Annotated in this window: 98 protein-coding genes, 1 tRNA gene, 1 pseudogene and 1 riboswitch (1 of these 101 cut by a window edge); of the genes and pseudogenes, 25 read left to right on the top strand and 75 right to left on the bottom strand. The window is 59.5% G+C overall.

Annotated features, from left to right (window positions below):
- Positions 1 to 1099: the 3' portion of a beta-ketoacyl-ACP synthase I gene (gene fabB, locus AC2CHD_RS08230; protein ID WP_484553317.1), read on the top strand. 122 nt of this gene lie to the left of the window's left edge; the window shows 1099 of its 1221 coding nt (coding positions 123-1221); the start codon falls outside the window, past its left edge; the stop codon is at positions 1097 to 1099.
- 9 nt (positions 1100 to 1108) lie between these two features.
- Positions 1109 to 1927, top strand: a complete 819-nt coding sequence (gene fabI / locus AC2CHD_RS08225) for an enoyl-ACP reductase FabI (protein ID WP_484553316.1) — start codon at positions 1109 to 1111, stop codon at positions 1925 to 1927.
- A gap of 19 nt (positions 1928 to 1946) precedes the next feature.
- Here fabI and AC2CHD_RS08220 read toward each other — a convergent pair whose 3' ends face one another.
- From AC2CHD_RS08220 to rimP, 10 genes are all read right to left on the bottom strand, one after another.
- A complete protein-coding gene (locus AC2CHD_RS08220) occupies positions 1947 to 2960 on the bottom strand; it encodes a class I SAM-dependent methyltransferase (protein WP_484553315.1) in 1014 nt (337 codons plus the stop codon).
- 73 nt (positions 2961 to 3033) lie between these two features.
- Positions 3034 to 5187, bottom strand: coding sequence for a polyribonucleotide nucleotidyltransferase (pnp, locus tag AC2CHD_RS08215; RefSeq protein WP_229450164.1), 2154 nt, complete (start codon positions 5185 to 5187; stop codon positions 3034 to 3036).
- A 309-nt stretch (positions 5188 to 5496) separates the two neighbouring features.
- Positions 5497 to 5766: a 30S ribosomal protein S15 gene (rpsO, locus tag AC2CHD_RS08210; protein WP_007010185.1), complete on the bottom strand. Its 270-nt coding sequence runs from the start codon at positions 5764 to 5766 to the stop codon at positions 5497 to 5499.
- Positions 5767 to 5922: 156 nt separating this feature from the next.
- Entirely contained in the window at positions 5923 to 7602 is a 1680-nt protein-coding gene (locus AC2CHD_RS08205) for a sensor histidine kinase (protein ID WP_484553314.1), read from the bottom strand.
- Positions 7603 to 7740: 138 nt separating this feature from the next.
- Entirely contained in the window at positions 7741 to 8676 is a 936-nt protein-coding gene (truB, locus tag AC2CHD_RS08200) for a tRNA pseudouridine(55) synthase TruB (RefSeq protein WP_484553313.1), read from the bottom strand.
- Positions 8676 to 9080 (bottom strand): 30S ribosome-binding factor RbfA, encoded by a 405-nt coding sequence (rbfA, locus tag AC2CHD_RS08195; RefSeq protein WP_229450161.1) that lies wholly within the window; start codon positions 9078 to 9080, stop codon positions 8676 to 8678. Before rbfA ends, truB begins: the two co-directional genes overlap by 1 nt.
- Before the next feature lie 137 nt (positions 9081 to 9217).
- Positions 9218 to 11803 (bottom strand): translation initiation factor IF-2, encoded by a 2586-nt coding sequence (infB, locus tag AC2CHD_RS08190; RefSeq protein ID WP_229450160.1) that lies wholly within the window; start codon positions 11801 to 11803, stop codon positions 9218 to 9220.
- Positions 11800 to 12435 carry an RNA-binding protein gene (locus tag AC2CHD_RS08185; RefSeq protein WP_229450159.1) on the bottom strand — a complete coding sequence of 212 codons (636 nt, stop codon included), beginning with the start codon at positions 12433 to 12435 and terminating at the stop codon, positions 11800 to 11802. The genes infB and AC2CHD_RS08185 overlap by 4 nt, the downstream gene beginning before the upstream one ends.
- A 136-nt stretch (positions 12436 to 12571) precedes the next feature.
- A complete protein-coding gene (nusA, locus tag AC2CHD_RS08180; protein WP_229450158.1) occupies positions 12572 to 14227 on the bottom strand; it encodes a transcription termination factor NusA in 1656 nt (551 codons plus the stop codon).
- Position 14228: 1 nt separating this feature from the next.
- The gene (gene rimP / locus AC2CHD_RS08175; RefSeq protein WP_484553312.1) at positions 14229 to 14918 is read right to left on the bottom strand and encodes a ribosome maturation factor RimP; all 690 of its coding nucleotides are present in this window, start codon (positions 14916 to 14918) and stop codon (positions 14229 to 14231) included.
- Between the two features lie 264 nt (positions 14919 to 15182).
- Between rimP and AC2CHD_RS08170 the strand changes: the two genes are divergently transcribed.
- Complete coding sequence (locus AC2CHD_RS08170) at positions 15183 to 15347, top strand: hypothetical protein (protein ID WP_229450156.1); 165 nt, start codon at positions 15183 to 15185, stop codon at positions 15345 to 15347.
- Positions 15348 to 15354: 7 nt separating this feature from the next.
- Here AC2CHD_RS08170 and trmB read toward each other — a convergent pair whose 3' ends face one another.
- The 9 genes from trmB to AC2CHD_RS08125 all read right to left on the bottom strand — a co-directional run bounded on the left by trmB (position 15355) and on the right by AC2CHD_RS08125 (position 24762).
- The gene (gene trmB, locus AC2CHD_RS08165; RefSeq protein ID WP_484553311.1) at positions 15355 to 16056 is read right to left on the bottom strand and encodes a tRNA (guanine(46)-N(7))-methyltransferase TrmB; all 702 of its coding nucleotides are present in this window, start codon (positions 16054 to 16056) and stop codon (positions 15355 to 15357) included.
- 30 nt (positions 16057 to 16086) lie between these two features.
- A complete protein-coding gene (gene metK / locus AC2CHD_RS08160) occupies positions 16087 to 17367 on the bottom strand; it encodes a methionine adenosyltransferase (RefSeq protein ID WP_229450154.1) in 1281 nt (426 codons plus the stop codon).
- Between the two features lie 184 nt (positions 17368 to 17551).
- Positions 17552 to 17965, bottom strand: a complete 414-nt coding sequence (locus AC2CHD_RS08155) for a helix-turn-helix domain-containing protein (RefSeq protein WP_229450153.1) — start codon at positions 17963 to 17965, stop codon at positions 17552 to 17554.
- 132 nt (positions 17966 to 18097) lie between these two features.
- Positions 18098 to 19681, bottom strand: coding sequence for an apolipoprotein N-acyltransferase (lnt, locus tag AC2CHD_RS08150; protein WP_484553310.1), 1584 nt, complete (start codon positions 19679 to 19681; stop codon positions 18098 to 18100).
- Positions 19682 to 19771: 90 nt separating this feature from the next.
- Positions 19772 to 20692 carry a hemolysin family protein gene (locus AC2CHD_RS08145; protein WP_229450151.1) on the bottom strand — a complete coding sequence of 307 codons (921 nt, stop codon included), beginning with the start codon at positions 20690 to 20692 and terminating at the stop codon, positions 19772 to 19774.
- Positions 20693 to 20854: 162 nt separating this feature from the next.
- A complete protein-coding gene (gene ybeY, locus AC2CHD_RS08140) occupies positions 20855 to 21358 on the bottom strand; it encodes an rRNA maturation RNase YbeY (protein WP_484553309.1) in 504 nt (167 codons plus the stop codon).
- Positions 21359 to 21371: 13 nt separating this feature from the next.
- On the bottom strand, positions 21372 to 22340 hold the full coding sequence (locus AC2CHD_RS08135; RefSeq protein ID WP_484554210.1) for a PhoH family protein: 969 nt from the start codon (positions 22338 to 22340) through the stop codon (positions 21372 to 21374).
- A gap of 59 nt (positions 22341 to 22399) precedes the next feature.
- Positions 22400 to 23812, bottom strand: a complete 1413-nt coding sequence (gene miaB / locus AC2CHD_RS08130; RefSeq protein WP_484553308.1) for a tRNA (N6-isopentenyl adenosine(37)-C2)-methylthiotransferase MiaB — start codon at positions 23810 to 23812, stop codon at positions 22400 to 22402.
- A gap of 26 nt (positions 23813 to 23838) precedes the next feature.
- Positions 23839 to 24762: a LysR family transcriptional regulator gene (locus AC2CHD_RS08125; RefSeq protein WP_229450149.1), complete on the bottom strand. Its 924-nt coding sequence runs from the start codon at positions 24760 to 24762 to the stop codon at positions 23839 to 23841.
- Between the two features lie 102 nt (positions 24763 to 24864).
- On the opposite strand from AC2CHD_RS08125, the gene AC2CHD_RS08120 reads away from it, so the two are divergent.
- Positions 24865 to 25611: an alpha/beta hydrolase gene (locus AC2CHD_RS08120; protein ID WP_484553307.1), complete on the top strand. Its 747-nt coding sequence runs from the start codon at positions 24865 to 24867 to the stop codon at positions 25609 to 25611.
- A 40-nt stretch (positions 25612 to 25651) separates the two neighbouring features.
- On the opposite strand, the gene olsA is transcribed toward AC2CHD_RS08120, so the two are convergent.
- From olsA to AC2CHD_RS08095, 5 genes are all read right to left on the bottom strand, one after another.
- Positions 25652 to 26437 carry a lyso-ornithine lipid O-acyltransferase gene (gene olsA / locus AC2CHD_RS08115; protein ID WP_484553306.1) on the bottom strand — a complete coding sequence of 262 codons (786 nt, stop codon included), beginning with the start codon at positions 26435 to 26437 and terminating at the stop codon, positions 25652 to 25654.
- Positions 26438 to 26448: 11 nt separating this feature from the next.
- Positions 26449 to 26934, bottom strand: a complete 486-nt coding sequence (locus AC2CHD_RS08110) for a GNAT family N-acetyltransferase (protein WP_484553305.1) — start codon at positions 26932 to 26934, stop codon at positions 26449 to 26451.
- Positions 26934 to 27614, bottom strand: a complete 681-nt coding sequence (gene tsaB, locus AC2CHD_RS08105; protein ID WP_484553304.1) for a tRNA (adenosine(37)-N6)-threonylcarbamoyltransferase complex dimerization subunit type 1 TsaB — start codon at positions 27612 to 27614, stop codon at positions 26934 to 26936. The genes AC2CHD_RS08110 and tsaB overlap by 1 nt, the downstream gene beginning before the upstream one ends.
- A 62-nt stretch (positions 27615 to 27676) precedes the next feature.
- Positions 27677 to 29860 (bottom strand): malate synthase G, encoded by a 2184-nt coding sequence (locus AC2CHD_RS08100; protein WP_484553303.1) that lies wholly within the window; start codon positions 29858 to 29860, stop codon positions 27677 to 27679.
- A 100-nt stretch (positions 29861 to 29960) separates the two neighbouring features.
- Positions 29961 to 31988 carry a hydantoinase/oxoprolinase N-terminal domain-containing protein gene (locus AC2CHD_RS08095; protein WP_484553302.1) on the bottom strand — a complete coding sequence of 676 codons (2028 nt, stop codon included), beginning with the start codon at positions 31986 to 31988 and terminating at the stop codon, positions 29961 to 29963.
- Between the two features lie 119 nt (positions 31989 to 32107).
- Here AC2CHD_RS08095 and AC2CHD_RS08090 point away from each other — a divergent pair, with 119 nt between their 5' ends.
- Entirely contained in the window at positions 32108 to 33406 is a 1299-nt protein-coding gene (locus AC2CHD_RS08090) for a mechanosensitive ion channel family protein (protein ID WP_484553301.1), read from the top strand.
- 43 nt (positions 33407 to 33449) lie between these two features.
- Here AC2CHD_RS08090 and cydX read toward each other — a convergent pair whose 3' ends face one another.
- The 16 genes from cydX to AC2CHD_RS08010 all read right to left on the bottom strand — a co-directional run bounded on the left by cydX (position 33450) and on the right by AC2CHD_RS08010 (position 51544).
- A complete protein-coding gene (gene cydX / locus AC2CHD_RS08085) occupies positions 33450 to 33569 on the bottom strand; it encodes a cytochrome bd-I oxidase subunit CydX (protein ID WP_229450142.1) in 120 nt (39 codons plus the stop codon).
- Between the two features lie 31 nt (positions 33570 to 33600).
- Entirely contained in the window at positions 33601 to 34758 is a 1158-nt protein-coding gene (gene cydB / locus AC2CHD_RS08080; RefSeq protein ID WP_484553300.1) for a cytochrome d ubiquinol oxidase subunit II, read from the bottom strand.
- Positions 34759 to 34763: 5 nt separating this feature from the next.
- Positions 34764 to 36341: a cytochrome ubiquinol oxidase subunit I gene (locus AC2CHD_RS08075; protein ID WP_484553299.1), complete on the bottom strand. Its 1578-nt coding sequence runs from the start codon at positions 36339 to 36341 to the stop codon at positions 34764 to 34766.
- A gap of 46 nt (positions 36342 to 36387) precedes the next feature.
- Positions 36388 to 38079 carry a thiol reductant ABC exporter subunit CydC gene (cydC, locus tag AC2CHD_RS08070; protein WP_484553298.1) on the bottom strand — a complete coding sequence of 564 codons (1692 nt, stop codon included), beginning with the start codon at positions 38077 to 38079 and terminating at the stop codon, positions 36388 to 36390.
- Positions 38076 to 39770: a thiol reductant ABC exporter subunit CydD gene (cydD, locus tag AC2CHD_RS08065; protein ID WP_484554209.1), complete on the bottom strand. Its 1695-nt coding sequence runs from the start codon at positions 39768 to 39770 to the stop codon at positions 38076 to 38078. The genes cydC and cydD overlap by 4 nt, the downstream gene beginning before the upstream one ends.
- A gap of 62 nt (positions 39771 to 39832) precedes the next feature.
- A complete protein-coding gene (locus AC2CHD_RS08060) occupies positions 39833 to 40405 on the bottom strand; it encodes a GbsR/MarR family transcriptional regulator (RefSeq protein ID WP_065817386.1) in 573 nt (190 codons plus the stop codon).
- Positions 40406 to 40574: 169 nt separating this feature from the next.
- A complete protein-coding gene (locus AC2CHD_RS08055) occupies positions 40575 to 41894 on the bottom strand; it encodes an O-antigen ligase family protein (protein ID WP_484553297.1) in 1320 nt (439 codons plus the stop codon).
- A gap of 191 nt (positions 41895 to 42085) precedes the next feature.
- Positions 42086 to 42877: an ABC transporter ATP-binding protein gene (locus tag AC2CHD_RS08050; RefSeq protein WP_229450136.1), complete on the bottom strand. Its 792-nt coding sequence runs from the start codon at positions 42875 to 42877 to the stop codon at positions 42086 to 42088.
- Positions 42874 to 44043, bottom strand: a complete 1170-nt coding sequence (locus tag AC2CHD_RS08045) for a FecCD family ABC transporter permease (RefSeq protein ID WP_484553296.1) — start codon at positions 44041 to 44043, stop codon at positions 42874 to 42876. The genes AC2CHD_RS08050 and AC2CHD_RS08045 overlap by 4 nt, the downstream gene beginning before the upstream one ends.
- A 21-nt stretch (positions 44044 to 44064) precedes the next feature.
- Positions 44065 to 45054, bottom strand: a complete 990-nt coding sequence (locus AC2CHD_RS08040) for an ABC transporter substrate-binding protein (protein ID WP_484553295.1) — start codon at positions 45052 to 45054, stop codon at positions 44065 to 44067.
- Positions 45051 to 46109, bottom strand: coding sequence for an LLM class flavin-dependent oxidoreductase (locus AC2CHD_RS08035; RefSeq protein WP_484553294.1), 1059 nt, complete (start codon positions 46107 to 46109; stop codon positions 45051 to 45053). The genes AC2CHD_RS08040 and AC2CHD_RS08035 overlap by 4 nt, the downstream gene beginning before the upstream one ends.
- A gap of 158 nt (positions 46110 to 46267) precedes the next feature.
- Positions 46268 to 46464, bottom strand: a riboswitch (cobalamin riboswitch).
- Positions 46465 to 46574: 110 nt separating this feature from the next.
- Complete coding sequence (locus tag AC2CHD_RS08030; protein WP_484553293.1) at positions 46575 to 47510, bottom strand: ornithine cyclodeaminase family protein; 936 nt, start codon at positions 47508 to 47510, stop codon at positions 46575 to 46577.
- A gap of 8 nt (positions 47511 to 47518) precedes the next feature.
- Positions 47519 to 48793 (bottom strand): TRAP transporter large permease, encoded by a 1275-nt coding sequence (locus AC2CHD_RS08025; RefSeq protein WP_484553292.1) that lies wholly within the window; start codon positions 48791 to 48793, stop codon positions 47519 to 47521.
- The gene (locus tag AC2CHD_RS08020) at positions 48790 to 49263 is read right to left on the bottom strand and encodes a TRAP transporter small permease (protein WP_229450130.1); all 474 of its coding nucleotides are present in this window, start codon (positions 49261 to 49263) and stop codon (positions 48790 to 48792) included. The genes AC2CHD_RS08025 and AC2CHD_RS08020 overlap by 4 nt, the downstream gene beginning before the upstream one ends.
- 166 nt (positions 49264 to 49429) lie before the next feature.
- Positions 49430 to 50428 carry a TRAP transporter substrate-binding protein DctP gene (dctP, locus tag AC2CHD_RS08015; protein ID WP_484553291.1) on the bottom strand — a complete coding sequence of 333 codons (999 nt, stop codon included), beginning with the start codon at positions 50426 to 50428 and terminating at the stop codon, positions 49430 to 49432.
- Between the two features lie 114 nt (positions 50429 to 50542).
- Positions 50543 to 51544 carry an SIS domain-containing protein gene (locus AC2CHD_RS08010; RefSeq protein ID WP_484553290.1) on the bottom strand — a complete coding sequence of 334 codons (1002 nt, stop codon included), beginning with the start codon at positions 51542 to 51544 and terminating at the stop codon, positions 50543 to 50545.
- A gap of 100 nt (positions 51545 to 51644) precedes the next feature.
- On the opposite strand from AC2CHD_RS08010, the gene AC2CHD_RS08005 reads away from it, so the two are divergent.
- Positions 51645 to 52508: a PfkB family carbohydrate kinase gene (locus tag AC2CHD_RS08005; RefSeq protein ID WP_484553289.1), complete on the top strand. Its 864-nt coding sequence runs from the start codon at positions 51645 to 51647 to the stop codon at positions 52506 to 52508.
- Here AC2CHD_RS08005 and AC2CHD_RS08000 read toward each other — a convergent pair.
- Together AC2CHD_RS08000 and AC2CHD_RS07995 are read right to left on the bottom strand one after the other, a co-directional pair.
- Entirely contained in the window at positions 52480 to 53583 is a 1104-nt protein-coding gene (locus AC2CHD_RS08000; protein WP_229450126.1) for a LacI family DNA-binding transcriptional regulator, read from the bottom strand. The two genes, AC2CHD_RS08005 and AC2CHD_RS08000, sit on opposite strands and share 29 nt — an antisense overlap.
- A gap of 63 nt (positions 53584 to 53646) precedes the next feature.
- Complete coding sequence (locus AC2CHD_RS07995; RefSeq protein ID WP_255664021.1) at positions 53647 to 54576, bottom strand: LysR substrate-binding domain-containing protein; 930 nt, start codon at positions 54574 to 54576, stop codon at positions 53647 to 53649.
- Positions 54577 to 54685: 109 nt separating this feature from the next.
- Between AC2CHD_RS07995 and AC2CHD_RS07990 the strand changes: the two genes are divergently transcribed.
- The 9 genes from AC2CHD_RS07990 to AC2CHD_RS07950 all read left to right on the top strand — a co-directional run bounded on the left by AC2CHD_RS07990 (position 54686) and on the right by AC2CHD_RS07950 (position 62875).
- Positions 54686 to 55735 (top strand): ABC transporter substrate-binding protein, encoded by a 1050-nt coding sequence (locus AC2CHD_RS07990; RefSeq protein ID WP_229450124.1) that lies wholly within the window; start codon positions 54686 to 54688, stop codon positions 55733 to 55735.
- A gap of 148 nt (positions 55736 to 55883) precedes the next feature.
- On the top strand, positions 55884 to 56942 hold the full coding sequence (locus AC2CHD_RS07985) for an ABC transporter ATP-binding protein (RefSeq protein WP_484553288.1): 1059 nt from the start codon (positions 55884 to 55886) through the stop codon (positions 56940 to 56942).
- Positions 56939 to 57799: an ABC transporter permease gene (locus AC2CHD_RS07980; protein ID WP_484553287.1), complete on the top strand. Its 861-nt coding sequence runs from the start codon at positions 56939 to 56941 to the stop codon at positions 57797 to 57799. The genes AC2CHD_RS07985 and AC2CHD_RS07980 overlap by 4 nt, the downstream gene beginning before the upstream one ends.
- The gene (locus tag AC2CHD_RS07975) at positions 57796 to 58596 is read left to right on the top strand and encodes an ABC transporter permease (protein WP_229450121.1); all 801 of its coding nucleotides are present in this window, start codon (positions 57796 to 57798) and stop codon (positions 58594 to 58596) included. Before AC2CHD_RS07980 ends, AC2CHD_RS07975 begins: the two co-directional genes overlap by 4 nt.
- Positions 58593 to 59699, top strand: a complete 1107-nt coding sequence (locus tag AC2CHD_RS07970; RefSeq protein ID WP_229450120.1) for an NAD(P)/FAD-dependent oxidoreductase — start codon at positions 58593 to 58595, stop codon at positions 59697 to 59699. Before AC2CHD_RS07975 ends, AC2CHD_RS07970 begins: the two co-directional genes overlap by 4 nt.
- The gene (locus tag AC2CHD_RS07965; protein WP_478363692.1) at positions 59683 to 59982 is read left to right on the top strand and encodes a (2Fe-2S)-binding protein; all 300 of its coding nucleotides are present in this window, start codon (positions 59683 to 59685) and stop codon (positions 59980 to 59982) included. Before AC2CHD_RS07970 ends, AC2CHD_RS07965 begins: the two co-directional genes overlap by 17 nt.
- Positions 59979 to 61364 (top strand): FAD/NAD(P)-dependent oxidoreductase, encoded by a 1386-nt coding sequence (locus AC2CHD_RS07960; protein WP_484553286.1) that lies wholly within the window; start codon positions 59979 to 59981, stop codon positions 61362 to 61364. The genes AC2CHD_RS07965 and AC2CHD_RS07960 overlap by 4 nt, the downstream gene beginning before the upstream one ends.
- Positions 61365 to 61373: 9 nt before the next feature.
- The gene (locus AC2CHD_RS07955) at positions 61374 to 62534 is read left to right on the top strand and encodes an NAD(P)/FAD-dependent oxidoreductase (protein WP_484553285.1); all 1161 of its coding nucleotides are present in this window, start codon (positions 61374 to 61376) and stop codon (positions 62532 to 62534) included.
- Positions 62531 to 62875 (top strand): RidA family protein, encoded by a 345-nt coding sequence (locus AC2CHD_RS07950; protein ID WP_484553284.1) that lies wholly within the window; start codon positions 62531 to 62533, stop codon positions 62873 to 62875. Before AC2CHD_RS07955 ends, AC2CHD_RS07950 begins: the two co-directional genes overlap by 4 nt.
- A 77-nt stretch (positions 62876 to 62952) precedes the next feature.
- Here the strand turns inward: AC2CHD_RS07950 and AC2CHD_RS07945 are convergent, their stop codons facing one another.
- The 8 genes from AC2CHD_RS07945 to AC2CHD_RS07910 all read right to left on the bottom strand — a co-directional run bounded on the left by AC2CHD_RS07945 (position 62953) and on the right by AC2CHD_RS07910 (position 72048).
- The gene (locus AC2CHD_RS07945; protein WP_484553283.1) at positions 62953 to 63987 is read right to left on the bottom strand and encodes an AbrB family transcriptional regulator; all 1035 of its coding nucleotides are present in this window, start codon (positions 63985 to 63987) and stop codon (positions 62953 to 62955) included.
- Entirely contained in the window at positions 63984 to 65012 is a 1029-nt protein-coding gene (locus AC2CHD_RS07940; RefSeq protein ID WP_484553282.1) for an ABC transporter ATP-binding protein, read from the bottom strand. Before AC2CHD_RS07940 ends, AC2CHD_RS07945 begins: the two co-directional genes overlap by 4 nt.
- On the bottom strand, positions 65009 to 65983 hold the full coding sequence (locus AC2CHD_RS07935; protein ID WP_484553281.1) for an ABC transporter ATP-binding protein: 975 nt from the start codon (positions 65981 to 65983) through the stop codon (positions 65009 to 65011). Before AC2CHD_RS07935 ends, AC2CHD_RS07940 begins: the two co-directional genes overlap by 4 nt.
- Entirely contained in the window at positions 65980 to 66912 is a 933-nt protein-coding gene (locus tag AC2CHD_RS07930; protein WP_484553280.1) for an ABC transporter permease, read from the bottom strand. The genes AC2CHD_RS07935 and AC2CHD_RS07930 overlap by 4 nt, the downstream gene beginning before the upstream one ends.
- Positions 66913 to 66918: 6 nt before the next feature.
- Positions 66919 to 67893, bottom strand: coding sequence for an ABC transporter permease (locus tag AC2CHD_RS07925; protein ID WP_484553279.1), 975 nt, complete (start codon positions 67891 to 67893; stop codon positions 66919 to 66921).
- 21 nt (positions 67894 to 67914) lie between these two features.
- A complete protein-coding gene (gene ggt, locus AC2CHD_RS07920) occupies positions 67915 to 69528 on the bottom strand; it encodes a gamma-glutamyltransferase (RefSeq protein ID WP_484553278.1) in 1614 nt (537 codons plus the stop codon).
- The gene (locus AC2CHD_RS07915; RefSeq protein ID WP_484553277.1) at positions 69525 to 70376 is read right to left on the bottom strand and encodes an alpha/beta hydrolase; all 852 of its coding nucleotides are present in this window, start codon (positions 70374 to 70376) and stop codon (positions 69525 to 69527) included. Before AC2CHD_RS07915 ends, ggt begins: the two co-directional genes overlap by 4 nt.
- Positions 70377 to 70476: 100 nt before the next feature.
- Complete coding sequence (locus tag AC2CHD_RS07910) at positions 70477 to 72048, bottom strand: ABC transporter substrate-binding protein (protein WP_484554208.1); 1572 nt, start codon at positions 72046 to 72048, stop codon at positions 70477 to 70479.
- Positions 72049 to 72242: 194 nt separating this feature from the next.
- On the opposite strand from AC2CHD_RS07910, the gene AC2CHD_RS07905 reads away from it, so the two are divergent.
- A complete protein-coding gene (locus AC2CHD_RS07905; protein WP_255664013.1) occupies positions 72243 to 73034 on the top strand; it encodes an IclR family transcriptional regulator in 792 nt (263 codons plus the stop codon).
- Positions 73035 to 73862: 828 nt separating this feature from the next.
- Here AC2CHD_RS07905 and AC2CHD_RS07900 read toward each other — a convergent pair.
- The 12 genes from AC2CHD_RS07900 to AC2CHD_RS07845 all read right to left on the bottom strand — a co-directional run bounded on the left by AC2CHD_RS07900 (position 73863) and on the right by AC2CHD_RS07845 (position 95416).
- Complete coding sequence (locus AC2CHD_RS07900) at positions 73863 to 75566, bottom strand: hypothetical protein (RefSeq protein WP_484553276.1); 1704 nt, start codon at positions 75564 to 75566, stop codon at positions 73863 to 73865.
- Positions 75567 to 76115: 549 nt separating this feature from the next.
- Entirely contained in the window at positions 76116 to 76595 is a 480-nt protein-coding gene (locus tag AC2CHD_RS07895; protein WP_484553275.1) for a very short patch repair endonuclease, read from the bottom strand.
- Positions 76596 to 77357, bottom strand: a complete 762-nt coding sequence (gene drmC / locus AC2CHD_RS07890) for a DISARM system phospholipase D-like protein DrmC (protein WP_484553274.1) — start codon at positions 77355 to 77357, stop codon at positions 76596 to 76598.
- Positions 77358 to 77366: 9 nt separating this feature from the next.
- Positions 77367 to 79217 carry a DrmB family protein gene (gene drmB / locus AC2CHD_RS07885; protein WP_484553273.1) on the bottom strand — a complete coding sequence of 617 codons (1851 nt, stop codon included), beginning with the start codon at positions 79215 to 79217 and terminating at the stop codon, positions 77367 to 77369.
- The gene (gene drmA / locus AC2CHD_RS07880) at positions 79214 to 83281 is read right to left on the bottom strand and encodes a DISARM system helicase DrmA (RefSeq protein WP_484553272.1); all 4068 of its coding nucleotides are present in this window, start codon (positions 83279 to 83281) and stop codon (positions 79214 to 79216) included. The genes drmB and drmA overlap by 4 nt, the downstream gene beginning before the upstream one ends.
- A complete protein-coding gene (locus tag AC2CHD_RS07875) occupies positions 83281 to 84495 on the bottom strand; it encodes a restriction endonuclease (protein ID WP_484553271.1) in 1215 nt (404 codons plus the stop codon). Before AC2CHD_RS07875 ends, drmA begins: the two co-directional genes overlap by 1 nt.
- 3 nt (positions 84496 to 84498) lie before the next feature.
- Positions 84499 to 88590, bottom strand: a complete 4092-nt coding sequence (locus AC2CHD_RS07870) for an Eco57I restriction-modification methylase domain-containing protein (protein WP_484553270.1) — start codon at positions 88588 to 88590, stop codon at positions 84499 to 84501.
- Positions 88587 to 91736, bottom strand: a complete 3150-nt coding sequence (gene drmD, locus AC2CHD_RS07865; RefSeq protein WP_484553269.1) for a DISARM system SNF2-like helicase DrmD — start codon at positions 91734 to 91736, stop codon at positions 88587 to 88589. The genes AC2CHD_RS07870 and drmD overlap by 4 nt, the downstream gene beginning before the upstream one ends.
- A complete protein-coding gene (locus AC2CHD_RS07860) occupies positions 91736 to 92833 on the bottom strand; it encodes a DNA cytosine methyltransferase (protein WP_484553268.1) in 1098 nt (365 codons plus the stop codon). The genes drmD and AC2CHD_RS07860 overlap by 1 nt, the downstream gene beginning before the upstream one ends.
- 6 nt (positions 92834 to 92839) lie before the next feature.
- Positions 92840 to 93085 carry a type II toxin-antitoxin system Phd/YefM family antitoxin gene (locus AC2CHD_RS07855; RefSeq protein ID WP_484553267.1) on the bottom strand — a complete coding sequence of 82 codons (246 nt, stop codon included), beginning with the start codon at positions 93083 to 93085 and terminating at the stop codon, positions 92840 to 92842.
- Between the two features lie 154 nt (positions 93086 to 93239).
- Complete coding sequence (locus AC2CHD_RS07850; protein ID WP_484553266.1) at positions 93240 to 95084, bottom strand: relaxase/mobilization nuclease domain-containing protein; 1845 nt, start codon at positions 95082 to 95084, stop codon at positions 93240 to 93242.
- Positions 95081 to 95416 carry a hypothetical protein gene (locus tag AC2CHD_RS07845; protein WP_484553265.1) on the bottom strand — a complete coding sequence of 112 codons (336 nt, stop codon included), beginning with the start codon at positions 95414 to 95416 and terminating at the stop codon, positions 95081 to 95083. The genes AC2CHD_RS07850 and AC2CHD_RS07845 overlap by 4 nt, the downstream gene beginning before the upstream one ends.
- Positions 95417 to 96112: 696 nt before the next feature.
- Here AC2CHD_RS07845 and AC2CHD_RS07840 point away from each other — a divergent pair.
- A complete protein-coding gene (locus AC2CHD_RS07840) occupies positions 96113 to 96808 on the top strand; it encodes a SprT-like domain-containing protein (protein WP_484553264.1) in 696 nt (231 codons plus the stop codon).
- An 18-nt stretch (positions 96809 to 96826) separates the two neighbouring features.
- Here the strand turns inward: AC2CHD_RS07840 and AC2CHD_RS07835 are convergent, their stop codons facing one another.
- Positions 96827 to 97054 (bottom strand): thermonuclease family protein, encoded by a 228-nt coding sequence (locus tag AC2CHD_RS07835; protein WP_484554207.1) that lies wholly within the window; start codon positions 97052 to 97054, stop codon positions 96827 to 96829.
- Here AC2CHD_RS07835 and AC2CHD_RS07830 point away from each other — a divergent pair.
- A complete protein-coding gene (locus AC2CHD_RS07830; RefSeq protein ID WP_484554255.1) occupies positions 97043 to 97219 on the top strand; it encodes a hypothetical protein in 177 nt (58 codons plus the stop codon). The two genes, AC2CHD_RS07835 and AC2CHD_RS07830, sit on opposite strands and share 12 nt — an antisense overlap.
- A 176-nt stretch (positions 97220 to 97395) precedes the next feature.
- Here AC2CHD_RS07830 and AC2CHD_RS07825 read toward each other — a convergent pair whose 3' ends face one another.
- Positions 97396 to 97641 carry a hypothetical protein gene (locus tag AC2CHD_RS07825; RefSeq protein ID WP_484553263.1) on the bottom strand — a complete coding sequence of 82 codons (246 nt, stop codon included), beginning with the start codon at positions 97639 to 97641 and terminating at the stop codon, positions 97396 to 97398.
- Positions 97642 to 98121: 480 nt separating this feature from the next.
- Here AC2CHD_RS07825 and AC2CHD_RS07820 point away from each other — a divergent pair, with 480 nt between their 5' ends.
- Together AC2CHD_RS07820 and AC2CHD_RS07815 are read left to right on the top strand one after the other, a co-directional pair.
- Entirely contained in the window at positions 98122 to 98532 is a 411-nt protein-coding gene (locus AC2CHD_RS07820) for a hypothetical protein (protein ID WP_484553262.1), read from the top strand.
- Positions 98533 to 98549: 17 nt separating this feature from the next.
- Positions 98550 to 100052 (top strand): type IV secretory system conjugative DNA transfer family protein, encoded by a 1503-nt coding sequence (locus AC2CHD_RS07815; protein ID WP_484553261.1) that lies wholly within the window; start codon positions 98550 to 98552, stop codon positions 100050 to 100052.
- Here the strand turns inward: AC2CHD_RS07815 and AC2CHD_RS07810 are convergent.
- Positions 100031 to 100408, bottom strand: a complete 378-nt coding sequence (locus AC2CHD_RS07810; RefSeq protein WP_484553260.1) for an ankyrin repeat domain-containing protein — start codon at positions 100406 to 100408, stop codon at positions 100031 to 100033. The genes AC2CHD_RS07815 and AC2CHD_RS07810 overlap by 22 nt on opposite strands.
- The gene (locus AC2CHD_RS07805) at positions 100401 to 101255 is read right to left on the bottom strand and encodes a hypothetical protein (RefSeq protein ID WP_484553259.1); all 855 of its coding nucleotides are present in this window, start codon (positions 101253 to 101255) and stop codon (positions 100401 to 100403) included. The genes AC2CHD_RS07810 and AC2CHD_RS07805 overlap by 8 nt, the downstream gene beginning before the upstream one ends.
- A gap of 108 nt (positions 101256 to 101363) precedes the next feature.
- Between AC2CHD_RS07805 and AC2CHD_RS07800 the strand changes: the two genes are divergently transcribed.
- Entirely contained in the window at positions 101364 to 102095 is a 732-nt protein-coding gene (locus tag AC2CHD_RS07800; protein WP_484553258.1) for a hypothetical protein, read from the top strand.
- Between the two features lie 287 nt (positions 102096 to 102382).
- Here AC2CHD_RS07800 and AC2CHD_RS07795 read toward each other — a convergent pair whose 3' ends face one another.
- Positions 102383 to 103282: an ArdC family protein gene (locus tag AC2CHD_RS07795; RefSeq protein WP_484553257.1), complete on the bottom strand. Its 900-nt coding sequence runs from the start codon at positions 103280 to 103282 to the stop codon at positions 102383 to 102385.
- Between the two features lie 771 nt (positions 103283 to 104053).
- Between AC2CHD_RS07795 and AC2CHD_RS07790 the strand changes: the two genes are divergently transcribed.
- Together AC2CHD_RS07790 and AC2CHD_RS07785 are read left to right on the top strand one after the other, a co-directional pair.
- Positions 104054 to 106549 (top strand): hypothetical protein, encoded by a 2496-nt coding sequence (locus tag AC2CHD_RS07790; RefSeq protein WP_484553256.1) that lies wholly within the window; start codon positions 104054 to 104056, stop codon positions 106547 to 106549.
- Positions 106516 to 108132 carry a hypothetical protein gene (locus AC2CHD_RS07785; protein ID WP_484553255.1) on the top strand — a complete coding sequence of 539 codons (1617 nt, stop codon included), beginning with the start codon at positions 106516 to 106518 and terminating at the stop codon, positions 108130 to 108132. Before AC2CHD_RS07790 ends, AC2CHD_RS07785 begins: the two co-directional genes overlap by 34 nt.
- A 110-nt stretch (positions 108133 to 108242) precedes the next feature.
- Here the strand turns inward: AC2CHD_RS07785 and AC2CHD_RS07780 are convergent, their stop codons facing one another.
- The 5 genes from AC2CHD_RS07780 to AC2CHD_RS07760 all read right to left on the bottom strand — a co-directional run bounded on the left by AC2CHD_RS07780 (position 108243) and on the right by AC2CHD_RS07760 (position 112184).
- Positions 108243 to 109583, bottom strand: coding sequence for a type II toxin-antitoxin system HipA family toxin (locus AC2CHD_RS07780; protein ID WP_484553254.1), 1341 nt, complete (start codon positions 109581 to 109583; stop codon positions 108243 to 108245).
- A 1-nt stretch (position 109584) separates the two neighbouring features.
- Complete coding sequence (locus AC2CHD_RS07775) at positions 109585 to 109833, bottom strand: helix-turn-helix domain-containing protein (protein ID WP_484553253.1); 249 nt, start codon at positions 109831 to 109833, stop codon at positions 109585 to 109587.
- Between the two features lie 621 nt (positions 109834 to 110454).
- Positions 110455 to 111633 (bottom strand): tyrosine-type recombinase/integrase, encoded by a 1179-nt coding sequence (locus AC2CHD_RS07770; protein ID WP_484553252.1) that lies wholly within the window; start codon positions 111631 to 111633, stop codon positions 110455 to 110457.
- Positions 111634 to 111679: 46 nt separating this feature from the next.
- Positions 111680 to 111916, bottom strand: coding sequence for a dCTP deaminase/dUTPase family protein (locus tag AC2CHD_RS07765; protein WP_484553251.1), 237 nt, complete (start codon positions 111914 to 111916; stop codon positions 111680 to 111682).
- A gap of 28 nt (positions 111917 to 111944) precedes the next feature.
- On the bottom strand, positions 111945 to 112184 hold the full coding sequence (locus tag AC2CHD_RS07760) for a hypothetical protein (protein ID WP_484553250.1): 240 nt from the start codon (positions 112182 to 112184) through the stop codon (positions 111945 to 111947).
- 286 nt (positions 112185 to 112470) lie between these two features.
- On the opposite strand from AC2CHD_RS07760, the gene AC2CHD_RS07755 reads away from it, so the two are divergent.
- Positions 112471 to 112662, top strand: a complete 192-nt coding sequence (locus tag AC2CHD_RS07755) for a hypothetical protein (RefSeq protein ID WP_484553249.1) — start codon at positions 112471 to 112473, stop codon at positions 112660 to 112662.
- Between the two features lie 259 nt (positions 112663 to 112921).
- A pseudogene (locus AC2CHD_RS07750) lies at positions 112922 to 113953 on the top strand (recombinase family protein); the annotation flags it as partial.
- A gap of 45 nt (positions 113954 to 113998) precedes the next feature.
- On the opposite strand, the gene AC2CHD_RS07745 reads toward AC2CHD_RS07750, so the two are convergent.
- The 3 genes from AC2CHD_RS07745 to AC2CHD_RS07735 form a co-directional block, all read right to left on the bottom strand.
- Positions 113999 to 114283, bottom strand: coding sequence for a hypothetical protein (locus AC2CHD_RS07745; RefSeq protein WP_484553248.1), 285 nt, complete (start codon positions 114281 to 114283; stop codon positions 113999 to 114001).
- A gap of 99 nt (positions 114284 to 114382) precedes the next feature.
- Positions 114383 to 114520 (bottom strand): hypothetical protein, encoded by a 138-nt coding sequence (locus AC2CHD_RS07740; RefSeq protein ID WP_484553247.1) that lies wholly within the window; start codon positions 114518 to 114520, stop codon positions 114383 to 114385.
- A 10-nt stretch (positions 114521 to 114530) separates the two neighbouring features.
- Positions 114531 to 114607, bottom strand: a tRNA-Met gene (locus AC2CHD_RS07735).
- Positions 114608 to 114640: the final 33 nt, after the last annotated feature.

Genomic DNA, 114640 nt, shown 5'->3' with positions numbered 1-114640 from the left:
GCACGGCTTCCGCTGTCAGGTCTGGGGTGCGCCAACGCTCGACCCGGCCGAAGTGGTCGACCGGCGCGCCATGCGCTTCCTTTCGAAGGGTGGTGCGTGGAACCATGTCGCCATGGAACAGGCGATTGCCGATTCCGGCCTCGAAGAGGGCGACATCACCAATGAGCGCACCGGCATCATCATGGGTTCGGGCGGCCCCTCCACCCGCACCATATTTGAAGCCGCGCAAACCACGCTTGAGAAGGGCTCGCCCAAGCGCATCGGGCCATTCGCCGTTCCGAAAGCAATGTCCTCCACCGCTTCAGCCACGCTTGCGACGTGGTTCAAGATTCACGGCGTGAACTACTCGATTTCGTCGGCCTGCTCGACCTCGGCGCACTGCATCGGCAATGCCGCGGAGATGATCCAGTGGGGCAAACAGGACGTGATGTTCGCCGGCGGGCATGAGGATCTGGACTGGACCATGTCCAACCTGTTCGACGCCATGGGCGCCATGTCCTCAAAACACAACGACACGCCGGCGACCGCCTCGCGCGCTTATGATGTTTCGCGAGACGGTTTCGTGATTGCCGGTGGTGCTGGCGTTCTCGTTCTGGAAGAGCTGGAGCACGCCAAGGCACGCGGCGCGAAGATCTATGCCGAACTGACCGGCTATGGCGCGACCTCCGACGGATACGACATGGTGGCTCCCTCGGGTGAAGGTGCGGTGCGCTGCATGAAACAGGCGCTCTCCACGGTGAAGGGCGATGTGGACTACATCAACACGCATGGCACAGCGACACCTGTGGGTGATTCCCGCGAGATCGACGCCATCCGGCAGGTTTTCGGCGAGAAAATGCCGCATATTGCGTCAACCAAATCGCTGACGGGCCACTCGCTTGGCGGAGCAGGCGCGCAGGAATCGATTTACTCGATACTGATGATGCAGGCGGGCTTCATCGGCGAAAGCGCGCATATCACCGAGCTTGATCCGGAGTTCGAGGGCGCACCGATCGTTCGCAGCCGTATCGACAATGCAAAGATCGACACGGTGCTTTCCAATTCCTTTGGCTTCGGCGGTACCAACGCCACGCTCGTGTTCCAGCGTTACGCAGGGTGATTTAGGTCCATGGACGGTTTGATGAAAGGAAAGCGCGGCCTCATCATGGGGGTCGCCAACGATCACTCGATTGCCTGGGGCATTGCCAAGAAGCTTGCAGAGCACGGCGCGAAACTGGCGTTCACCTATCAGGGTGAGGCGTTTGGACGCCGTGTGAAGCCCTTGGCCGAGAAGGTGAATTCGAAGCTCCTCTTCCCTTGCGATGTGGAGGACAGCGCCTCGATCAATTCCGTGTTCGATGGGCTGAAGGACGAGTGGGGCTCGCTGGATTTCATCGTTCACGCGATCGGCTTTTCCGACCGCAACGAGCTGAAGGGTCTCTACGCGAACACAACGCGCGAGAACTTCGTGCGCACCATGGTAATCTCCTGCTATTCCTTCACGGAAGTCGCCCGCAAGGCGGCGGAGCTGATGGACAATGGCGGGCAGATGCTGACGCTCACCTATGCCGGTTCCACCCGCGTGATGCCCAATTACAACGTGATGGGCGTGGCCAAGGCCGGACTTGAGGCGAGCGTGCGCTATCTGGCGAGCGATTACGGTCCGCGCAATATTCGCGTCAACGCGATTTCGGCTGGCCCGGTGCGTACATTGGCGGGGGCCGGCATCTCCGATGCGCGCTACATGTTCTCCTACCAGCAGCGCAATGCACCGCTGCGGCGCACCGTGGTGATCGACGAAATCGGCGGCTCGGCGCTCTACCTGCTTTCCGACCTTTCCTCGGGTGTCACCGGCGAGATCCACTATGTGGATTCGGGCTACAACACGGTTTCCATGCCCACCATGGAAGAGCTGAAACGACTGAGCGCGGCCACCGGCGACGACTAAGGTCGATGAGACTGGTCCGCTATTTCCGGGCCCACAAAACCTTGAACACCGTATCGCGGCGCAGCTCACCCTGTGCCGCGAAATGCTTTTCAAGGCTCTCTTCATAGGGGAGCTGCCTGTTGGCAACGAGGAAGAGCCGCCCGCGTGGCTTGAGCGCCTTTGCCGCTGCCGCGATCATGCCATGCCCCATATCCGGCTCCGCTGCGCGGCTGCGATGGAAAGGCGGGTTCATGAGGATCACGTCATAGCGCTCGTCGACCGGCTCCCCCAAGAGATCATGCCAGAAAAAGCGCGCCGGAACTTGCGGTGCTTTCCCGGCCATATTGCGCCGGGCCGCCTCCAGCGAAGCATGATGCGCCTCATAGAGATCGATGCCTTTCACACCCGAAGCGCGCTCAGCTGCCGCAACCGATAGATAGCCCCAGCCGGCTGCGAAGTCGGCAATTGCGCCCGACAGATCTTCCGGCAGACATTCCACCAGCAAGGCCGAGCCGGGATCGATGCCATCGTCCGAGAACCCGCCAGCTGCCGTGATGTACCCGTCTGCCACCTCATCGCCGGCATCGAGTGCGTCGAGAGCCTCGGCAATCTCGTCCGGGCGGCGCAGCCAGAAGACGACGCCGTGATGTTTGGAGGCATGATCCTCGAGGTCAAGCAGGTTGCCCATGCGCTTGCGCACGCTGCCGCCACCATCCTTCTTGGCGCAGGCGGCCACGATACACGCACCCGGTCGGGTCCGTTTGAGCGCTTCGGCCAGCCTGTGCTCGTTTTCGCGCCGGTGACGGCCAAGCAGCACCAGTGCCATGTCGTAACCCTCCCCTTCCGGCTCGGGGCAAACCGGGATTCCTGACCTTTGCAGGGCGAGAAAGTCGGGTCGATAGCCCTGGACGGCCGTCATGTCTCCGGCAAAATCGGAAGGAAGGTGAAACACCCCCGGCGCGCCCAGGAAAAGAACGCGATCATCCTTGCCCGGCGGATCGAGAAGCCCGCGATCAAAAGGAAACAGAAGTGTTGGAAGCGGCGTATCGTTCATGTCGGGTTCCGGATGTGAAAACGGGCGCGGCCATGAAGGCGCGCGCCCGCTCGATGTTCAAGGGGAAGCGGGATCAGCCTTCGGCGTCCTCAGCCTCTTCCTTCTTCTTCTTTTCCTGAACGATCTCCTGGCCGGTCTCCTGATCGACAACCTTCATGGAGAGGCGAACCTTGCCGCGCTCGTCAAAGCCCATCAGCTTCACAAACACCTTGTCGCCTTCCTTGACGACGTCGGTGGTCTTGCCGACGCGTTCCTGAGCGAGCTGGGAGATGTGAACGAGACCGTCCTTGGGACCGAAGAAATTGACGAATGCGCCGAAGTCGGCGGTCTTGACGACCGTGCCTTCGTAGATTTCGCCCACTTCCGGCTCTGCCGTAAGCGAGTGGATCCACTTCTTCGCCGCCTCGATTTCCTTGGCGTTGGACGAAGCGATCTTGACCGTGCCATCGTCTTCGATGTTGATCTTGGCGCCGGTCTTCTCGACGATCTCGCGGATCACCTTGCCGCCGGAGCCGATCACGTCACGGATCTTGTCGGTCGGGATCTGCATGACCTCGATGCGCGGAGCGAACTCGCCCAGCTCGCCACGGCTTTCCGAAAGGGCCTTGGCCATCTCGCCGAGAATGTGCAGACGCCCGTCCCTGGCCTGGTCGAGGGCGATCTGCATGATCTCCTCGGTGATGCCATCGATCTTGATGTCCATCTGCAGCGAGGTGATGCCCTCATCCGTGCCGGCGACCTTGAAGTCCATGTCGCCGAGGTGATCTTCATCACCCAGGATGTCGGAGAGCACGGCAAAGCGCTCGTCTTCCTTGATCAGGCCCATCGCAATGCCGGCAACCGGCTTGGCCAGCGGAACGCCGGCATCCATAAGGGCGAGCGAGGTGCCGCAGACGGTTGCCATGGAAGACGAACCGTTGGATTCGGTGACCTCGGAGACAACCCGCAGCGTGTAGGGGAACTGATCCGCGGCCGGCAGCATCGGATGGATGGCGCGCCATGCAAGCTTGCCATGACCGATCTCACGGCGGCCGGGCGAACCCATGCGGCCCGTCTCGCCAACGGAATAGGGCGGGAAATTGTAGTGAAGGAGGAAGGTCTCCTTGTAGGTGCCGGTGAGCGAGTCGATATACTGCTCGTCCTCGCCGGTGCCGAGCGTGGCAACCACAAGGGCCTGCGTCTCACCACGGGTGAAGAGGGCCGAACCGTGGGTGCGCGGAAGGATCCCGGCCTCAGCGACAATCGGCCGAACCGTCTTCAGATCACGTCCATCGATGCGGCCGCCGGTGTCAAGAATGTTCCAGCGGACGATCTTGGCCTGGAGGCTTTTGAAGACGGTATTGACCTGCTCGGCCGACCATTTGGTCTCTTCCTCACCTTCCGGCAGAAGGGTCTCTTTAACTTTGGCTTTGGCAGCGTCAACAGCGTCGTAGCGCTTCTGCTTGTCAGTAATCTTGTATGCTTCGCGAAGCTCGTTCTCGACGATCTTCAGCATCTCGCCTTCCAGCTCGGAGAGATCCGGCGGCGTGAACTCGCGCGGTTCCTTCGCAGCAACCTCGGCGAGCTTGATGATCGCGTCGATCACCGGCTGGAAGCCCTTGTGGCCGAACATGACCGCACCGAGCATCACATCCTCGGGGAGCTCCTGAGCCTCGGACTCGACCATGAGAACGGCATCGCCCGTGCCGGCAACGACGAGGTCGAGCTTGGTCTCTTCCATCTCGTCGACATGCGGGTTCAGAATGTATTCGCCATTGATGTAGCCAACGCGTGCAGCTCCGATCGGGCCCATGAAGGGCACACCGGAAAGCGTCAGAGCAGCCGATACGGCGACCATGGCGACGATGTCGGGATCGTTCTCAAGATCGTGCTGAAGAACGGTGGCAACCACCTGGGTGTCGTTCTTGTAGCCATCGACGAAGAGCGGGCGGATCGGACGGTCGATCAGGCGAGAAACGAGCGTTTCCTTCTCGCTCGGACGCCCCTCGCGCTTGAAATAGCCACCCGGGATCTTGCCGGCGGCGAAAGTCTTTTCCTGGTAGTTCACAGTGAGCGGGAAGAAATCGAAGCCGGGCTTCGGCTCTTTTTGGGAAACGACCGTGGCCAGAACCACTGTCTCTCCGTAGGTGGCCAGAACCGCTCCATCAGCCTGACGGGCGATCTTGCCGGTTTCGAGGGTCAGCGGACGCCCACCCCATTCGATCTCAACTTTGTGGTCTTTAAACATATCTTGTCCTTTTACGCCGAAGGGCGCGCCATTGTCTGGCCGCGTTTGCCCTTCGGTCTGGCTTCATTTTTCGAACGAGCCACGGGCAAGACAACGGGAGGCTCGGTCTCGGCCAATCTGGCCTCAAGCATCCTGCAATCCTGCCCCATGACCTGTCCATTGGGGCCCCGGCTATCCGGCTATCGGATGCGGGACGGCGGCACAGCCGCTGTCACTTTCGCATCTGGCCGGAGCCGTCGGGCACACATATAGACTGCATGCCCAAATGAGACCGGCGGACACCCCTTGATGTCCGCCGGCCAAATCAGCTTAGCGCCGCAGTCCGAGCTTCTCGATCAGCGTCTTGTAGCGGCCTTCGTCTTTCTTCTTCAGATAGTCCAAGAGGCGGCGACGCTGGGAAACGAGCTTCAGGAGACCACGACGGGAGTGGTTGTCCTTCTTGTGGTCCTTGAAGTGCTCGGTGAGGTTTTTGATCCGCTCGGTCAGAATAGCGACCTGGACTTCCGGCGAACCGGTATCGCCCTGGGCGGTGGCAAATTCTTTCAGCAAATCCTGTTTGCGCTCTGCAGTAACCGACATCGGCTTCCTTTCTCGAATTTGGGGAAAAGGGACGCCCTCAGCCGGGATGTCGTCCAGCCGGGGCCATGTAACAATGCGCAGTCAAAGCGCAATGATGGCTGGCATATATGCGAAATCGCATAGAATTACCAGCCCAAACATTATCCAGTGCGGCTCTCAGCCGGCTTCTTCCGCCTGCATGGCCTTTTTCTGAAAATCCGGAACAAGCCTGTCAACCGGAATCTTGAACACGCATTCGAGCCCGTCACGGTGAAAGACGCGGGAAATCTCTGCATCGAGCGTACCGCCGACCATACGTTCGATAATTTCGGTTCCGAATCCGCGTCTACGCACATTGCGTCTACGGCCCTTCGTCACAAACTCGCGCCAAGTCAGGATGAACATATCGTCCTTGATCTTCCATGAGATCTCGAGACTGCCGGCATCGCTTGAAAACGCGCCGTACTTGGACGCGTTGGTCGCGAGCTCATGCACGGCAAGGCCGATTGTCTGCGCGGGCTGATTGGCGAGCCGAAATTTGGGACCGCTCATCTTGAAACGCTCGGCGCTGTCCGGCCGGAAAGGATCGACCTGTGCCGCCAGCAATTCACGCAGTTCCACACCTGCGGCACCGCCGGCAATGAGCAGATCGGTCGAGCGCGCAAGACCATAAAGGCGTTTTTGAAACGCATCCTGAAATCCGGCAAAAGTGCGCGAACTGCGAGCGGTTTGCTTGGCCATGGACGAAACAACCGTAAGCTGGTTTTTCGAGCGATGCGCCACTTCGCGCATAAGAAGGCGGATTTCATTCTCCGCCTGCTCGCGGTCGAGAGCCGCTTCCGCCAAAGCCGTGGAAACGGTCGCAACTTCCGCAATTGGATATTCGATCGCGTGAACCGGCTCTCCGGCGCCCAGCCGGCGGGCATCGCGTGCAAGACGACGCACGGGACCTGCGATCTGTCGGCCAAGCAACCAGGCAGCGAAAGCGCCGATGGCGATCACAAGCAGCCCCCCGGCCAGCAGCATGCGCAATGAATGACGCATGGGTTCTTCGATAGACGCTGTCGAAGCCCAGACCACAGCCTTCCAGCCGCTGACACCAGATTCATCGACAATCGTGGTGTAGGTACCGCCTTCGCGCTCTTCTGCCGGCTCGGCCTCATGATAAATGCCGGTGCCCTCGAGATCCAGAAAGAAGGGCTTTCCGACATCCGATGTCATCAAGGACGACGCAACGACGATGTTGTTCTTATCAACCACAGAAGCGTTCCAGCCTCCGCGAAGCATCTGCTGAGACAGAACATCGACCAGTGAATCCGCATTGCGCGTCATTACGAGGAGCCGGGGCGGGCCGTTCTCCGGGAAATACGGCTTTACGACCTTGAAACTCCACTTCCCGTCCAGCTTGCCGAAGAAGACACCGGAGGTGAGGGTTACCCCTCCTTCCAGCGCCGCCTTGGCAGTTTCAGGCTCCTTGAGGGGTTCCAACGGTTCACCATAGGGGACGCCCGTATTGATCAGCAGCCTGTAGTTCTCATCAAGCACCCGCAGATAGGAGCCACTGCCGGCGAGGGCGAGTCTCGCTCGGTCGTAAAAATCCTTCATATCGCCGCTGGAAAGCGAAGGCGTTGTCGAAAGCACGCGCAGGGTTGTCGCCATACCGCTCAGTTCGCGGTCTATGGCCTCGGCGATGGAACCGGCCATGGCTTCAGCAAGCGTTGTTACAACCTCACGCTGCGCCTCGTTGTTTCGCTGAAGCAGAACAACTGAAACGCCAATCGCGGGGATAACCGTCACCGCAATCAGCAAAAACAGAAAAAAGCCAATGGATTTCGGGCCCGATGCGAAAGCCCTCATGCGCTCTGACCACGTTTCCGGAAGCGCATCATCTCTCGCTTGCATTCAGTACCCGTCCCGTTGATCATCTCGGTACATAATGCACAAAACGGCCAAGGGTTGCCTCGCCGATCGTAAGAAATCACTTGGCTAACTATTTTATGCGGCAAAAACCCGTTTGGGCTTGAACATCCCTGCCTCGACCACCCCGAGCGCCACCAGGCGGCCCCGCGCGCTGGCCCATGCCTCTGGAGCTTCCACAGGAGCATCACGGCCGCGCACGATCACGGGATTGCCCAGACGCAGACGGGCCGCGGCATCGTCGTTGACCGTCACTTCGGGCAAACCTTCGAGCGCAGTGGCAATGTCGAGAAGATATTCATCAAGCGCAGCAAAATCGCCCGCTTCACGGTCCCCCTCCCTTGCCGCATCTTCCAACGCAGAGAGTTCCACGAGCTGCGCGGGGAGAAAGGGATAAACTTCCATGCGTCGCAGCTCGGCGATATGACCAAAGCAACCCAGGTCTCGACCCAGATCACGGGCGATGCTGCGTACATAAGTGCCCTTGCCACACTCGATTTCAAACAGCGCTTCATCGGGCGTGGAAGAAACCAGATCGAGCCGCCCCACCTCGATTTCACGCGCGGCGATTTCGACCGTTTCGCCCTCGCGTGCAAGGTCATAGGCACGTTCGCCATCGATCTTGATGGCTGAAAACTGTGGAGGTGTCTGCATGATGATGCCGGTGTAGTTGGGCAGGAGAGCACGAATGGCTTCTTCTGTGGGACGCTCGTCTGAGCTTTTTGTCACCGGGCCTTCCAGGTCATCCGTCGCGCGCTCCTCACCCCATGCTACCTTGAAACGATAAACCTTCGCTCCATCCATCACGAACGGCACGGTTTTCGTCGCGTCTCCCAGCGCGATCGGCAACATCCCCGAGGCAAGCGGATCCAGCGTGCCTGCATGGCCCGCCTTTTCCGCATTGAACAACCATTTGATCTTTGAAACGGCGTTGGTCGACCCCATACCCGCCGGCTTGTCGAGGATCAGCCAGCCGTTGATACGGCGTCCCTTCCGTTTGCCGCGCCGCGCCATCAATCGTCACCCTCGTCTTTATTGTCGTCAGTGAGGTCGCGAGCCACTTCTGGCGACTTCAAAAGGCGATCGATCTTGTTGAAATTCTCGAAACTGTCGTCAACCCGAAAGCGCAATTCCGGCATGTACTTCATCTGACGCAAAGCGGGAGTGATACGCCCGCGGATAAACCGCGCATGGCGGTTGAGCGCCGCGGCGACCGCCTCCTTGTCGGCAGCACCGAGCGGCGACACATAGGCAGTGGCGATCTTCAGGTCCGGTGACATGCGCACTTCGGACACGGACACAACGGTGTTTGCGAGCGCATCGTCACTTACATCGCCGCGCTGGAGAGCCTGCGCGATTGCGTGACGCACCTGCTCGCCGACGCGAAGCTGGCGTTGAGAGGGGGCGGAAGACGGCATGGAGCACCTTCTTGCGGGAAAACCCTATTGTATCCGCATCGCGGATATCGGCAAATTATGGAAACTGGGGCGCCAGACGCCGGTATGCGGGATGAGGCAGGTGGTGCCCCATCCCGTGAAACCAGGACGTGCGTGCACTATAGCGTGCGCGTGACCATTTCGACGCGATAGGCCTCGATAACATCGCCGGGGCGAATGTCTTCATAGTTCTCGAACGCCATGCCGCATTCCTGACCGGCCGGCACTTCGGACACCTCGTCCTTGAAGCGCTTGAGCGTTTTCAGCTTGCCTTCGTGGATCACCACGCTGTCGCGGATAAGACGCACGCCGGCACCACGCTCGACCTTGCCCTCGGTGACCCGGCAGCCGGCGACCTTGCCGACCTTGGACACGTTGAAGACCTCGAGGATCTCGGCATTGCCGAGGAAGGTCTCGCGGCGCTCCGGCGACAGGAGACCCGACATGGCCGCTTTGATGTCATCCACGAGATCGTAGATGATGTTGTAGTAGCGGATCTCTATGCCGGCAGCTTCAGCCGCATCGCGCGCCTGCTTGTTGGCGCGGACGTTGAAGCCGATGATCGCGGCCTCGGAGGTCTCGGCGAGAGACACGTCGCTCTCGGTGATCGCGCCGGCGCCCGAATGGACGATGCGTGCGCGGACTTCGTCGGTGCCGAGCTTGTCGAGCGCACCGGCAATGGCCTCGATCGAGCCCTGCACGTCGCCCTTCACGATGAGCGGGAACTCCTTCAGGCCTGAATCCTGGAGCTGCGACATCATCTGCTCGAGCGAGCCGCGCTGACCGGCCTGGCGGGCAACGGACTTCTCGCGAGCAAGGCGCTGACGATACTCCGAGATCTCGCGGGCGCGAGCCTCGCTCTCGACAACGGCAATGCGATCACCCGCCAGCGGTGTGCCCTGAAGACCGAGGATCTCAACCGGCATGGAGGGCGGAGCCTCCTTCAGCTGGTCACCGCGATCGTTGACGAGCGCGCGTACACGGCCCCATTCATTGCCAGCCACGATAATGTCGCCAGTGCGAAGCGTGCCAGCCTGCACCAGAACCGTAGCAACCGAACCGCGGCCACGGTCAAGCTTGGCCTCGATGACAACGCCTTCCGCGGAGCGGTCCGGGTTGGCCTTGAGCTCCAGCACCTCGGCTTGCAGCAGGATCGCGTCCAGCAGCTTGTCGAGATTGGTTCCCTTGACGGCGGAGACCTCCACGTCGAGCACCTCACCGCCCATGGATTCAACGAACACTTCATGCTGAAGAAGTTCGGTGCGAACCTTGTTGGGATCGGCTTCCGGCTTGTCGACCTTGTTGATCGCCACAATGATCGGAACACCTGCCGCCTTGGCGTGATTGATGGACTCGATCGTCTGCGGCATCACGCTGTCGTCGGCAGCCACCACGAGAATGGCGATGTCGGTTGCCTCTGCACCGCGTGCACGCATCGCCGTAAATGCGGCGTGGCCGGGAGTATCGATGAAGGTGATCGTCTGGCCGCCCTGCTCGACCTGGTAAGCGCCGATATGCTGCGTGATACCTCCAGCTTCGCCAGACACCACATTCGCATGGCGAATGGCATCGAGCAGCGACGTCTTACCGTGGTCGACGTGGCCCATGATGGTCACGACGGGCGGACGCGGCTTCAGATCCTCTGCCTTGTCCTCAACATTGAAGAGGCCGTCTTCCACGTCGGATTCGGCAACGCGCTTCACGGTATGACCGAATTCCTCAGCCACCAGTTCGGCGGTGTCCGCATCAATCACATCACCGGGCTTCAGCATCTGGCCCTGCTTCATGAAGAATTTGATCACGTCCACAGCGCGCTCGGTCATGCGTTGAGCGAGTTCCTGAATGGTGATCGTTTCAGGAAGCACCACCTCACGAGAGATCTTCTCGCGCGGCTCCTGGTGCTGCGCGCGCTTGAACTTCTCCTGACGACGACGCATCGAAGAGAGTGAACGTCCGCGTGTCTCGCCATCGTCCGACAAAGCGCGATTGAGAGTCAGCTTGCCGCGGCGACGCTGATCGTCTCCACGGGGCTTGGCTGCCGGGCGTGGGGTCTCAGGTTTTGGTGCCGCGCGCTTGACCGGTGCGCCCTTGCTCTTCGAGCGGCCTTCATCGTCCGAGTCTTCCTCCGGCTCAGGCTTGGTTTCAACCGGTGTCGGCGCTCGACGACGCGCCTCTTCTTCTGCCTGACGGCGTGCTTCCGCCTCCGCTTTCAGACGCGCTTCTTCCTCGGCCTGGCGGCGTGCGGATTCTTCACGCTCGCGCTCGCGGCGTGCTTCTTCCTCAGCGCGGCGTTTTGCTTCCTCTTCAGCGCGCTTGCGCTCTTCCGCCTCGCGCACCTTGGAATCCTGCAAAGCGCGACGCCGTGCTTCGATCTCGTCCTTGGAAAGCTCGTTGAGCACCACACCAGAACGGTTTCCACCCGATGCCGGGCGCGGACGCTCGCGCTGACGCTGCGGCGCAGGCTGTGGTGCGGCAGGCTTCGGCTTTGCCGCTGCTGGAGCCGGCGCCGGCGCAGGTGTTGTCTCGGGGCGCTCATCCGGCCGCGAGAACTTGCGCTTCTTCGTCTCGACAACGACAGACTTCGAGCGTCCATGCGAGAAGTTCTGCCGCACAGTGCCCTGCTCAACGGAGGGTCGCTTCAGCGTCAGCGTCTTCTTCTTCTCGACGCTCAGCGTCTTGTCGTCACCGGTTTTCGTATCCGTCATTCCACATCCTCTGCGGTGCCCATTGCAACCGCTGCCGGTTTGTCCGCGCATTCGCCTCGAAAAGTCTCGAGCGCACTAACGCGTTTCAGCGCCGCCTTGCCCGCGTCCCGCCCGAACACGGCAGCATGTATCACATTTGTTGCCCCCAATGCCAAACTCATTTCTTCTTCGGAAAAGAGTTTGTATGCCGGGATAGCTGGTCCGCCCAAATGGGCCACTGCATGACGAGCGGCCGTGATCTTGCGAACCCCGTCCTGTGAGGCTTCGCGAGCGTGCAGCACACCATAGGCCTTGCCGCTGCGCACCGATGCCTCGACCTTCGCTGCACCCAATGCCACGGCTCCGGCCTTCCGCGCAAGCCCAAGAGCACCCAGAGCGGCTTTTGAAAGCAAAACATCGACCAGTTCGCCCAGATTGTCTGGTGGCGTAACCGATGTTTTCAGAGCTCGGGCGAAGAGGTTCTTCTCCGCCGCCTTATCGACATGAGCCCGATCAGCCGTGACCCAGCAACCGCGCCCGGGGAGTTTCCGCTTCAGATCGGGTACGACCATGCCGTCCGGTCCCGCGACGAACCGGATCAGGTCCTCCGCGGGCCGCGCCTTGCGCGAGACAATGCATGTGCGATCGTTCATATCGTCCACAACAACTCCAGAGCATCCAGCTGCCGCGCGCCATCACGCGGCTCCACACAGATGCGGCGAAACAAGAATTGGCGAGCGCACCAGTGACGTCACGCGGACGACCGCCAAGCGCTCGACAACGCCCATATCAGGCTTCCGCGCCTTCTGCTGCTTCAGGGGCCTGTGCACCCTCGGAAACATCCGCGCTTTCCTCACCCTCGGCAGCCTCTTCGGCTTCAGCTTCGGCAGCGAGGTCCTCTTCAGTGATCCAGCCCATCTTGAGACGCGCGGCCACAACCATCTGCTCGGCTTCCGCGCGCGAAACGTCAAATTTGGAAAGAACACCCGGTTCGAACGTCGTCTCGCCATCCTTCCGTTCTTTCCAACCGACGAGATCGTCCACCGCATAACCGGCGAAATCCTCGATGGTCTTCACGCCATCCTCGCCGACAGCCACCATCATGGCGGTCGTCATGCCGGGGATTTCGCGCAATTCATCCTCGACGCCCAGTTCCTGACGCTTTGCGTCGAGCTCGCCCTCGATGCGTTCGAGGTATTCGCGCGCGCGTGTCTGGATTTCTTCGGCGGTCTCCTCATCGAAGCCGTCGATCGATGCGATCTCGCCAGAGTCCACATAGGCGACTTCCTCGACACTGGTGAAACCTTCGGAAGCCAGCACCTGACCCACCATCTCATCGACGTTGAGGGCCTCCATGAAGAGAGAAGAGCGCTCGGTGAATTCCTTCTGGCGGCGGCTCGATTCTTCTTCCTCGGTCAGGATATCGATGTCCCAGCCTGTAAGCTGCGAGGCAAGACGCACGTTCTGGCCACGGCGGCCAATGGCCAGCGAAAGCTGGTCGTCCGGCACCACGACCTCGATACGTTCAGCATCCTCATCCAGCACAACCTTGGCCACTTCGGCGGGCTGTAGCGCGTTGACGATGAAGGAGGCCGCATTCTCGTTCCAAGGAATGATGTCGATCTTCTCGCCCTGCAGCTCACCAACAACCGCCTGAACGCGGCTACCACGCATGCCGACACAGGCGCCAACCGGATCAATTGAAGAATCGTGGCTGATGACCGCGATCTTCGCGCGGGAGCCCGGATCGCGAGCCACCGAACGGATCTCGATGATGCCGTCATAAATCTCCGGCACTTCCATGGTGAAGAGCTTCGCCATGAACTGCGGATGCGTGCGCGACAGGAAAATCTGCGGGCCGCGCTGCTCGCGCCGCACATCGTAGACATAGGCGCGGACGCGGTCGCCATACTTGAAGATTTCGCGGGGTATCAGTTCGTCGCGGCGAATGATCGCCTCGCCGCGCCCCAGATCGACAATGACATTGCCGTATTCGACGCGCTTGACCGTGCCGTTGACGATCTCGCCGATGCGGTCCTTGTACTCGTCATACTGACGGTCGCGCTCGGCCTCGCGCACTTTCTGCACAATGACCTGCTTGGCGGACTGGGCGGCTATGCGACCGAAATCCATCGGCGGAAGCTGCTCGGCAAGGAAGTCGCCGGGCTGAGCATCCGGGTTGCGCGTGCGCGCATCCTTGACAGAAATTTCGCGTGCCGGCTCCTCGACGTTCTCCACAACCTCCATCAGGCGCTGAAGCTTCATCTCACCCGTCTGGGGGTTGATGTCGGCGCGGATGTTGGTCTCCTGACCATAACGCGACCGCGCTGCCTTCTGAATGGCGTCGGCCATGGCGGCGATGACGATTTGCTTGTCGATGGACTTCTCGCGGGCCACCGCGTCGGCGATCTGGAGAAGCTCCAGCCTGTTCGCACTGACTGCCATGTCACTCTCCTTCGGCGTGGGATCCGGGTTCTTCGTTCCCGGCCGGCTCAGTTGCGTTTTGTTTTGCGGACCGCTGTGCGGCCCTTTCCGATGCAGAAGGGCGGCGATTGCGCTTGCGTTCGCGGCGCTCTTCCTTCTCCTGCTTCAAGGCGTCGCGCACAAGCTCGTCCGTCAGGACCAGCCGCGCCTCGGCAATTGCCTCGAAGGGAATTCCGAAGAGGACATCTTCATCCCCTTCTTCCTCGGCCGTTTCCGGCTCAATTGTCACAGTCTCTTCGTCGCTTTCGACCACGAAGCCGCGAAAGCGCTTGCGCCCGTCCAGCAGCACCGAGGTCTCGATCTTCACCAAGTGCCCCTGGGCGGCCGCAAAATCTGCCTTGCGCACCAGCGGACGGTCGATACCGGGCGAGGAAATCTCGAGTTGATAGGCAGAGTCGATCGGATCTTCTACATCAAGAACGGGTGACAGCGCGCGGCTGACTTCCTCGCAGTCCTCGACAGTCATGGTGCCATCGAGCCGTTCAGCCATGATCTGCAGCGTGGCCCCGTCCTGTGCCGTCATGCGGACGCGCACAAGCCGATAGCCGATTGCCCCAAGAACAGGAATGATGATCGCGGCGACACGCGCCTCGATTCCGCTCTCGCGGATCAGGCGATCATCGCCGTTCCTGTCTTCTGAAACTGCCGTCATCCAACCTCCGGACGGCCGCATCTAACAAAAAAGAGCGGGACCGGCGGGACCCACTCTCCGTCATAGCGACCAAGAATTTGAGCTGGATATAGCCGAGATGGCAATTCTTTTCAAGAGCAGAGCTCATGACGAGAGCTGAAGAGGAACCATTCGCCCGCGACATGATGCAGCGCACAAATGCATAGCAGCCTTGCCGGAACATAGCTTCTTTCCAACCCCGTAGCGCGCTAGATTGTGTTGCAACGCACAATGAGAGGTAACCCCATGTCTACCCGCAAGTTCATCTCAGGAATTGGTGAGTTTTTCGGCGTGATCGAAAGCGCGGTGGCTGTTTCTGCTGCAGTGCGAAATCGCCGTCGCGCAAAAGATGCCGATCTGCGCCGGCTTGGTATCGACCCGGAGCGGTTTTACGGGATGAGCGGCCGATAGGCCCGTCTCAGACCCGCAAAAATGTCAGATAGGCGGGAGTCCGCCCTTCGCGGATAGCTTTCGCCTCATACCGCGTACCAGGCCAGCCTTCATAAGCCAGGCGCCAGTCGTCTGCAGATTCTGCCTGCCAGAAAAACGCGGGATGCGCCTCGCAATGCTGCAGTGTCCAGTCGACATAAGTGTCGATGTCGGACGCGAAGCGAAAGCGCGCACCCGGTTTCAACACCCGGGCAAACCGATCCAAATTTATGCGGTTCACGAAGCGCCGTTTCCAGTGCTTTTTCTTGGGCCAGGGATCGGGGTAAAGCAGATCTATTCCGGCGATGGATGCCTCGGGAAGCCAATCCAGCAGCATCGTCGCATCATCGTTGTAAACCCTTAGATTCGCTGGAACACCGCCCTGCTCTTCCACCGCGGCGGCCAGCTTGGCCATGCCATTGACAAAGGGCTCTACCCCGATAAAGCCGGTGGCAGGAAAACGGGAAAGCTCGTTGAGCAGATGCTCGCCCCCGCCAAAGCCGATCTCAAGCCTGACCTGCTCGACCGGGGCGCGAAACAAGGCCGCGGGCTCCGGTGAGGGAGCGTCGAGCTTTATCAGAGCGTTTTCAAGAAGTGCGGTAAGCGCCGCGTCCTGTTTTGGACGCAGGCGCTTGCCATGCCGACGGCCGAAGAAGGCTTCGGTAGCCCGTTTGCGCCGTTCTTCAGCCATTCGGTTTTTCCGGTGCTGGTAAAAGCCGCTTCACGCGGCTTTTGCGACTGCCTGTTTGAGGGTCTTCACCAGGTCGGTGCGCTCCCAGGAGAAAGAACCATCGCGGCTGGCTTTCCGGCCGAAGTGACCGTAGGCAGCTGTCTTGGCGTAGATCGGGCGATTGAGATCCAGGTGGCGACGAATGCCGGTGGGTGACAAATCCATCACCTCACGAATGGCAATCTCGACCTCCTCTTCGGACACCCGGCCGGTGCCGTGCAGATCCACATAGACCGAAAGCGGCTGCGCTACGCCGATAGCGTAGGACAGCTGGATCGTACAACGCTCAGCAAGATTGGCCGCAACCACGTTCTTCGCGAGATAGCGAGCGGCATAGGCTGCCGAACGATCCACCTTGGTTGTATCCTTTCCGGAGAAGGCGCCGCCGCCATGCGGGGCTGCGCCGCCATAGGTGTCGACGATGATTTTGCGGCCCGTCAGACCCGCGTCTCCATCGGGACCGCCGATAACGAATTTTCCAGTCGGATTGATGTACCAGTTGCAGTTTTCTGCGACCTTGATTCCACCCGAAGACAGCGCTTCATGGATGTAGGGCTCGACCACCTGACGCACCTTGGTGCTGTTCCAGGACGCATCGAGATGTTGGGTGGACAGCACGATCTCCGTTACCTCGGACGGTTCACCGTCGACATAGCGTACAGTAACCTGAGCCTTGGCATCGGGGCCAAGCTTTGCCGCGTCACCCTTACCGGATTTGCGCGCATCAGCGAGAAGCTGAAGAATCTTGTGCGAGTAATAAATGGGCGCCGGCATGAGGTCGGGCGTTTCACGGCATGCATACCCAAACATGATGCCCTGGTCGCCTGCACCTTCTTCACCCTGCCGATCGGCTGCGTTGTCGACACCCTGGCCGATGTCCGGCGACTGGCCATGCAGAAGCACGTCAATCTTTGCCGTCTTCCAGTGAAAGCCGTCCTGTTCGTAGCCGATGGCGCGGATGGCCCGGCGCGCAGCCGAGCGAAAACGCGACGGATTGATAAGCGGATTGCCTTGCGAGTCCTTTGCGATCTCGCCGGTCTTCTTATCTCGCTTGAGGAGCGTTTCGGGAACGCGCACCTCACCGGCGATCACGACACGGTTGGTCGTGGCCAGAGTTTCGCAGGCGACACGGACCTTCCACGGGTCCATGCCAGATTTCTTGGCTTCCCGGTAGACCAGATCGACGATCTCGTCGGAGATGCGATCACAGACCTTATCGGGATGGCCTTCGGAAACGGATTCACTTGTAAAGAGATAGTTCTTGCGCGCCACGGGTATCCCCTCTGAGAAGAAGCCGATCAATCTGTCGGCAACAGGCGCCTCCCTGTTAGCCAAGCTCACTGTGTCAGGTCAAGCACAACGGTTGCGGCACAAAGCAAAACAGGGAACGGATTTACCCGTTCCCTGTGCATCAGCGACGCCCTTGGAGAGCGTTCATCGTTGAATAGGCAAACCTTCAATCCTGGTTTTCGACAGCCAGAACCTTAACCAGATCGATGATACGGCGGCGTACCTTCGGATCAGAAATTTTTGCAAACGCCCTGTTCAACTGAACGCCTTCGCTGCTGTTGAGAAAGTCGACGACAAAATCGGCACCGTCCTCCGCCATGCCTCTTCCGGCCTCGCTTTCCTCGCCTGGCGCCCCTTCGAAAAAGAACGACACGGGAGCACTGAGAACCGATGCGATTGCTTGCAGCCGGCTCGCGCCGACGCGATTCGTACCCTTCTCGTATTTCTGTATTTGCTGGAAAGTTATACCCAGGCTTTCGCCAAGTTTTTCCTGGCTCATGCCAAGCATGTTTCTTCTTAGTCTGATCCGACCTCCAACATGAATGTCGATCGGATTCGGTTTTTTCTTGTTCTTGTTCATATATTCCCTCGCCATCCGGCACGGGGTTGCCATTGACCGATCTACCTCTTCGACCTCCCAGAGCCCCAAGCCTGTCAAATCGAATTCCGATGTAGTCGGCTTACACACTATGCGTAGCCGAAAGGGACGATGTCAATTCGCTCTCAGACGTCGAACAATACTTGAACCGAAAAGCACGGCCCCAAAACCAAACGCAATAAACATTCCATTGGTTCCCGGATTTTCAAAATAAAGTTTCTCAGGCTTCTGAATAGGCACTTGGACGTCCAGGCTACCCACAACATTGAGGTCAAAAGCATCGAGAATGCGGCCTGAAGAGTCGATCACAGCGGAGATCCCGGCGTTGGCCGCGCGCAGCAGCGGACGGCCGTTTTCAACAGCGCGTATGCGGGCCTGTCTAAAATGCTGATATGGGCCGGGTGTCATCCCAAACCAGGCATCATTCGTGAGATTGAGAAGAACATCCGACTGATCCGCTACCGCAGAGACCAAGTGCGGGAAAATGATTTCGTAGCATATGAAAGGCATCACACGAACGCCCTCGGCAAGGTTGATAGGGCGGCGCGCGCCACCCGCCGTGAACGGCCCTGCCGACTGCACGATTTCTTCAATACCCATGTTATTCAACAGGTTGGCAAACGGTACATACTCGCCAAAAGGAACGAGATGGACCTTGTCGACAGCGTCAACGATCGTTCCGTCCTGAGCGATTGCAACAACCGAATTGTAATAGCGGGTTCTTCCCAGACCATCATCGCCCTCAGCCCGAACGGCTCCGGTCAGAAGCAGTTGCCCCTCGTCCAGCGCTTCGCCAAGCTGAACCAAGGCTTCAGGCCGCTCAGTGAACAGAAATGGAACGGCTGTTTCCGGCCAGACGATCAGCTCGGGCTTCTCCGTCCCACTCGCGACCTGACGCTGGGTAAGGTCCAGCAGGATGTTGAAGATGCGTGTTTGTTCTGAAGAATCCCATTTCTCGGTCTGCTTGATGGACGGCTGAACGATGCGTACCGACAAAAAATCATTAGCCTTAACTTCTCTCGAAAGACTTAGATAACCATAAGCAAACTGTATTGAGACCAAACCGATAGCCGTAATACTGCCAATCAGAAGATGCCGACGTGTCCCCAGCAAGGCTGGCATTGAAAACACCAGGACTGCCAAGAAGTTCATACCTGCCAGCCCAAATACCTTAGCCGACTGCATACTCAGGAGGGTGGGCATGGCGGCATAGCCGATCGCGCCCCAAGGAAATCCCGTGAAGATTATCCCTCTTATCGATTCAGCAACACCAAAAAAGAATGCAAGAGAAATTATCCTCAGAATTCCATCATGCCAGAACAAGCGTGCGAAAACCGCAGAAACTGCGTAGAATATCGAAAGAAAAGCAGGCAATCCAACAATTGCAAGAGGAACAGCCCAAGCAAAATTTCCGGCGTCTACCAGCAATGCATTGCCGATCCACCAGAGCCCAAGCATAAAATATCCGAATCCGAACCACCAACCCGTCTTAAACGCTGGAATTACAAGCGAACGCAGGCCGCGCCCCTCACCGACCGCGCCGTCCAGCAGCCAAACCAGGACGGGAAAGGACACAAAGCAGGCAGCGAAAAAGTCAAATGGCGGTTGCGCCAGCGACGCAAACCCGCCCGCGAGAAAGGCGACGAGCGACCGGCGCCATCCACTCAGCAACACAACCCGTCCGGCAAGGCTCTCCATGCACCCATCCGCGAAACCCGAATCACACGACAAGCAGTATCAGCAGTTTGCCGCGCTTTGAAACCGTATCGCGGGTTTGGAAGTCAGGAGCTACAAATTGTCGCCGGCTCGCAGCGATCTTCTCCGACGTTCAGACGCCCGATTATGCACGATGCGCACACGCTTTACCCGGCGCGGGTCAGCATCCATGACCTGAAATTCAAATCCGGGAATGGCCTGAACCACCTCGCCTCGTGCCGGGACCCGCCCCAGAACATTGAAAATCACGCCGCCAATCGTGTCCACGTCTTCAGAATGCTCTTCAGCATGAAAATCGTCGCCGATCACTTCGGCCACGTCTTCGATCTCCGCTTTGGCATCCACAACGAAAACATCCTCGCCAACCTGCTCGATCAGGGGCGCGTCATCGTCGTGCTCATCTTCGATATCGCCGACGACCATTTCAACAATGTCTTCCAGCGAAACGAGTCCGTCGGTTCCCCCATATTCATCGATCACGAGAGCCATTTGCGTGCGTGAAGCCTGCATGCGCGCCATCAAATCCGATGCGAGCATGGAAGGGGGCACAAAAAGAATGGAACGGGGGAGGCTGAGTTCCCCGATAGAGCGGTCGAGATCCACCTTACCTAGATCAAACGCTGCCGGTTCAGGCGTTTTTCTCGCCCGGCCTCGTTTGGCTCTTGCCGTCTTGGTGATGTGGGTTACCACATCGCGGATGTGCACCATGCCACGTGGATCGTCGAGCGTCTCGCCGTACACCGGCATGCGGGAATGTCCCGACCGCTCGAACGCATTCAAAAGTTCGCCAAGCGTTGTATTGAGATCCACTGCCTCGATATCGGCGCGCGGCACCATAACATCCTCGACACGCAGTTCTCGCAGTCGAAGAATGTTCTTGAGCATGGCCCTTTCACCAGGGGAAAAGGCCGCCGTATCGTGTGTGTGTTCGTCCAGCGCGTCCGCGAGATCGTCGCGCAGCGAGGAACCATTTCGAATGCCCAGCGCTGCCATCATTCTCTCCCAAAGGGACTGGCGGTTGCCGGTGTTTCGTTGGGGAGGCCTACTAGACCCCTCCTCCCCCTCCTCGGGGGACTTTGTCTCGCTGGCGGGCATGTCCCCCGTCGCGATCATCGTGTTCTCTGTCATGGCCGTCTGTTCAATTGAGCCTTTCAGTTATGCATAGGGATCGGAAATGGCAAGTGTTCGCAGCGCTTTGCGCTCCAATTCTTCCATTTCTTCAGCCTCTTCATCGGTCTCGTGGTCATATCCCATGATATGCAAAAAACCATGAACGATCAGATGCGTCAGATGATGATCAAACTGCTTGCCCTCTTCTGCTGCTTCCCGCGCGACGGTCTCATACGCCAGGATAATGTCACCAAGGGGCTGCAATTCATCTCCCGAATTGATCATCTCAGGCGCTGGAAAGGAAAGTACATTGGTGGGCTTGTTCTTGCCGCGCCATTCCCGGTTCAGCACCTGGATTTCAGCGTCGCCGGTGAAGAGCAGGCTGATCGCACCGCCCTCATCCGGCTCAGATCCAATCACGGATACGGCGGCGCGAATGGCTCGCTCGGCCAGTGCCTGAAGCGCAGTTTCCGATGCCCAGCTACCCGCCTCGATAGCGACGTCCACAACGATTTCCGGCTTTTCACCGGCAGGAGGAATATCGTCCATCAGCCTGCGCGGATCAGCCCCGCGCCTTCCTGTCATAGGCCCGGACAATCGCAGCCACCAATGGATGGCGCACCACATCCTTCTCGTCGAAGCGGACGGTGACGATGCCGGGCACATCTCCCAGCACCTCAAGCGCTTCGACCAGGCCCGATTTCGTGTTGGGCGGGAGGTCGATCTGGCTCGGGTCGCCGGTGACGATCATGCGGGCGTTCTCGCCAAGCCGCGTCAAAAACATCTTCATCTGCATCGGCGTGGTGTTCTGCGCCTCATCGAGGATCACCACCGAATTGGCCAGCGTGCGTCCGCGCATGAATGCAAGCGGCGCGATTTCGATCACGTCGGCCGCAAGAGCGCGCTCGACCTTCTCCGCCGGGATCATGTCGTAAAGCGCGTCATAGAGCGGGCGCAGATAGGGATCGACCTTCTCGCGCATGTCACCCGGCAGAAAGCCCAGCCGCTCGCCGGCCTCGACCGCCGGCCGCGACAAAATGATGCGGTCCACCGCACCGCGCTCCAGAAGCATGGCAGCGTAGGCCACCGCAAGGAAGGTCTTGCCCGTACCCGCGGGACCGATGCCAAACACCAGCTCCGAGCGCTCAAGCGCCCGCATATAGGCGTCCTGATTGGCCGAGCGCGCATGCACGGTGCGCTTGCGCGTGGAAATCTGCGCGGCGGCGAGCTTTCCCTTGCTTTCCATGGTCGGAAAGGTGAGCTGCTCATCGGCGGCGATGGCCAGCCGTACGGCGCCATCCACATCGGAGGGGGCAAGCTCTGTCCCCTTTTGAAGGAGATCGTAGAGATAATCGAGTGCGCGGCGCGCCTGTGCGGCGGCAACGCTCTCCCCCTTGACGGTGAGCTGATTGCCCTTGGAGCGAATATCGACGCCGAGCCGCTGCTCGATCTGGGCCAGATTTTCGTCAAAGGGCCCGTAAAGGGCGCTGGCCAGCTTGTTGTCATCGAAGGTCAGCACGATATGTGCCATGTCGGAGGCCCCGGAGGGCATGTTCTTCAACTCAGTGCTGGCGGTCAAACGCCTCTCCTTTACGACACCGGCTCTGCAAACAGGCTGTTTGGGCCGGCCTGCGTGATTCGAACATGAATAATGTCACCGATTTCGCCCGCTTTTTCATCAAGAATCACAGGCTGAAGCCAAGGCGAACGGCCAACACGCTGCCCCGGCTGACGGCCGGGCTTTTCCAGAAGCACATCCATCTCGCTGCCGACCAAGCTCTGAACGAAAGTGCGCTGCTGTTCGACAAGCAGTGCCTGCAGCGCCTGAAGCCGCTCATCCTTGACCGTTTCGGGCACCTGATCGCCCAGATCCGCCCCCGGCGTGCCCGGACGGGGCGAATATTTGAACGAGAACGCCTGCGCATAGGTCACGTCGCGGATCAGCTGCATCGTGTCCTCGAAATCAGCGTCGGTCTCACCGGGAAAACCGACGATGAAATCGCCCGACATGGCGATGTCTGGCCGCGCGTTGCGGATGCGGTCGATCAGCCGCCGGTAATCATCGCCCGTGTGCTTGCGGTTCATTGCTTTCAGGATGCGGTCGGAACCGGACTGCACCGGAAGGTGGAGATAAGGCATCAGTTTGGGCAGATCGCGGTGGGCGGCGATCAGCGCGTCGTCCATGTCACGCGGATGGCTGGTCGTGTAGCGTAGACGGTCGAGACCGGGGATTTCCGCCAGCCGGAACAGAAGCTCGCCAAGCCCCCATTCGCGTCCATCGGCACCCTCGCCATGCCAGGCGTTGACGTTCTGCCCCAGCAGCGTCACTTCGCGCACGCCGCCCTCGGCCAGGCGCTCCGCCTCGGCGACGATCTGCGCCACGGGGCGCGAGATTTCCGAACCACGCGTATAGGGCACGACGCAGAAGGTGCAGAACTTGTCGCAGCCTTCCTGAACAGTGAGGAATGCCGTCACGCCGCGATTGCGCACCACGCGTTTCTGTGGCTGCGGCAGATGCTCGAACTTGTCCTCGATGGCGTATTCGGTCTCGACGATCTTTTCACCGCCGAGCGCCCGCTTCACCACCTTGGGCAGGCGGTGATAGGTCTGCGGCCCGATCACCAGATCCACGGCAGGCGCACGGCGGAGAATCTCCTGCCCCTCGGCCTGTGCCACGCATCCGGCCACGCCAATCACCATTTCGCGGCCGGCCTGGCTGCGCTCTTCCTTGAGCTGGCGAATGCGGCCGAGCTCGGAATACACCTTCTCCGCCGCCTTTTCGCGGATGTGGCAGGTGTTGAGAAGAACGAGGTCCGCCTCTTCGATCTGCTCCGTTGGCGCATAGCCGTCGGCTGCCAGCGCATCGGACATGCGCTGCGAATCGTAGACATTCATCTGGCAGCCATAGGTTTTCACGAAAACCTTCTTGTTGGCTGCAGGGGCGGCGACGGCCTCTCCATCGGAAGCGGCTGCGCCGGAATGATGCAAAGAATTCTGTTCCATACCGCGCTTCCTAACGCTTTTGCATGTCAAAAAACAGACGGTTTTTGCCATGTGGCGCGCCTGTGTCGCCGAAGCACCTCGATAAACGCCTTCAATGCGGGAGATTTCTGGCGCCGGTCAGGATAGTAAAGGTGATAACGGCTCCAGGATGGCGCATAGGGTTCGAGACAGGTTTCAAGGGTCCCTTCCGCCAAATCCGCTGCAGCCAGCGGCTCGAACACATATCCGAGGCCTATGCCACGGCGCACCGCTTCAAGCAGAACCGCCGTCCCATTGACGGTGAGCGTACCCGACACGGCAACCTCTATCGGCCTACCTGATTTTTGAAACAGCCACCGATAGCGAACCCCATGTGTGGCGAGCCGATAATTGATGCAATCATGACGTCTCAGATCCTCGAGCTCGCGTGGCTTTCCATGGCGTTCGAAATAGCGAGGCGATCCCACCACCACGCCACGGAGATCGGGGCTGATGGGGAGCGCTGCCATGTCCTTTTCCAGATGACCCGCCAATCGAACACCGGCATCGAAACCGCCATTCACGATATCTGTAAGCCGGTCACTCACATGCAGGTCGACCTCGACTGCAGGATAACGTTTCTGAAGTTCGGCGATTGCCGGAACGAGAATGGTCTGTCCGGGATGTTCCAACGTGGTTATGCGCACCGTGCCCGCTGGCTCGGTGGCTCCACTCTTTGCGCGCGTGAGACTGTCGGATATCTGCATCAGCGCCGGGCCGACATCTTCGAGAAGCCTGCTCCCGGCCTCCGTGAGGCGCACACTGCGTGTGGTGCGCGCCAGAAGCGCGATGCCAAGCCGGGCCTCGAGCTCCCGGATCGTCTGGCTGACACCTGATTGCGCCCGGTTGAGTTGTCGAGAGGCCCGCGTGAAGCTTCCCGCTTCCGCCACGGCTTTCAACACGATCAGAGCGGACAGATCCTGGCGATCCATTTATCATCTCATATGAATAACCATATCAGATTTATCAGTGTAGTGCTCTTTGCGCGGGACTTCTATCCAGCACGCAGACAATTTTGCGAAAGGATGTGTCCCATGAAACTTCTAAAGACCGCCATGGTCGCGCTTGCCGTGATGACCGCTTCTCCAACGCTGGCCGACACCCCAAAGGTGCTTCTTGTCCCCGGCATCGGGATGGAAGGGGCCGCCTGGCGTCCCGTTCTGGAAAAGCTCGTGGAAAAGGGGCTGGAGGCAAGGATTGTGCAACTGCCCTTCACGTCCATGTCGGACGATGTGTCGGCAACACGGCGCGCCATCAAACTGGTAGAGGGGCCGGTGGTTCTTGTCGGCCATTCCTACGGCGGAATGGTCATCACCCAGGCCGCTCAGGACCCGGCTGCAAAAGCGCTTGTTTATGTCGCCGCATTCCAGCCTGAGGTCGGCGACAGCCTTGCATCGTTGAATGCGTCGATGCCATCTGCCATGGCCGCAGATGCTTTGACGATCTCGGAGGACGGCTACTTTACCGTGAAACACAACGTCTGGCTGAAGGACGTGGCAAACGGGATTTCACCTGCGGACGCAGCCTATACGGTCAGGGCGCAGGCTGCGGCGAACGCTGAGATCATGACCGAGACGGCAAAAATAGCAGCATGGCATGACCTGCCAGCCTGGTCGGCTGTTGCGACGCTGGATCGCACGGTCTCACCGGAGCTGCAAAAATGGATGTCCGAGCGCTCGGGCGCGCAAACGATCGAGATCGCCGCCGGGCATCTTGTTCAGATGAGCCACCCGAACGAGGTTGCCGAACTGATCGAGCGCGCCGTCGCTTCCGTTCAATAAGCGCAGCTATCTTGCTACCAGATATTTCGGGCGCTGCGGCTTACGACCGCAGCGCCTGCACGAGCATTGCGCGGACCTGGTCTTCCGCTTCACGCGCGATTTTTTTCCGCTCGCCTGCGGCAGAGAATGGGAGAGGCGATCCAAATCGGACCTCCACATCGAGAGGCCGCGCGGCAAGGACAAGACGGAGATGGGGCACCAGATCCAGGTCGCCGATCCATGAAATGGTCGAGCGTTCGCGCCGGTCCAGCTTCAACCCGTGGCTTGCCAGGTAGACGATGGCTGCAGGCTGGATTGTCACCTGCCCGCTCTTATCCTCCCCGAGAGCAAGCTGCGCTGCGCCGAAAAGCGTGCTCTTGAATGGCAAGACCTTGTTGCCATCACCGGTCGTGCCCTCGGCAAAAAGCACCATCGGATCCCCGTCGGAAAGCCGTTCGGCGATCTCCCGCGCCTGCTCCGGCGAGGTGCGGCGGCGCTCGCGTTCGACGAAGACGGACCGCTGCTGGCGCGCGAATGTGCCGAGGATCGGCCAGCTGCGCATTTCCGACTTGGCGATGAAGTGCACGCCATCAAGCGAGCCAAGCACCAGAATATCGAGCCAGGAGACATGGTTGGCGACGATCATCTGCGGGCGCGCCCGCGACGGACACCCTTCCATACGCACGCGCACACCGAGGACACGCAGGGTGAGCCTGTGCCAGAGGCGCGGCACGATGCGGTCACTGAACAATCCGGTTCTGAGCGCAATCTCCTGCACCACCATGAGCGGCAGTGTGTAGACCGCGACAATGACGATTGCGATGAGGAAATGTAATGTGCTGAACATCAGGTTGCAGGCTACCGCAGGTCGCGGCGCATCACCAGCGCACTTGTAGGCCTGCCGTTCGCATCGCGATAATAGTCGGGCCGCCCTCCGACCTGCCGGAAGCCGAGGCGACGGTAGAGCGCGATGGCAGGCATGTTGGTTTCGTCCACCTCTAGAAAAAGTGCCGCTGCCCTGTCGCCATGCATCTTGAATAGCACGGCATCCATCAATTGTCGGCCAAGCCCGTGGCGGCGCTGATTGCGGGCGACAAGAATGGTGAGGATCTCGCCTTCATCCGCCGCCTGCCGCGCAAGCACGAACCCGGCAAGCTGCGGCGGCCTTCTGCCGATTTCGGAAACCGCGAAACCGAACACGCCCTCCTGTGTGAGGAGCGCTTCAAACTCCGCATCGCTCCACGGTCGAGCAAAATCTTCGGCGTGCATGTCGGCCAAAACCAGGCTGTCCGCGACCTCCAGCGGTCGCACGACAAACTCTCGCTTTCTCGGAAAGAGCGCCATCAGCCTTCCTTTCGCGGGAGCGCGAAATTCCGCTGCGGGGCAGCGTCGGGTGCGCGCAGATAGAGCGGCTTCGGCGGCTCGCTGCCCGCCCCCTTCGCGGCCGCCAGCCGGGCGAAGGTCAGAATATCCGCTGTCGCGCCGGCTGGCTGGATGTCGAGCGCCGGCGAGCCCGCCGCGGCCACAAGCTCTGCGGCGACGCCGTAGACGACTGCATTCTCGGCAAAGGCCCATTCGGCCAGCCGCTCCGCTGACTGGCTCTGAGGTTCGAGGAGAAGGCGTCCTTCACTGTCGAAGCCTGCGGCGAAGAGATTTGGTGCGCGCTGCCCCAGCGCAACGAGGAGGGCACGCCCGGGAAACGTCTCGCGCGCTTCCGCGCCAAGTGCTTCCAGCGTGGAAACGCCAATGGCCGGTACATTGAGCGCAAGCGCCAGACCGCGTGCGACGGATACGCCGACCCGCACACCGGTGAACGACCCCGGCCCAACGGAAACGGCCACGGCGCCAAGTGCGTCATAGCTGAGACCGGCAGTCTTCAGCGCGCCTTCGATGACGGACATGACGTGTTCGGCATGCCCCTTGCCCAGGTCCAGCACGTACCGACTGAGCTCTTCATCCGTATCGGTTTCAAGAACGCAGGCGGCGCAGAGCGCCGCTGCGGTATCGATTGCAAGAATCTTCATTCAGGCACAGTCCGGCGACCTGTTGTTGTTACCGCCGGCGAATCCGATGCGCCATCAGCGGGTCATGATGCTCTACTTGCACTGTCTTGCGCCTTGAGTTCAAGGCGGCGTGCATGCAGAACCGGCTCGGTGTAGCCATTGGGCTGTTCCCGCCCCTTGAACACAAGGTCGCAGGCCGCCTGAAAGGCAATGGAATTGTCGAAATCCGGCGCCATCGGGCGATAGAGCGGATCGCCGGCATTCTGCCGGTCGACGACCGCCGCCATGCGCTTCATCGTTTCCATGACCTGCTCTTTGCTGGCGACGCCATGATGCAGCCAATTTGCCATGTGCTGGGCGGAAATGCGCAGCGTCGCGCGGTCTTCCATCAGGCCCACATCGTTGATGTCCGGCACCTTGGAGCAGCCGACGCCCTGATCGATCCAGCGCACCACATAGCCCAGAATGCCCTGCGCGTTGTTGTCGAGCTCCTTCTGGATTTCCTCCGGCGTCCAGTTGGGCCGCGTGGCGACCGGCACAGAGAGAATATCGGAAAGCGCTGCGCGCTTGCGGCTCTTGAGTTCCGCCTGCATCGCATGCACATCCACCTGATGATAATGCGTGGCGTGGAGGGTGGCCGCCGTGGGTGACGGCACCCATGCCGTGTTGGCACCGGCCTTCGGATGGCCAATCTTCTGCTCCAGCATCGCCGCCATCAGATCGGGCATGGCCCACATGCCCTTGCCGATCTGGGCGTGGCCGGAAAGACCACACTCAAGGCCGATATCGACATTCCAGTTCTCATAGGCCGAGATCCAGGCGGCCTGCTTCATGTCGCCCTTGCGGATCATCGGGCCGGCTTCCATGGAGGTGTGGATCTCGTCGCCCGTGCGGTCGAGAAAGCCGGTGTTGATGAAGACCACCCGCTCGCGCGCGGCGCGGATGCACTCCTTGAGGTTCACCGTGGTGCGCCGCTCCTCGTCCATAATGCCCATCTTGATGGTGTTGGGCGCCATGCCGAGTGCTTTCTCGACGCGGCCGAACAGTTCCACCGCGAAGGCCACCTCTTCAGGCCCGTGCATCTTCGGCTTCACCACATACATGGAGCCCGTACGGCTGTTCATGCGGCGGCCATTCGGCCCGACATCGTGCAGCGCGATGGCGGCGGTGAAGAGCGCGTCCATGATGCCTTCCGGCACCTCGTTGCCATCGGCGTCGAGAATGGCCGGATTGGTCATCAGGTGACCGACATTGCGCACCAGCATCAGCGAACGGCCGGGCAGCCTGAGCGTGCCGCCATCGGGCGCGATGTATTCACGATCGGGGTTCAGGCGGCGGGTGAAGGTCTTGTCGCCCTTCGTTACCTGCTCTTCGAGATCACCCTTCATCAGGCCGAGCCAGTTGCGATAGACGACAACCTTGTCTTCGGCATCCACGGCGGCAACGGAATCCTCGCAATCCTGGATCGTGGTCAGAGCCGATTCCAGCACCACATCGGCAATGCCCGCCTTGTCGGTCTTGCCAATCGGGTGGTTGCGGTCGATCACGACCTCCGCATGCATGCCATTGGTGGCGAGCAGAACGGCGGTCGGCTGATCGGCCCCACCCCGATAGCCGACGAATTTCGAAGCATCCTTCAGGCGCGCTTCACCGCCATCGGTCTTCGCCACAAGCTGACCGTCGACAACCGAAAGCCCGGTAATTTCAGTCCAGGAAACACCATCGAGCGGCGCGCTGCCATCGAGGAAGGCGCGCGCCCAGGCGATGACCTTTTCGCCGCGCTTCGGATTGTAGCCCTTGCCCTTTTCCGCGCCGTCCTCCTCGGAAATGGCGTCCGTGCCGTAAAGCGCATCGTAGAGCGAGCCCCAGCGCGCATTGGCCGCGTTGAGCGCATAGCGCGCATTCATAACCGGCACGACGAGTTGGGGACCGGCGACGCTGGCGATTTCCGGATCGACATTTTGTGTTGAGACGGAGAAGGCGTCACCTTCCGGCAACAAATAGCCGATCTCGCGCAGGAAGGCCTGATAGGCTTCCTGATCGGCAGGTGCGCCGTTTTCCCTGTACCAGGCGTCAATCTTTTCCTGCAGCGCGTCGCGCTTGGCCAGCAGCGCACGGTTTTTCGGCGCCAGATCGCGGAGGATATCCGAAAGCGCCTTCCAGAATATGTCGGGGTCTACACCCGTGCCGGGCAGTGCCTCTTCTACGGCGAAATCGCGCAGCTCTTCCGCAACCTTCAACCCATGAAGCTCAACGCGATTTTCCATTTGGCGGACACTCCTCTTCCCGATGTCAGACATGATGCACTGCTTTCACCACGCCAGCGGCACGGGGTCAATTCGCCGGATGGCGAAAGAAGTTTCAATCTCAGACGCGGTTGCGTGTCATTCGCGGACGCCCAGAGGCCAGCGCGACAATCCGCGCTTCCAGAAACCGACGCACGCCCTCGACATCAACTGCATTGACCTCTCGGGTGACGTGCACTTCGGCCTGTTCAGCGCCCGCTCCACGTGCCCTGTCGCGCAGATCGCGCTTCAGCACCTGCTCGGCAAAGGCCATTGCCTCTTCCTCATCTGCAAAATCATGCAATTCTTCCGCAACGCGCACCCGGTAGACGCCTTCTCGCGGTTGCCCGATATGCGCTTCGCATCTCACACTCACACGGCCAACAACAGCGCCAATGGCATTGGCCACATCTGCATGCTCTGGCAGCACACAATCCCCGCGGAGCAATTTTCCCAGCCCAGAGTAATGCAAGGGTGCAGAGGCTCCCAAGCCGATTACGGGACGGTCGAGCGAAACCTGGAAACGCGCAACGCTCTGCTCCCCATCGAGCGCCCGGCGTAAAAGCTCGTGCTCGATGAGCGATCTGCCGTCGAGTCCGGCCTCACATAAAGCCGTTTCAAGAACAGCTTCGGCAGAGCGGCGCGCAAGAAGCGCCAGCACACGTTCGCAGAAGGCATCCGCATCCAATGCGAGCGGCTGCCCGCTGCCATCGCGTCGTCTGGCGAAGAGCGCTGCGCCAAGACGCGCCGCCTCCGCATCCCATCCGGTCTGCTGCCCAAGAACGTGGGCGGCATCGGTCGGAGTAAAGCCGATCAAGGAGACAAGACCACGCGCGACGAGGCGGTTGAGCGGCGCCAGCTGTGCGCTCGAATGAAGGACTGTTTCCAGCGCGACCGGCTGTTGCCCCAACCGAGCATAGAGGGCACCCTCGTTCTGCGAGAGGCCCGCCGCGTGACGCGCCGGCATACCACTCTGGCACACGAACCGCCCATCCAGACGGTTGGTGAGAGATCTGCTCTGCTGCTTCTGGAGAACATTGAGGATCTGCTCTCGATGAAGATGGGCGGCCAGTGATAAAGGGATCAACCGACGTGGTCCGAGCACAAGGCGACCGCTCAACCCGCCCTCCTCGATGCTCACTTCGGAATCTCCGCCAAGCCCGAACGTGCGCATTGCCACCGCCTCGACCATGGTGCGATGACCGCCCACAGTCGCCCCCTGCGGATCGATGCGTGGCTGACCGTTTTCGAGGACGGCAATGTCAGTGGTCGTACCACCGATATCGGAAACGATGGCGCGGTCGAGCCCTGTCAGGTACCGCGCGCCGACCAGACTGGCAGCCGGGCCGGACAGGATGGTCTCGATGGGCCTGCTGCGGGCGAACTCCGCCGAAACGAGCGCGCCATCTCCCCGCACCACCATCAGCGGCGAGCGAATGCCACGCTGTTTGAGAAAACTCTCAGTGGCAACCACAAGGCGATCGATCAATGCGATGAGCCGCGCATTGAGAAGGGTTGTCAGCGCGCGGCGTGGGCCGCCAAGCTGGGCGGAAAGCTCATGACTGATCGTGACCGGCAGATCGGTGCGAGCACGGATGAAGTCCCTGACAGCAATCTCATGAGCAGGGTTGCGTACCGCGAAATAGGCACAGACGGCAAAGGCCGTCACATTTTTTGCCAGCGCATCAATTTGAGCTTCAAGCCGCCCCATCTCCAGCGGCGTTTCATTGCCGTGCACGTCATGTCCGCCCGGTAAAAATATTACCGGGTCCGACCGCAGTGCATTGCGCAATCCCGCGTGGGTAAGATCGGTTTCCGAGAACCCGACCATCACCAGCGCGACGCGGCCGCCCTGACCTTCCACCAGCGCGTTGGTGGCGAGGGTGGTCGACATAGAGACGAGGCCAATCCGGCGCACAGGTGCGGACGCCTTCGCCAGCACGGCATCAACAGCACCCGCGATGCCTTCTGCCAGATCGTGCCGTGTCGTCAACGCTTTCGCCTTGCCGACAACGCCCAATCGCTCGCAGAACAGAATAGCATCTGTGTAGGTGCCGCCGGTGTCTATCCCCAGCAACAGCGCTTCGTCCGATGTCCCCTTTTGGATCATGACAGGCCCCGGCCACGCGACAATGCGTTTTGGCACCATAACGCCATCTGATTGTTTTAGCCGCAGTTTTGCGGCGCGCTCTGTTTCCACACCGACAGAATTTGCTCTACACTGCAGGGATGGCGTTCGTGGACCTTCTGATCGAGATTGCGAATTGGGTACAAGCCAAGCTCGTCAATCTCGCCAATCCCTGGACCTTGTACCAGCTCGCGATCATTGGGCTGTTGTTCATTGTCGCAAAGCTGGCGTCACGCAGATTGGAAAACAGCCTTGAAGCGCGCGCTCGGCGCATCAAGGGCCATCAGGGTCTCCTGCGCGTCATCGTGGCGCTGATGCGGCGCACCGACTGGATCCTGTTTGTTATCCTGCTTTTCGTGGTGCTGACGGTGTTGCGCTCGCTCACCTGGCCGAGCCGGACCCTGCTGCTCTCGCTTGCCCTCTCGCTCTCGCTCGCCTGGCTTTTCACCTCGGTGGTGTCGCGCATCATCCGCAACCGGCTGCTTGCCAGAACCATCGGCTGGATCGCGTGGACCTATGCGGCCATTGTCATTCTCGGCATTGACGACGAGGCAGCCGCATTTCTTGACACGCTGGCCCTGCCACTCGGCACGACCCGTTTGAGCGCATTGGTGCTGCTCAAAGCGGCCGTGCTTCTCACGGGCACGGTCTGGCTCGCCATCGCACTTGGCAATTATTTCGATGAGCGTGTTCAACGATCCGACGAGCTCACCCCATCCATCCGCGTGCTACTGGGCAAGTTGGTCAAGATCGGTCTTGTCATCGCCGCCGGCGCTATCGCGCTATCCACCGTCGGTGTGGACCTGACCGCTCTCACCGTCTTTTCCGGCGCAGTCGGCGTGGGGCTTGGCTTCGGTCTGCAGAAGGTCGTTTCCAACTTCATCTCGGGCATCATCATCCTGCTCGACAAGTCCATCAAACCGGGCGACACGATCACGCTCGGCGATACATTCGGCTGGATCCGCGAGCTCAGGGCGCGGTTCGTGTCCGTCATCACCCGCGACGGTCGCGAATATCTCATTCCAAACGAGGATTTCATCACCCAGCAGGTGATCAACTGGTCGTTCAGCGACGAGATGGTGCGCCTCGACGTGCCGTTTGGCGTTTCCTACGAGGCCGACCCGCATCAGGTTTCGGCCCTTGCCATCGAAGCGGCCATGAGTGTCGGCCGTGTGGACGCGGACCGGAGGCCGGTCTGCTGGCTGACGGGGTTCGGTGAATCCTCGCTCGATTTCGTGCTGCGCTTCTGGATCCGCGATCCACAGCAGGGGCTCACCAATGTGCGCGGCAAAGTGTTGCTCGCGCTTTGGGACACGCTGAAGGAAAACGGGATCGAGATCCCCTATCCGCACCGCGAAGTGATCATGAAACGCCCGGCAGGCGGACAGATCGCCGGCTGAGCGCAGAGTGCAAAACGCCGGCGCGAGGCCGGCGTCTGGCGGTTCATTGCGTTTTGGCTTCTTTTTTCTTCGCCGCGTCGTCCATCAGCTCATACCACATCGCGTTGAGCACAGCGAAAGCTGCGGCGAGTGGGAAGCCAAGCAACCATGCAAAATACCACATGTCGTGAACTCCTTTTGTCTCACGGCAACGCTCAGTAAGCGTGCCCTTTGCCTTGCTCGATTTCGTTCTTGTCGACCTTGCCCCACAGCACCCTGTAGACCCAGCTCGTGTAGGCGACGATCAAGGGAATGAAAAACGCCGTCACAACCAGCATGATGAACAGGGTCAGGTGGCTCGACGAGGCGTCCCACACCGTCAGACTGGCTCCCGGTGCGATGGAAGACGGCAGGATGAACGGGAACATCGACAGCCCCACCGTGGAGATGATGCCGATGATCGACATCGCGCTGGCAAGCAGGGTCGGCACCTCACGCCGCGCGCGGAACAGAACGAGCGCGAGGGCCGCGCCGACAAAACCGAGGGCCGGTGCGATCATCATCCATGGATGGGCCGCGTAATTGTCGAACCAGGCGCCGCCAGCCTGCTCCACGGTCTTGGCAAGAGGGTTGGACGGACCGTCGGTAACGATGGCGCTGGTGATGCGGAACCCATCGATGCCTGCCCAAAGCCAGAGCCCCCCGAGCGCAAAAATCACGATCGTTGCAATGGCAGCAATGCTGCCGAATGTGCGGCTGCGCGCGGCAACGGGTCCCTCGGTCTTCACCATCAGCCAGGATGCGCCATGCATGATGAGCATCGCCACCGAGAGAAGACCGCACAGGAGCGCAAACGGGTTAAGCAGCTCGAACAATGTCGTGCCTTCGTAGAATATCCGCAGGTCATTCTCGAGCCGGAACGGCACCCCCTGCAGGACATTGCCAACCGCAACGCCGAAGATCAGCGCCGGCACGAAACCGCCAATGAACAGCGCCCAGTCCCAGGTGGTTCGCCAGGCGGGGTTCTCGCGCTTCGACCGATATTTGAACGCCACGGGACGCAGGATGAGCGCGAAGACCACGGCGAACATGGCAAGATAGAAGCCCGAGAAGGACACCGCATAAAGCGGCGGCCAGGCCGCAAAGATGGCGCCGCCTCCCAGGATCAGCCAGACCTGATTGCCTTCCCAGACGGGGCCGACGGCATTGATCACGACGCGGCGCTCCGTGTCGGTCTTCGCCACGAAGGGCAGGAGCGTTCCGGTCCCAAGGTCGAAACCGTCTGTGACGGCAAAGCCGATCAGCAACACGCCGAGCAGCCCCCACCAAATCACACGCAGCGTTTCATAGTCGATAAGAGTGTGCAGGATCATTGTTCTTACTCCGCCGGAACGAAAGCACGCGGGCCGAACTCGGCCTCGGGCTCTTCGTCTGGTTCAGGCCCCTTGCGAATGGCGCGCAGCATCAGCGTCATTTCGACGATGAAGAGCACGGTGTAGATCAGCGAGAAGCCGATGATCGTCATCAGCACCGTGGAAGCGCCAAGGTTCGATACCGCCACGGCCGTGGGCAGAACGCCCTCGATAATCCATGGCTGACGCCCGAACTCCGCGACGATCCAGCCGCATTCGGCGGCGATCCACGGAAGCGGGATGGCAAAGACCGCGATGCGCAGGAGGAATGGATAGCGATCCAGCCTGTGCCGCGCCGACAGATAGAAGAACACTCCCATCAACAGGATGAAGAAGAAGCCCAGACCAACCATGATGCGGAAGGTCCAGAACAGCGTCGGCACGTTTGGAACCGTGTCGTTTGCCGCCTGGGTTATCTGCGCGTCCGTCGCTTCACGCGGATCGTCGAGATAGGGCTTCAGAAGCAGCGCGTATCCGAGGTCCGCGCCGCTTTCTTCAAATGCATTTTTCACATCATCGGGAATGGCATCCGTGCTGCCGGCGGCGCGGATTTTCTGCAGGGCATCATAGGCGATGATGCCGTTTCTGATGCGCTCTTCCGCGTGTTCGACCAGCTCATCGATGCCCGGGATCTGCGTATCAAGCGAGCGCGTCGCGATGATGCCCATCACCCAGGGGATGTGTACGGCATAGTGCGTTTCGCGTGCTTCCTGGTCCGGGAAGCCGAACGCCGTGAAGGAAGCCGGCGCCGGCTCCGTCTCCCACATGGCCTCAACGGCGGCGAGCTTCATCTTCTGATGTTCGGTGGCGAGATAGCCGCTTTCATCGCCCAGCACCACGACCGAGAGAGCAGCAGCCAAACCGAAAGAAGCAGCAACAGTCATTGAGCGCTTGGCAAGCTCCAGATGCCTGCCCTTGAGCACATACCAGGCGGAGACGCCCAGAACGAAAACCGAGGCCGTGACATAACCGGCCGAGACGGTGTGAACGAACTTCGCCTGCGCCACCGGGTTCATGAGCACGGCGTAAAAATCCGTGACTTCCATGCGCATGGTCTGGGGATTGAAGGCTGAACCCACGGGGTTCTGCATCCAGCCGTTTGCGATCAGGATCCAGAGTGCCGAGAAATTGGAGCCGATGGCGACCGCCCATGCCGAGGCAAGGTGGCCAAGCTTGGAGAGTTTGTCCCAGCCGAAAAAGAACAGGCCGACAAAGGTCGCCTCCAGAAAGAAGGCCATCAGGCCCTCAATGGCCAGAGGTGCACCGAAGATATCGCCGACATAGTGGCTGTAATAACTCCAGTTCATGCCGAACTGGAACTCCATGACGATGCCTGTGGCGACGCCGAGCACGAAATTGATGCCGAAGAGCGTGCCCCAGAATTTCGTCATCTGCCGCCAGATGGTGCGGCCCGTCATCACATAAACCGTCTCCATGATGGCGACCAGCACCGACAGTCCGAGGGTCAGCGGGACGAACAGAAAGTGGTAGAGCGCGGTGATCGCGAATTGCAACCGCGAGAGATCGACGATGTTCAGTTCCATTGTACCATCCGGCTGTCCGGCTCCTTTGGTCGTCGGGGGGAAGCGCTCATTCCGGTCTCAGACCGTCGAGCAGAAAACGGTATTCAGCGGTGCCGCGACGCGCCTCGGCGAGGAGGCGGCCCCGTTCCATGCGCAGAATGCGGTCAGCGCCTTCCGCCTCGCGGCGGATATGTGTCGACACCACGAGCGTCCTGCCGGCCTCAAATCGTCCAACCCGCGCGATCACGTCGTTGGCGGTTTCACGGTCCAGCCCCTCGGTGGGCTCGTCGAGCAACCAGACCGGCGCGTCCCGCAGCAACAGCCGGGCCAGCGCAAGCCTCCGGGCCTGCCCGGTGGAAAGGCCCGTACCGCCCTCGCCCAGCATGGTGTCGAGCCCATTCGGCAAGCGTTGCAGCAAACGTGACAGGCCTGCCGCTTCCAGCGCGGCATGCATCTCGTCTTCGCTGGCCCCTGGGTTGGCCAGCGCGAGATTGCCGCGCAGCGTGTCGCTGAACAGCTCCGTGCGCTGTGTAAACAGGATTGCGGGAAGGCTGGCGACCGCGCCATCGACAAGCGTCATCTCGCCGGCGAGAGCCGCCAGCAGCGATGACTTGCCGGCTCCGCTCGCACCAATCACCGCAATGCGTTCACCCTGTTCGATCTGCAGCGAAACACCGGCAAGCGCCGGATAGGCTGCACCCGGATGCGCCGCGGTAACATGCGTCAGATATGCCGCCGTCTGCGCGGCTTCCAGCTCATTGTTTGCCGGCGTATTTTCTTGTGCTCTCAGCCGTGGGCCGACGCGGCGGACGGCTGAGAGCGTACGACCAAGCTCGACAGCACCACGCCGCAGGGCAGCAAACGGTTCTGTCGCGGTCAGGCCGATGAGCAGCGCCAGTGCGGCGACGGGTGCGCTGATGCGCCCGGCTCTCGCGAGTTCCGCGCCGGCGACCAGAATAGCGGCGATCAGCACCGCGCCGGCGATGCCGAGTGCGATGCTGACGCCCGTTTCCGTCCTGTTCATCGCATCGTCGGCCTCGGCCAGGTGCCGATCGGCCTTGGCAATTGCCTCACGCTGGGCGGAGATCCGCCCGGCCATGGCGAGTTCGCTTTGCCCGCGCACAAGGTCAATGCTGCGCGCACGCAGCACCTCAAGCGCGTGCGCGCGGCGGCGTGCCGGCTTTTGGGCGCGGCGCGCAGCGATCGTGGGCACACCGAGCCCGACTGCCAGGAGGAACAGCGAAGAAGCGACGCCAAGCCGGATGTCGATGAACCCAAGCGCCAGACCGGCAACGACAGCCGCACCGGCTGCCGAAAACAGCGGCACGAGCACGCGCAGGTAAAGCGAGTCCAGCGCGTCGATGTCGTTTGTTAGCCGGAAAAGTAAACGGGCAGGCCGCGCTGCCATGGCGCGCGCGGCACCTGCGACCGCCGAGCAGCGAAACAGCCTTTCGCGCAGTTCGGCCAGCACTTCCAGCGTTGCATCATGGGTGACGATGCGTTCGCCATAGCGCGATGCCGTGCGGGCGAGCGCCAGGAAGCGAATGCCGGCGGATGGTGCAAACACATCGAAGGCGAGGGCTGTCGCCAGCGAAAGCCCGGCGATGGCCGTGGCAGTTATGAACCAGCCCGAGAGTCCAAGAAGCGCGATGCCGCACAAAACGGTGGCGAGCGAGAGGAGTGCGCCGGCCAGAAGCCTGCTGCGGTTGCCGGACCAGAAGAGCGAAGCGACAGCGCGAAGATTGCGATTGCCGGTCATGACCTGGCTCCTGCCGTTTCGGGTGCGTTCAGTGTGATGACGCGATCCATGCGGGCGGCAAGCACGGGATCATGCGTGGCAACGACCAGCGTCTTGCCGCTGCTAACGCGCAAAAGGCTTTCGGTGATCTCGCGCGCGGTTTCACGGTCGAGATGAGCGGTCGGTTCATCGGCCAGAACCAAACCGGCCTGCGGTGTCGCGCTAGCGCGCGCCAGCGCCAACCGGAGTGCCTCGCCACCGGAAAGGCCAAAGCCGCCTTCGCCGATCATCGCCGGCCCGCGCCGAGCCGCAAGTTCCGACAGGCTTACCGCCTCGAGCGCCGCCGAAACACGCGCCGGATCCACATCGGCGCGGCCCATTGTTACATTGCTCCTGATCGTGCCGGGGAAGATGTGCGGATCCTGCCCGATCCAGGCGATGGAGGCGCGCAGGTGTGTGGCATTTGCGCTATCCACGACCAGTCCGCCGATGCGAATGGTCCCGCTCTCCGGCACGACCAGTCCCGCAATGAGCGCAAGCAGTGTGGATTTTCCCTCGCCGCTCGGCGCAACAAGCGCGATGCGCTCGCCGGGCTTCACCTCAAGGTCGAAATCGTGAAAGACCGGGGCGGCCCCTTCCACGTGGCGGAAGACAAGCCCTTCGACGGACAGCGACAGCGCCCCGCCAGCTCCGACCCGTCCGCCCTTCGCGGAAGACGCGACGAGGGTCTTTCGCCCCGACGCTGCCAGCTTCTTCAACGCGTCGAAAGCAGCCTCGCCCGATGCCCGGTCATGCCAGACAGCGGAGAGATCGCGCAGCGGCTCGAAGAAGGACGGCGCCAGAAGCAGGATGAACAGCCCCTCGGCCAGAGAGAGCCTGCCGCCCCATGCGCCGAAATTCAGTTCACCAAGCAGGTGAAAGCCTACATAGACGGCAACCATGGCGACCCCGAGCGCAGCAAAGAGTTCCAGCACGGCGGAGGAAAGAAACGCAATGCGCAACACGGCCATTGTGCGGCTTCGAAGGTCTTCGGCACTGGCTCGCAGCTGCGTTGCCGTGCGATCCACGGCTTCGAAACTGCGGATCGTTGTCAGTCCACGCAGCCTGTCCATGAGGAAGGCATTCATGCTGCCCATCTCGGCGAGTTGCTCTTCGCTTGCCTGCTTGGCGCGCCAGCCGACCAGAGCCATGAAGATCGGGATCAGCGGTGCCGCAATCAGCAGCACCAGCGCCGCCGCCCACGAAAACACCAAAACGCAGGCAAGGATCGCCAAGGGCACGATCATCGCCTTGAAGCGCGCCGGACGGAAGCGGGCCAAATAGGGCACAATGGCCTCAGCCTGCTCGGCAAGGATGCTTGCGGCAAGCCCGGATGACGGCCGCGTAGCATCGAGCGGCGAGGTTTCGGCAAGGGCCGCGACCGCCTCGTTGCGCAACACGCTCAACTGGCTCCGCGCCTGACGAAATGCCAGCCGACTGCCCGCGCCATCCATCACCGCACGCGCGATGCCGAGAACAAGAATGCCAAGGGCCGGCAGCCATGCTGCTGAAGCATCGCCACCCGCGGCAATGCCGCCGACCGCCAGCGCCAGAAGACCCGCCTGCGGAAGCCAGAGCAGCGATGCAGCCCCTTGAAGAAACACTGCAGCTCTGCTGACCCCACCGCGCGCAGACAAGGTTTCCGCAATCTTGCCCGGCTGCGCCTGCAGCATCACCGCAGCGGTGCGCGCGGCTGCCCGCGGGGGGCGTCTTCCAATGCCGGCGTCGAGCGTTGTCATGACGTCTTCGGCTCCGTGCGCTTGCGGCCGAGCGAGACAATGCGGTCCTTGGCGTCGAGCAGTCTTGTTACCTTTGCACCGAGGTTCAGCAAGGTCGCCAGTTGCTCCGTTTCCAGATGCTTCACATCGTCATACCACTTCGTCAACTGCTCGATGAGGGTCTGCATCTCGGCGAGGCGGGCCTGGGCGTGGCGCTCTTCCTCGCTGCCGGGTGTCTGCATCAGAAGCTCGCGGAGGACCGACAGCGTGGGATCGACCTCGCGCTTCTTGCGCTCTTCAGCCAGCGTCCGCAGAATCTGCCAGACATCGTCCGGTGTCGTGAAATAATCCCTCCTGTCATCGGGAATATGCTTCAGGATAACGAGATTCCAAGCCTGAAGCTCGCGCAGGCTCATGGAGACATTGGACCGCGAAATGGACAGCGCATCGACAATGTCATCCGCGCAGAGAGGCTTGGAAGACGCATAAAGCAGCGCATAAATCTGCCCCACCGTGCGGTTGATGCCCCAGCGGCTGCCCATTTCTCCAAAGTGCAACACGAAGGATTGCAGGAGGGGTGGGAGGTTCATAACGTGCCGTCCTGACATGAATTTCAGAAATTACTGAAATTCATGTACGAGCGCGCATGTGTTCTGACAAGCGTGGATGGAATGGTGCGCCGTTATGCAGCAGGCAAGGTCTGGCATCCGACGCGAGCAACGGCAATGCGACGCGATACCGGAAAGGTGAAAGACCTCGTCAGCGCGCTGAACGCGTGGGTACCTTGAAACGTGCCACGAGCCGCATCCCCAAGACGCCCAGAACGAGGAACATCCACACCGGGTCCGTCCGGCGGAAGAAGAAGCTTTCGAGGAATGCGTTGAACATGCTGAACGTCACCACCATCATGAAGAAGTCGGCGAGAAAGATGTTTTCGCGATAATGCGGTGTGCGCATGTAATCGCGAAGCGGCACGAGAAGAAGTGCGCAAACAGCTACAGCAAGGGCGGGAAGCCCCATACCGAGAGCAATATCGATATAGCCATTGTGGCCATGCACAATGCCGCGAATATCCCAAGGTCGGTCGAACGGCTGGTCTGAGGTGAAAACGAGCTCTGTCAGCCAGAAATTGTCGAAACCGTATCCAAAGATCGGCCTCTGGGCGATCATGTCGCCGGCAAAATCCCAGACCGGTGTTCGTCCGGTGTAGGTCAGGTCAGGCGCAAGTGTCGCGGCCAGCTCCCTGACCGGGCCGATAAAGACGATGCCGAGGGTGGCGACCGCTAGCGCACTGACTGCAGTGACCACGAGGAGCGGCACCAGAAACCGGAGACCAAATATGCCAGGCAACGCGATCAGCATCCCCGCCAACGGAACGGTGGCGGTGGTTGTTTTGGACCCGGTGTGGAAGACAAAGACCATCGCCAGAAGAGCCATTAAGCCCCCAGACCAGCGCCATCCGCGTCGCCAAAGATAAAGGCCGGCAAAGGCCAAACCAGCCATTACTGGCCCGGCGATGTTCTTGTGTGTGAAGACGCCCCGCCAAAGGCCGGCATGTTGTGCTTCCAGATCATAGGCCTGATGAACGGCCACGTCGCGCAGAGCGATAACACCGAAGTAGGAAAGGCCGAGGATCACAAAACCCGCACATGCCAGAACACTCGAAAACGCATCCGCATCGCGCGGCAGTGTCAGGACCGCTGCTACCGTGACAATTCCAATGATCGAGAAGGCGACCGTACGGATCGTGTCACTCGGCACCGGAGTGTTGAGGGTGGCAAGACCCACAAACCCCAGAAGCAATAGCCACCAGGGGCTGAGCAGCGAAACAAGCACCCGTCGGTCCACCAGCATCAGAAGTGACACCACGGCGATCCCACCCAGCGCACCGAAACCGAGCTGGTTGACGATGTCACCACCGTCCCCGGCGAGTTGCGCACCAGAAGGCTGAAACGGCCGAAATGAAACCATCAATACCGTGAGCAGCACCGCTGCGATGACAGTTGAGGGCTGACCTGTCGCGACCATACGCGCCAGGGATGACGATCCATGCCAACGCTGTTCTGCAACGCTGTTCATCGCTTCACACATATCCTGTCGGGCGGCGAACCATGCGCGCTGCGCCGTGAAAGGTAGGGAAGTCTTGCTCGTGCGTCATTGTAAAGGCGAAACCTGTTGCGCCTGTTCCATAAAGCGTGGCAGCGCTTAAGACAGCGTTAATTATACCAGGAGTTGGGTCGTCCAATCCAAACCCGGCCAACCCCTCGCACCTATCCAATGGGCGGCGCTGCCGATGGCATGACCCAGACATTTCCCGTCTCCGGATGCCGAGCGATGGTCGCTTCGATGCGGTAGACGCGCCGAAGCAGATCCGATGTGAGAACAGATTCAGGTGTTCCCTCAGCCACCAGATGGCCCTGATCGAGCACACAAAGACGATCGCAGAACATGGCGGCAAGGTTGAGGTCGTGGAGCGCGGCCACCACAGTGGTTTGGAGCCCACGCAAGAAATGCAGGAGCTGGAGCTGGTGGTGAATGTCGAGATGGTTCGTCGGCTCATCAAGCACCAGGATGCTCGGCTGTTGCACCAGGGCTCGTGCAACGAGAACGCGCTGACGTTCGCCACCGGAGAGTGTGCGGAAAGCGCGATCCTGAAACGGAGCCAGCCCCATCAGCGCAATCGCCGCCGCAAGAAGTGCGTGGTCATGGGCCGTATCTGGCTCCAGGAGCTTCTTGTGCGCCGAGCGCCCCATGGCCACCACATCGCGCACCGTTAACGGAAAGTCTGCCGGCATGTCCTGAAGAACGGCACCCACATTGCGCGCTACCCATTCTGTGGGTTGGCGCCAGACGTCCTCCCCATTCACATGGACCGTGCCTGAGGCGGGCTTGTTGATGCGATAAGCGGTCCGCAACAGGCTCGATTTTCCCGCCCCATTCGGTCCGATGAGGCCGACCATCTCGCCTTCGCGAACATGGATCGAGACACGGTCCACCAAAGTTTTTCTGCCGGCTTTGACGGTGACTGACCGCAGATCGAGTGTGCCGGGCCGAACACTCATCGTGAACCGCCCAGTCCACGCGCATCGCGCCGCAGAAGCCAGATGAAGAAGGGACCGCCCGCCAGCGCCGTGACGATCCCGACAGGCAGTTCCAGCGGTGCGATCACCGTCCGGGCGACGAGATCGGCACCAATAGTGAAGCTTGCGCCCAGCAGTGCCACCGCAGGCAATGCGCGTCGATGATCCGCCCCGACAAGAAACCGCACGATGTGCGGCATGATGAGGCCGACAAAACCGATGACCCCGGCCACGGCGACGGTGATGCCGATAAGCGCTGCCGCGAGCACGAACATGGTCTGGCGAAAGCGCTGGACATTGAGGCCGAGCGCCACCGCACTCTCGTCTCCCGCCATCAGGAGGTTGAGCCGTCGGGCCTGCACCAGCATCACGCCCAGCCCAATCGCCAGTGCGGCAAGTGGAACGGGGATCAGTTTCCACTGTGCCGTGCCAAACCCGCCCAGCGTCCAGAAAAGCACCCGTGAGGCAAGCTGCGGATCGGGTGATGTAAGCACGATCAGGCTTGTAAGCGCACTGAGGATCGCGCTCATCGCCACACCGGCCAGCACAAGCCGGGTCGGCGTTATATGTCCGCCCGTTCGCGCCACCCAGAACACAGCAAAGAGCGTGACAAGCCCGCCCAGAAAGGCCGAAATGTGCAGTGTGAACACGCCGAAGCCCAAGAGCCCCCAACGCATCACCACCACCGCTCCCGTTGCCGCACCGGACGAAACACCCAGAATGCTCGGGCCCGCCAGCGGATTGCGCACGATTGACTGGATGGTCATTCCAGTAACACCGAGGCTTGCGCCGACCAGAGCCGCAAGCACGACGCGCGGCATGCGGGTTTGGACAACGATTGTCTCATGGACGGCGCGCCAGTAGGGCTCCACCAGAGTGTCGCCGAGAGCGAGATTGGCAAGGATGGCAACGGCCGTCCCGCCGGGAATGGGCACGGAACCGAGCATCAACCCGGCAACGGCCACACTTGCAAGCAACGTCGCCATAAGGAGAATGACCAGAGCGTAGCTCGAAGCCCCGCCAACCACCGAGGGTGCGACGCTCATTGACCGAATGTTCACCCCATGGGTGGGTGGCGCTGACTGCAATACTGCCAGCAGCGCTTCATGGCTGTCCGGATCGTTCTGCTTCGGGACGGGTGCGTGCATGTTTCGGTTCCGCCCGGCCCGTTAATCGCCCATGCGGTCGGGGTGGAAGGCACGCGCCAGCTTCTCCACCGCATCAATGGAGCTCGGTCCCGGCTGTCCCCAGACGGAATCGATCGTCACGAACCTCTCGCCGGCAATGCCCGGCACACCCTTCACCGTCGGGTTGGCTTTCAGGGTCTCGATCCGGCCCTTGCCCAGTTCGCCGGCCGGATCTCCCACCACCTGCCCGCCAGCGGTTCCGGAATAATAGACCACGATGTAATCGGGCGCGCGCTCGGCAATCTGCTCCCAGGAGACCTGCCCATAACGATTTGCCACGTCGCCAAAGATGTTTTCACCACCGGCCCTAGACACCACGTGCGACAGCATGGTGTTTCCGAGAACAGCACGGGGCGCCGATTCGCCGCCATTGAAGATGAACACCGGCAAGGCCTTCACGCCAGCAAGCTTCTCTTCCACGGCGGAAAGCCGCTCCTCGATGTCGGTGATCAGCGCTTCGCCACGCTCCCGAACGCCGAATATGGCCGCCACGGATCGGATCTCTTCATAGAGCTCATCGAAACCGAATTTTCCAAGATTGCACCCTTCGGTGTTGAGCCGTGTTTTCATGCCCAGATCGTGCAACTGGTCGCGCGTATGACGGCTCTCGCTGAACCCGTCAGGATAGCCGGCATAAACAAAGTCGGCCTCCACCTCGATGAGTTGCTCCGTGGTGGCGACGAGCGGCGACAGCACCGGAACCTGGTTATAGGCTTCCTCATATTGCGGGCTGATCTTCAGGTTTGCCATGTAGGAGGTGCCCGCCATGCGCTCCTCAAGACCAAGGGCAAGCATCAACTCCGTGGCATTGTTGCTGAGCGTCACGGCCCGCGTCGGGGGTGCTTCATAGACTGTGGTGACCCCGCAATTCTCGTCCGTATAAGGAAAACCGGGTTCGCCTGCGAGTGCAGGGGCCGAAATGATGAAGAGGCCTGCGGCAGCAAGCGCGCGGAAACCCGCAATACGGTTCATGAAAAATCTCCTTGGAAAGCCGGCTCATAGGCGGCGTTGTCTGATGTAGATGAAGAGGGCAACTGCCCTTCCAGATGCGGGAGAACCTCTCTGGCGAAGAGCTCCATCCCCTGGAGCGCCACATCGTTGGCGATCAGGCCGTTGGCGCTAAAAAGGCAGCGTATGCTTTGCGATCCCGTGCGTGCGGAAAGCGCCTGCAGTTGTGAATGGCAGTCTTCAGGTGTTCCCGCGATGGTGAAATCGGCCAGCATTTCAGTGCGGCTGCGTGGCTTTGGCGGCTTGAGCCCGCGCGACAGTGCCCGTTCGGCGCGGCGCCTGTTCAGCACCTCCAGGAGTGTGTCGACCCGGTCGTTGGCCTCAGCACGCGTCGGTGCGATCACCAGGTATCGCGAAAGCGAGGAGGCTTTGAGGGCCGCGCGGGACCCGCCATGCCGGTCAAGCGCAGCATGAAGCACGGGCAATTGCCGCGCCTCATTGGGCTCCAGGCTGAGAAGCAGCGGAAAGCCGTGCCGCGCGGCGATGTCGACGGTTTCTTCCGAGACGCCAGCAACATAGATGGGTGGATGCGGCTTCTGAACCGGAGGCGGCCCCACTGCGACATTGGAGAATGTCCATGGACCGCTATCGGCGGAGCAATGTGGCTTTGTCCATGCCTCAATCATGATTCTCAGTGCTTCGCAAAAGCGCGGATGCGCTTCGTCCCGCTCAATCTCCAGCGCGCTGAATGTTGAAGGTTCCGTGCCTCGTCCAATGCCCACATCGATCCGACCGCCGCTCTGAAAGTCGAGCTGCGCGATCTGTTCTGCCAGAAGAAGCGGGTGATAGAGCGGCAGGACGAGGATCGACGTGCCGAACCGCAGGCGCTCGGTCCGCGCCAGAATGTCTGCCCCCAGCAGCAGCGTGGAGGGATAGGGCAGCGTGTCGCGGGAGAAATGGAATTCATTAAACCAGATACCGCCAAAGCCCAGCGCGTCGGCGCGCTCTACGAGGCGCATCAGGGCGGCATGATCGCCCAGCGTCCCTTCGCGGGCGAACCCAGCCAGATCAACGCGCATTCAAGGCACCCCCAGAGAGAAAATCACAAGATCGGGGATCATTTATCCGAAATGGTATAACATATCGAGTCAAATCGAACGTGAAACACCATTTCGTCGCCGGCAAGGCCGTGCCTGCATGCATGCTGGTCCTCCTGCCGGCGCACCTCGTCCGGCGTTCATGGTCAATGCATGAGGCAGGTCTCCTGGCTTGCGGCTCGGACGTTCCCTCCGCCTTCCCGGCTTGCGCCAGTGGCATTGGAAAGAACTTGCCGCTTACAGTTGCGAGGGCAGCCCCGGATTTGATCCCCAAGGGAGATCGCACCGGGTTCCCTTTTCATCCGCAGAATGCGGAACCGCATGCACCAGTGACCCTACCGGCGAAGCGTGCGCAGCGCAACACGCTCAACCATCGGGAAGCGGTTATCCCGCCATGGATTGTCAGCAGGGACAAGCAGGTTCTGCGAAAGAGAAACGATGCGTCAATCAGCCGGCGCGGTCTGCAAGAAGCCGGGCGGTAAACAGATCCAGATGAGCCCCGCCGACATTCTTGCACACGGTAATTTCTTCTTGTGATTGTCGTCCGGTTTTCCGGCCGGCGCAGAGATCAAAGAAATCGGCCTGCACGTCATCCCAGCCAATCACGCCGGCGCGGACCGGACGCGCCAGATCGCCCGCCCCCTCCATGCCCTGCCTCGTGTCGACAAAGATCGTGCCGCGTTTCATGGCATCATCATCCGTTTCGCGCATGTGCGGAAGGTAAGCGCCCACGAGGTCAAGATGGGCACCCGGTTTCAGCAAGCGCCCCTTCACCAGCGGTTCCTCCGCCATGGTGACGCAGGAGATGACGTCGGCCAGGCGGACGGCTTCGTCGAGGTCGTCGACAGCCTCGGCGCTTGTCGGGCCCTCAATCGACAAGGCAAGCGCTTTCGCCCGCTCATGCGTGCGATTCCAAATCAGGACACGCTTTATGCCGGGCCGGGCAGTGCAGTGGGCCTCGATCATATGTGGCGCAAGCCCGCCCGCCCCGACGACCAGCAACGTTTCTACATCCTGCCTTGCCAAAAGCCGAGCGCCCAGGGCGGAATCGGCGGCTGTCTTGCGAAAGGTCATGGCCTCGCCATCGGCGGCCAGAAGGGGGGTACCGGTGCGGGCATCAAACACGCATACGAGGCCCTGCACCGAGGCTTGTGGCGGCGTGAGGGACAGATTCTGAGGGAATACCCCGACCATCTTGACTGCGATGACATCCTTCTGCTGCCAGCCGACAAGGGTCACGAATTTGTTCGCACCGCCGTTCGGCTCGTCCGCAATCAGGTTTGCCGTCTCCGGCATGACGCCGCGGTGCGCCTGTTCGAGCGCATCGATCAAGGAGGCGTAGTCGAGGGTTTCGTGCACGGATTGAGCATCGATGTATCGCATGAGACGTCTCAGAACAGGAGGTTGGGCAGGGCTGTGACCAGCGGCGGAAAGAAGGCCAGAAGAAGCAGAACCGCGATAAGCGCCGCCAGGAACGGTAAGGCCTCGCGGGTGTATTCCTCCACCGAACAACGGGTGATGGCGCAAACCGTATAGAGAACCGTTCCAACCGGCGGCGTCAGCGACCCGATGGTTGTGTTCAAAACGAGGAGCACGCCGAAATGGACGGGATCGATCCCGAGCAGGCGCGTGACCTCGAGAAGCAATGGCGCAAGAATGACGAGCAGCGCCAACCCTTCCAGAACCGTTCCAAGAGCAAGCAACCCCAGCATGATGATCAGAAGGACCACATGCGGATTGTCGGAGACAAGCAATAGCGCACCGACGATCTGCTGGGGAATTTGCTCCAGGGCAAGGATCATCGAAAACACGCTTGCAGAGGCGACGATGAACAGAACGCTGGCAGTGGTGTGGGCGGATTCGCGAAGCAATGCATAAGTATCTCCGAGGCCCATCCCCCGGTAGATGACGAGGCCGACGGCGAACGCATAGATGGCCGCGATCGCGCCCAGCTCCGTGGGTGTGAACCATCCAGTTCGCAAACCGAAGATGAGCATGACAGGCATGGCGAGCGCCCACAGGGCAGCACGGCCACGGCTGAAAACTTCGGTCGCGGGTGCCCTCGTCTCGCGTTCCGGCCGGTATCCGCGGCGCTTGGCAATCAGTCGCACCGTCAGCAACAAAGCGCCCGTGATCAGGAAGGCCGGAACGACCCCACCAAGGAAAAGCCGCCCGATCGAAGTGTTGGTGAGCAAGCCGTAGATGATGAGGCCAATGCTTGGCGGCATGATCGGCGCAATGGCACCGGATGCCGCACTGATGACGGAGGCAAAACCGTTGGAATACCCCTTGTCGCGCATGATCGGAGCAATCGTGCGTGCATCGATGGCTGCGTCGGCATTGGACGATCCAGACATTGCGCCCAGAAACAGCGAGTTCATCACTGCCACCTGCGCCAGACCGCCCCACCAATGCCCCACCAGCGCATTGGCAAAACCATAAAGGCGCTCGGCAATGCCGCCACGGGCCATGGCTGCGCCTGCGACCACGAAGAAGGGGACGGCCAGAAGCGGAAAGGATTCCAGTGCCGAGGACATGCGTTGAGCCACAATGCTTGCCATCATCGGGTTCACGGCGAAATAGGCGACCGATGTTCCCAGCAGAACGAAGGCGATCGGTGTTCCGAGAACAAGAAGCAGCAGGAAGACAATCGCAATGAGGGTCAAGGCCGATCCTCCGGACCCGCCTTCAAACGCTCCCACGCCTGTGTGATCTGAACGAGGATCAGCACGGCCATGGCTGCCAGGAGTCCTGCAGAGACGATCCATTTTGGCCAACCCAGAGCGAGAAAGCGTGTAAAGCGCGCCGTGGCGATCTGTGCCTGTGCGGCATCGATCACCGCGAGTGCAATGACGGTGACAATGACGTGGACCAGCAACTGCACAGCAAGGCGCCAACGGGGTGGCAAGCGGTTGGAGAAAAAGCTCACCCCAAAGAGCTGGCCATTGAGGGCCGCCCCGACGACGCCGAACCACACGACACCGGCAAAGGCCACCAGCGCGAGATCATGCGCTGCGTGAAAGGTGAGGCCAAACAAGCCGCGCGCGAGAACATTGGCGCTTACGACCAGCAGAACAACGCCCAGCAGAATGGCCGGGATGACCGAACCAACAACGGAAAAGAACCTGTGCAGCACTCCCCTCACCTTTCCTCCCGGGATCCCCTCGCCCGCATTGTTATGTTGTCAGGTCAAGTGATCGGCGACGATGTCCCGCTGTTGAGAACACCGCCGCCGTTCACTTGGGGTCGATGGCAATCACGGATTGCCCCAACACACCACCGACCCTCAAGCGACCCTCAAGTCAATTTTCGGTAGCGGCGGCACGGACCTTGTCGTAGAGCCCTTCAGGCCATTGCGGAAAGCTATTGTAGAAGCCAGCCGTCGCTTTGCGGTAGGCATCGATGTCGGCATCGTGGAACGTGACGCCAGCGGCTTCAAACTCCTTGCGGATCTCCGCGGCCTTCTCTTCCGACAGAGTTGTCAACTCGCGCCCGCCCTGACGGAACTCCTCCACGAGAATCGCGCGGTCCTCATCGCTGATGGACTGATAGGCAGCCTCACTCATCACCCATCCGGTGAAGAGGTTGAAATGCCCGGTCAAGGTGAGGTGTTTTGCCGGTTCATACCAGCGGCTCGCACGAAGGCCGGTCAATGGCGCCTCGGCAGCTGTCACAACGCCCTGCGACAAAGCCGAGTAGACCTCCGCCGCCTCGACCGTCGTCGCAATGACCTCAAGGGGTTCGAATGTCTTCAGCCATGTTTCCACCGGTGGCACCCGCATCCGCACACCTTTCAAATCGGCCGGCTCCACATAGGGTGCATCACCGATCATGTGACGGGGCCCATCAAACCAGTTGATCGCAAGAACCCGGATTGCCGCCTTTTCAGCCAACTGGTCATAGTAGCCCTGCATCAGGTCCGAATTGGCGAGGCGCTCCCCCTGTTCACTGTCGTCAATGATGAACGGGCCTTCAACGACGGACAGTTCCGGCACGCCGAAAGTGGCCATGAAGGAGGCCGAGGTAAAGGTGATTATGGGTTGCCCCTGGCTTGCCTGCTCCAGTGAATCACTGGTCGAGCCAAGCTGCCCCGAAGGAAAAAGCTGGAAGGCGACGCGGCCTTCAGTACGCTCGGTGATGCGTTCGGCGACCTTTTCCACCATGACAACCGAATCCGCTGTGGGCGGATTGACCGAGGCAATGCGCAAGGTGACTTCCGCAGCATGAGCGGCAGGTAAAACCGCCATCGCCACGCCAACTGCCATGCTGCCCAGAATGGTTCGACGTTTGATCAAGTTCATGTTTCTGTTCCCCATGATTGCTCCTCCGTTTTGGCGCGCCCGTCTCATGCAATGGGCGCCTTCTCCCTGCGTTCGCGGCGGCAATGTTTCCGCCGCCGCGCTCAGATTTTCCCCTCAGTAATCGTGGATCTTCTTCATGTAGCGTCGTGCTTCGAGCATGGTGTGATTGCGGCGCTGGGCGAGCTTGTAGGCAAACCCCCAAAGGGCATCGAAGAAGATCAGTGGCACGAGATAGCCCTGGAACGCCGCGTCGATCCCATTCAGATCGAGCTCGGCTGCATCCAGAACCATGATCCTTTCGCGATCACCGAACCGGTAGAGAAAATCGCGCGTGCGCTCTTCGATGCGCCGCGTCTCATCCATCCCAATAAGGAGAATGGCGTTGGTGTTTTCATCGACGACCTCGAAAGGCCCGTGAAAGAACTCGTTTGCGTGAATGGCCTGCGAGTTGATCCACTGCATTTCCATCAACACGCAGATGGCGAAGGAGTAGGCAGCCCCATAACCGGCGCCACTGGCCGCGGTGTAGATGACCGAACTGTCCTTGAACCGGTCCGCATAGGTTTCGAAGCGATCTTCATAGACGCTCTTTGCCTGATCGATGGCCGACTGCAGATTGCCGAGACTGGACAAAAGCGAGGAGACAACATCGCGCCCTTCCCGCTGGCGCAAAAGGCCCGCCAAAATCATGTAGAGAACAGCGTAATTGCTGTCTGCAGGGTCGATCGGAACACCAGTTGTGTAGGGCGCATCGTAGCGCAACACATGGTCTGCCGCCTCGGCCAAAGGGGATTGAGGATCGAGCGTCATGGCCACGGTCACAGCGCCGTTCTCACGCGCAAACCTGGCAGCGTTCGCGGTTTCCCGCGTGGTGCCCGTCTGCGAGCAGAGGATCACCAGCGCCTTCTCGCCCAGATGACGGGGATGGCGGCAAATGAATTCATCCGCATTGTAGAGATCGGACGTGATCGTCTCGAAATGCCGATCGATAAAGTATTTTCCCGGGTGCATGATCGACAGGGATCCACCGCAAGCAACCAGAAACACATGGGTGATCTCGCGTTGCCCGATCGCCTCCAGGGCCATCTGCACATCCGGGCTCAATTCACGCTTCATACCAATTCCTCTGTACAGCCTCCCCTTACCGGAGACCTTGTTGACACCATGGGGCCATTGTGGGAACGTTCTCACATCTTGTCAATCGGAATAGAGAAAAATGGTTCGAATCGCGGCGATCGGAGACAATGATGTCGACTGCTACCTGTCCAACGGGCTGATGTATCCGGGAGGAAATTGCTACAATGTATCCGTCTTTGCCCGCCGCTTCGGTGCCGATAGCGCCTATGTCGGCGCTATGGCCGACGACGCGGCGGGGAGGCATATGCGCGATGTTCTGCTGCAGGAGGGCGTGGGCATAGAACGACTGCGCACTGTCGAAGGTATCACGGCCTATTGTGTCATCGGCCATGTGGACGGGGACAGGGTGTTCCTCAACAATGATTTCGGCGTCTCGCGCTTCATCCCCGATATGGACGATTTCGATTTCCTGTCAGGATTTGACGTTGCCCATGTGGGCCAAAGCAGCGCGCTTGACCAATGGCTTCCGGAAATCGCTCAGCGAACAGCTCTTTCCTATGATTTTGCCGTTCGTCACGAAGCGGACCATATCGCTCAAGTCGCTCCGTTGTGCCTGTTGGCTTCCGTTTCCACCAGCCATCTCTCACAGAAGGATGCGGTGGAGCTTGCCCGAACGATAAGAAATGCAGGCGCGCAATGGGTGCTGGCAACCCGAGGGCGCGATGGCGCCGTTCTCCTTGACGGCGACACGCAATACGACATGCAAGCTGTTTCAGTTGAGGCGGTGGACACGCTTGGCGCCGGCGACACTTTCATCGCCCGAACCCTGGTCGGTCTCATGACGAAGGAAAAGCCAGGCGACACGCTGTCGGCCGCTGCCGAGGCGGCTGCCAAAACCTGCTCCTACTATGGGGCCGTCGGCTATGGGGTGCCCATCGATCTCCCGGTACAGCTCGAGATGGCGCGAGCCACGCTCAACCAGAGCTCGCCGGCGGCTGAATAGACTCCCTCCGAATCAGGTCGGCCTTCAACACAGAACGGGATGGCGACCGCGCGCCATCGACGATACGGTCGAGCACCAGCCGCGCGGCTCTTTCGCCGACCTCTCTTGTCGGCTGCACAACGGCGCTGATCGTCGGCTCGTGGAATTGCATCCAGTCGAGGTCGTCGAAGCACACCAGTGAGATGTCTTCCGGAATCGAAAGCCGCTTTTCCTTCAATACGCCCATCAGCGCAGCAGACATCAGGCCATCGGTGGAGAAGAACGCGGTGGGGGGGGCAGTGTTTCGGAAACAGGATGCTATGGCTTCAGTGGCAGCGTCGACCGAATAGGTGCCGACACGTGCCACAAGTGCAGGATCGACGGATACTCCGGCCTCCAGATGCGCCTGCAGATAGCCAAGCAGGCGTTGCCAACTGGGAAACAGATGATCCGGCAAGACCGTGCCCGCCAAGACGCCGGCGATAAAATCCTCGAGATTCCCGCCCTGCCACCATTCGAGTTCGGCCACGATACCGATGCGCCGGTGGCCGGCCGCAATAAGCTCAGCCGTGCAGCGTCTGGACGCCGACACATTGTCGACAGTCACAGCATCGGTGTCCAATCCTTCGACAATACGGTCGATCTGGACCAGGGGCTTCCCTGTGGCGACAAAAGCCTGAAGGTGTTTCGCGCCTGACAATTGAGCCGGGGCAACAATCAGACCATCCACCTGCTTCTGGATGAGCAGCTCTACGGCCTCAATCTCCTTCTGGGGGTCTTCATCGCTGCCGGTCAGCAGAATGCCGAAGCCCTCGGCACGCGAAACATCGTAGATCCCACGGAGAACGCTGGAATAGAACGGGCTTTGGATATCCCCGGCAACGACACCGATCGTCTTGGTCACGCCGGTGATCAGGCTGCGCGCAAGCTGGTTGGGTCGATAGCCGAGCTTGCGCGCGCTTTCCTGAACGCGATTGCGCACATCCTCGCTGCTGTAGCCATAGCCGCCCAGAACCCGGCCGGCGGTGGCCGTGCCCACCCCTGCCAGTCTGGCAACCTCCGCGATCGTAACCTTGCGGCTTTTATCCTGTGTCACAGCGACCCTCCGGGCCCTCTATCTCGCAAAGCCGCCGCTCCGGCAAGCCACCTCTTTCATCAATCAGTTCCTGGAAGCTGGAATGAGCGTTTGGGATATGTCTATCCGGGAAACCGCATCCCGTATGCGGTTGATCACCTCGCGTCCCACGAGCGGCAACTCATGCACGTGCGACGTGATCAGCCAGATGGACGTTTCAATGCGCTCGGCGAGCGGGCGGAAGACGACTCTGGGGTCCTGGGGCGCAACGAGGGCCAGACTGGAGATGATCGAGACACCAAAACCGGCACTCACCATGGCGCAGGCGGCTTCCAGCATTTGAACCTCGGCAACCTCACGTGGACTGATCCCGATTGCGTGGAAGGCTTCATAGATTGCCGGGTAAGACATGTCGCTTCGCCCCAGCGCGATGAACGGGTCGTCACAAAGATCCCGCAGTGAAACCACCTGCTTGCTGGCCAGGTGATGGTCTGCCGGAAGCGCACAGATCATCGGCAACTGCGCAAAGGGTTCGCAGTGAAGCATGCTGTGGGTGGCAGGCACCAGCGAAAGGCCGAAATCCGCTGATCGCGTGAGCATCACATCCGCAATGCTGGGCGAAGTGCGCGTCAGGAGGGTGACTTTAAGCCCCGTGTCACGACCAAGCATGTCGGCCACAACACGCGGTATGAGCTGAAGACCGATGGCAGGGAACCCGACAATCGTTAGCTGCCCCCGGTCGAACTCGCGAATCTCCCGCGCAGCCTTGTGCACCCGGAGCACACCCGCCTCCAGCTTGGCCGTTTCCGTGTAGAGCACACGTGCCTCGGGTGTGGGAACAAGACGGCCCGTCTCACGATTGAACAGCCTTATCTCGCAAGAATCCTCGAAAAGTTTCAATAGCTTGCTCACAGCCGGCTGGCTGACATGCAACGCCTCTGCGGCTTTGGTCACAGAGCCACTCGTCATGAAAGCATTGAAGGCTTCGATTTGTCGGACATTGGTTTTGCGCATCGCAATGACATAACCTTTTGGAATACCGAGGGCAAATAATATGATTTGAAATTCAGATGCCGTCTCCTTTGAATAGGCGCGCCACCGCACAAGAACAAAGGGGAAGACAATGAATAGGATTTGGCGATCGCTGGCGCATGGAATGCTGGCTGCGAGTTGCTCGGTCTTGGCCACCGGGGCTGCACTGGCGCAGGAGAAGACGCTGACCGTCGGGGGGTATGGAGGGTCTTTCGAAACACTGATGAAGGAACTCATCATCCCTGAATTCGAAAGCCGACATGAGGTCAAGATCCAGTTCGTGCCAGGAAATTCCACGGAGAACCTTGCACGACTCCAAGCGCAGAAGGGCAATCAGGAGCTGGATGTTGTCATTCTTGACGACGGTCCGATGTATCAGGCAGACGCTCTCGGCTTCTGCGCGCCCATGACATCTTCCACACCGGGCGATGACATTTATGACATCGCGAAGCTTGGGCCCAATTCGATCGGGATCGGCTTTGTGGCCACCGGCTTTACCTACAACACCGCGTGGTTTGAACGCGAAGGTTGGGAGCCGCCGTCAAGCTGGATGGACCTGGCGGACGAAAAATACAGCCAGATCCTGTCCATCCCGCCGATCTCGAATACATATGGCCTGCACACGCTTGTGATGATGGCGCGCCTGAATGGTGGCGGGGAAAAGAATATCGACCCTGGCTTCAGCACCATGGCGGAAAAGGTCGCGCCCAACATCCTGGTGTTCGAGCCTTCATCTGGCAAGATGTCCGAGCTCTTCCAATCGGAGGAAATCGCCCTCTCGATCTGGGGTTCGGGCCGTACAAAGTCCCTTGCCGACACAGGCTTTCCGGCAAAGTTCGCTTATCCCAAGGAGGGCGCTGTCGCTCTTATGCTGGCTGCATGTCCAGTGGTCGAAAGCGATGTGTCCGATCTGGCCAACGCCTTCGTTGACTTCCTGCTGGAACCGGAAATCCAGGTGCGCCTCGCCGATGCCATGGGCTCTGGTCCGGTCAACAAGAATGCCGAGCTGCCGGAGGAGCTGGCTGCCTCGCTTCCTTACGGGCCTGAGCAGATCGGCAAGCTGATTGCCGTCGACTGGGACACGATCAACCCGGCCCGCGAAGAGTGGACCAAGCGTTGGGCACGCGAAATCGAACGCTGATCGCAACCCTGGAAATCGTCATCCCCGTTCCGGGCGAAGTTACCGCTGCCGCCATCTGGCGGAGACCGGGTGGCTTCGCCCCCGGGGCTGACGTTGCCCTGCGGGCGCGGCGATGATGGATCAACCAGCTTTCAATCACGGGCTGACAATGGCTTTTCTTGAGCTTCAAGCATTAAACAAGCGCTACAATGCGGTGGTCGCCGTCGAGGACTTCAATCTGAGCATCGAGCGCGGAGAGTTCGTCTCGCTTTTAGGGCCTTCGGGATGCGGCAAGACGACCACGCTGCAGATGATCGCAGGCTTTACCCAACCCACCTCCGGCAAGATCATGCTGAACGGCCGTGATCTCGGCGCCGTCCCGGCGCGGAAACGTGGGCTTGGCATCGTGTTTCAAACCTACGCACTTTTCCCCCACATGACGGTCGAACAGAATGTGGGTTTCGGACTGGAGATGCGCAATGTGCCAGCCGACGAGCGGCGGCGGCGCGTTTCCGATGCGCTCGACCTTGTTCACCTGTCACACCTGGGAGACCGCTTCCCGCGTAATATGAGTGGTGGACAACGGCAACGTGTGGCGCTCGCCCGCGCGCTTGTGATCGAGCCGGAGCTCCTTCTACTCGATGAGCCGCTCTCAAATCTCGACGCGAAGCTGCGCGAGGAAATGCAGCTTGAACTCCGCCGAATTCAACAGGAGGCCGGGGTCACCACTCTCCTCGTCACGCACGACCAATCGGAAGCCATGGCATTGAGCGACCGGGTCGCGGTCATGCAAAGCGGACGCCTCATTCAGGAAGACAGTCCGTTCGACGTCTATGAGAAGCCGGCAACGTCATTCATCTCGACATTTCTCGGCAAGACAAACAGCCTTCCGGCCTTTCTGCGGAGAAAGGGCAAGAAGATAGACATCATCATTGACGATGTCCGCCTTCCAGGCCCCGACACTGATCTGCCGGACGGGCCTGTCGAGCTATCGCTTCGCCCCGAACGTATCGAGTTGACCGATGAGGTCCAGGCCACCCTTTCCGGCGACGTGGTCGAGCGGGTGTTCCTGGGGGATCACTGGCTTTTCCGGGTCGATACGCCCATCGGAAAACTGCTTGTCATGCAGCGCAATCTGGGTCGACGCGAGGCCGGCATAGGCGAACGCCTTCACCTTTCCTGGAAGCCGGAGGCCATGCGGCTCCTACCACGCGGAGAGGCATCATGACGGTTTCCGGCAAAGCGACACCCTGGTTTCTCAGTGCTCCGGCACTGACGCTCTTCGCGGCCTTGCTCGTTACGCCACTGGCGATGACTTTCCTGCTCAGCTTCAACAGCTTCTCTTTCTACGGAGGCATCGAGCACACGTTCGGGCTGGAGAACTACGCCGAGGTGCTGAGCGACACCTATTTCTACGAGATCTTCGGCCGCACCTTTCTGATTGCCTTCATCACCACGGCCATCTGCGCCGTGCTCGGGCTACCGGAGGCATATATTCTCTTCCGCATGAAACCCGCCTGGCGTTCATTCATGCTGCTCATCGTGCTCGGTCCTCTTCTCATATCCGTTGTGGTGCGCACGCTGGGCTGGGCGATCCTGCTGGGCAACAAGGGGGTTATCAACGAATTCCTGCGTGACATCGGGCTTATCACCTCACCCATCCGCATGATGTACACATCCACCGGGATTGTCGTCGCCCTGGTTCATGTCATGATCCCGTTCATGATCCTCGCAGTCTGGGCCGCGCTTCAGCGCCAGGATCCGGCCACCGAGCGGGCGGCGGAATCGCTTGGCGCGGGGCCATTCACCATTTTCATGCGCATCGTTCTGCCGCAGGCCATGCCTGGCGTTCTGTCCGGTTCGCTTATCGTGTTTTCGCTTTCTGCCAGCGCCTTCGCCACCCCGGCAGTGCTGGGTGGGCGGCGCGTGAAGGTGGTCTCGACAACTGTTTATGACGAGTTTTTGAACACGCTCAACTGGCCGTTGGGTGCCGCTATCGCGATCCTGCTTCTGGTGTCGGTCCTGACCATCATGATCGCCTGGAACAAATTGGTGGAACGCCGCTATTCGGGGGTCTTCGAATGAATCGCAATGGCTTTCTGGCCCTCTGTTTCAATGCCCTCTTCGCACTGTTCATGATGGGCCCGCTCCTCGTGGTGATCGGGGTCTCCTTCACGCCCACCGGCTATCTGGAGTTCCCCCCGAGCGCGATTTCGCTTCGCTGGTTCAAGGCGATCCTCGACAATCCCGATTTCATCGACGCGGCCTGGATCAGCCTGGAGCTTGGACTGGCATCAGCCACATTGTCGACGCTTCTTGCCGTGCCGGCGGCACTCGCCATCGGGCGGGAGCGCTTCCGCGGGCGCGACGCATTGCAGGCGCTTTTCCTGTCGCCGCTCACGGTGCCGACCGTGGTTCTTGGTGTCGCGTTCCTGCGCTTTCTGAGCCTGTTCGATATCAACGGCACTTTCTTGGGGCTCGTTTTGTGCCATGCCGTGATCGTTACACCCTTCGTGCTGCGACTGGTGCTAGCCTCCGTCACGGGGGTCGATCGATCCATTGAAATGGCCGCAACCTCGCTCGGTGCATCGCACTGGACAGTGTTTCGCCGTGTGACACTGCCGCTCATCCTGCCGGGCGTGGTGGGAGGCTGGGTGCTGGCTTTCATAACCAGCTTTGACGAACTCACCGTGACGGTGTTCATCGTGAACCCGTCAACCACCACACTCCCGGTGCGACTCTTCTCGCACATCACCCAGACGACTGATCCACTGATCGCCTCGATATCAACAATGGTGATCCTATTGACGGTGTTGCTGATGCTCGCAGTCAACAAGCTCTACGGACTGGACAGGCTGCTGATCGGAGGAGAAGCGCGATGAACTACGACACAATCGTTGTCGGTGGTGGCCTGGTCGGCGCAGCCGTGGCCCACGGGCTTGGCAGGCTTGGCGAAAAGGTTCTGGTTCTGGACGAAGGCGATGTGGCATTCCGGGCCTCGCGCGGGAATTTTGGTCTTGTCTGGGTCCAGTCCAAAGGCGAAGGCATGCCCGAATACGCACGGTGGAGCCGGCATTCGGCGGACGTGTGGCCTGATTTTTCCGAGGAGCTTCAGGAACAGACCGGCGTCGACACCGCCTATCACAAGGCCGGTGGTGTTCATCTCTGCCTCTCAGAGGAAGCCTGGGAGCGGCAATCCGCTCTCATCAAGCGCATGCACAATGTCCACGGCTCCGATTACGGGGCAGTGATGATCAAGCGTGACGAGCTGATAAAGATGCTGCCCGGCATCGGCCCGGAGGTCGTGGGCGCAAGCTGGTCACCCCATGATGGACATGCAAGTCCGCTCTACCTTTTGAGAGCACTGCACGAAAGCATCACGCGTTTCGGCGGGGCCTATCGAAACGAGGCACGCGTCGAGAACATTGAAAAAGATGGCTCCGGTTACCGCGTAACCACCGCGGCGGGCTCCTTCAAAGGAGCCAAGGTTGTCTTGGCTGCAGGCCTTGGAAACCGCAAACTTGGCCCTCTCGTCGGCCTGGAGGTTCCGGTTTTTCCTCAGAAAGGGCAGATCCTGGTCACCGAGCGCACGGAGATGAAATTCTCCATGCCGACTGTGTTCATCCGGCAGACTGACGAGGGCTCGTTCCTTCTCGGCGACAGCCACGAGGATGCGGGTTTTGACCTGACCTCGCGCACCGGCATCATGGCGGATATCGCGACCCGGGCAATCCGCTCCTTCCCCTTTCTGAAGGATTTGCGGCTTGTGCGCTCGTGGGCGGCGCTACGCGTCATGAGCCCGGATGGCTTTCCCATCTACCAACAATCCGACAGCCATCCAGGCGTTTTCTCGGTGAATTGCCACTCCGGCGTCACGCTGGCGGGTGCGCACGCACGCACGCTCGCCCCCATGATCGCTCGCGGTCGGCTGGAAGAACCCATGTCTGCCTTTTCTACAGAGAGACTGAATGTTCAAGCGCATTAACGCCCCCAAAAACGGAAAGGTCTCCTTCACCTTCGAAGGCCGTTCCATCGATGCAGCCGCCGGGGACACCGTCGCCTCCGCGCTGATGCTTGCAGGTGAAACCCACTTCCGCGACACGCCGGTTTCCCAAAGCCAGCGCGGCCCCTTCTGTCTGATGGGCGTGTGCTTTGAATGCCTCGTCGAGATTGACGGGGTTCCGAACCGCCAGGCCTGCATGGTGGCCGTGCGCGAAGGCATGTCAGTCCGCCGCCAGAAAGGTGCCATTGGAGTTGAAATCGAATGAATGCGTGTGACCTTGCCATTATCGGTGCCGGCCCGGCGGGAATGGCGGCTGCGACGGAAGCCGCAAATGCCGGTCTTTCCGTCATCCTGCTTGACGAACAGCCCGCTCCCGGCGGCCAAATCTACCGCGCGATTGAAACCGTGCCGGAGGAACGTCGGAAATTGCTGGGCCCGGATTACGGGAAAGGCTTGTCGATCGCTCAGGCGTTTCGCGCCTCCAACGCCACTTACATTCCTGAAGCCACTGTCTGGAACATAAACCCCGATCTCAGCATCGATTATTCGCGTAATGGCGGCTCTTCCCAGATTTCAACGCGGCATCTCCTCATTGCAACGGGCGCGGTGGAACGCCCCACGCCAATGCCCGGGTGGACCCTCCCGGGCGTTACGACAGCAGGTGCGTTGCAGATCCTCCTCAAGGCTCATGGCGGTGTGGGCGACGATGTCGTGCTCGTCGGAAGCGGGCCTCTGCTCTACCTGCTTGCACAACAGATGATCGAGGCGGGCGGGCCACCGAAGGCCATCATCGAAACCATCGACAGAAGCCGCTACCTCAAGGCTGCCCGGCATCTTCCGCGTGCGCTCTCGGCGCTCTCTTACTTGCGCAAGGGCATGGCTATGATGCGGCAAATCCGGCGCGCTGGCGTGCCGCATTACACCGGCGCCCGAGATATTCGCATAGAAGGCGCCCAACGCACCGAGGCAGTGTGTTTTTCCACCCACGGCAGGGCACACCGTATTGAGACAACCAGCGTCGCGCTGCACCAGGGTGTCGTCCCCAATCAGCAGGCAACGCGTCTGCTTGGCTGCGACCATGTATGGAGTGAGAGCCAGCGCTGTTTCATTCCAAAACTGGACGCGTTTTTCGAAAGCAGCGTGGAGAACGTCTTCGTCGCAGGCGACGGAGCCGGAATAGCCGGGGCGAACTCCGCAGAAATCCGAGGCAGGATTGTCGCCCTTCGTGTAGCGCAGAAGCTGGGGGACGACAAAGGCACCCAAATCCGGGCTCTGCAGAAAAAGCTCAGCCGCGACGAAGCCATCAGGCCGTTTCTGGAGACGCTCTATGCGCCGTCTGACGAAGTCATGGTGCCTCAAGACGACGTTCTCGTGTGCCGTTGCGAGGAAGTGACCGCCGGGGCCATCCGCGAAGCAGTCGATCTCGGAGCGCCCGGCCCCAACCAGATCAAATCCTTCCTGAGAAGCGGCATGGGACCTTGTCAGGGTCGGATGTGCGGGCTCGCGGTCAGCTCCATCATAGCGGAAAGGCGGAAGGAGAACCCGCAGTCCATCGGATATTATCGCCTGCGCCCACCGCTGAAACCACTTCTCCTTTCCGAACTGGCTCAGCTCGAACGCGAACCGACGCGTGACGAGCCACTCTGAGGCAGCATCATGGCGATGGCATCACTTCAGCATAGGACCGCCGACCTTCTTGTGATCGGCGGCGGTATTCATGGCTGCTCTGCAGCTCTGCACGCAGCGATGCGCGGTCTTCAGGTCATCGTTTTCGAGAAGGACACGGTGGCCCGGCACGCTTCGGGAGTGAACGCCGGGGGCGTGCGAAAGCTCGGCAGGCACGTCGCGGAAATTCCGCTTTCGCTGCATTCCATGTCCATCTGGCGCCGCATCGCGGACCTGCTGGATGACGATTGTGGTTTTCAACCGTCTCCGCAGATCAAGGTCGCAGAAACTGCGGAAGAGCTCGAAACCTTGCGTGGGCGCGTCGCGGAACTCAACAGCCTGGGCTACACCCATGAGCAGATACTGGACCGGCAGACAATGCGCACGTATCTGCCGGCGGTCGCCGAACACTGTGTCGGTGCCATCGCATCTCTCGATGACGGATTCGCCCAGCCATACCAAACGACCTTCGCCTTTCAGCGCAAGGCTCAGAAGATGGGGGTGCGTGTTCTGGAGCACACGCCTGTCGAGCGCGTTTCCCGGTCTGGAGAGGAGTGGAAGGTGCAAGCTGGAGCGCAGGAGTTTACAGGGCGTTTCGTTCTGAATTGCGCCGGGGCCTGGGGAGGCGAGATCGCACGGCAGATCGGCGATCATGCCCCCGTAAGAGCCTATGCTCCAATGATGATCGTCACGGAACGACTGCGCCCATTCTGCACCGCGGTCGTCGGAGCGGCGGGCCGTCCGCTCTCCTTCAAACAGATGCCAAACGGCACAGTCGTTATCGGTGGTGGCCGACCGGGAGTGCCGGAGCCGGCAAACAATCGAACACATATGCAGATGTCCGAATTGCGTCATTCCGCGCAGACCGCGATGGACATCTTCCCCGTGATGCGTGGCGCACAGATCGTTCGCTCCTGGGCGGGAATCGAGGGGCTGATGCCGGATGGCATACCGGTTATCGGTCCCGCGGCACACGCGCCGGGTGCTTTCCACGCCTTTGGCTTCTCCGCTCACGGATTTCAGCTCGGACCGGGAGTCGGCGACATCATGGCGGAATTGATCGCCACCGGCAGCACCCAGGCTCCGATCAAGCCATTTTCAATCAAGCGCTTTCCGCAAGATCCAACCAGAGCACAGAAGGAACTCTCATGATCAAGAGACATATTCAGACCCGCATCAACCATCGGATCGTCGAGCACAATGGCGTCTTGTATTTCGGAGGCCTTGTCGCCGATGACAAGTCGCTGGATATGAAAGGGCAGACAGAACAGATCTGCGCCAAGATCGATGCCCTCCTGGCACAGGTGGGATCTTCGAAGGAGAACCTTCTCACCGCAATGATCTACATCTCCGACTTCTCGCAAAAAGAGGGTATGAACGAGGCCTGGCTGGAATGGATGCCGGCGGAACACCTGCCCACGAGAGCGACGATCGGGGTGGCCGAGCTGGGCAAGGACACCTTGATCGAAGTGGTGGTCTCAGCGGCACGCTAAACGTGTTCTGCCGCTAGACTGTCTGGAGAAACCTTCCGGCCATAATGATGGCCGGAAGTGGATCAACCAGACCATGTTCAATCCCTGGATGCGAGCAGCCCCGCCGCAAGAATGACCATACCGATGCGGCTTATATGGCTGACCACCACAAACGCCACCTCGAGATTCAACGCGAGCGCAACCAGACTCATCTCAGCAAGCCCACCGGGTGCAAAAGCCAGCAGGATTCCTTCGACCGGCACTTCAATGATCCGATGGAGTGCGAAAGCAAAGATGACGGCCACCGAAAGCAGGATTGCCGTAGCGCCGGCAGAGGTCATCAGAATATGCAGAATGCGCTTTGGCGCGGTGCCGGCGAAGCGGCAACCGACGACGGTTCCAAGAACCACCTGCGCTACGGCCATAACCGTGCTTGGCACGACGAAGCCAGAGGCACCCGTCCAATGCAACCCCGCGCTCACCAGCATTGGACCGATCAGATATGGCGCCGGCAATCGCAGCAATTTGCCGAGCCCGATCCCGGCCCCGAGTGTTGCGATGAACCAGAACACATCAGCCGATCCCATGTCGGAGAGTGGTCGCCAGGTCGCCACACGTGCTCCCGGATCAGCTCCCGTGATCAACGTCATCAGTGGCGGAAGGCTCAGCACAACCAGAAAGATGCGTGAAGAGTGCATCAAAGCGATGGTCCGCTCGTCACCGCCCTTTTCCGCGCCAAGCAACACCATATCAACGAGCCCGCCCGGCATTGCCGAAAAGAAGGCCGTGCGCCGATCAAGATGAATGACGCGGCGCAGGTAGACATTGCACAGAACAGCCGCCACCGCGAGATAAGCGGCCAATGCGAGGAGTGCCGGCCACCACATCGCTGCACTCTCCAGAGTGTGCGGCCCGAACTGGGAACCCAGCATGGTGCCGATCACGGCCGACATGGGCGGGCGGGCGAGAGTGGAACCGCGAACCGGCAGACTCATGATTGATGCAATGCCGCAGGCGGTCATCGAGCCAAGCATCCAGGAAAGCGGCATCCCGATCCAGGTGAAGAGCGCTCCGCCCGTGGCGCCAAGCAGCAAGGCAAGGATGAAGCCGGGAATGCGTCCTGTTCCGATCATACCGCCTGCTTGTCGTTCAGATGGCATGCCGAAACGTGCCCCGGGGCAATCTCGCGCTTTTGAGGAACTTCTACTCTGCATCGCTCATGTGCGTGCGGGCAGCGCGGATGAAAGTGGCACCCTTTCGGCGGATTCAGAGGGCTCGGCAGCTCCCCCTTCATTGCAGCAAAGCGTCGTTTTCCTGGTCTGATGCGTGGCACCTCAGCCAGCAATTGCTGGGTATAGGGATGGTTTGGCCGGGAGAAAATCTCGGCCACAGGCGCTTCCTCAATGACCCGTCCAAGATACATGATCGCAACCCGGTCGGAGATATGCTCCACGACCCCCAGATCATGGCTGACGAACAGATAGGTCAGATCCAGCTGCTCTCGCAGATCCATGAACAGATTGAGTATCTGCGCCTGAATGGACACATCGAGCGCTGCGACGCTTTCATCGCAGACAAGAAAATCCGGCTGTACCGCAAGCGCACGCGCAATGTTGACCCGCGCCCTCTGCCCCCCGGAAAACTGGTGCGGCAGGCGCTTCTTCATCGCCGGATCAAACCCCGCCTTGGTCAGGTAGTCATCCACATAGCTGCTGGTGCTGCCTTTGATAAGGCCATGGATGCCTGGGGCCTCGGCCACCAGTTTTTCGATCGTCATCCTTGGATTGAGCGCTGCCATCGGATTCTGGAAGATCATCTGCGCTTCGAGATCGGCATCCCGCTGCCGGCTTCCACGCAACGTGGCCCGGTCCTCACCCTTCCAGAAAACCTGTCCCGCAGAGGGCGGCAATATTCCTGCGGCAATTCTGCCGAGCGTCGACTTCCCGCAACCGGACTCTCCTACAAGGCCCAGCACTTCCCCCTTGCGGATGGTGAGATCCACTTCGTCCAGCGCATGGATGATCGGGAAAGGCTTGGCCGCCCCGAGAGCAATCGCAATCCGGGCAGCCAGATCAGGGCGCGCACCGAAGCGGCATGACACCTTGCGAAGTTCAAGCAGTGGCGAAGAGGTGCCGGCGACTGTCTCTGTCATTGTCATACCAGAGCCTCCTCATGGGGATGAAAGCAGCGGTGATAGGCAAGCTCGTCACCAAAGCGCCCGGGCCGGACGATGCAGGCGTCTGTTGCGCGCTCACAACGGGTGCGGAACGCGCATCCTTCGGGCATCCGCGCGAGGCTTGGTGTCACCCCGGGAATTTGCGCCAATCTGTGGCCGCGACTGTTTTGTGAAGGCACAGAGCGGATCAAACCGTGCGTATAAGGATGTTTGGGCGCGACCAGCACATCTTCGATATTGCCCGTCTCCACAATGCGCCCGCCATACATGACCGCAATGCGATCCGCGAGACCGGAAACGATTGCGAGATCGTGGGTGATCCAGATGACCGCCGTCCCCTGATCTTCCGTCAATTTCTGGAACTCGGAAATGATCTGTGCCTGGATGGTGACGTCGAGCGCGGTGGTCGGCTCATCCGCGATGATGAGATCGGGTCGATGAAGCAGTGCAATCGCGATCGCCACGCGCTGACGCATACCGCCCGAGAACTGGTGGGGATAGGCGTCCAGGCGTTCCTCCGGACTGGGGATACCCACAAGCCCCAGCGCATCACGGGCCCGCTCACGCGCAGCCGCGCTGCTCATGCGTTCATGGGCATGCAATGCCTCGGTCATCTGCGTGCCGATCCGCAAAACGGGATTGAGCGTCATCATGGGATCCTGGAACACCATGGCGATACGTCGGCCCCGCAGGGAGCGGCGGGTTTCCGCGTCAGCATTGGCGATATCCTCACCATCAAACAGGATCTGCCCGCCCGTCACACGCCCAGGCCAGTCCACCAGCCCCATGATGGAAAACCCCGTGACGCTTTTGCCGGAACCACTCTCGCCCACCAGCCCCAGCACCTCACCGCGCCCCAGACGAAACGACACGTCATCCACCGCGCGCAGGCCGTTTCCCGCCTCACCGGGAAATTCGGTGACGAGGTTGCGAACTTCAAGCAGCGCGGTCATCGGGCATTCCTCGGATTGAGCACATCGCGCAGCCGATCACCCACCAGATTGATGGATACGATCGTAATGAGCAGGGCGATGCCAGGGTAAAAACTGATCCAGTAGAGACCAGAGAGAAGATACTGGTACCCGTTGGAGATCAGCATTCCCAAAGAGGGTTGGGTGACTGATGCGCCCAGTCCCAGAAAGGAGAGCGTCGCTTCAAGCCCGATAGCGCGGGCGACCTGCATGGTGGCGATCACGATGATCGGGGCAAGACAGTTGGGCAGAAGGTGGCGCAAGAGCACGCGACGACCGGGAACGCGCAAGCAGCGCGCCGCATCGATGTATTCCTTCTCCCGTTCTACCAGCGCCGTCCCACGCGCCGTGCGGGCATAGGTCGCCCATTCCGCGACGATGATTGCCAATACGACATTCGTCACGCCATTGCCCAGGATCGCAAGCACCATCAGCGCCATGAGAATGGTGGGGAAGGACAATTGCAGATCCACCAGGCGCATCATGAAATTCTCGGTACGTCCCCCAAGATAAGCAGCCATGAGCCCCAAAGTGGTGCCGATAAGTGCGGCCGCGAATGCCGACGCAATGCCGACGATCAGGGAGGTGCGCAGCCCGTACATGATGCCGGAAAGGATATCGCGGCCCTGGCCGTCGGTTCCCAACAGATAGGGCACACCTGAGAAACTCTCCGAACCGGGGGGCAGACGACTGTCCATAATGTCGAGTTGCAGCAGATCATAGGGGTTCTGGGGAGCGATCCACGGCGCGAAGATGGCGGTGAACAGCACGACAACCAAACCGATGCATCCGACAAGTGCCGCCGGCGACGAGAAGAAGTGACGCAGCGCGGGCCAGATACGCCTGCTGATCGGGCGCTGACCAGTCTGTTCAGTGGGGCTTTCAGCTTCAGTGGCGATTTTCGACTCCATGGCGCTTCAGCCTTTGCCATCCAGCCGAACCCGCGGGTCCAGCAGTGTATAACAGACATCAATGATGAAATTCAGCGAGACAAAGAGCACCACCATCATCATCAGGTAAGCGACGATTACCGGGCGATCGAGCAGGTTGATGCTGTCGATGATGAGCTTCCCCATGCCCGGCCAGCCAAATATGCTCTCGGTCACCACGGAGAACGCGATCAAAGAGCCAAACTCCAGTCCGATGATCGTTACGACAGGTATCATCAGGTTCTTCAGTATGTGCACCAGAATGATGCGGTTTTCCCGCAAACCCTTGGCGCGGGCGAACTTGACGTAATCCTGCATGATGACCTCCTGCACGCCCGCCCGGGTAAGCCGGAGAATGAGCGACGTCTTGAACAGGGCGAGGTTCAATGCAGGCAGCAGCAGGTGCGAGAGCCCATCCCACGTGAGGAAAGACCAGCGAACCCCAAACAACATTGCGGTCTCGCCGCGCCCATTGGACGGCAACCAGCCGAGCTGGACGGCAAACAGCAGGATCAGCATGAGCCCCACCCAAAAGGTGGGCAGCGAGAAGCCGAGAATGGAGCCGGTCATGATGACCCGTGAGGAGACCCGGTTCGGATAAAGACCGGCATAGAGCCCCAGAGGCAGGCCAACGACGATCGCGATAACCATCGCACAGAGCGCCAGCTCCAGAGTCGCCGGCAAGCGCTCAAGAATCACATCGAGCGCCGGCTTGGAATAGACAAAGCTGTTGCCGAAATTCCCTTCCGTGAGACCGTGCAGGAAGCTCAGATATTGCTGCCACAACGGGCGGTCCAGCCCCAGGCTCTCGATCACACGCAGCCGCTCAGCCTGGTTCAGGTCGGGGTTGATGAGAATGTCGACCGGGTTGCCGATAACGTTCACACCAAGGAAAACGATTACCGTCATCGCAAGAATGACGAACCCCGCCTGAATTATACGTCGTATGAGGGTGGTGACCATGGTTTGTTGTCGCTTTCCGGCTCAGTCGACGCTGATCGCCATACCGTCACGCTGCGGATCTGCAGCGCCGGAAGAGACCCCGTCCGTTATCCGGATACCATGCAGCGCGGCGAACGCATAAGCTTGTGGCGAGCGCAACACTTCATAGCCTTGCTCACGCAGCTCTTCAGCCACCGAACGCCGGATGCGGTTGCAGATATCTATGCTGTTGGACACGCCGACCAAACGCGGTGCGGAAACCGCGGCATGGATGTTCATGTCGAAGTCGATCATGTTGATGATCCCCTGGGCAACCGTCGGCGCAATGTAGCTGCCGCCGGGCGCACCAATGACGATCGAGGGACTGTCGCCTTCAAACACGATCGTCGGTGCCGCTGAACTCGCCCTGCGCTTGCGGGGTGCAATCGATGCGGCCTTGCCCGGTCGCGGATCAAAGCGGCTCATCAACCCGTTGTACATGAAGCCCAACCCCTCCGTGATCGCGCCGGAGGGGCTTCCCAGCGAATGGGTCAAAGCCACGGCATTGCCCTGCTTGTCCACCACCGAGATATGCGTGGTGTCCCGCTGCGACATATCAAGCCGTTCAACGCTGGCGCGCTCTCCCCGCTTGATCTGCGCGGCGAGTTCCGCAGCGTGCTCCTTGGACAGCAGCTCCTCCACCGGAACATCCACATAGGCGGGGTCGCCCATATGCTTGTCCTTGTCGATGGTCATGCGTTTCATCGCCTCGAACAGCGTGCGCACATAGTCTGTGGAGCCGTGCTTCATAGCGGCGAGATCAAAGTTTTCCAGAATGTGCAGCAACTCGATCATGGGGAAACCGGAGCCCGGCGGAGGGCTGGAGGCAATCCGGCGCCCGCGGTAGCTGCCCCAAACCGGTGCTGCTTTGGTGATTTCGTACTGTGTGAGATCTTCCATCGCGATCAATCCACCATTGGCCGCGAAATCCGCAGCAATCTGCTCGGCGATCTCACCGTGATAGAATATGTCTGAAGAGCCGCTTTCTGCGATCCGTCGCAGTGTACGCCCGAGATCAGGATTGGTCAGTATCTCGCCGACCTCGCGAAGTCTGCCGTCGCTGTGGAAATAGACGCGCTGGCCGGTTTGCGAGTATCGCAGCTTGTCCAGCGTGTTCACCTGCCCATCACCAGTCTGGTCCTTGGTCCAGTACCAGTGCATGTGCGGCCGAATCTTGAAGCCCTCTTCGGCATATTTGATGGCTGGCGCAATGAGGTCGCCCCAATCCCAGGTGCCGTAATCTTTCAGGGCGCGCTCATATCCCTTGAGCGAAGCAGGGGTGCAACAGGCCAGATAGCCGATCTCGGAGATGTTGTTTTCAAGGATGAAGCCAAACCCGTCCCGGCTTTGGCCCAGAAGCTTGTCGAGCCACATATCGGGTGTCGCCGCGGAGGGGGCGAGCGCATAAAATTCCAGCATCTCGTGGATGCCGCGATCCGGCATGTAGACCTGCATCGATCCGAAGCCGCCAATGCCGCACATCTGCGGATCGACAACGCCCTGAACGAACGCACAGGCTAGTGCCGCATCAATGGCGTTTCCGCCACGTTCCAGCACTTCGGCGCCGGCCTCGACTGCCTCTGGTTGCGGAGCAACAATCGTAGCGTTGCGGTTCATGCGCGCATATCCTTGAGAGTGCGGGTCAGGAAAGCTTTCGTATGGCCGATGCATTTCATCCGATCATGCGCAACGCCCGGAAGCTGGTCGAAAGTCACATTTACCCCGGCCGCCTCGAAGGAAGCCTTGAGACTGCGCAGCCGCTCGGGTCGGGTGGCACCGGCGTCATTGGCGCCTTCCATGAAATAGGTCGAGCCGGGTGCATGGGCGATCTCCCAGGTTTCGAGATCTGCATCACCGACAACCATGTGAACCGCGACGCGTGCGAGGGCTGATGCATCGAAGGGTTTGCCGAAGCGTTCTGCCACGTCCCGCACGCCAACCCACCAATCGCGGTCCGGATCAAGGAGCGTCACTGATCCAGGTGCACCGATGCTTGCAGCCCATAGTTTTTCCGGATGGAGGATGGCGAAGCGATGCGCGAAATGACCACCACCCGAATAGCCGAAAATCGCAAACTTCGACCAGTCCTGCCCATATTTCCCGGCCATCTCTTCGACCATGGACAAAAGGACCTTGTCGTAACGGATGTCGCCTTCCTGCATGTACTTGTAGCCCGAGCGCGCTCCATCACCGCGCACATTGACCGGAAAGATCGGGCACAGGATCGCGCAGTCATTGTAAAGACCGAATTCCGCGAACCCGTCACGAAACTCGAAAGCCGAGGTTCGGCCGGTTCCGTGGACGGCAACGAGCAGATCGACCTTTTTCCCTTCGGCCGCCGCCGGGGGGACGTAGAGCATCATGTGGAACCGGGGATCGATGCTGGACGCTATGATTGCGGTCTCACCATAGTCATAGATGGCGCGCGCGCGCAAAGCCGCACCGCTGGATGCAAGCTCCTGCATGTGTACTCCTGAGATGTTTAATGCAGGCGGGCCCGAAGGAACGCCCTATAATGGGAGAGCTATGCGGGAGGCGAACCAGGCGCCTCCCGCGAAGTGTGCGTCACTCGCCTGCTTTGTGCACTTCATAAGCGAGCGTGTATTTGTCCCCGCGCGGCTTGAACTCGATGCCGTTCTTCGCACCCATCACCACATTCTCGTAGTGCATCGGCAACAGCCAGACATCGTTGAACGTCGCCGCCGAGACTTTCTGAAGGAGAGGCTCTCTTGCGTCTTCATCGAGCGTGGACGTCGCCTGATCCAGAAGCTCATTGATCGCGGGAACATCGATGCCTCCGCCATTGTAGCGTCCGGTGCCCTTGTCAGCGTTCCGTGCTGCCACAAGAGCCAGCGCCGGATTGGAGACTTCTCCGGTGTTCACGCCCCAGGAGCCAAGGAAGAGCGAATACTCACCATCGGAATATTTGCCTGAATAAACCGACCAGGGCATCACTTCCACCTTGGTGTCGATGCCGATGCGCGAGAACATCTGACCTGCGGCCTGCAAGACTTCGCTGTCATTCACATAACGCCCGGACGGGCCGTGAATGGTAAGGGCAAAACCGTCTGGATAACCAGCTTCGGCAAGCAAGGCCTTCGCAGCCTCCGCGTCGTAGCCGACCTCCTCGACCTCGTCGGAATGTCCGAAAAAGCCCTCGGCAACGAATTGATGAGCAACCGTGCCGTTCTTCTGCATGACACGATCAACGATGGCCTCGCGGTTCATCGCCATCAGCAGCGCCTTGCGTACGCGAGCATCCTTGAAGGGGTTGCTGTCCAGTGGCGACCCATCCTTTGCGGTGGCAAAGGGTGTTTGATCGCGCGAAACATCCATACCAAGATAAACAAGGCGGGTGGACTGACCGCGGATGATTTTCAGATCATCATTGGACTCGACCCGCGCCACACCCTCTGCAGGAAGGTTCTCGATCAGATCCAGATCCCCGGCCAGAAGGGACGCGAGACGGCCACCATCGTCGGGTACAAGCCGCAGGGTCACACGGGACCAGTCCGCCGGGCCGGCGAAGTAATCCTCATTCCGCTCCAGTTCGATCCGGTCCCCCGGTGTGTAGGAGACCAGTTTGAAGGGGCCCGTACCAACTGCCGCGGGACCGTTCTCAAAATCGGAAACCGGTGCGTCGGCAAATTCCGAGCTGATAATGCGAATGCGGCTGAGCGAATTCAGGATCATCGGATCCGGGACCGTCGTTTCGACCACGACGGTGTGATCGTCTTCGGCAGTCACGTTGGCGATGTTGCGGGTGTAGGAGGCAAAGGCCTGGCTCTCCTTGTCGCGGGCTCTGATGAGCGAAACCACGACGTCCTCAGCGTCAAAGGATGAGCCGTCGTGAAAGGTAACACCCTCGCGAAGCTTGAAACGCCAGTGCGTGTCGTCGACGACCTCCCACTCCGTTGCGAGCTGGGGTTTGTTTTCCGCCGAACCGCCGCGATTGATCAGACTGTCCCAGATGTGGCGGCTGGTGGCGTTGTTCGGTGAGTTGGAATCCTCATGCGGATCAAGCGAGGTGATGGGCGCGGCCATGCCAATTGAAAGCGCGGCCTCCTGAGCGGATGCGGGAATGGCGCCAGCAGCGATCAGCGCAATCACCGAGGCATGAAAACTCCGCCGGGTCATGAATTTGGTCAATCTCTTCCCCCTGGTTGTTTCGCGGTGGCCTTCGACCGGCCGCGATTTTTTGAACTTCGTGTTCTTCAACAGGCCTGAGTAAACAGTCGAGCAAACGAGGCTGTCAAACTTATTCTGCGCTTGTTTCGTCAGATAAAACGCATAAAATACCCTGAAAGAGATCGACTTCGATTAAGAGCGCTATGCAAAATTATATAGTAGAATCAGTTGATAAGGCGTTAGACCTTCTTATGGAAGTGGCCCGAAAGCCGAACATCGGCGTGACGGATCTCGCCCGAAAAACAGGGCTCAACAAGTCACGCGCCTATAGATTGTTGCATACAATGGAACAGCGTCAGATCGTAAAGCGGACGAAAGACGGCGCTTATGGCCTGGGCGATGCCATGCTGGTTCTGGGAATCACCGCCAGCTCGCAAACGGATATGATCCGCCTGGCAACGCCCATTCTCGAAGAACTGTGCCAGCGGGTGAACGAGACCGTGCAGCTGAGGACGATCGATGGCATGGAAGCCTTGTGCGTCGCGAAGGCCGAGCCTTCGCGGGACCTGAGGGTGCACGCGAATGTGGGACGCCGTCGTCCTCTCTATGCAGGTTCGCCCAAATGTCTGTTGGCCTTCCAGCCGCAGGCGTTCATCGATAAATGCGTTCCCTTGAGACCCGCCGCGCTTACTGCAAACACGCCACGCTCCCGCAAAGCCATTCTTGCCGAGCTCACACGGATTCGCCGCCAGGGTTATTGTGTCAGCCGCGGTGAGGTGAGCGACCATCAGGTTTCGTGCGCTGCCCCCGTCTTTACTCTGGACAATTCGGTGGTCGCAACGGTGCACGTGGTAGCTCCGGCGTTCAGGATTCAGGAATCTGAACTTGAACACATTATCCGGCTGACCACGATGTCGGCATCTCGGCTCTCACATGCTTTGGGCTGGAGGGAAGACGATGGCGCGGGCCGGGCGCGGGAGCCTTTGTCTTTCTAGGCAGTGCGGACAGCGCCGGTGGCAGACGATTGTGACATGCTCGCCTGAGATGTTCTCGATTATGCGCAAGCCTGTTCCTCAATGAAGGAGACAGTTCATCAAGCGCTCGCGATTCTCGGAAGAACAGAACATCGGTATCTTGAACGAATACCACGCCGCTATGTCGGCGGTTGTTCTTTGCTGCAAACCCGGCATCCGTAAGCGGGGCTTGGGCCCACGGGGATCCATGGCGATCCCGGAAGAAGGGAACCAGAGATGGTCACTCGACTTTGTGTCCTGTACGCGTTTTGACGAACGACGCTTCCGTATCCTGTGCGTTATCGAAAGCTTCCGCCACGCGTGCCGGGCAATGATCATTGACAACGCGCTATCGGGCGAAAGCGTGGCTCAGGAACTGGATGCCATCGCAGAACAGCGCGGCTATGCTGCATGGTGGTCAGCGACAATGGGTCGGAACTGACATCGAGTGCCATCCTCGTTTGGCAACGGCGTCGTGGTGTCGAGTGGCACGACACCGGGCTCGGCAAACCCGCGCAATACGGCTTCATCAACACATTCCACGGTGGGCCTTCGCGATTCGTTTGTTCGGAATCATTTGTCTTGCAGCTGCCCCTGGCCGTGGAGGCATGGGGGGATCGAGCACAAGGTGGGCAATTCACTGTTGCACGTGGTTGAATGAAGCTGGCGTGAGGCTACCCAGGGGGGCTGGATCGCTTCGGGGTGATGCGAAGCGTTTGGGTAAGTGAGTGCTTATATGAGAGGATTTGGTTGCGGGGGCAGGATTTGCGCTTGGTGACATGTTCTGCGCGGAGATGATCGAAGGAAGAACTATGGTTTCGGTTCTGTAGAAGGGTTCAAAATTACCGCAAGATTGTCGATGGGAATTGCATACGAATCTCCTGGATAGGAATTCGAGAGACGATCAGCTTCTTTTCTCAACGTGGTAGCGATTTCGCTGACTGAAGCATTTGGGTTTTCATAGCGCACCTTCATTAGATGGTTCCAATCTGCCCAGGTTGCCTGCGGATCACGGTCCGCGAATCCAGCGAAATAGGCGCTATAGCGCCCGATAACGAACAGTTCGACCTTGACGTCTGCTTTGACTTCTATTCCGGCCCGTTTGGCGAGTTCATGTGCGCCGAATTTGTCGAGCCACCCGACCACGCGCTTCACCCAGTCGTTCCCTTGAGATAGAAGGTTCTTCCCGGCACTACGACGGGCTCGATTGTCCAGACCGACGGGGTGCTGCCACTTGAGCTGGAACAAGGCCAGTTCGTTGTTCCTCGCGTCGTAGGCTATGAAATCAAGATCTGTGACGGTCCTGCCGCCGTCACGCAACTTGAGATTCCGATCATTCAAGACCCAACGGTTACCCGGAAAAATGTGTCGCAAATCCTGCAGCCATCTTTTCTCCCGATTATTGGCGACCCGGAACCAGTCTTCTGGAAACCTCGCTCTGAGGTCGGAAAGGAGAAACAGAAACGGATTGATCTCCAGCCCGTAGAGCGGAAGGATGAAATAATCGCGGCTAGACCGGACAATTGGCGCCCACGCAGTTTCAGCCGAATCGGTATGAGCGGCCAGATTCGATGGCCCTAAGGTCAAGCACTCCAAGAGTCTGCGAACCTGCCCTGTGTCGGCGTCGATATGGGCCGCCAGGCCAGCGGCGAACTCGTCGCAGGGAGCGAATGTCGTAAGCAAGTTTCTCAAGTCCAGCTCGGGGTGCCGGCGCTTGAGAATGGATGCGAAGCAGAGATGCTTTTGCGCTCGTCCCGCGATGGCCGCCAGAATGCCGAGATAGTGATTGAATGGCTCGCCACCAATAACATCGTCCATACCGATGAGGTCCTGGCTCCACATTCGTCGCAGATAAATTTGACCACACTCGGTAAAATGGTCGTCGATTTCATCGGTTGTCGTATAGGCAATACCCCACCCGCGAGAGCGTTGTACGGCAGCCTCGAACTGGGCCTCCAGTGCCACGTGGCGGCGCTGCACTTCTTGCTCCCAGGGCGCATCGTGTTCGATAGTTAGATCGCTCACCCATCTTTTATGCTTTTGAGATACCACCTCGCAAAACATAGACGGATGGTCAGTTTTGAGGACAAGTATCGTGTCGATACCCGAGTCCAGTCGCGAAGGTGGTTTGTCGAGCCGCGCTGACAATAAACCTTCGTCAAGCCAGCCATAAAGCATTTCAACACGCTGCAGGACACCGGCTTGGAAGAGGAATTCCGTCGCCTGCTGCCGGGTCTGATCGTAACTTGGAAACAAGCGAAACGGGCCGCCCGGAAGCTCTGGGGGCACCATGAGGGATAGCGCCTTATTCACCCCCCATGAGGAGATCGTGCGTCGCTGCCGGGATAACATCGACTCCGCATCAGGTGGAAGAAAAAGCTCTTCGCAGAAAACGTTGTCGATGGAGCGAAGTGTCTCGAACAAGAGAGGCTCGCAGGGTTGGCGCCAATGTTCGAGGAACAGTCTTTGCGCCTCGATCTTCTCGCCAAAGATTTCGAGGGCTTCGTCCCTCATCTCAAACCGCCGTCCAACCCAGGGCTTCCTCGATTGCCATTCGATAGACGGTTCGAACGGGTGTGGGCGTCCGCCGGACATAAGTTTCCGCTTGTTTGCGCGTCTCCCCTGTCAGAGAGTCGAGATACGTTACGACCTGTAAGCAAGACGGCGTGACATAGGCACCATCGAACTTCGGCTTAAGCGCTGTCCAAACCACACCGCCCCATCCGGCTTCCGATGCCCAAGTCCCAACGGCTTTTGTTTCTGGGTGGTCGGATTCGGAGTCCGGAGTCCAGTGTCCGACCGAGCCGGCCACGAAACGCGAAGATATTCCTTCACGCTTTGCTAGCACGGTACGCGCATCTTCCATCGAAGGTGCGTCCAGCCGGGCAGTGAACACTTTGATTGACATAGCCCCCGGTGTAAGGACCAAGGTGATACGTCCGTCATTGGACTGGCGGGCAAATTCGACCGGCAACATCGGACCGTCATGAGCCCAATCGCTCTGGAGCGGTAACTCTCGCGCGTCCCAGAGCAACGATCCCCATGCGAGACATGCGATATTCATCAAGGCCCCCACTCGTCCGTTGCCGGCAGCGCCTCACCCAATATCTCCAAGAACGAAGATTTGGATATCAGCCAGTCTCTGGTAATCCGGGCGATGTCATATGCGGGATAAGCGGTCTTTCCGACCAGAGAGCACTCCCAGACGATCAGAACGCGCCAGCCTTGGTCGATCAAACGCCTAACATCTCGGCGGTCCCGTTCCTGATTGGCCTCGAACTTTGCAAGCCAGAACTCGCGGCGCGATTTAGGAACGGTGGAGCGGTAGCAGCCATGCGAATGCCAATAGCAGCCATGAACGAAGATGACCGCCCGATATTTCGGGAAGACAAGATCGGGACTGCCGGGAAGTTTGCGGTCATGCAAGCGATAGCGCAGACCTATCTTGTGAAGAGCCGAGCGAAACAACGTCTCGGGGCCGGTATTCTTCTGGCCGACCGAGGACATGATGCGTGAGCGTATTTCCTTGTCGACCGTGTCCATTCAAGCGCGTTTCAATTGTTTGGTCGTGACGAGTGCCTCCAGGTGACGCTGGAGCTTGCTCGGTAGGGCACCGCCATTGACGAGTACCCCGGCCTCCATGTTCTTCTCCATCGCATGCCCCGTCAGATTGGCGCTCGATATGAAGCAAATCCTCTCGTCGGCGACGGCCACCTTGGCATGGACCTTACCACCGGCAAAAGCGTCCAGCTTGTCCGACCAGAAGTAGATTCTGGCGGCCGGCAGCAACTTTCGCATCTTGCCGATCACGTCGTAGCAAACGCCGCCGCCATGGTTGCCGTCGGATTCGAGCAACATTGAGAGCGCGACGCCGTCCTGCATCGCATTGGTGAGAGCCTCAATGATCGACGCGACTTCATAGGCGACGAAGCTGGTGAGAAAGAGTTTCGATCGTGCTGCCTGGATCACCTGTAACAAGGCTTGTTCAGTCTTACGGGTGGCGACGAGCTCGCTCGACGGCCCCGTCCAGACGAGGTCGACGGATTCCTCCGATTTCGCCGCGTGGTAGGCATGGCTCGCGCCGATCAACATTCCCGAGAGCTCTACAGGAGAAATGTCATGTCCGCCGACAGCACCCAGGAGTTTGTCGAGTCGCGTGCGGGCGGTCGCCGTCGTCGCCCATCCGCTGACGCCGACAGGCAAAGCCTCCATGGAAGTTCTCTGGATCAGGTCGGCCAGTTGCCGAACCTTGGCAGGCGGGCTGTTAGAGACGAGATCGGTGATGGCATTGAGCAATTCCTGCACAGTCCCCTCTCAATCGAAAAACGCCGCGTCGGTGACGTCCAGCGTAGGAACGAGCAAGGTGCGGTCGATATAGCGGTTGCCGAACTCGCACGAAGTTTCCGAGACGAACGAACAGGCATGGCAAGCCGCGGCATGAAGGGACCTGTCCTTTTCCGGTTCGTGTTCGGAACATAGCGGATCGGAGGAACAGATCTGCGCGCGGCTCAGAGCCTGCTTCAACAGGCGGCCGAGATTCTCGGGTTTGCCCAAATCGACGAGCCCGCCGAGCGTGCCGTCCGAGTCGGCCGCTGCCGTGTAGATGAGGATTCCAGCTTGTGGGTCGGCGCCATCAACATCGGCATAAATACGCTCACGAATGCTCGCCGAGTTGTATCCACATTCGAGCGCGAGTTCCCGGATCAGAAGATGGGAAAGCGTGTGCAGCATGGCGTACCTGATACCCGGATAGCCTTCGTCCGGGTCAAGCTTGCGCGCATTGCGCCATCCGCGGTGCCCGGCGAGAAGCTTTTCGCTTCTCGCGATCACGCTCGGCAAAGCCTCCCAGGTCTTCAGCGCGTCCTCGCTGAACCGGATGAATATACCTTCACCATGGACTTGCGTCGCCGGCACCCAATCGGGCGAGTCCTTGCACAAGGCCGCACGCACGGGGCGCTCGTCGGGGTTGCCCGACTCTTCGGGTGCCTCGACACGTGTAAAGCCAAGCAGCGCATTGACCTCGCGCAACCGTTCGAGCAGCAAGACGCTGGCGATCCGCTTTTCGTATCCTTTCGGCACGGCGATCGGTTTACTCAAGAAGTGAGGCCAGTCGGTCGGTGGATTCGGATCGATCAGTACTTCCCATTCCGGCCCCTTAATGTCTGCCGTCGTCACGCCTCCATTGGCATCGCCGCTTTTGAGTTGCTGAATGACTTCCCAGATCGCTTTCGGGGTGTGCTTGTCGATACCGGGCAACGCACCGGTCTTCTTGAGAGTCTTGACCGTGACGGCGACCTCCGCCTCGGAGTCTAGGTCCTCGAAATAGTCCCAACCGTCACGAACAAGCTGTGAGATCGGGTCGCGCGCAAGGGGAATCGCGAGAGCCGACAGGGTGATCGGAAACCAGCTATTCGTCGCCCCGAGCAGCACAGCGCGTGCCTGCTCCTTACAGTCGGCGTCGTATTGATCCATGTGGGGATGACGGCCCCGGCACTTGGGCAGGTTCTCTTTGCCGGATTTACCGAACGCGTGTGCCATGCTGCGCGATGCACCGCAATCATCGCATTTCACCCATAGGTTTTCGGTTTGCAGTGACGCACCGCTCTCGAAGAACCTCAGTGTCCCTTTGCAGGTCGATGGCCCGCTATGCACGAAATAGTGCCACGGAAAATCGTCGAGATGGCCTGCTCGGCAGGCCAGCAGGAAACGGGCCGGAACTGCATCCGCGTCCTTGGCAGGCTGATCGCCCTTCGAGCCCTTGCAATCTTTGTGAATGAATCGGGTTTGTTCCGGCCGGTAGCGGTTCTCTTTGCATTCGAAGAGACCGAGATCGTATTCCGATAGCAAGCCGCATTTCACGCAGCGCAACCAGCGGGGAAACGGCCGCACGGGGACGCCGATATAGGCTTCGGCGGACCAGACGTCGATATCGTCGCTTTTCTGGAACGGCGGAATGCGCAAGCTATCGACCTGCGGCCCGAGCTCTTTTCTGACGGCGGCGAGAAGCCGCGCTTCTTCGATCGGCTGGCAACGGCTCTTTTCCCACCGGTCGATGCCCAAGGTGACCACCGACAGGCTCGGCATGTCGATCAGCGCGCCGGGACCGTAGGTCCAGAGGAGCTGCGAAGGCCTCACTTGGCCAATGGGGGTTTTGTCGCCGCTCATGCATCCCCCCCATCGCTGTCATCACTGCCGACCGGCGGCGGGGTCCAGGGCGGACTGGAACCGCTATGACGGGCCGTACTCATAACGAGGCGCACCCCCGGCTCGACTTCCCGCATAGACATAGGAACGGTGAAGTTGTCCCACGCCTTGATGCCGGGTCTACGCAGCAGCGCGACCATTGTGTCTTTCTTCGGGCCCTTTTTCTCATAAGCGAGCGTTCGTCCACCCTTGCCCGCTTCGTCGGCCCACTCGTCGAGACGCTCCTTGAGCTCGTCGGACGCGAGAGTCTTGATCGCCGCCTCCTGCGAAATACTCCAGGCACGGTCGACAATGATACTGGACGCATGAGCGACTTCGGCTTTGTCGGGCTTGTCGAGCACGCCGGCTCCGACGTTGGGATTGAAGACGTCGTTCTCCAACCGCACCACGCTGAGCAGCGCGCCGGTCAATCCGCGGTCCATCGCCCGCGGCGAGAACGGGGTCACGGACTGAGCCTCGACATGCTTGTAAAAGGTAGCGTGGTAGTGTTCGAACGTCTCGTAGTGCGACAGGTCACGTGGCCGCGCCCAAGTCAGGACCGTGCAGACGAGGCCGGGAGACGACCGGCCGACGCGGCTAGTCGCCTGGATATATTCGGCTGTCCCTTTAGGCTGGCCGTTCACGACCATCAGACCGAGACGGTTCACATCGACACCGACCGAGAGCATGTTGGTGGCGAGCACCACATCGATCGCGCGGGCATCGCCGTCGGCCCATTCAGTGACGTACTTGCCCTTCGCCGGATCGAACCTGGCTTTGAATTTGACCTCCAACTGATCAAGATATTTCGGGATGTCCCGACTCGACACGCGCGAAGTCAGTTCGCGGATATTGCTGACGCTGCGCTGCGCCAGACCCGGCCGGTCGACGAGGCTCATCTGCACGCGGTAAGATCGCGTCTGCACGTCGTCCTCGGCGAGACGCTTCATGCCGCCCAGCTCGCGCAGAGAATTGAAATAGCCGACCGCCGTTAGATAGGGGTCGGCCGCCTGACCGAACCGGTCGAACAAAGCCTGCGATGCCGTCAGGAAGGCGGTATAGACGCGGATCAACATGGCAGGACGCGAACTTCCGGGCGAGCACACGCCCATATACCGCCGACCCGGAATTTGTTCGATCGGGCGCTGCACCGAGAAGAAATTATCGGCGACGTCGAGGCCATGCGGCGGAAACACCGCAACACGGCGCATGAAGACGTTATTCACCTGCTCAGGCGCTTTGCGCACCGTCGCGGTCGAGGCGACGATCTTGGGCTTGATAGTGAGCTCGCCGATTTTCCAGCCCGACAGCTCGTCGATCGCGGTCTCGTACAGCCCGACCATCGTGCCCAGTGGGCCGCTAATCAGATGGAACTCGTCTTGGATAATCAAATCTGGTGGCCGCATCGGCGTGATCGTTTGCGCTATAGAGCGCGGCAGCCCCTTGCTCGCCGGATGATTGCCGCTGCAATCGGATTCGGGCCACAACAGTCCGTGACGCGGACACTCGCTCGTCGCGCGTCCGAACAGCGTTCGCACCTGCCCCCGCCACGCCATCAAGGCGAACTTGTCGACCGTGGCGATCATCATGGAGGGCGGACGGTGATAGATTTCTTCGTCGACGACCACGACCGGTATGCCCGGATGCGGCTTCTTGCTCGATTTGCCGCGCGAGAATTCGCAATGGCTCTTTTTGTCGCCGCAATAAATCGTCGTGCGTTTGAGGAACGTGTCGACGTCGATGTCGCGCTTGTCGGACACTTCGCAGCCACACCAGGGGCAACTGGTGAGCTGGGCCGGCGAGGTTCCTCCGGCATCGAACTTGTCAGGATCGCGAATGTTCTTGATAGCGCGATGTGCGTCTTCTGTGGTGCCGGGTGTCACCTTGTTGCCGACCCATAGGCCGATCGTGAACGGCTCTTTCCCGAGCGCTTCGTCACCGCTTGCCAGCGCGTCCTGGCGCAGCAACTCCATCGCACAAATCAGCGTCGAAGCCCGCTGGAACTGCTGCAAGGTCAGCAGCCGTAACGTATAGCGCATGATCACGCCGAGACCGCGCCCACCGTCAAAGCCGCCAAGCTGGCCCTGCAGCCGCCTGATAGCCATCGCGAATGCGGCGACACCGAGGTATGCTTCGGTCTTACCACCACCCGTTGGGAACCACAGCAGATCGGCATGAGCATCGACGGGCCTGCTGCGGTCCTTGTGTGTCGGATCGGCGAGCGAGGGCAGTGAGAGCAAAATGAAGGCGAGCTGGAACGGCCGCCATGACCGGTTCTTGCGCACCTCGAATGCGGCGAGGTCCTTGCCTTCGCCGCGCCGCCGTGAGAGGGCGTAGAGACTGTGAATGCGCTGGCGCGCCATAGCGAGGTTGGCGAACCGGAAGGCCTTGAGCGCCTTATCGTCGGACTTGTCGGCAAGGACAGCGATGCCCTCTTCGAGCCGTGTCCTTATCTCCTGACACCGCTGCAACGCGGCTTTGGCTTGCGCGTCATGACCGACGACGTCGGCGCCGACGCGCGCCGTCTGTTCGCCGATCCATTTACCGTAATCTTGCGCCAAGATGGACAGAGCCGCGACGAGCTCATCGCGCTCCATGGCCGCGAGCGCTTCCATATCGAGACAGCCTTTGTCGACCATCTCGCGCATCGCCGGTCGATCCTCGGGCCGAAGGCCAGGAGTTTCGGTGACCGGCACTTCGTATTGCGGCATGACGACGGTACGCACGCTCGTCGCGCGCTCGGGATCGCCCGGCTCAGTCTCCGCATGCACGGCGACGCCGTGTCCGACCGCGAACTCGACCTGCCTACGATAGATCATTTCGAGCGCGTCGCGCTCGGGATCGTCACCGTTTCCACTCAGCGCGAGCCGCCGCCGGAAGATCGCGGGGTCAGTAGCAGCGGATGCGGCAAGCACCGCAATCTCGGGCTGGAACAGCCAGGCGCTGTCCTTGTTCTCTTCCGGCTCCTGCTGGGCGTTCACCAGAAAGAGCGTGACGAGGCGATCGCCATTGGCGTTCTTCGCGCGGATCGTTCCCTGGATGCGGACTTCTGGATGGTCCTTGTCCGGTGCCCGGTGCGGGATCGCGCCTTCGGTCAAATCCAAAGTGATTTTCCCACCGCACGGCATACGCTGCCAGACCTTTGCTTTAAGCTCTTCCTGCCTGGTCTCGACGACGTTGCCCTCTTCGTCCTTTATCTTCCTGTTGATCGTCTTAGTGTGTTCGTGCTCGTACAGCCGAACATACTTGCCCCACCGCGCGTCGACCTCGATCTTGTCGCTATCGCCGTCGACGCAAAAGGTGAATCCGAAGCTCGACGGGATGAGCGACTGATTGCTTTGGGCGTCGATCTCGTCAGCTGCCTCGGCCTCGGCATCGATCTTGCCCGTCGTGCCATCGAACTCGGCGCCCGGATCGTGGCGTCCCGTGTGAACTTCCAGATCTTCCGGCTCTTCCTCTTCCTCTGCTTCTAATGGCCCTTCCAGACCTTCGATGCCGCCGGACTTTTCGCGCTGTTGAGGTGCTAGTTTGCCAACTAGGTACCGGTCACGAACGCTCATATCAATGATCTGCTCGTGCGGACCATTGGCCGGACCGAGCAAATCATCCATCACGGCAAGCTGAAGCAATTCGCGGATATAGGCCTGCATGTCGATCAGCGGGACATGTTCGAGTGCTTTGCCCGTGAGCTTCGGCACAGCATCGACGAAATCACTCCATTGTAGGCGCGCGATCACTCCTGAGCTGGACAGCGAAAGGCCAACGTCGGCCAATGCGGTCTCCGCCGTGCATTCTTCCGCGCAATCGAAATAGATAGTCGTCCGTTCCAAAGCCGAACGAATTCGTAGGACACGACCGATCCTGACTGCCGAACCCGCGTGTTCTGCGACGAGAACCCAATCTCCCTCGGAAAGGCCGGACAAAAGCCTGCCATCACCTGGCAGTGTCAATCCGAATTGCGGATAGGGTAATTCGCCAGCAAGGTCAGTTCTACTGACTGCAATCCACGCATTCGGCAATGCACTATTCACTGGTGCTTCCGTCATTACACCCCTCCCGTTACCGCGAATTCGTTCTGCAGCATGTTCTTGACAAGCTCGGGCGTGTTGAAGCCGTTCATTGTCAGAACGTCTGTGATATCCCTCCCACTAAAGAAGATTATAGGATGGCGATCCTCCCGCACTTCTTCATATGCCTGACGTCCGACAACAGATGTCGTCACGAGCACGCCGAATTGACGATGCCTGATGCGAGAAATGAGACGAGAGACTTCTTTCACCCCCACCGTGTTCGCGGTATGCCCGTTCAAAGGCGGCCGATAGCACTTAGCCTCTAGTGAAAACTCCGCGTATACGGGATCATCGCTTAAACCGAGCAGGTATTTGCCAATCGCATCACGACCACCATCAACGGACGCGCGAGTTATTTCATCAATGATGACGCGCTGATCGTGCATCTGAAAAATGCGGGCCGCGAACGCCTCGAAAGCACGCGGCGCATCTTTGAAGTGATCCCAGATACATTCGAGGATGGCCGTCTTGGCAATCGTATCCGGTAGTTGTGCAGCGTTATCCCGAATGACCGTCGTGCTCTCGGCGGTAAGGGCGCGATAGCGCCCGAACTTGACCCACTCCGTCCAAGCAGCCGGCGCATTCTCGGTAAGGCTGTTACCGGCCGCCAAATCGTCTAACCATGCGCGCGAAATACTCGGCGTTTCGAGCACGGTGAAGGTCGCCTGATAGTTTTGGAAGCGTTGCCCCTTTGTAGTCTTCCAGACCGCGACCAAATCGGCGGTAGCCGGGAGCCCGGTGAAACCAGGGACTGCCAATCCTTTGAATTGCACAGAACGCGCGCTCGTCGCAGTCGGGTATTTCTGAAAGATAAAGAATGGCGATATACGATCCCTCAATGGTGGGTTCGCGTGAAGCCGATCGAACATGGTCCGTAATATGCGGTTCCCACCGCGATCGGTATCATGCAACTCGTGCCCGGGCGTCTTGTTGTCGCCGAAATAGACGAACTGGCCAGTACTCGTATCAAGCCGATCTGGCCAGTCTTGATCCTCGCCGCTAGTGTAGAGCACAACAAATTTCTTATCGTCACCGCGCCCCGAAGCGCGAAATCCCCCGAGATTGCCAGTCCCCGGCAGTAGTTTGGACAGAGCCTCCCCCGAAAGATGGCCGCCCGTCGCTCCCTCATAGACAGCGTCGATCAGAAGATCGGAAGCGGGCAAATTTTCGAAAGGAATGACACGTACCATCGATTAGCCCGTCCCTTCTCGGCGACCGAAAAGATCGGGTGCTTCAGTGTCGGACTTGTTTTTGCGTGGTGAACTGGCTTTGCGTTGCGGCCCATCTTCCGCTTTGAACCGCTCTTCGTTCAGTATCGCGAGACGCGACAAGATCTCCAATCTAGCGCTCTCATCAACTGTGAAGCGTGTTCGATCATTGTCGTTCAAATAGTCCATTTCACGAAAATCATGACGTAACGGAATGTCATTCCAACCGTAGGCTTGGCATAATGCTTCATCTAATTCCGATTGAAGTTGGCGTAACCGCTGTATTCCAGGTAATTTTTCCGATGGGCTGTGAAAGCGGTTGTAGATTTTCGTAAGCCCCTCGTTTAATTCGCGCATCAAATTCTCACGGAACATGTAATAATTGCGCCCCGTCTCCCGTAATTGATTGGAATAATTTGGCAGGGGAAACGTGTCGAATACGTCAGTCGGCGTGTACCTCAGCAGCAACAAATTATAGCTAGCATACTTTCGGGCCCATATCTCATGAAGAGATGATGCCAACACCGCGGCCAATCCCCAGTCGTCGCTAGGCAGCACCACAATCGAATGCGAGTAAACTACCCGACCTTTTACTCGACCAAAAGCAACGTACTTGGTGGCGCCAGTGGCGATAGCTAGAGCCCATTCCGTCTGCTCTAATTTTGCGTAGAGCTTGGGTCGCTTGTCGCCATACATCCACCACCGTTGCGGCAGAGGCCTCCGCAAGACAAAGTCTCCGTTTGGCTTCTTTCTAGTTCGCTCAGGAAAGACCCTTTCCTCGATAATACGCAAACAATCTGGATAATCGGCAGCGACTGGACCCGAGTAACCCTCAGGGGCAGTTGATATATCCAGTGGCCAGTCGAAAAAGTTAATTATCCACTTTGAAGGAGCATGAGTTGGATCAATATTTAATTCCTGTCCCACAAGGTAAGGTAATATAACGTCTTCGTTTTTCTTGTCTTTCATCAGAAGCTGCATCCGCTCTTCCGATGAAACAACAAACCCCTTCCCCAAGGGGATAGAGCCTTGAAAGCTCAGCTCCAAGTTGCTTTTCAAGCGATTAAGCTTTGGCACATTGGACGCCGAATCCAAAAGCTGAGAGCTAATGCTGGAAACAACAGAATTATTCAAACGTCTTTCGCCAGACCAATTTCCCGCGTAGAGCCAAACGGGAGAGATCGTTACATTTGCGCTGCCTGGCCAGACCGCCTTGCTAGAAGCTCGCACTATCGAATAACCGAGTTCAGTTAAAGCTTGGAGCCCAACTTCACGGGTGTCTCCTTCGGAGATGGAGCTACTTGCAACCATTCCAAGCATACCAGATGATCTAACAAGCGTTGCCGCGTGTCTAATGAAGAAGGCGCAAAGATCTGCGTTTCCACTCACTGCAGAGAATCTAGTTTTTGTCAAATATTCAAAGTACGCCCCACCGAGCGTCGATCGAATTTTTCGCCCCCCCAAATAGGGCGGATTGCTAACGCAAGCGTCAAATCCTGGATGCGTTCCCGCGAACACTTCAGGAAAATTCAACGGCCAATGGAATGGTCGTCTGAAGTGTCTTCCCGACGACAAATCAATGCTTAGCTGTTTCTGTGCATTTTGGATCAATGATTGTCGGGCAGCGTCGTCTCCTTCAATAGATTTGCCCGCCTCGATTGAAAGTAATGTGTTATCGGTAGGCTTTCCGTTTCCTTCCAACGCTGCTCCAACTAATGCATCGGCAATAATTTGTGGTAGTTGGAGGGTGCCTTTCGCCTGTACGTCAAGACCTTCCATTGCTTCAATGTCACGAATGTCGCGGATCGGGCGGCTACGTATTTTGGTGCGAAGGCTGATAGCTTCGGCGACTGCTTCATCTATCTTCGCTGCAAATAGCTTCTTGGAGCTGCCATTGTCCGGATTCATTTCCAGATAGTGAAGCTGATCGAGATTGTAGATGCCGAGTAGGCTATCGCCACTGCGCAGATTGTGATCCAGGAATCCGAAGGGACGCCCCTTTGACAGCGTGACGAGCCATATCGACAATTTGGCTAGTTCGACGGCCAGTGGGTTGACGTCGACACCATATAGGCAGCGTTCTGCTATCAGACGCCTTGCCGTCAGCAAGCGCTCTTCGAGATCGTTCCGTAGCGGTTCGTAGCCGTTCACTTTCTCGACTACCACGCCTTCCGACGTGACCGCGTTGCCTGTTTTCTCGCTTTGCACCCAAGCCTCGACCAATCGCTCGGACAGAAAGCGGCATACTTGCACTAGGAATGCGCCCGAACCCATCGCCGGATCGCATATCTTGAGATCGAGAAGTTCAGCCGGGGACTTCAGCCGCCAATCTGCGCGCGGCGTTCCTTCAGCAGGCCCTACATAAACGACAGGCTCCAGTGTCTCCTTGACAATCGCCTCGGTGAGGGGTTTGGGGGTGTAATGTGTTCCGGTCTCGCGGCGATCCGCTCCAGTCGTCACCATGAAAGTGTCGACGGGATATACGAGCGGATATCCCCACCGATCCGTGCGCAACAAATGGAAGTAGGGCCTGATCCTGTCGCGTAGCGCCTGATCGCCATGACAGGCCGTCAGGAGTTTGTCGGCGGCGGTTTGGTCGACCTGTTTTGCGAGATCGTTGGTCACGCGGTTCACGGAACTGCCCGTACGTTCCTTCAATAGGTTAGAAACCGCACTGCCGCCTTTGGCCCGGGCCGTATCCAGTTCTTCGAGACTGACCCAGGGTTTCTTCGCATTCTTGGTCGCATCGAGGTCGAGCGTGACTTCCTTCGCGCGAATGACGGTACGCTCCAGAAGGCCTTCGTAGACATAGCCAATCTGTTCGACATCAAGCGCCCGGTACGAGAGCGTCCGACCTTGGAAAAGCTGTACTGCGTCCAGGAGAAGCAGCACAGTGCGGTTATCGATCGGGAGCGGCGTGGCCGCGTCGTCCTTCCAACTCGACCCCTTGGGCCTTCCTTCGAGAAACGGGAAGCGATCGGGATCGAAAAGCGATCCGCCGAGTGCCGGCAGCCTCATGGCTTCGTGCTCGACGCCGCCATAGATCGCACGGAAGATCGCTAGTAGACGCGACCACGCATCCCAACGCCGTTCCAGGATTTCTTCGGATTCGCCACGCAGCTGCATACGGAGCGTAGAGACGGCGTAGTTCGTTTCGTACAGCTCCTCGCCCATGAGCAGAAGACCACGCTCTTCCGCGGAAAGCAGGAAGACGATCCGCATCATGACCGTCAACGCGGCTTCATACAGTTCGGCAGGCTCGACGCCTTCGAGCAGTTCGTAATTGCGGTCGACATTTGCGCGATCCAGGGATTGGATCAGGACCTCGACCGCGCGGCGGACCTGTTCTCCGAGGGCGTCGGTGACTTCATCCTGAAGCTCTAAAGATTCGTCGAGAAGCGCCGGCAACTGCGCGCTTCGATCGACAAAAAAACGCCGGACGCCAAGCAAATTGACGAAGGCCTGAAGCGTTTTGGGTTCCTGTCCCCAGAGCCGGGCGTACCAACTCGCGAAAGTGGATACCGCACCAACCGGCGCGTCGATGAACATCCACTGCTCGCCGTTCGTGATCAATCCCAGTCGAACACCGGTGGCCCTGCATAGTGCGACCATCCGCTCGGCCGGGCTCGCGGCCCAACCATCACCTTTAAGCGGCTCTTCGAGCGCTACATGCGGATCGTAAGTGCAGACGAGCATAAGAGCTTCATCGCCCTTTTGATCGTTCACCACTGCATGATCCGGCCGCAGCGTGACGCTGTGCTCCAGCGCTTCGAAGCTTAGCGTTTCCGGTAGGTCTAGCCCGCTCTTGAAGATGTCTCCAGCACCGTCCTCATCCAGTTCCAGCCCTTGCCGAAGGACGAGGTCGATCCATGCGGCATGGATTTGCGGCAAGTCGGACTCTTCGAGTTCAAGGGTTTCGCGCCATTCATCGTAGGCTTGCCTGAGCATCCGTCGCTTGGAAGACTCCAGTTCTTCCAACCCTTGCGGAAAGGCGTTCTTCAGCACCGGCTCCGCCAGGAATGGCCCTGAAATATCGATCAGGGAAAGCCATTCCGCGTGTTGACTTAGCGTGGTCATGCGCCGGACCTCCCTGCTTTGGATTCCGGGACCAGGAAGATGACGGCGACAGGAAATGTCCTTGCGGCGAAGCCGTCATATCGCTCTTCGATGGCTCCGATTTCCTGCTCTTTTTCGTCTGGGATACGGTCGAGTCTCGTCTTAAGCGCTTCGGCGTCCCGGCGGACCTGCAAGCGCTCGTCCTCGCTGAACAGCGCCAGCTGTTCCGGCTCGCTCTCCTTCATGAGTTCCTGTTCGATCGCTTTGGCCAGTTCGTCCAGAACGAGAAGAATGTTTTTGATCTCCTGATCCCTGCGGGACTGGAGAGTGTTTTCGAGGTTGCGCAAGCGATCTCGGGACCGTGCGTGGAATGCCTGTTCGATCGCGTCTTTCTGCTTTTCGAACCGACCGGAAATTTCGTCGAACAAAGGCTGCGGCGCGGCGAAGGCCGAAGCCGCATTGAGCCAGTCATTGACCTGAGTGACGCGCTGCTCCCGCGCGAAGCCGGTATCTCTCAAATAGCCGCCCGACACAGTCAGTTCTTCGTGAAGACGGTGGTGATTGCCCCCGGTGATCACCAGCCGGGAAACGATCACGACCGCCGGTTCGCTCAAGGTTGTATCTGGAACGGTCCGCACGTCGACACGGTGAAGCTTCTTCACGTCGTCCTGCGCCCAGACCTCGGCCCGCATCAGCCTCAGACACATCTGCACGAGGCGATGATTTAGATGGACGAGCACGACATCGTCGCGGTTCTTGGCGACGGAATGATCAAACGTGATCGGTCGCAACTTGCCCGTATGGGGATGAGGCAAGCCTTCCAGACAGCGTGCCCAGGACCCGCTCAAAGCCGGCATTTCGAATACGGTCCCGCTTGGCGCGTCCTCCAGTTCCACGGGCTTCAGCGGAGGTTTTCCGGCAAGCGCTAGACCCGTCTTCACCGCTGCGTGAATGCGATCGGCGGTAAGACGAAAGTCTTTCTGCGTCTCTTGCAGTCGTTCGTGCAGGCGCGCGATACGTTCTTTGAGTTGCCGCTCGGCACGGACATAACGCTTGGCCTTCGCTGCCCGCGCCTCCGCCTCTCTCGTGTCGAGTTCGCGTCTCGTGCCTTCGATCAGACCAGCCATCTGCGGTGCGATGACGGGATTGACGCTGCCCATATCCTCGCGCATCGCTTCGAGCTTCTTCAGCGCGCGTATGATGTCGTCCTTGTGTCCGCCGAGCGAGTCGCCTTCCGCTTCTCCGCCATCGACCGGATGCCAGATCAGAACCTCGTCATGACGCTGGCCATGTCGATCGATCCGACCGTTCCGCTGCTCCATGACGTTCGGGTTGTAAGGGATTTCGACATGGATCATGCAGTTACAATAATTCTGAAGATCAATACCCTCCGACGCAGCATCGGTTGCCAGAAGTATGCGGACATCCGCGTCTCGCGGGTTCGTCTGAAACGCGGCTTTGACTTTCTCGCGGTCTTCTTGATCCATCCCGCCATGAATGATCGCGAGCCGATCCCCGCCGAAACCGTGTGAGGCGAGGATTTGATGAAGCCATTGATGGGTGGTGCGGTATTCGGTGAAAAGAATGACTCGGCGGTCATTCCATTCTCCGTCGGTCTTCAAATTGGATTCGATCCAGTCGACGATCGCACGAGCTTTGCTGTCGGCCCTCTGGGCGTTCCTTTGTGCCCAATCACGCATCTGACCCAGCAAGCGCAGCTCTTCCTCTGTCGGAGGGGCGGCGCGCTTGCTCGCGACTTCGACCGCTTCGTCCCTGGCCGCTTCCGCCAACCCGTCATCGGCATATTCTTCCTCGGCCTTCAGGATAGCCTTGCGAAGAATTCGATCGGCCATAGCGTCAGGTTTTTGCACGACCATTCCGGTCGTGATCGTCGAAAAATGCTTTTCCAGCGTCGAGGCAAAAGCAGCCGGAGACGAGAACAGCCTCTTCTTGAGCAGGCCGTTCACGAATTTTGTGCCAGTAGCCGACGCTTCCTGTGAGGTCTTCTCCCGGCTCTTGCAGTAAGCATCGAGCGTCTTGTGGATCGCTCGCTCGTCCGCCGTAAACGGAACTGAAAGCGGCTTCAGATTCCTGGCCGGGTAAAGGGGCTGGCCTTCGTTGTCGACAAGATCCGTCTTCAGCCGCCGTATCATGACCTGTGAGAGCTGTTTGTCGTCGGGAAGAATGTTCCGCGAGAAGCGCTGATCGTCGAGCAGTTCCAGCAGCGAAGTGAAGGACTCCGTATAGCCGTTGTGAGGTGTCGCAGTAAGAAACAGCCGATGCTGGAAGTGGGGCGCAATCGTCCGGATTAACCGCGTGCGCTGGCTTTCTAGCGCGTAGTGCGCCGAACCTGCAGGAGCGACATTATGCGCCTCGTCCACGACCAGAATGTCGAACTTTCGTGGATAGCTAGCGCGAATGGGTAGAATGTCCCGCAGCATACTAAGTGCTTCGCCCGATTTCAGCCAATCGACAGACGTGATCAGTCTCGGGAATGATGTCCACGGATTCGCATGGATACCGCGCTTGCGCCGTAGCTCTTTGATATAATCAGTGTTAACTACTTTGAACTCCAGCCCGAACTTTTCGCGCATTTCGACGCGCCACTTCTCCTGAAGCGAGGCAGGGACGACGATTAGGGCCGTTCTGGCGCGGTGTCGGAGCAGCAACTCTTGAATTACTAGCCCCGCCTCGATCGTCTTACCGAGACCAACGTCGTCTGCGATCAGTAGGTTCGCTCTGGCCATATCAATGGCTCGGACAAGCGGATCAAGTTGAAAGTCTTCAATACTTACACCACTACGGAAAGGTGCCTGAAGAAATCCGCGATCGGCATTGGTGGCAGCGCCCCACCGTACGGCATCCAGGAAAGCTTCGAGTCTTTCAGTGTCGTCCTGACCTGTTATGGTGGGAAGACCGGCCTTTTCGATCACGTGCGCGCCCGGCTCAATTTCCCAAATTACTTCGATCTGTTCGCCGAGGCTGTCTTCGTCGATAGATGAAAGGGTCAGGAGATGGCGAGTCGAAGACATCGCCTCATCGTTAGTGGAAGCGCTAACATCAGCAACTGTCCATTGACGGCGGCGAACCTCGACGAGTTGCCCTGGCTCCGGTGGGGTGATGATCGGGCTTACCGATTGGGCCTCGTCTGCGGTTGCGGTCTGCATCACGCAGCCCGATCTTTTGCAGAAGAGTATTCCTCGACGTGGCGGACGATACTCTTGCCGATGGCCTCGCCAAGTTTCACCGGCACCGCATTACCGATCAGCCGCCCAATGGTTTTGCAATAGACTGGCTCCCGCTTTTCAACGAACTTATACCCTTTGGGGAAGCTTTGAAGAACCGCGCCTTCGCGAAGCGAGATCGCTCGGTCTTGTTCGGGGTGACCGAACCGGCCATTTCCGAAACCGAAAAACTGCGTAGTCATAGTCGGTGCTGGTTCATCCCAGACCATACGCCCATAGACACTCGGATAGGTTTTCCCAGTACTACGCTTGTGGCATTCAGCAACGAGCGCTTGATCCCAATCGCGCCAGGTACCACCGGGTTTAGAGGACCTAATCCGCTTGAGATTGAGTTCGGAGAGCTGCGCAGCTTGATGCAATGGATCGTCGACTAAATATTCGCCAGCTTGTAACGGCGGCAAGGATCCAATAGCGTCCCTGACGGTCTTGTGCTTCTTCGGGTGTGTCGGCGCTATCAGCTCAATCGGGCCGAGACGGGATGCCAGAAGCACCAAGCGATTCCGCTGCTGCGGCACTCCATAATCGGCACAATTGACGACCTGGTGGCTAACGTGAAAGTAGTTTGCTCCCAACATAGCTACAAAATCTGCAAAGATAGATTGTTTTTCGAGGTTCGGGACGTTTTCCATCGTGACAAGATCAGGCCCAATCTCGCAGGCCAGTTCGCCGAAGTGAGTCAGCAAATTCCAGCGCGCATCGGTGGGGCCGAGTTTCTGCTGATAAGTGGAAAAAGGCTGGCACGGTGCGCAACCAGCCAGAAGGGAGAAGGGTGCATCTGCAACGACCTCCTCCAATTCCGCAGAGCTCAGTTCGGAGACTGATTGCAGTAAGAAGGCCGCATTGTTATTTGCGGTATAGGGATATTCACAGCGCGGATCGATATCGACGCCGAGTCTGACGTCAATGCCAGCCTTCTCAAGCCCCCTTGTAAGGCCACCCACTCCGCAGAACAGATCGACCGCGGCAATCTGGCTACTGGCTGCGATCTTTTTGTGTTTCTTTCCGGCCCCTCTCCGCATCAGTCCCTAATCTTTCCCGTCCTGTGATTTCCAGTCCTTACCCGCGGTAATGTTGGCGGCCGAGCTAAGACGTTCGAATTCCTCTACCGACATCACTACCGCGACAGCCCGCCCGTGCTTGTTGATAACAACCGGTTCGATCCGCGCCGTGTCGATCAGCAGCCCGAACCCATTCTTGGCGTCCTTGGCAGTCATCGTTCTCATAGCGCTACCCGATTCGGTAATTTTGACCATAATGGACAAAATAGCCATAAACTTCAACTCATAGCTGCGCAGCAGGCGCCAGCCTTTCGCTTGCGCTACAGTTGCCCAGGCCAGAACTTGAGCCGTCGAAGGCGGGAGAGTTCGGTCACGATCCCGGTTTCCGTAAATCGGCCCAGTACGCCAGCTGTAGGACGGACGTTCCCTATCGTTCCCTGTCGAGTCCATTCTCGTCGACGCCGCGTTGACGGCCTCTACCGCGCTTACCCTGCCTGCTAGCCCGGGACGGTCGAAGGACGTCGCCACCGTCATCGGACTTAATCACACCATCATCGTCCTTGGCCACACCCCAGAAGGTGTCGCCAAGTGGGCGCTGAGTCCAATGAGGATCTGCTGGCTCGGCCGAGCCCAAACTGGGATTGGGCAGGACCGGAACATCATGCTCCTGGCCGCGCCGGCGCTTGCGGTTTCGCGAGCATTTTGGCTTCGGAAGGCCATCGCTAGCTGAGCCGCGGCCGGTGCGGTCGTCGTCGGTCTCGGCATAGGCTGCCTGGGCGAAGTGGTCCTGAAGCGTGATCGGGCCTATGCCGCGCGGGCGCTTGGGCCGCTCGGTCATCTCTTGCTCACGTTTGCGGTATCGGTCTTTGGCCTTGTACGGGACGGCAGCGCGACCGCGGGGTTTGAGCTGGAGATTGAGCGCCGGCATATGATCGTGATCGCGCCAGTGCAGGTAGCGCTGTTCCGCCTGGCGCATCTCCTCGAAGCTCTTGAGCTCGCGCCTTTCGATCTGGTCGAGGGCACGTACCTGTCGCGCCATATCCAGAGACTGTAGCTTGTGACGGTGGTCGAGATCCCGCACGGCCTCCAGATGCTTTTCCTGCAAAGCGCCCTTTTCCGTAGCGAAGGCCGCGTAGCGTTGAGCGTCCCGGCGGCGCTGCAACTGCTTCATGGCATGGGTGACGCCGGTAATGCGACCCAGGAACGCCGCGAGACCGGTGGGCGCATGGGCAGCCCGCTGCTCCCGGACCCTCTTGCGTTCGGCGAGATAGGTCTGACGGAGCGCCTGCTGCGCGCGCTGCTGATCGCTGACAAGTTGCTTTTTCTCGTCGCGCTGGCGAGCGAAGAGCGCGTCGCGTTCGGCCTCGACCTTGGCGCGCCGTTCTTGCTGCATCGCTTTAAGCGCATCGCGCTCCTTATCTCCGCGCTGCTTCTCCACATGCTTGTCGCGGGCTTTCTGATGGGCACGCACCAGTGCACGTGCCTCCTCGACGTCCGGCAGAGATTCTGGCGGATAGTCGTGTTCGAGGAAGGCGCGCACGTCTTTGGTGCGGATGCTGCGGTCATCGAGGAGCTTTGGCAGCGCGTTCATGTTGCCGTACATGTCGACGAGCACATAAGGGCGCTTCCCGGTGGCGAGGATATAGCCCATATCCTCCAGCGCCCGTACGAAGGCACGCGGTGTATCGCTGCGGCGCCAAGCAGCGGTAACATGCGCCATGCGCTCTTCCTTCGTGAGGCCGCAATTGCGCTCCTGCTGCTTTTCATAAAGGGAAAGCTGCGGGCGGTTCTCTTCACCGATATCGCGATAATAGCCTTCGGGCAGCTTCAAGCCGTGGTCACGGGCGAGCTCTCGCGTGACCATCATCAGCTTCGAATGGTCGAAGGCCTGGTGGATGGCTTTGCCTTCGACCGCGTCGATGCGTGACCAGACGATGTGGCAATGCTCGCGCCCGTGCTTGATGTGATAGATCATGGCGCGCGGCTGTCCAGATAGACCGAGGGCTTCCTCCACACGGTCGGCATAATCGCGATATTGATCGCGCGTGAGCCCGCCTTGGGACCAGTCCGGGTTGACCGAGAGGCTGTAGAGGTAATTCCGGCAATTGGTCATGGCCGACGCGATGGCTTCCCATTCCGCAAAGGCGCCATGCAGGTCACGCGCGACCGCGCCGCGGACTTCCGCCACCTCCACGAATTCATTGTCGTGGGCGTTCAGCAAATGAGTGGCGAGGTCCTGCCCACCAGCGCGCTGGCTGGCCTTGGGGATCATGGTTTCCTCCCCAGGGCAGACAGACAGGCGGCGCGGATTTCCTGCAGGTCCCGGCAAGCCTCGGCGAGCAATTCAGCGTCAGCATCGGATGCTGCAGCGATAGCCAGAAGGCTGTCCTGAAGGCGCGCGGTTTCAGCTAAAAGACGCGCGACTTCCTGACGCTCGACAGGCGGCCGACGCACCTGCCGGGGTGGGTTGTGATTGAAGATGCATTGGGTGATGTAGCCCGACGCGGACAGGCCGGACTTTTCTACGCGCGCCAGAAACTCGTCCCGCAGGGCGGCCGGCGGGCGATAGGAGATCGGCGCTTCGCGTCCGGATTTCACCGTCATGGGCGTTCATCCGCATCTTCAACATCAGCTCATTCACGATCCGCCCCGACGGCTGCAGGACCGCATCCTGCTCGATGGGATTGCAAAGGGAGAGCCGACATCATCCCTTTGCGCGAAGCCGGTGCCGCAACACCGGCCGGGTCCAGGGCACTGATGCCCTGGCCGTGGTTGCAAGGGGCGCGGAAGCCCTTTGCGCGATGGGTTCAGGGAGAGCCGCCGTCTCCCTGAGCGGGATGCAACGCCGCACACGTTGCCCTCAGCCGGGCCGGGCTCGATGCCCGCAAGCCGCGCACCATCGGTGGCGCTGCCCGGCTGACTGCAGCGCTTGGGTGCAAAACGTCCCCTCAGGACGGATTCGCCTTAGCGCCTGCCACTGGGGGGTCCGCGGGGGATGTGAAATCCCCCCGGCAAGGTTGGCGTGGTAGTACCACGCACACCTTGTACTGCTCTTTAATGGGAATTCTTCCCCTACTATTCAATATAGCAGAGAAGATTGTTGATATGGAAATGTATCTGCAGAAACACTGATACTATAATTGGGATGTACATTACAAATACTTTCCGTCCCAACGCGGATTTCACGCGGAAACGAACGTGAACGCGCGCGGAAAATGACGGCCGTCATCACCGGGTTTATGCGCGATTTTTGCGATGCTCATCACAAAAATGCGCAGCCCGCCAATGGAGGCCGGCTCTATGAATTTCATTTCTCCACGCGATTCTTCCAGCAAACCGACGCGGGACACCTACGGCCGTTTCCAGCAGGCGTTTGAGCATTTCAACAGGACGCTGTTCGACGGTACGCTTCCCAATGCGCTTATAACTTTGCAGCGCCGCAAGGGCAGCTTTGGCTTCTTTGTCGCCGATCGGTTCCACAACCGTGAAGGCGCGGCCGCTGATGAGATTGCCCTGAACCCGGCCACATTCCGCGAACGGCGGGTAGAGGATATTCTCGCCGTTCTCGTGCATGAGATGGTTCATCTCTGGCAACATCATCATGGCCTGCCGGGGCGCGGGCGCTACCATAATCGCGAATGGGCAGCAAAGATGCTGGCAGTCGGTCTACAGCCGACTGATAACGGCGCGCCGGATGGCAAGGCCACCGGCGAGACGGTATCGCAGATCATCACGCCCGACGGCTTGTTCGCGAAGGAGGCGGCGCGATTGGTCGACCGCGGTTTCCTGATCACCTGGCACGACGCGCCGGCCTCGTCTGCAGATAGCGCCCACGGCACTGGCGGCGAGGAAACACCAACCAAAAGCGGGAAGCGCGTGCGCTATTGTTGCCCGAAATGCGATCTGAAGGCGTGGGCGAAGCACGGCGCGACATTGGTATGCGGTGTTCACATGACCGCTATGGCTGCTCGCGGGCCGGATGCCCTGTCCTCATGATCGGAAGAAAAGATGCGTTTAGAAACAGACCAGCGGTCCATAGCGTCTTTCGGCAACCCCACGCTCGACCATCGCGCACGAAAGATCGCCCTGCTCGCCCGCGCAACGCGCTACCGTTCGACCGTACGCATCGGTATCAACGGGCCTGCACGTCACCTGACTACGCGTTAGCGCAACCAGTTCATCACGGGCTGCGTGCGGATCACCCGGAACGCACCGGCGACCTCCTCGACAATGGCCGGGCATTTCTGGAGCGTCGATGCCGGCGAGCCTTATTCGAGTCCCCGCGCAGTCAATGGTATCGCCATCTATGACGTAAGGCTGGCTGCACACAATATCTGCGCCACCCTCCATTTTGCGTTCCGTGAAAGCGATAACAAACAAACCGGCGCCCGCGAGCAAGGCATATAGAGCATTGCGAGCGGTGCGGCGGTTTCCGCGCCAGGTCTTACGCTTCTTCTTTCTGAACTGAACGATCCTTCCCATAACTCTTTCGGCTAATACCGGCATCAACAAAGCTTCAGGATAAAGGCGCCACAGCGGAATCGCACGTTCTTTATGTTTTCCAGAATTGCGGAAATGGGCGCTTACGCGCCCACCCCCTCGGGCTGTTCCGCCTTCTCTTCCGCCGGCGTCCGGAGGACGATGCGGCCGCCATTGGTAGGGATCAGATCGAGCTGCAGGGTCAGACCCTCACCATCTTTATGATCCCAGGCGGCGCCGATGCGGGTCCAGAAGGCCTTCTCTCCCCTTTCATCCACGTACCAGGCGATGAGGTCCGGGCTGCGCGCTTCGGTTTGAGCCTTACGGTTCTGTGCGGTGTTGCGTGTCATTGCGGTCTCCTTTCGTTGTCTGTTTCCTCGACACGCTGACCGTCAGAGCGGGCGGATGAGCCGGCGGATCATGGCGGCCTTGCGGGAGGGGGATCACCCGCGTTGCAGCGAGGCACGAGCGAAACACGGGGAAACCCGCACGGCCCCCGCAGGGCGTCAGGCCTTGATCCGCCGGCGCGCGCGCTCAGGTTCAAGCGTTCTCAGTCGAGGGAACTGACGGCGAAAAGGTGAACAGCCGGCGCAATCCGCCACCGAACCAACGGCCCACCAACGCCAGATCGGCCCACGAGCACGAACGGATGTCAGAGTAAGCTGGCCACAAGATCCTGCGGTCGCCCCGTACATCGTCGAAGATGGCGAGGGGCTGACGTTAGCTCCGCCCCCCCAATTGCTGACCTTGCCGAAACGCCGCGCGGAATGTGCGCGGAAATGGCCTTTCAGGTTGCGGCACAATCCGCCCCTCAGCAAAGGGAGCCTCCGATGGTGCGATCCGTGAACGACACTGAAATCCGGCTGATGGTGCCGCACGACCTGGTCGAATGGATCAGGGCAGAGATTGAAGCCGCACCGGGCGACGAGTGTTACCGGGAAGCCTTCGATGAGTTCGTGCGCCACGTCCTGCAGCAATACCGGCTACACGGTCGCGCCCATGGTGTCACGATCGAAGTCAGCCAATCGGTCTATCGCGCGGCCCGCAGGCTTGAAGCCGAATGCGATCTACCGATCGCCGAAGCGGAGACACGCGCGGTTGAATGCGAACCGGACGGGCTGGCGTCAGAAGCGCGGCATTGGTGGGCGGTCTGGCGCTTTCTAATGGAAGAGCTGGCGCAGCACCCGCACGACCGGGTCTCCATCAAACCCGATCCAGAGCGCACCGGCGATTCCAGCTGACAAACGGGAGCCTGCCTATGTCCTTCCTGACCGATTTCACGCGTGATATTCCCCGCGGCGTTTCCACGCGCTTCCTGAGCGAACAGACGGTACCGCAGGCGCGCTGGCTCGATCCGGCGGCGATCATCGGTGCCGCACCTCTTGCCTATGATCCGGATGCGGCCGGACGTAAGATCATGATCGGCGCGATCGGCGATCGCCTGATTGGGATCGATGACAACCGGCATATCCTAACCTGTGCCGGATCGCGGACCGGAAAGTCGGTGACACTTGTCGCAAACCTATTCTTCTATCCCGGCAGTGTGCTCGCGCTCGATCCGAAGGGCGAGCTTGCCAATCTGACGGCGACGCGTCGTGCCACGCTGGGGCAGGACGTCTGCGTGCTCGACCCTTTCGGCGTCTGCGGCGATCACGTCGCGCCTTATCGGCGACGCTACAATCCGCTGGCTGTTCTGCATCCGAGGAGCCGCTCGGTCATCGAAGATGCGGGATTGATCGCCGATGCGCTGGTTGTTCCTGCCGGGCAGGACCCGCATTGGGATGAAAGCGCCCGAAACCTGATCGAAGGTCTGCTGTTGCATGTTGCGACCGCGCCGGCATTTGAAGGACGGCGAACCCTGGTGACGATGCGGGCCTTGCTGCGCGATGCCTTGCTTGCCGACGATGATGATGAGGATTTCTATGCGCTGGAGCGCGCGATGCTGCGCCACGCGCAGATATGCGCGCGTGAACCGGCAACGGCCGATCTTGCCAATGCGATCGAAAGCGCGGCGCGGGAATTCTATGAAAAGCCGGACAAGGAACGGGCCAGCGTTTTGTCGACCGCAAGGCGCCATACGAAGTTCATTGACTACCAGGCGATGCGGGACGTGCTGTCAGGCCATGATTTCGATCTGAGCGACCTGAAGCGGCACGCGAAGACGGTATATCTCTGCCTGCCCGCGAGCCGGATGGGGTTGTGTAACCGGTGGCTGCGCCTGTTCGTCAATCAGCTCCTCGATGCGATGGAGCGAGAAAAGACGCGGCCACCGGCACCGGTGCTCGCGTGCCTCGATGAGTTTCCGGTGCTGGGACATATGCGCCAACTCGAAGACGCCGCGGGCCAGATCGCTTCATTTGACGTCAAGCTCTGGGTCTTTCTGCAGGATTGGGGTCAAGGCAAAGCGCTGTATCGGGACCGGTGGGAGACCTTCGCTGGCAATGCCGGCATCCTCCAGTTCTTCGGCAATAATGATCTGATGACGATGGAGTATGTGTCGAAACGCCTGGGGCAGACGACGGTGAGTGTCACGCGGGACGGCGAAGTCGGGCCGGAGCAGAGCGCAGCGGGGCTGTCCGGTCGCTCGCAGAGCATCGAGCTCCACCCTCTTCTGACACCTGAGGAGGTCGCGCGGCAATTTGCCCGTAGCGACCGGCTCAAGCGGCAGCTCGTCATCTGGGCGGGGTATCATCCCATGATCCTGCAGCGCGTCGAGTACTTTGACCGCAGCGGACCGCTCTATCGGTTTCTCGAACGCTGAATCGAACCTGGATGCGGTGCCAGGTCATCGGCAGTCTGTGCCATTTTCTTGTAAAGAAGCCGGCCGACCGCCGGATTGTCAGCGACCTCGAATGCCAGCGTCGCGGCGGTTCGTCCCTTCCGATCGCGGGCGTGGTAGTCGCATTTGCCGGTCGCGATCAACAGCTTCAGTACCGCGCGCGCATCATAGGCGGCAGCATAATGAAGCGCCGTCAGGCCTGTCTCGGGCTCGGCGTAATTGATCTGATCGAATCCGCCATCGAGATGCTCGCGCACGCTGTCTACATCCCCTTCCTTGACCGCGAACAGGAATGTCTGCGGAGTCCGCATCCTGAAGCTGTTAGGCGGGTTAGCCATGAACGGGCTCCAGGCTGACATAGTGCCAGAAGTTGCTCTGCGCCCAGCTGGCAATGAGTTCTGCGGGTGCTTTGTCCTCGCGCGTGCCGCCAGATGTCGTTAGCGTGTCATCCGGTGCGATCAGCGTATCCTGCTTCAGTACATAGAGCGCCACGGGGCTCTTCCGTCCCTGCTCCTTCTCTGCATAGAGCAAGATCTCCATGCGGCCCGCGCCGGAGAGCCGATCGCGCAGGAAGATCGCCTTCTGACGTCCATCGATATCGATGATCCAGGCATCTTCGGTAATGCGTCGCAGGCTGTTGCTCTTGAGGAATGCATGCAGGGCGGCTCGATCATAGTGCTGCGCCTGCGCGTTGGTGTTGTGGCTCGCGAGCACAGCCGTCTGCGTGCCGTCGACCGGCGCAGCGATCGATAGATGACGGTACACGACACCGCCGCGCGGACGATTGCGCGCGGCATGGTAATCGCCTGCTATCGGATCGCTGTGAAGCTTGGCCGCGATCTTTGACTCATCAAAGAATTCTGACAGGCCGCGCAGGAACGGTAGCGGCGGTGCCGCTTCCTGCAGCTCGTCACGATCGAGATATCCGATGCTCTCCAGATAGTCCGCCAGCACCTGCAGCCGCTCTGTCTGCACGACGGATTGTCCTGATCCGAAGCGGCGCAGGGCTTCCGCCAAGCTCACCTCTTCGTTCCTGGCCAGGAAGTCGTCGGTCACGACTTTGGAATAGAGAATGTCCTCGGCGATCTTGGCCCACGTCCGCGCCCGCCCATTGATGCGCGCCCGATAGCGATAATCGAACATCCGGTCGCGCAGGCGCCGCAACGCAAAATCGCTGAACTCCATTTTTCCCCCGTTTCGGACACGCGCGGAAAGCGCGCGGTTCTGCCTGCTCACCAGGCCGTACTCTGCAGTCATTCAGCAATCAGCTCAAGTACAGCGGAGACGGCGATAATGGAAACGATCCGGAAGCTCTTTGAAGGCGAACCCAAAACCACGGAAACGCGCGACGAGCATGGCCAACCCGTCTACCACATCCGCGCGAAGGCTCTTACCCCATTACGGGCGAAGATCGCCGACGCGATCGCCTTCCTGACCGGGGTCTGGTTCGTGTTCGTAGCTGTCAATCTTCTGATCGTAGAAGACGGGAGCCTGTTCCATTGGCTGATCGCGCTGCCGGGCGCGTTCTTCATCGGGTGCTATGCCGGAACGGAGGCGTCCTGTTGGATGCGGCAGCGGCGCAGCTTCCGGATCGACGCACGGCATTTCGCGGTGCGGCAGGGCTGGCAGTGGATCTGTTTTGATCGAAACCTGCCGCACCGTTTCGCTCTGGTGCAGCATCCGAAGGCCGAGAACGAAAAGCTGCGTCACGAATATGCGCGGCAGAAAGCGGCTATCGGGCGGCGCGCGGTGATGCCCCACCCCTATTACGGGCGGTCATTCATCATCGTGCTGGAGCAGCTCGGCGAACGGCATGCCCTGATGAGCGTCTATGATCGCGAAGTGGCGCTCGCCATCGTCAACCGGCTGCAGGCGGTCGACGAGGTCGTCGAAAGCCGGCTCAAGAAAAACCGCAGCGCCGCTCTTTCCCCGGCCGATCAATGGGGTCAGCAGCCCGGCGACCTGCCCGCGAACATCATCAGCTTTGATGCCTGGCGGACTGACCGTCAAACGATAGAGGAGTGAGCAACATGCACGAGCATTGGCAAAGGGAGGCCGGGCGCCTCGGTTGGAATCCGGGAACACGTGCCGGCTATGAAGGGTATCAGGAGTATTTGAGCAGGCAGAGAAGGACCTCTCCAGGAGGAAGCGGCCGACCCTCACTGGGATCGCTGATCCTTTTCGCGATCCTTCTATGCATTCTCTTTGGCGCGGCGGCTTGAGGCCGTGCCAAATGCGGCGGGCGCCCGCGGCGCCCGCCGCAAATTTTCAGCCTGCTGAGCCGCCCGGGCAAGCCCCGGGCGGCCCTTTTCTTAAGCGGCAGCACTGACGGTCTCGGCCTCCTGCAGCCCATGCAGATAGTCCGCAGCGCGCTGCGCATGCGCGGCGGCGCTGAAGATAGCGCGTTTATCGTCCTTAAGAACCTTCAGCCACGATCCGATATAGGCGGCATGATCGGGCCGGGTCTCCGGGGTCAGGTCGAGGTCAGCCGCAAGGAAAGCCGCGCCCAGTTCGGCGACAAGCTCTTCCATGGCGTAACCCTCATCGCCCCAGCGCTTGCGGCCGAAATCTCGATCCAGCCGACTCTTGTGCCGGGTCCAGTGGGTCATCTCGTGCGCCAGGGTGGCGTAATAGGATTCTGCGTCGCGGAAAGCCTCGAAAGGTGGCATTTGCACGCGATCTTCACCGATCATGTAATAGGCCTGATTGCCTCCCGTGCGGATATCGGCACCGGTCGCGGCAAAGAATTGTTCGGCGCGTTCATTGCGTGCCACCGGATCAAGCACCGGCTCCGCCAAGGCATAATAATGCGCGGGCAGCCCCTCAACCTGCTCGGCATTGAAGACGGTATAAGCCTTCATGAAGGGAATTCTCTGCTCTTCATCCTCGCCGGTGGTCTCATTGGTTTCGGTGCGGGTGATGGTGTTCGCATAAACGACCTGCGATCCCTTTTCGCCCTTTCGGACCTGACCGCCCAGCTCCTGCGCCTGCTTATAGGTCAGCCAGAGCGGCGCCGCGAAACCGCGATCCATCGCCGCGCCCCAGAGCATCAGGATATTGATCCCCTGATAGGGCACGCCATTGGCGCGCAGCGGACGGGAAATCCGCCCAGCGGCATGCTCGGCGTTCCAAGGCTTCAGCCACGGCCGCAGGCCCTTCTCCAGTTCGGTGACGATCTGATCGGTTACTCGTTGATAGATATCGGTTTTCATTGCCTTTCTTCCTTGTCTAGTGGGTTGCGCATGCAACCCGACTAGCCACGCGGCAATGAGCGGGGGAGCGGCTGTCAGGACCGCCGCCGGGGTAAGGGGGATCACCCGGCCTGCACAAACGCAGTGCGGAAGGCCGGGGAACGCCCCGGCGGCGCCCGGAGCGCAGCGCAGGGCTTGGTCTTGACGGCCCGGGGACCGCAGGTCCCCATCAAAAGAAATGGAAGCGCGCCTAAGGCGCCCATGTAAATGCGTGTCGGCAGGAGATTATGGGAAAGATGGGAGCCTCAAGGAATGTCGCCTGCCGCCAGACTGAGTGGTGAGGGGCTGTTGCCTCGGATACGACGCAGACGGACGTCGCAAACGAAGTCTCCCTCCAAATCAGGCTCAAGATTGGTTGCCTTTGGTCGGTCTATCGGCGCCAGAACCCCACAAGAAGCCGAACAAAAATCTGGAGACGCAATCGGCGATTGTGATAGCGTTTCAAATCTGGGGAATTCTAAGGTAATACAACTGATTGGGCGCTTATACATCTTCGCGAAGTCAATAAATAGAAAGGTTCAAGACCGAATTGCCAAACGATTTGTAAAGTAACACCATCTCGATCTGGTAATTGGACTAGGGCAGGCGCAACAACTAATCAGGGACCGGTTGGAACACTTCGGGATAACAGATGAAAATGCCTAAGAGCTTGAGCAATCCTTCGTTTCGTCGCTTGAGGTTGCGGAGTGACGATGGCGAATAGCTCATTCAGACGGCAAGGGGGACGCCGAAATGTGGCAGGTGGAAAAATCGCTCGCCGAACATGATACAGATGTACCGGCGCCGAGAATTGCCGAACTCTTGGAGTCGGCCTCATGGAAGCACGCGCTATTCACCACTTACGCCCTTAGCCTGAGCTATTTCGAATCGGAAGTGTTGCGGCCCCTCCTTAGGGTCGGCTGCGATGACATCTGGCTTATCAGCGACGCGGAGGGCTATCGATCATCGCTCCTGGAACGCCGTTCTGCCCACATCGGCCAGGAATATCGGCTGATACCGGCAGCGCTTCCCCACGGAGTCTTTCACGGGAAATGTATCTACCTCGCCAGTGAAGATGACGATCTGCTGTTGATCGGAAGTGGCAATCTAACCTTCGGCGGGCACGGTCGAAATGCCGAGGTTTTTGAGGCGCTTATGCCGTCCGGAGCTGCCACCGCGTTTGAGCAATTTGCGACCTTCCTCGAAGCGATAGGATCGCGGCCGGACATTCTTCTCGCACGCCGGGACTGGGTAGATGAATTCGCGGCCCGAGCGCGGCTAGCAGCACGGCGTGGTTTCAACGATGAGATGGCACCAACGCTCGTTCACTCGGTCGAGGAGCCCGTGGTGAACCAGCTCCCAACGCTGCTGGGTGGGCTCGGCCCGTGCCAGCAAGTGACCGTCATGTCGCCTTACCACGACCCGGACGGCAGCGCAGTGGAGAAGCTGACCTCCTCTATGGGCGCTTCCGGAGGAACCGTCGCAGTCACCGCTAGCAAGGAAAGTCCATTTCCGTTTTCTGCGGCAGCCACTTGGTCTCGTCCAGTTACTCCGGTGAAGCGGGTAAAGCCGTTCAAGCGTTTCGTCCATGCCAAATGGTACGAATTTGACTATCAAAATGCCCGCGCCCTACTCACTGGCAGCATAAACGCAACCCGGAAGGCACTCACCACCACGGACAACGTCGAGATCGGTGTCTTGAGACTGTTGCCCCCCGACAGCCGCCCGATTGAATGGGTGCCGACGCCAGAACCCAGTTTCGAGGCACAATCGCAATTTCCTTCAGGTCTCGGTTCCCACGAGCTCGTCTATGCGAGCTTTGATCGTGCCGAGCCCGATCGTTTGCGCGGGCAAATCATATCTTTGCAGCCGCCGGAGGGACTATGGCATTTGCGACTAGTGACCTCCGACGGAGACACCTTTTCTCATGATTTAACTGTCGGCGCCGACGGCCGTTTTGACCTCCAGGCGGCGTTTCTTGAAGCACTTTCTCAAATCCCGGCACTGCAAGTCTTGTTGACCATGGGCGTCCGGCAAGCGCGGGGCTGGGTGCATAACGACATGCTGCTCGGCATGAGCGCTCGCAGACGGCTTACTGCGGGGGCCCTTAGCCGGCTGATGCGCCGAGAGGCATCGGATGACGATATTCAAGCGCTTCTTGATTACCTTAGCAATCAAGCCGAGCAGCACCTGCGATTGTTTAACCTCCCTATTTCGGCCCACAGCGGCACCGAAGGAGATAGCACCGCAGCTGAAGCATTGATAACCGTCAGTCTTGATCAACTCGCGCCAATAGAAAAAATCGACGGCGTGGCGAGGCCTTTGGGAATGACCGGTCAGGCTGTTGACGATCAATTCAACGCCGCCATGGCGCAACTGCGGCGTATTCTCTTAGGACACGGAAAGCAGCGCCAGAAAGCCGCCGAAAACCGCAGCGCTGTTGATCGGGAAGATGATAATCCTGAGGGGAGCGACACGCGCACACCCGAGCAGGTTGCTGAAAGCCTTGGGCTGATGGATTTCGAGGATGCCATCGAAGACATGATCAAGAATGCCAGTGGTCGTCCCAGCGTACGTGATGGCCTTCTATCAATGCTGCTCGAAGTGAGTATGGCCATGAGGCTGTACCGTCTAGACGACAAAGACGGCGCGTTTGAATTTCTGACCGCCTGGTTCCACAAGGCCTGCCGCTTGAGTCGAGCTGATACCCAAAACAAATCCGCACTTCAGCAGCATGTCATCACCGCCGCAGCGATCCTGTATATTCTGGAGACCCTTGTAACGAGGCAGAGTGCTACTGCCATGGAGTTGCACGATTCTCTGGAGCGCTTTTTCGAAGGCTCCGTTGACAAGGAATATGCAAAATCATGCCTTGTGTCAGACCCGCATGCCGGGTTCGCGGGAGGCCTATTGGCCGACAGCGACGATGTTGATTTAAACTTCGTCCTAACAGAGATCCTGGAAACACGCACAAGGCGGCAGCAACTGGAGGACGCGCTGACACTGGCACTAAGCGGTAAGGCAGTGCCGTCCGATTGGGAAGTCTTTCAAACACCGCTCGGTCAGCGGCTCTTGGAAAAATTACAGGCGCCGCACCCGGAAAGACGGGTCAGACGTGCACCACCTGGTTACAGGGCATGCGCCTTCGACTGGATGCAATTTGCCGTGCAAGAGGCAGCTCAGTTCGACTCTCAGAGGATCGGCTTCTGCATACAATGCAAGAAATTTACGGTGAACACGACGCCATGACAATTGTCCTTCCCGCATCCGCTTTCTTCCTGCCGCCGCGTTCCGGCGCAAACAATGGCGTGGATTTCTTGGGCCTGCGCCAGCCCAACCTCGACATGATGGCTGATCTCATCCCTTCAACCAACAACGTAACGCAGCACATTCGACCGTTCTCATTGTTGTGCTGGATATTCTGGAAGTTTCATGGGTTGTGCGAGGAAGCGAACATTGCTGATCCCAGCAACAAGGACCTCACGGCTTTCCGTGAGCGAATTGAGGTTCTCTTCACCTGGGGCGCTCGTTTGGTGAACTATCCCGGCATCCCAGGGAAGCAGGCCGAACCGCCGGCGGGAAACGGGCCGCACCCCTTAACTTTTGCCGATTGGCACCGCGTGCAAAGCAGTACCAGTCTCATTGCCGCCCTTTGGTATGGTCCGGCTGCTAAGGCGGTTACTGGCTTGGGCTTCCTTCTGCCGGTTCCCCGTAGAGCGGAATTTTATCGAACAGTTGAGCGAGGTATTGACCTTGCAAAGGCACTCGATAGGCTTCTTCGGGCAAACCAGGCGCTCTACGACAGGCTGCTGGGCGCCCTCGAACCAGTCGTGGCAAGCGAGGAGGATGCCCTGGCGCTATGGGAGCTGTGGAGCCCAGATGTCACTAGCGAAGACGAGCAGAGAGCTTTTCGAAGCGCATTGTTCTCCGAGGCAGCCGTCGGAGACTACAGCTCGCTGATTGGCAAGCGAAGCAGCACACTAGCACTCGCCCGGCTCCACATCGATGTCACAGGCACGCCGCTGTCAGCGGATGCCATACGGCGGGGAATGTTCTTCTCGCAGACGGAGGGTGGCGACGTTTACAAGGTCCCTGACAATCTCGCCGAGGCTCATCAGAAGTGGGTCACGCTGCAGGTGCGACAGCTGCAGCGGTATGCTTTAGAGAATCTGCTTTCCTGGTGTGAAGCGCGGATTCTCAACGATCACCGAAGCGACATGGAAGCGCTTGCGGACGACTTACTGCGCGAATGGCAGGTCGACGAAAACCCGCTTAAGGAAGCGCAAAACCTGGCTGCAGCGATTGGCCTGCTGGATGAACAATTCGATTCCCTTGGGGGCTTCATCGAACAATGCCGCGCTGGCGCGATTCCGTCGCTCTTCTCTCTCATCGGAGAAATCGCGACTACTTCAGGACGGCAGGAATCCCGGTCGGCGATGTTTTGCATGCAGGGTGCCTTGCTTTGCGCCGCATTTGCCGGATGCTTGCCTGAGGACGTGCCTGAACTTCGGTTAGGCGGTTCATCTCGAATATCGCTATTCCATCTCCGCAAGCGGCTGCTGAAGCTTGGTGAAACGCCTCTGCGCGAAGCATTCAAGTTCCTGCTGGAGACGATGACCATCAGCCAGCATTTCGCGACTGCAGTTAATCGGTTTGACGGCGCAAATCAGCGGCTGCGCCTTGCGATTGAGGAATCGGGGCTCTGTTCCTTGGTTAACGCGCCCTGGACCCCGAACGTCACGGAGGATCGCCTGCCAACCCTGCTTTCCCTCGCCGCAGGCTGTGGGATTCTTAGCAAGACGGAAGACCAGTTTTACGCGGTGTCAGCCTGACCGTGGTCCACCAGGCTAACGGAGTTTCGAGCGTTTCACTTTGACGCTATCACTAACTGCATCGGGCCTACAGCCTGTCAGTGGATCGTGTGAGTTGGAGGGAACGTATATTACATCTCAGAGAGCGCTGCTTCGAGCAACCGCACGCGCGAGGAGATGGCTGCCCTGACGCTTGAATGGACGCCCTCGGCAAAGTCACCCGGCATCTGGGCGAGCGCCAGGTCGGGCGCCGCTTCGGTAGCCTCTAACACCTCGGTAATCACCCGTTTCATGATGGCAGGTCCAATGCTCGCCTCCTTTCCCGTCTGGACAAAGTGCCGCCCGACTATATCAACGATGCGGTATCTGCGGTTCCGGCCAACTGACATGGCCATCTTGTATTTGCCGTGCGGAATCTGGTGCGCATCAAAGGCAGGCTGCGCTGACAGCACGTCATAGAACGGGGTGAGCTGAAAACCTCCGCCCGGTCTCAGGAAGATGCTGAAGTTTTTCGCGTGACCGTCGGTCGCGCCAATCAGCCAGAAGATGATCTGGCTTTTAAAGAAGTCTGCTTGATCACGTGCCGGTTCGTCGCTGGCTCGCAGCAGGGAGACGATATCAACGATGCCCGGTCCATTGAGGTCGCCGGCATTCGCCTGGTATTTGCGTGAAGGTGGGACGCCGAGCGCCTGACAGAAATCCTCCTGCGGTAGCCGAAGCAAGCGACCGTCTGGCAGCCACTGACGGTCGAAGCGCTCCACGACCAGAACACGGCGTTCGCCGAACGTAACCACTTCCGTCTGATTGACGGGTAGCCCGAAAGCTTCCATGAGCTTGAGGCAGTAATGCTCGTTGTCGACGCTCGCCGCCATGTCGATAACGCCGAACGCAGTGGGGATTTCACCTATTTGCGGCTTGAGGATGTGGGTGGTGGGCGTTGTCCCTAGGGGGCGCATCCACTGCCCTTCATGGAAAAGCAGCGCCGTCTTCTCCTGCGCGCCCGCAACCGATATCCGGAATTCATGCTCTGGATCGATGCCGAGCGGCGTACCGCCAAGGTTCGCCAGTATCTTCTCGATTTCAGTATCGGAGACCGGCTCGCCACGTATTTCCTGACCCGTATCGGGCGGCGCGTCATACGGTAGAAATTGCATCGCGCCGACGCAGTCGCGGCCGATCTGCTCCAGCAGGCTGTAGGCATCTGTTCCTGCCGCACCGGTACGCTCGGCGACCCTGCGCCTGACATTCACGTTGTCGGGCAGCAGGTTGTCAAACACCGCCACAACCGGCTCTCCGCGGTGTGTGGCCTTGCGCAGGGGAAGTGAAAGTGAGACCGCAAAGCTATGCTCCCAAGCCAGCCAGTCTGCATCGTACTGGAAGGCGATGGCGCCACTCGGCTCTTTCTCCAGCCGACCTACCAGCCGGTTGTTGATGAGCACGTTCAGGGGGGTATGTGTTTTGCGGCGCGCCATATCAGAATATGTCGCCTATTGATTTTTCGGAGCCCGTGCGGCGCGGCGCCAGCTGAATTTCAAGATCGAGAGCTGCAAGCAATCCGAAGATCGTTTCGAGCTTCGTCCCCTCTTTCCCGTTCTCAACATGGGAAACCGTCTTTTGCCCCGTGCCCGCAAGATCGGCGAGCTCCTGCTGCGAAAGATTGCGCCGAACGCGCTCGTTGTGAATAAGGGTACCGAGTTGCCTTGCGGATCGAACCATTTGCATGTGTGTGCTCCCTGATCCGGATTATACCCTGCAGGGGATTAAAATGCAATATGCCTTCCAGGGTATAACAAAGAATTATCCCTTTCGGGGTATAAGTCGTTAATATACCCCGTGGGGAATAGAGGCTATTTCAGCCCGCACAAGCGCAATTATGTGAAAGTGCGCCTGCAGCGCTCACCAGACCCATCCCAGTTCAAATACCTCGATAGCTTTCCAGAAGCTGGCTGTCTGGCGTCGTAGAATCGGCTCTGAAGAAGGGCATAATACCCGCACTTTTCACATGGCCTTGCCACATATTCGCCACAGGCAGAAACGGGTCGAGGCGGAGAATCGAGGGTTTCTGCGGGTTACAGCGGGTTCAAAAAGGACGCCAAATGTGGCGAATTTTCCTGATTATGTGAATGAAAATGACCGCTAAGTGATTGATTTTAAAGTGGTGCCCAGGGACGGAATCGAACCGCCGACACGGGGATTTTCAATCCCCGAACGATCTTGTGTAAACCACTGTTATTCTTGAATAATATTTCTGTCTTTCTCCCGCCGCCACATATTTGCCACACAGAAACTGGTGATAAGGGGAGATTCTCGTTTTTGTCGCGAAATTTTCTCCACTTTACTCGTTTATTCCGCCGCCATCGGTGCGGCTTCAGATAATTGACTAGCGATCAAGTTGGCACGCTCAGCACGTTGATCATGATGATCGATGAACAGATGCCCGTAGACGTCAAACGTGATCTTGACGCTGGCGTGTCCCATCAGCGACTGAATTTCCTTCGCCGTCGCGCCGTTGTGGATTTCCAGCGACGCCCGCACGTGGCGCAGTGACTTCAAAGGATATCTCGGCTTGTTGTTCGCATCGACAATGCCGCATTTCCTCTGAAGCACGTACCAGCCACGATTGGTGATATTGGCGTGACTTTCGACCCCGCCATTCCCGTTCGGGAATACGAGCCCCAGTTCACCTTCCGGGCAAAAAGGCTTCCAACTGCGCAGTGCATCCATAACGATATCCGGCATAGGAATAGTCCGGTAGGCCGATGCCGATTTTGGTAAACCGATCTCCCCTGTCTCCGTGGCGTCTTGTGTCACGGTGATGGTGCCCTCGTCGAAATCGACATCTCTCCATGGTAGCCCGATAACCTCGCAGGGGCGCATGCCGGAATAGGCTAGCACCAGGAAGAACGGGGCATAGCGGCGCCAGGCTTTGGCCATGGATTGATTGTGGCCCTTGCGCAGCTCCTGCGCCTTCGTCAGGAGCTTCCGCACTTCGGCGAGATTAGGAATGGCCATGCTTTCCTTCTTCTCGTGACGCTGCGAGATGAGAATAGCCGTGTTCTCCGCCGGATCATGCCGAAGATGGCCATCGCTGCGCGCCTGGGAGAGGATGGATTTGAATGAGGTCAGGATCTTCTTCGCGTACTTGCGCGAGTAGCGCGCCAGCAACTCGTCCCTGAACTGATCGCAGATTACGGGTGTCAGTGTGTTCAGGCGCCGACCGCCGATAAACTCCTGAATAATATCCGCATGTTCCTGATATTTGCGCAGGGTTGACGCTTCGACCGGCTCGCGCCCTTTGCGCCCGGTGGTCTCACAGACCTTCAACCAACGCTCAGCCGCTTCGCTGAGGCTAATGGTGTCCCGGTCATGCACGAAATCAGAACGTCCCAACGTCGAGAGAAACGCGTCCGCGTCTTTGCGCCGGGCGAAACTTTTATAGCGCGCCTTCCCGCTCGCCGGGTCATGATAACGCACCTGCCAACTGGGGCCCGTTGTCCCTTTTCTTTTCCTTATGTCTGCCATGATCCAAGAATCATCCAATAATGCGAATCATGAAGCAAGTACAAACTCACAAAACCGAGTTATTCTCCGCTTCCATCTGTAAATCGTTATAGATACGCACGAGGGTCCCTTTTTCGATTCTCAGCGTACCGTCTATGGGATCGACAAAGAACGGAAGCCTCCTGCGCCCCTGCGCATCCTTTTCAGCCGCACGTCGGATTTGGCGAAGGGTCAACTCCACCCCCATATTTGCCAGCACCTGACGTGCCTGTTCCACGCCGATATATTGTGGAGGCAGTTTCATGCCCAACCTCCCTAAAAAGCCAGTCAAATCAGAGCGTATAGTGGTCCGCCGCACAGTTGTAGGGACCGCGTTTGGTCACCTTCGTCACCGCACTGCCGCCGGCGTTCCGCGGAACGACCGGCGCGCCGTTCCCGTCAGTCGGATTGATGTACATCACCAATCCGCGCGAATGGCGGATACCAAAATCTTCCTCGATTTCATGAAGAGCTTCAAAAATGGCCTGCCGCAACTCGGCAAACGTCAATTCACCCGTAAAACGTAATTGCATAGTAATACCATAATCTGTCTCCGAATACTTTAAGTATACCGCACTTTTGTGACTCCCAGCAACAAAGGCACCCCTGGAGCCCGCAGAAACCCTAGGCTTTGCGGCAGATGCACTATGGGCCGCCGTTAGGATTCGAGCGCCAGAATTCCCCAACACAACCCAGCCGCGATCGTAATCACAGGTCGCTTCCTTTCAGCCCGTCCCGCCACCGGACCTTCTTCCGGATGATGATTGCGGGGAGCCGGCAAGGCCCCGATGGGCGGGGCCGCACTGAAAGGAGAGGACCATGTCCGAACACTTCACGCCGGCTGACCTGCCGTTTCGTTCCCTGGCGGAGCTCTACCACCTGCACGCCTGCCTGCAGCGCGACTTGGCGCAAACGCCTACCGACAGCACGGCCTACGGGCAGCTGCTGGCTGATCTGCATGCCATACAGCGAATGATCCGCTGCAAGCTGGCAATGCAGCCACGCTTCTAGCGCCAACCGGACCGCGCTTGCGCGGGCCGGTTTTCCGCGTGCTTTCCGCGCGGTTTGCCTGCTGCGTATGGGCTCACCATTCCTTGATGACAAAGCCAGCGCATACATCAGTCAAACCGGCGGAGCGGGTCACATTGGACCAGTTGCTCGAAATGTTCGTCCGCGATCTTGCGCAAAGCTGCGCTGAAGCGGATTATGAGGCATTCCAGAAGATTTCGGACAATCATTGCCGCCGCGATGGCGGCACAAAGGATTCCCGATGAGCAATGCCGTCATCTATGCGCGCTATTCAACCGACATGCAGCGCGAAGCCTCGATCGAGGATCAGGTCAGGCTTTGCGAAGCCCGCGCCCGTTCCGAGGGCGCAAGCGTGCTGCAATGCTATAGCGATCATGGGATTTCCGGCGCCAGCCTCATGCGGCCGGGCGTGCAAGCTCTTCTAAAGGACGCGCGCGAAGGGCGGTTCAACCTGGTCGTCGCCGAAGCGCTCGATCGCCTCTCACGCAACCAGGCAGACATTGCCGCGATCTTCAATCAGCTGAGCTTTGCCGGGGTGCGCATTTTGACGCTTGCCGAAGGTGAGATTTCAGAGCTGCATATTGGCCTCAAGGGCACGATGAACGCGCTCTTCATCAAGGACCTTGCTGATAAAACCCGCCGCGGGCTCAGCGGACGCGTTCTGGCCGGCAAGTCCGGCGGCGGCAATAGCTACGGCTATGACGTCGTCAAGCGCTTCACGGCCGACGGCGAACCCATCAGGGGCGATCGACGCATCAACGCACAGCAGGCGGCTATCGTTACCCGCATCTTCACCGAGTACGCCAATGGCATCTCTCCACGCGCCATCGCAAAGCAACTCAATGCCGAGCAAGTGCCGGCACCCGCCGGCAAAGGCTGGGGACCCAGCACGATCCATGGCAACCGTCAGCGCGGTACGGGCATCCTGAACAACGAGCTCTATATCGGCCGCCTCGTCTGGAACCGCCTGCGCTATATCAAAGATCCCTCCACCGGCAAGCGCGTCTCGCGCCTGAACCCGGAAGAGCAATGGCTCATTCGTGAGGTACCGGAGCTTCGCCTCATCCCACAAGAGCTGTGGAACCGGGCCAAGCAGCGGCAGATAGCGCTCGATGCCAGTGACAGCGGCAAGTTCGCCCCCAAATTCTGGGACCGCAAACGCCCGCGCTATCTCCTGACGGGTCTGATGCAGTGTGGCTGTTGCGGCGGTGGCTTCGTCAATTTCAACAAGGTGTATATCGGCTGCGCCAACGCCAGGAACAAAGGGACCTGCGCCAATAAGCTGACGATGCGCCGCGCTGATCTGGAAGACACGATTTTAAATGCTCTCCAGCATCGACTGATGGATGAGCGCCTGACCAAAATCTTCTGCGAAGAATATGCGCGCGCGATGAACCGGCTCCACGGGCAACGCTCCGCGCAGCGCGAAGGGGACAGGAGCAGGCTCAGCAAGATCGATCAGGAACTCGACCGGCTCGTCCGGGCAATCATGGATGGCGTCCCGGCAAGCCGGGTGAAGGAGAAGATGGCGGAACTGGAGGCGGAGAAGGAGAAGCTGGAAGCCAAGCTCAGCAACGAATTGGAAGACAAGATCCGCATCCATCCCAACATGGCGGGCTACTACCGGGAAAAGATCGCTACACTACGCCCCGCACTCACAAACGAGGAGCGGCGTCCTCAAGCTGTCGAAATCATCCGACAACTAATCGACCGGGTTACCCTCACCCCGGACACGGCCGGCAAGAAACTGGAGATTGCCCTTGAAGGCCATATCGCCGGCATCCTGAGCTTCGCCACAAACGCAAAAGCGCCGCTCGATGAGAACGACGCCTGCGTACAAGTCACAAAATTGGTTGCGGGGGCAGGATTTGAACCTGCGACCTTCAGGTTATGAGCCTGACGAGCTACCGGGCTGCTCCACCCCGCGTCAACTTATTTGCGTTTTCTTGCCTGTTTTCAT

Source organism: Nitratireductor sp. ATLC21, from assembly GCF_057196525.1.
Note: the sequence above shows the minus strand (reverse complement) of the source record. Positions and strands in the feature narration are given on the sequence as shown.

What these genes read in the sequence shown, in the direction of transcription:
- fabI (WP_484553316.1), top strand. Translation starts at nt 1,109, where the DNA reads ATGGACGGTTTGATGAAAGGAAAGCGCGGCCTCATCATGGGGGTCGCC.
- AC2CHD_RS08220 (WP_484553315.1), bottom strand. Translation starts at nt 2,960, where the DNA reads ATGAACGATACGCCGCTTCCAACACTTCTGTTTCCTTTTGATCGCGGG.
- pnp (WP_229450164.1), bottom strand. Translation starts at nt 5,187, where the DNA reads ATGTTTAAAGACCACAAAGTTGAGATCGAATGGGGTGGGCGTCCGCTG.
- rpsO (WP_007010185.1), bottom strand. Translation starts at nt 5,766, where the DNA reads ATGTCGGTTACTGCAGAGCGCAAACAGGATTTGCTGAAAGAATTTGCC.
- AC2CHD_RS08205 (WP_484553314.1), bottom strand. Translation starts at nt 7,602, where the DNA reads ATGAGGGCTTTCGCATCGGGCCCGAAATCCATTGGCTTTTTTCTGTTT.
- truB (WP_484553313.1), bottom strand. Translation starts at nt 8,676, where the DNA reads ATGGCGCGGCGCGGCAAACGGAAGGGACGCCGTATCAACGGCTGGCTG.
- rbfA (WP_229450161.1), bottom strand. Translation starts at nt 9,080, where the DNA reads ATGCCGTCTTCCGCCCCCTCTCAACGCCAGCTTCGCGTCGGCGAGCAG.
- infB (WP_229450160.1), bottom strand. Translation starts at nt 11,803, where the DNA reads ATGACGGATACGAAAACCGGTGACGACAAGACGCTGAGCGTCGAGAAG.
- AC2CHD_RS08185 (WP_229450159.1), bottom strand. Translation starts at nt 12,435, where the DNA reads ATGAACGATCGCACATGCATTGTCTCGCGCAAGGCGCGGCCCGCGGAG.
- nusA (WP_229450158.1), bottom strand. Translation starts at nt 14,227, where the DNA reads ATGGCAGTCAGTGCGAACAGGCTGGAGCTTCTCCAGATCGCCGACGCG.
- rimP (WP_484553312.1), bottom strand. Translation starts at nt 14,918, where the DNA reads ATGACGGCAGTTTCAGAAGACAGGAACGGCGATGATCGCCTGATCCGC.
- AC2CHD_RS08170 (WP_229450156.1), top strand. Translation starts at nt 15,183, where the DNA reads ATGTCTACCCGCAAGTTCATCTCAGGAATTGGTGAGTTTTTCGGCGTG.
- trmB (WP_484553311.1), bottom strand. Translation starts at nt 16,056, where the DNA reads ATGGCTGAAGAACGGCGCAAACGGGCTACCGAAGCCTTCTTCGGCCGT.
- AC2CHD_RS08155 (WP_229450153.1), bottom strand. Translation starts at nt 17,965, where the DNA reads ATGAACAAGAACAAGAAAAAACCGAATCCGATCGACATTCATGTTGGA.
- lnt (WP_484553310.1), bottom strand. Translation starts at nt 19,681, where the DNA reads ATGGAGAGCCTTGCCGGACGGGTTGTGTTGCTGAGTGGATGGCGCCGG.
- AC2CHD_RS08145 (WP_229450151.1), bottom strand. Translation starts at nt 20,692, where the DNA reads ATGGCAGCGCTGGGCATTCGAAATGGTTCCTCGCTGCGCGACGATCTC.
- ybeY (WP_484553309.1), bottom strand. Translation starts at nt 21,358, where the DNA reads ATGGACGATATTCCTCCTGCCGGTGAAAAGCCGGAAATCGTTGTGGAC.
- AC2CHD_RS08135 (WP_484554210.1), bottom strand. Translation starts at nt 22,340, where the DNA reads ATGGCACATATCGTGCTGACCTTCGATGACAACAAGCTGGCCAGCGCC.
- miaB (WP_484553308.1), bottom strand. Translation starts at nt 23,812, where the DNA reads ATGGAACAGAATTCTTTGCATCATTCCGGCGCAGCCGCTTCCGATGGA.
- AC2CHD_RS08125 (WP_229450149.1), bottom strand. Translation starts at nt 24,762, where the DNA reads ATGGATCGCCAGGATCTGTCCGCTCTGATCGTGTTGAAAGCCGTGGCG.
- AC2CHD_RS08120 (WP_484553307.1), top strand. Translation starts at nt 24,865, where the DNA reads ATGAAACTTCTAAAGACCGCCATGGTCGCGCTTGCCGTGATGACCGCT.
- olsA (WP_484553306.1), bottom strand. Translation starts at nt 26,437, where the DNA reads ATGTTCAGCACATTACATTTCCTCATCGCAATCGTCATTGTCGCGGTC.
- AC2CHD_RS08110 (WP_484553305.1), bottom strand. Translation starts at nt 26,934, where the DNA reads ATGGCGCTCTTTCCGAGAAAGCGAGAGTTTGTCGTGCGACCGCTGGAG.
- tsaB (WP_484553304.1), bottom strand. Translation starts at nt 27,614, where the DNA reads ATGAAGATTCTTGCAATCGATACCGCAGCGGCGCTCTGCGCCGCCTGC.
- AC2CHD_RS08100 (WP_484553303.1), bottom strand. Translation starts at nt 29,860, where the DNA reads ATGGAAAATCGCGTTGAGCTTCATGGGTTGAAGGTTGCGGAAGAGCTG.
- AC2CHD_RS08095 (WP_484553302.1), bottom strand. Translation starts at nt 31,988, where the DNA reads ATGATCCAAAAGGGGACATCGGACGAAGCGCTGTTGCTGGGGATAGAC.
- AC2CHD_RS08090 (WP_484553301.1), top strand. Translation starts at nt 32,108, where the DNA reads ATGGCGTTCGTGGACCTTCTGATCGAGATTGCGAATTGGGTACAAGCC.
- cydX (WP_229450142.1), bottom strand. Translation starts at nt 33,569, where the DNA reads ATGTGGTATTTTGCATGGTTGCTTGGCTTCCCACTCGCCGCAGCTTTC.
- cydB (WP_484553300.1), bottom strand. Translation starts at nt 34,758, where the DNA reads ATGATCCTGCACACTCTTATCGACTATGAAACGCTGCGTGTGATTTGG.
- AC2CHD_RS08075 (WP_484553299.1), bottom strand. Translation starts at nt 36,341, where the DNA reads ATGGAACTGAACATCGTCGATCTCTCGCGGTTGCAATTCGCGATCACC.
- cydC (WP_484553298.1), bottom strand. Translation starts at nt 38,079, where the DNA reads ATGACCGGCAATCGCAATCTTCGCGCTGTCGCTTCGCTCTTCTGGTCC.
- cydD (WP_484554209.1), bottom strand. Translation starts at nt 39,770, where the DNA reads ATGCTGCAGGCGCAGCCGGGCAAGATTGCGGAAACCTTGTCTGCGCGC.
- AC2CHD_RS08060 (WP_065817386.1), bottom strand. Translation starts at nt 40,405, where the DNA reads ATGAACCTCCCACCCCTCCTGCAATCCTTCGTGTTGCACTTTGGAGAA.
- AC2CHD_RS08055 (WP_484553297.1), bottom strand. Translation starts at nt 41,894, where the DNA reads ATGAACAGCGTTGCAGAACAGCGTTGGCATGGATCGTCATCCCTGGCG.
- AC2CHD_RS08050 (WP_229450136.1), bottom strand. Translation starts at nt 42,877, where the DNA reads ATGAGTGTTCGGCCCGGCACACTCGATCTGCGGTCAGTCACCGTCAAA.
- AC2CHD_RS08045 (WP_484553296.1), bottom strand. Translation starts at nt 44,043, where the DNA reads ATGCACGCACCCGTCCCGAAGCAGAACGATCCGGACAGCCATGAAGCG.
- AC2CHD_RS08040 (WP_484553295.1), bottom strand. Translation starts at nt 45,054, where the DNA reads ATGAACCGTATTGCGGGTTTCCGCGCGCTTGCTGCCGCAGGCCTCTTC.
- AC2CHD_RS08035 (WP_484553294.1), bottom strand. Translation starts at nt 46,109, where the DNA reads ATGCGCGTTGATCTGGCTGGGTTCGCCCGCGAAGGGACGCTGGGCGAT.
- AC2CHD_RS08030 (WP_484553293.1), bottom strand. Translation starts at nt 47,510, where the DNA reads ATGCGATACATCGATGCTCAATCCGTGCACGAAACCCTCGACTACGCC.
- dctP (WP_484553291.1), bottom strand. Translation starts at nt 50,428, where the DNA reads ATGAACTTGATCAAACGTCGAACCATTCTGGGCAGCATGGCAGTTGGC.
- AC2CHD_RS08010 (WP_484553290.1), bottom strand. Translation starts at nt 51,544, where the DNA reads ATGAAGCGTGAATTGAGCCCGGATGTGCAGATGGCCCTGGAGGCGATC.
- AC2CHD_RS08005 (WP_484553289.1), top strand. Translation starts at nt 51,645, where the DNA reads ATGGTTCGAATCGCGGCGATCGGAGACAATGATGTCGACTGCTACCTG.
- AC2CHD_RS07995 (WP_255664021.1), bottom strand. Translation starts at nt 54,576, where the DNA reads ATGCGCAAAACCAATGTCCGACAAATCGAAGCCTTCAATGCTTTCATG.
- AC2CHD_RS07990 (WP_229450124.1), top strand. Translation starts at nt 54,686, where the DNA reads ATGAATAGGATTTGGCGATCGCTGGCGCATGGAATGCTGGCTGCGAGT.
- AC2CHD_RS07985 (WP_484553288.1), top strand. Translation starts at nt 55,884, where the DNA reads ATGGCTTTTCTTGAGCTTCAAGCATTAAACAAGCGCTACAATGCGGTG.
- AC2CHD_RS07980 (WP_484553287.1), top strand. Translation starts at nt 56,939, where the DNA reads ATGACGGTTTCCGGCAAAGCGACACCCTGGTTTCTCAGTGCTCCGGCA.
- AC2CHD_RS07975 (WP_229450121.1), top strand. Translation starts at nt 57,796, where the DNA reads ATGAATCGCAATGGCTTTCTGGCCCTCTGTTTCAATGCCCTCTTCGCA.
- AC2CHD_RS07970 (WP_229450120.1), top strand. Translation starts at nt 58,593, where the DNA reads ATGAACTACGACACAATCGTTGTCGGTGGTGGCCTGGTCGGCGCAGCC.
- AC2CHD_RS07965 (WP_478363692.1), top strand. Translation starts at nt 59,683, where the DNA reads ATGTTCAAGCGCATTAACGCCCCCAAAAACGGAAAGGTCTCCTTCACC.
- AC2CHD_RS07960 (WP_484553286.1), top strand. Translation starts at nt 59,979, where the DNA reads ATGAATGCGTGTGACCTTGCCATTATCGGTGCCGGCCCGGCGGGAATG.
- AC2CHD_RS07955 (WP_484553285.1), top strand. Translation starts at nt 61,374, where the DNA reads ATGGCGATGGCATCACTTCAGCATAGGACCGCCGACCTTCTTGTGATC.
- AC2CHD_RS07950 (WP_484553284.1), top strand. Translation starts at nt 62,531, where the DNA reads ATGATCAAGAGACATATTCAGACCCGCATCAACCATCGGATCGTCGAG.
- AC2CHD_RS07945 (WP_484553283.1), bottom strand. Translation starts at nt 63,987, where the DNA reads ATGATCGGAACAGGACGCATTCCCGGCTTCATCCTTGCCTTGCTGCTT.
- AC2CHD_RS07940 (WP_484553282.1), bottom strand. Translation starts at nt 65,012, where the DNA reads ATGACAATGACAGAGACAGTCGCCGGCACCTCTTCGCCACTGCTTGAA.
- AC2CHD_RS07935 (WP_484553281.1), bottom strand. Translation starts at nt 65,983, where the DNA reads ATGACCGCGCTGCTTGAAGTTCGCAACCTCGTCACCGAATTTCCCGGT.
- AC2CHD_RS07930 (WP_484553280.1), bottom strand. Translation starts at nt 66,912, where the DNA reads ATGGAGTCGAAAATCGCCACTGAAGCTGAAAGCCCCACTGAACAGACT.
- AC2CHD_RS07925 (WP_484553279.1), bottom strand. Translation starts at nt 67,893, where the DNA reads ATGGTCACCACCCTCATACGACGTATAATTCAGGCGGGGTTCGTCATT.
- ggt (WP_484553278.1), bottom strand. Translation starts at nt 69,528, where the DNA reads ATGAACCGCAACGCTACGATTGTTGCTCCGCAACCAGAGGCAGTCGAG.
- AC2CHD_RS07915 (WP_484553277.1), bottom strand. Translation starts at nt 70,376, where the DNA reads ATGCAGGAGCTTGCATCCAGCGGTGCGGCTTTGCGCGCGCGCGCCATC.
- AC2CHD_RS07910 (WP_484554208.1), bottom strand. Translation starts at nt 72,048, where the DNA reads ATGACCCGGCGGAGTTTTCATGCCTCGGTGATTGCGCTGATCGCTGCT.
- AC2CHD_RS07905 (WP_255664013.1), top strand. Translation starts at nt 72,243, where the DNA reads ATGCAAAATTATATAGTAGAATCAGTTGATAAGGCGTTAGACCTTCTT.
- AC2CHD_RS07900 (WP_484553276.1), bottom strand. Translation starts at nt 75,566, where the DNA reads ATGAGGGACGAAGCCCTCGAAATCTTTGGCGAGAAGATCGAGGCGCAA.
- AC2CHD_RS07895 (WP_484553275.1), bottom strand. Translation starts at nt 76,595, where the DNA reads ATGGACACGGTCGACAAGGAAATACGCTCACGCATCATGTCCTCGGTC.
- drmB (WP_484553273.1), bottom strand. Translation starts at nt 79,217, where the DNA reads ATGAGCGGCGACAAAACCCCCATTGGCCAAGTGAGGCCTTCGCAGCTC.
- drmA (WP_484553272.1), bottom strand. Translation starts at nt 83,281, where the DNA reads ATGACGGAAGCACCAGTGAATAGTGCATTGCCGAATGCGTGGATTGCA.
- AC2CHD_RS07875 (WP_484553271.1), bottom strand. Translation starts at nt 84,495, where the DNA reads ATGGTACGTGTCATTCCTTTCGAAAATTTGCCCGCTTCCGATCTTCTG.
- AC2CHD_RS07870 (WP_484553270.1), bottom strand. Translation starts at nt 88,590, where the DNA reads ATGACCACGCTAAGTCAACACGCGGAATGGCTTTCCCTGATCGATATT.
- drmD (WP_484553269.1), bottom strand. Translation starts at nt 91,736, where the DNA reads ATGCAGACCGCAACCGCAGACGAGGCCCAATCGGTAAGCCCGATCATC.
- AC2CHD_RS07860 (WP_484553268.1), bottom strand. Translation starts at nt 92,833, where the DNA reads ATGCGGAGAGGGGCCGGAAAGAAACACAAAAAGATCGCAGCCAGTAGC.
- AC2CHD_RS07855 (WP_484553267.1), bottom strand. Translation starts at nt 93,085, where the DNA reads ATGGCTATTTTGTCCATTATGGTCAAAATTACCGAATCGGGTAGCGCT.
- AC2CHD_RS07850 (WP_484553266.1), bottom strand. Translation starts at nt 95,084, where the DNA reads ATGATCCCCAAGGCCAGCCAGCGCGCTGGTGGGCAGGACCTCGCCACT.
- AC2CHD_RS07845 (WP_484553265.1), bottom strand. Translation starts at nt 95,416, where the DNA reads ATGACGGTGAAATCCGGACGCGAAGCGCCGATCTCCTATCGCCCGCCG.
- AC2CHD_RS07840 (WP_484553264.1), top strand. Translation starts at nt 96,113, where the DNA reads ATGAATTTCATTTCTCCACGCGATTCTTCCAGCAAACCGACGCGGGAC.
- AC2CHD_RS07830 (WP_484554255.1), top strand. Translation starts at nt 97,043, where the DNA reads ATGGCCGGGCATTTCTGGAGCGTCGATGCCGGCGAGCCTTATTCGAGT.
- AC2CHD_RS07835 (WP_484554207.1), bottom strand. Translation starts at nt 97,054, where the DNA reads ATGCCCGGCCATTGTCGAGGAGGTCGCCGGTGCGTTCCGGGTGATCCG.
- AC2CHD_RS07825 (WP_484553263.1), bottom strand. Translation starts at nt 97,641, where the DNA reads ATGACACGCAACACCGCACAGAACCGTAAGGCTCAAACCGAAGCGCGC.
- AC2CHD_RS07820 (WP_484553262.1), top strand. Translation starts at nt 98,122, where the DNA reads ATGGTGCGATCCGTGAACGACACTGAAATCCGGCTGATGGTGCCGCAC.
- AC2CHD_RS07815 (WP_484553261.1), top strand. Translation starts at nt 98,550, where the DNA reads ATGTCCTTCCTGACCGATTTCACGCGTGATATTCCCCGCGGCGTTTCC.
- AC2CHD_RS07810 (WP_484553260.1), bottom strand. Translation starts at nt 100,408, where the DNA reads ATGGCTAACCCGCCTAACAGCTTCAGGATGCGGACTCCGCAGACATTC.
- AC2CHD_RS07805 (WP_484553259.1), bottom strand. Translation starts at nt 101,255, where the DNA reads ATGGAGTTCAGCGATTTTGCGTTGCGGCGCCTGCGCGACCGGATGTTC.
- AC2CHD_RS07800 (WP_484553258.1), top strand. Translation starts at nt 101,364, where the DNA reads ATGGAAACGATCCGGAAGCTCTTTGAAGGCGAACCCAAAACCACGGAA.
- AC2CHD_RS07795 (WP_484553257.1), bottom strand. Translation starts at nt 103,282, where the DNA reads ATGAAAACCGATATCTATCAACGAGTAACCGATCAGATCGTCACCGAA.
- AC2CHD_RS07790 (WP_484553256.1), top strand. Translation starts at nt 104,054, where the DNA reads ATGTGGCAGGTGGAAAAATCGCTCGCCGAACATGATACAGATGTACCG.
- AC2CHD_RS07785 (WP_484553255.1), top strand. Translation starts at nt 106,516, where the DNA reads ATGCAAGAAATTTACGGTGAACACGACGCCATGACAATTGTCCTTCCC.
- AC2CHD_RS07780 (WP_484553254.1), bottom strand. Translation starts at nt 109,583, where the DNA reads ATGGCGCGCCGCAAAACACATACCCCCCTGAACGTGCTCATCAACAAC.
- AC2CHD_RS07775 (WP_484553253.1), bottom strand. Translation starts at nt 109,833, where the DNA reads ATGCAAATGGTTCGATCCGCAAGGCAACTCGGTACCCTTATTCACAAC.
- AC2CHD_RS07770 (WP_484553252.1), bottom strand. Translation starts at nt 111,633, where the DNA reads ATGGCAGACATAAGGAAAAGAAAAGGGACAACGGGCCCCAGTTGGCAG.
- AC2CHD_RS07765 (WP_484553251.1), bottom strand. Translation starts at nt 111,916, where the DNA reads ATGAAACTGCCTCCACAATATATCGGCGTGGAACAGGCACGTCAGGTG.
- AC2CHD_RS07760 (WP_484553250.1), bottom strand. Translation starts at nt 112,184, where the DNA reads ATGCAATTACGTTTTACGGGTGAATTGACGTTTGCCGAGTTGCGGCAG.
- AC2CHD_RS07755 (WP_484553249.1), top strand. Translation starts at nt 112,471, where the DNA reads ATGTCCGAACACTTCACGCCGGCTGACCTGCCGTTTCGTTCCCTGGCG.
- AC2CHD_RS07745 (WP_484553248.1), bottom strand. Translation starts at nt 114,283, where the DNA reads ATGGATGCGGATCTTGTCTTCCAATTCGTTGCTGAGCTTGGCTTCCAG.